86 protein-coding genes and 2 tRNA genes are annotated in these 84,216 nt (G+C 53.4%); 32 read left to right on the top strand and 56 right to left on the bottom strand.

What is annotated here, in order from left to right; translation table 11 throughout:
- Positions 1 to 15: 15 nt before the first annotated feature.
- The 3 genes from ACMHXE_RS01660 to orn all read right to left on the bottom strand — a co-directional run bounded on the left by ACMHXE_RS01660 (position 16) and on the right by orn (position 965).
- Positions 16 to 91, bottom strand: a tRNA-Gly gene (locus ACMHXE_RS01660).
- A gap of 46 nt (positions 92 to 137) precedes the next feature.
- Positions 138 to 213: transfer RNA gene (locus tag ACMHXE_RS01655), tRNA-Gly, on the bottom strand.
- A gap of 206 nt (positions 214 to 419) precedes the next feature.
- Positions 420 to 965 (bottom strand): oligoribonuclease, encoded by a 546-nt coding sequence (orn, locus tag ACMHXE_RS01650; RefSeq protein ID WP_025009371.1) that lies wholly within the window; start codon positions 963 to 965, stop codon positions 420 to 422.
- A 112-nt stretch (positions 966 to 1,077) separates the two neighbouring features.
- Here orn and rsgA point away from each other — a divergent pair, with 112 nt between their 5' ends.
- The 5 genes from rsgA to ACMHXE_RS01625 all read left to right on the top strand — a co-directional run bounded on the left by rsgA (position 1,078) and on the right by ACMHXE_RS01625 (position 7,935).
- Positions 1,078 to 2,142 (top strand): small ribosomal subunit biogenesis GTPase RsgA, encoded by a 1,065-nt coding sequence (rsgA, locus tag ACMHXE_RS01645; protein ID WP_101054961.1) that lies wholly within the window; start codon positions 1,078 to 1,080, stop codon positions 2,140 to 2,142.
- A 31-nt stretch (positions 2,143 to 2,173) separates the two neighbouring features.
- Positions 2,174 to 3,037: an archaetidylserine decarboxylase gene (gene asd / locus ACMHXE_RS01640; RefSeq protein ID WP_101054959.1), complete on the top strand. Its 864-nt coding sequence runs from the start codon at positions 2,174 to 2,176 to the stop codon at positions 3,035 to 3,037.
- 2 nt (positions 3,038 to 3,039) lie between these two features.
- On the top strand, positions 3,040 to 3,930 hold the full coding sequence (locus ACMHXE_RS01635) for a DMT family transporter (RefSeq protein ID WP_373296806.1): 891 nt from the start codon (positions 3,040 to 3,042) through the stop codon (positions 3,928 to 3,930).
- A 75-nt stretch (positions 3,931 to 4,005) separates the two neighbouring features.
- Positions 4,006 to 7,209, top strand: a complete 3,204-nt coding sequence (locus ACMHXE_RS01630; RefSeq protein WP_101054955.1) for a mechanosensitive ion channel domain-containing protein — start codon at positions 4,006 to 4,008, stop codon at positions 7,207 to 7,209.
- A 6-nt stretch (positions 7,210 to 7,215) separates the two neighbouring features.
- The gene (locus ACMHXE_RS01625) at positions 7,216 to 7,935 is read left to right on the top strand and encodes a glycerophosphodiester phosphodiesterase (RefSeq protein WP_101054953.1); all 720 of its coding nucleotides are present in this window, start codon (positions 7,216 to 7,218) and stop codon (positions 7,933 to 7,935) included.
- Positions 7,936 to 7,971: 36 nt separating this feature from the next.
- Here the strand turns inward: ACMHXE_RS01625 and ACMHXE_RS01620 are convergent, their stop codons facing one another.
- Entirely contained in the window at positions 7,972 to 8,304 is a 333-nt protein-coding gene (locus ACMHXE_RS01620) for a DUF3392 domain-containing protein (RefSeq protein WP_100143104.1), read from the bottom strand.
- A 48-nt stretch (positions 8,305 to 8,352) separates the two neighbouring features.
- On the opposite strand from ACMHXE_RS01620, the gene ACMHXE_RS01615 reads away from it, so the two are divergent.
- Together ACMHXE_RS01615 and ACMHXE_RS01610 are read left to right on the top strand one after the other, a co-directional pair.
- Positions 8,353 to 9,279, top strand: a complete 927-nt coding sequence (locus ACMHXE_RS01615; protein WP_101054951.1) for a D-2-hydroxyacid dehydrogenase — start codon at positions 8,353 to 8,355, stop codon at positions 9,277 to 9,279.
- 291 nt (positions 9,280 to 9,570) lie between these two features.
- Positions 9,571 to 9,762, top strand: a complete 192-nt coding sequence (locus ACMHXE_RS01610) for a bacterioferritin-associated ferredoxin (protein WP_025009364.1) — start codon at positions 9,571 to 9,573, stop codon at positions 9,760 to 9,762.
- 92 nt (positions 9,763 to 9,854) lie between these two features.
- Here the strand turns inward: ACMHXE_RS01610 and parC are convergent, their stop codons facing one another.
- From parC to nudF, 7 genes are read right to left on the bottom strand one after another with little or no spacing between them, the layout of a single operon-like run.
- Entirely contained in the window at positions 9,855 to 12,122 is a 2,268-nt protein-coding gene (gene parC, locus ACMHXE_RS01605; protein WP_101054949.1) for a DNA topoisomerase IV subunit A, read from the bottom strand.
- Complete coding sequence (locus ACMHXE_RS01600; protein WP_101054969.1) at positions 12,122 to 13,297, bottom strand: PQQ-dependent sugar dehydrogenase; 1,176 nt, start codon at positions 13,295 to 13,297, stop codon at positions 12,122 to 12,124. The genes parC and ACMHXE_RS01600 overlap by 1 nt, the downstream gene beginning before the upstream one ends.
- Positions 13,298 to 13,344: 47 nt before the next feature.
- Entirely contained in the window at positions 13,345 to 15,231 is a 1,887-nt protein-coding gene (parE, locus tag ACMHXE_RS01595; protein ID WP_101054947.1) for a DNA topoisomerase IV subunit B, read from the bottom strand.
- Between the two features lie 53 nt (positions 15,232 to 15,284).
- Positions 15,285 to 15,860 carry a YqiA/YcfP family alpha/beta fold hydrolase gene (locus ACMHXE_RS01590; RefSeq protein WP_101054945.1) on the bottom strand — a complete coding sequence of 192 codons (576 nt, stop codon included), beginning with the start codon at positions 15,858 to 15,860 and terminating at the stop codon, positions 15,285 to 15,287.
- Positions 15,861 to 15,895: 35 nt separating this feature from the next.
- Entirely contained in the window at positions 15,896 to 16,735 is an 840-nt protein-coding gene (gene cpdA / locus ACMHXE_RS01585) for a 3',5'-cyclic-AMP phosphodiesterase (RefSeq protein WP_101054943.1), read from the bottom strand.
- Positions 16,736 to 16,750: 15 nt separating this feature from the next.
- Positions 16,751 to 17,185 (bottom strand): DUF1249 domain-containing protein, encoded by a 435-nt coding sequence (locus tag ACMHXE_RS01580; protein ID WP_101054941.1) that lies wholly within the window; start codon positions 17,183 to 17,185, stop codon positions 16,751 to 16,753.
- Positions 17,169 to 17,792, bottom strand: coding sequence for an ADP-ribose diphosphatase (gene nudF / locus ACMHXE_RS01575; RefSeq protein ID WP_101054939.1), 624 nt, complete (start codon positions 17,790 to 17,792; stop codon positions 17,169 to 17,171). Before nudF ends, ACMHXE_RS01580 begins: the two co-directional genes overlap by 17 nt.
- 236 nt (positions 17,793 to 18,028) lie before the next feature.
- Here nudF and tolC point away from each other — a divergent pair, with 236 nt between their 5' ends.
- Positions 18,029 to 19,345 carry an outer membrane channel protein TolC gene (gene tolC, locus ACMHXE_RS01570; protein ID WP_413731179.1) on the top strand — a complete coding sequence of 439 codons (1,317 nt, stop codon included), beginning with the start codon at positions 18,029 to 18,031 and terminating at the stop codon, positions 19,343 to 19,345.
- Between the two features lie 70 nt (positions 19,346 to 19,415).
- On the opposite strand, the gene ACMHXE_RS01565 is transcribed toward tolC, so the two are convergent.
- Genes ACMHXE_RS01565 through ACMHXE_RS01555 form a run of 3 tightly spaced genes read right to left on the bottom strand, consistent with a single transcriptional unit; the run spans position 19,416 to position 21,605 of the window.
- Positions 19,416 to 20,153, bottom strand: coding sequence for a TIGR04219 family outer membrane beta-barrel protein (locus ACMHXE_RS01565; protein WP_101054935.1), 738 nt, complete (start codon positions 20,151 to 20,153; stop codon positions 19,416 to 19,418).
- A gap of 3 nt (positions 20,154 to 20,156) precedes the next feature.
- The gene (locus ACMHXE_RS01560) at positions 20,157 to 21,128 is read right to left on the bottom strand and encodes a DUF2333 family protein (protein WP_101054933.1); all 972 of its coding nucleotides are present in this window, start codon (positions 21,126 to 21,128) and stop codon (positions 20,157 to 20,159) included.
- A gap of 12 nt (positions 21,129 to 21,140) precedes the next feature.
- Positions 21,141 to 21,605, bottom strand: coding sequence for a copper chaperone PCu(A)C (locus ACMHXE_RS01555; RefSeq protein ID WP_165564466.1), 465 nt, complete (start codon positions 21,603 to 21,605; stop codon positions 21,141 to 21,143).
- Positions 21,606 to 21,657: 52 nt separating this feature from the next.
- Between ACMHXE_RS01555 and ACMHXE_RS01550 the strand changes: the two genes are divergently transcribed.
- Complete coding sequence (locus tag ACMHXE_RS01550) at positions 21,658 to 22,398, top strand: enoyl-CoA hydratase (RefSeq protein ID WP_101054931.1); 741 nt, start codon at positions 21,658 to 21,660, stop codon at positions 22,396 to 22,398.
- A gap of 62 nt (positions 22,399 to 22,460) precedes the next feature.
- Here the strand turns inward: ACMHXE_RS01550 and ACMHXE_RS01545 are convergent, their stop codons facing one another.
- From ACMHXE_RS01545 to ACMHXE_RS01520, 6 genes are all read right to left on the bottom strand, one after another.
- Positions 22,461 to 22,835, bottom strand: a complete 375-nt coding sequence (locus tag ACMHXE_RS01545; protein WP_129585965.1) for a hypothetical protein — start codon at positions 22,833 to 22,835, stop codon at positions 22,461 to 22,463.
- Positions 22,832 to 23,026, bottom strand: a complete 195-nt coding sequence (locus tag ACMHXE_RS01540) for a PspC domain-containing protein (protein WP_025009353.1) — start codon at positions 23,024 to 23,026, stop codon at positions 22,832 to 22,834. Before ACMHXE_RS01540 ends, ACMHXE_RS01545 begins: the two co-directional genes overlap by 4 nt.
- A gap of 127 nt (positions 23,027 to 23,153) precedes the next feature.
- A complete protein-coding gene (locus tag ACMHXE_RS01535; protein WP_101054929.1) occupies positions 23,154 to 23,453 on the bottom strand; it encodes a hypothetical protein in 300 nt (99 codons plus the stop codon).
- A 242-nt stretch (positions 23,454 to 23,695) separates the two neighbouring features.
- A complete protein-coding gene (gene dusA, locus ACMHXE_RS01530) occupies positions 23,696 to 24,679 on the bottom strand; it encodes a tRNA dihydrouridine(20/20a) synthase DusA (RefSeq protein ID WP_101054927.1) in 984 nt (327 codons plus the stop codon).
- A 133-nt stretch (positions 24,680 to 24,812) separates the two neighbouring features.
- On the bottom strand, positions 24,813 to 25,457 hold the full coding sequence (locus ACMHXE_RS01525; RefSeq protein WP_101054925.1) for a response regulator transcription factor: 645 nt from the start codon (positions 25,455 to 25,457) through the stop codon (positions 24,813 to 24,815).
- A gap of 26 nt (positions 25,458 to 25,483) precedes the next feature.
- The gene (locus tag ACMHXE_RS01520) at positions 25,484 to 27,295 is read right to left on the bottom strand and encodes a PhnD/SsuA/transferrin family substrate-binding protein (protein WP_101054923.1); all 1,812 of its coding nucleotides are present in this window, start codon (positions 27,293 to 27,295) and stop codon (positions 25,484 to 25,486) included.
- A gap of 214 nt (positions 27,296 to 27,509) precedes the next feature.
- On the opposite strand from ACMHXE_RS01520, the gene dsrO reads away from it, so the two are divergent.
- The 4 genes from dsrO (at position 27,510) to ACMHXE_RS01500 (ending at position 33,072) form a co-directional block, all read left to right on the top strand.
- Positions 27,510 to 28,253: a sulfate reduction electron transfer complex DsrMKJOP subunit DsrO gene (gene dsrO / locus ACMHXE_RS01515; protein WP_101054921.1), complete on the top strand. Its 744-nt coding sequence runs from the start codon at positions 27,510 to 27,512 to the stop codon at positions 28,251 to 28,253.
- Positions 28,243 to 29,316: an NrfD/PsrC family molybdoenzyme membrane anchor subunit gene (gene nrfD, locus ACMHXE_RS01510; RefSeq protein ID WP_101054919.1), complete on the top strand. Its 1,074-nt coding sequence runs from the start codon at positions 28,243 to 28,245 to the stop codon at positions 29,314 to 29,316. Before dsrO ends, nrfD begins: the two co-directional genes overlap by 11 nt.
- Complete coding sequence (locus ACMHXE_RS01505; protein ID WP_101054917.1) at positions 29,316 to 32,426, top strand: tetrathionate reductase subunit A; 3,111 nt, start codon at positions 29,316 to 29,318, stop codon at positions 32,424 to 32,426. Before nrfD ends, ACMHXE_RS01505 begins: the two co-directional genes overlap by 1 nt.
- Positions 32,427 to 32,604: 178 nt before the next feature.
- Positions 32,605 to 33,072 carry a chemotaxis protein CheX gene (locus ACMHXE_RS01500; RefSeq protein ID WP_101054915.1) on the top strand — a complete coding sequence of 156 codons (468 nt, stop codon included), beginning with the start codon at positions 32,605 to 32,607 and terminating at the stop codon, positions 33,070 to 33,072.
- A 56-nt stretch (positions 33,073 to 33,128) separates the two neighbouring features.
- On the opposite strand, the gene alr is transcribed toward ACMHXE_RS01500, so the two are convergent.
- Positions 33,129 to 34,205 (bottom strand): alanine racemase, encoded by a 1,077-nt coding sequence (gene alr / locus ACMHXE_RS01495; RefSeq protein WP_101054913.1) that lies wholly within the window; start codon positions 34,203 to 34,205, stop codon positions 33,129 to 33,131.
- Positions 34,206 to 34,273: 68 nt separating this feature from the next.
- On the bottom strand, positions 34,274 to 35,680 hold the full coding sequence (gene dnaB, locus ACMHXE_RS01490; protein WP_025009346.1) for a replicative DNA helicase: 1,407 nt from the start codon (positions 35,678 to 35,680) through the stop codon (positions 34,274 to 34,276).
- A gap of 130 nt (positions 35,681 to 35,810) precedes the next feature.
- On the opposite strand from dnaB, the gene ACMHXE_RS01485 reads away from it, so the two are divergent.
- Positions 35,811 to 38,012 carry a S46 family peptidase gene (locus tag ACMHXE_RS01485; RefSeq protein WP_101054910.1) on the top strand — a complete coding sequence of 734 codons (2,202 nt, stop codon included), beginning with the start codon at positions 35,811 to 35,813 and terminating at the stop codon, positions 38,010 to 38,012.
- A gap of 284 nt (positions 38,013 to 38,296) precedes the next feature.
- Here the strand turns inward: ACMHXE_RS01485 and rplI are convergent, their stop codons facing one another.
- Genes rplI through rpsF form a run of 4 tightly spaced genes read right to left on the bottom strand, consistent with a single transcriptional unit; the run spans position 38,297 to position 39,734 of the window.
- Entirely contained in the window at positions 38,297 to 38,749 is a 453-nt protein-coding gene (gene rplI, locus ACMHXE_RS01480; protein WP_025009345.1) for a 50S ribosomal protein L9, read from the bottom strand.
- A gap of 30 nt (positions 38,750 to 38,779) precedes the next feature.
- Complete coding sequence (gene rpsR / locus ACMHXE_RS01475) at positions 38,780 to 39,007, bottom strand: 30S ribosomal protein S18 (protein ID WP_025009344.1); 228 nt, start codon at positions 39,005 to 39,007, stop codon at positions 38,780 to 38,782.
- A gap of 11 nt (positions 39,008 to 39,018) precedes the next feature.
- Positions 39,019 to 39,324 (bottom strand): primosomal replication protein N, encoded by a 306-nt coding sequence (priB, locus tag ACMHXE_RS01470; protein ID WP_101054908.1) that lies wholly within the window; start codon positions 39,322 to 39,324, stop codon positions 39,019 to 39,021.
- An 8-nt stretch (positions 39,325 to 39,332) separates the two neighbouring features.
- Positions 39,333 to 39,734 carry a 30S ribosomal protein S6 gene (gene rpsF / locus ACMHXE_RS01465; protein WP_025009342.1) on the bottom strand — a complete coding sequence of 134 codons (402 nt, stop codon included), beginning with the start codon at positions 39,732 to 39,734 and terminating at the stop codon, positions 39,333 to 39,335.
- A 205-nt stretch (positions 39,735 to 39,939) separates the two neighbouring features.
- Between rpsF and ACMHXE_RS01460 the strand changes: the two genes are divergently transcribed.
- Complete coding sequence (locus ACMHXE_RS01460; protein ID WP_100143083.1) at positions 39,940 to 40,683, top strand: YdiY family protein; 744 nt, start codon at positions 39,940 to 39,942, stop codon at positions 40,681 to 40,683.
- 26 nt (positions 40,684 to 40,709) lie between these two features.
- Here the strand turns inward: ACMHXE_RS01460 and ACMHXE_RS01455 are convergent, their stop codons facing one another.
- The 9 genes from ACMHXE_RS01455 to zapE all read right to left on the bottom strand — a co-directional run bounded on the left by ACMHXE_RS01455 (position 40,710) and on the right by zapE (position 49,108).
- Positions 40,710 to 41,216 (bottom strand): hypothetical protein, encoded by a 507-nt coding sequence (locus ACMHXE_RS01455; protein ID WP_157822675.1) that lies wholly within the window; start codon positions 41,214 to 41,216, stop codon positions 40,710 to 40,712.
- A 69-nt stretch (positions 41,217 to 41,285) separates the two neighbouring features.
- Positions 41,286 to 42,023, bottom strand: coding sequence for a 23S rRNA (guanosine(2251)-2'-O)-methyltransferase RlmB (gene rlmB, locus ACMHXE_RS01450; RefSeq protein WP_025886866.1), 738 nt, complete (start codon positions 42,021 to 42,023; stop codon positions 41,286 to 41,288).
- Positions 42,024 to 44,438: a ribonuclease R gene (gene rnr / locus ACMHXE_RS01445; RefSeq protein ID WP_101054899.1), complete on the bottom strand. Its 2,415-nt coding sequence runs from the start codon at positions 44,436 to 44,438 to the stop codon at positions 42,024 to 42,026. It abuts the gene before it with no gap.
- A 45-nt stretch (positions 44,439 to 44,483) separates the two neighbouring features.
- Positions 44,484 to 45,104, bottom strand: a complete 621-nt coding sequence (locus ACMHXE_RS01440; protein ID WP_101054897.1) for a tetratricopeptide repeat protein — start codon at positions 45,102 to 45,104, stop codon at positions 44,484 to 44,486.
- Positions 45,105 to 45,217: 113 nt separating this feature from the next.
- On the bottom strand, positions 45,218 to 46,513 hold the full coding sequence (locus ACMHXE_RS01435) for an adenylosuccinate synthase (RefSeq protein WP_100143079.1): 1,296 nt from the start codon (positions 46,511 to 46,513) through the stop codon (positions 45,218 to 45,220).
- Between the two features lie 65 nt (positions 46,514 to 46,578).
- Positions 46,579 to 46,767 carry a DUF2065 domain-containing protein gene (locus ACMHXE_RS01430; RefSeq protein WP_101054894.1) on the bottom strand — a complete coding sequence of 63 codons (189 nt, stop codon included), beginning with the start codon at positions 46,765 to 46,767 and terminating at the stop codon, positions 46,579 to 46,581.
- A 112-nt stretch (positions 46,768 to 46,879) separates the two neighbouring features.
- Positions 46,880 to 47,272: a 30S ribosomal protein S9 gene (gene rpsI, locus ACMHXE_RS01425; RefSeq protein ID WP_025009335.1), complete on the bottom strand. Its 393-nt coding sequence runs from the start codon at positions 47,270 to 47,272 to the stop codon at positions 46,880 to 46,882.
- 14 nt (positions 47,273 to 47,286) lie between these two features.
- Positions 47,287 to 47,715: a 50S ribosomal protein L13 gene (gene rplM, locus ACMHXE_RS01420; RefSeq protein WP_025009334.1), complete on the bottom strand. Its 429-nt coding sequence runs from the start codon at positions 47,713 to 47,715 to the stop codon at positions 47,287 to 47,289.
- A gap of 298 nt (positions 47,716 to 48,013) precedes the next feature.
- Entirely contained in the window at positions 48,014 to 49,108 is a 1,095-nt protein-coding gene (gene zapE, locus ACMHXE_RS01415; RefSeq protein ID WP_101054891.1) for a cell division protein ZapE, read from the bottom strand.
- A 215-nt stretch (positions 49,109 to 49,323) separates the two neighbouring features.
- On the opposite strand from zapE, the gene ACMHXE_RS01410 reads away from it, so the two are divergent.
- The 3 genes from ACMHXE_RS01410 to degS all read left to right on the top strand — a co-directional run bounded on the left by ACMHXE_RS01410 (position 49,324) and on the right by degS (position 52,407).
- Positions 49,324 to 49,677, top strand: coding sequence for a ZapG family protein (locus ACMHXE_RS01410; protein WP_101054888.1), 354 nt, complete (start codon positions 49,324 to 49,326; stop codon positions 49,675 to 49,677).
- Between the two features lie 142 nt (positions 49,678 to 49,819).
- Positions 49,820 to 51,175: a Do family serine endopeptidase DegQ gene (degQ, locus tag ACMHXE_RS01405; protein WP_101054885.1), complete on the top strand. Its 1,356-nt coding sequence runs from the start codon at positions 49,820 to 49,822 to the stop codon at positions 51,173 to 51,175.
- A 149-nt stretch (positions 51,176 to 51,324) separates the two neighbouring features.
- Positions 51,325 to 52,407 carry an outer membrane-stress sensor serine endopeptidase DegS gene (degS, locus tag ACMHXE_RS01400; RefSeq protein ID WP_101054883.1) on the top strand — a complete coding sequence of 361 codons (1,083 nt, stop codon included), beginning with the start codon at positions 51,325 to 51,327 and terminating at the stop codon, positions 52,405 to 52,407.
- Between the two features lie 76 nt (positions 52,408 to 52,483).
- Here degS and rraB read toward each other — a convergent pair whose 3' ends face one another.
- The 6 genes from rraB to ACMHXE_RS01370 form a co-directional block, all read right to left on the bottom strand.
- Positions 52,484 to 52,867 carry a ribonuclease E inhibitor RraB gene (gene rraB / locus ACMHXE_RS01395; protein ID WP_101054880.1) on the bottom strand — a complete coding sequence of 128 codons (384 nt, stop codon included), beginning with the start codon at positions 52,865 to 52,867 and terminating at the stop codon, positions 52,484 to 52,486.
- Positions 52,868 to 52,898: 31 nt separating this feature from the next.
- The gene (locus ACMHXE_RS01390; protein WP_039034463.1) at positions 52,899 to 53,642 is read right to left on the bottom strand and encodes a 1-acylglycerol-3-phosphate O-acyltransferase; all 744 of its coding nucleotides are present in this window, start codon (positions 53,640 to 53,642) and stop codon (positions 52,899 to 52,901) included.
- A gap of 149 nt (positions 53,643 to 53,791) precedes the next feature.
- Positions 53,792 to 54,553, bottom strand: coding sequence for a metal ABC transporter permease (locus ACMHXE_RS01385; RefSeq protein ID WP_101054876.1), 762 nt, complete (start codon positions 54,551 to 54,553; stop codon positions 53,792 to 53,794).
- Positions 54,554 to 54,555: 2 nt separating this feature from the next.
- Entirely contained in the window at positions 54,556 to 55,464 is a 909-nt protein-coding gene (locus ACMHXE_RS01380; protein ID WP_101054872.1) for a metal ABC transporter solute-binding protein, Zn/Mn family, read from the bottom strand.
- Positions 55,448 to 56,647, bottom strand: coding sequence for a hypothetical protein (locus tag ACMHXE_RS01375; RefSeq protein ID WP_101054869.1), 1,200 nt, complete (start codon positions 56,645 to 56,647; stop codon positions 55,448 to 55,450). Before ACMHXE_RS01375 ends, ACMHXE_RS01380 begins: the two co-directional genes overlap by 17 nt.
- Positions 56,648 to 56,730: 83 nt before the next feature.
- Entirely contained in the window at positions 56,731 to 57,030 is a 300-nt protein-coding gene (locus tag ACMHXE_RS01370; protein WP_101054866.1) for a DUF2946 domain-containing protein, read from the bottom strand.
- Positions 57,031 to 57,265: 235 nt separating this feature from the next.
- Here ACMHXE_RS01370 and ACMHXE_RS01365 point away from each other — a divergent pair, with 235 nt between their 5' ends.
- On the top strand, positions 57,266 to 57,391 hold the full coding sequence (locus tag ACMHXE_RS01365) for a hypothetical protein (RefSeq protein WP_037436329.1): 126 nt from the start codon (positions 57,266 to 57,268) through the stop codon (positions 57,389 to 57,391).
- A gap of 4 nt (positions 57,392 to 57,395) precedes the next feature.
- Here the strand turns inward: ACMHXE_RS01365 and ACMHXE_RS01360 are convergent, their stop codons facing one another.
- Positions 57,396 to 57,731, bottom strand: a complete 336-nt coding sequence (locus ACMHXE_RS01360; protein ID WP_101054864.1) for a hypothetical protein — start codon at positions 57,729 to 57,731, stop codon at positions 57,396 to 57,398.
- Between the two features lie 180 nt (positions 57,732 to 57,911).
- Between ACMHXE_RS01360 and ACMHXE_RS01355 the strand changes: the two genes are divergently transcribed.
- Positions 57,912 to 59,531, top strand: a complete 1,620-nt coding sequence (locus ACMHXE_RS01355) for a mechanosensitive ion channel family protein (protein ID WP_101054861.1) — start codon at positions 57,912 to 57,914, stop codon at positions 59,529 to 59,531.
- 60 nt (positions 59,532 to 59,591) lie between these two features.
- On the opposite strand, the gene ACMHXE_RS01350 is transcribed toward ACMHXE_RS01355, so the two are convergent.
- Together ACMHXE_RS01350 and ACMHXE_RS01345 are read right to left on the bottom strand one after the other, a co-directional pair.
- Entirely contained in the window at positions 59,592 to 61,298 is a 1,707-nt protein-coding gene (locus ACMHXE_RS01350) for a formate--tetrahydrofolate ligase (protein ID WP_101054859.1), read from the bottom strand.
- A 233-nt stretch (positions 61,299 to 61,531) separates the two neighbouring features.
- The gene (locus ACMHXE_RS01345; protein WP_101054967.1) at positions 61,532 to 62,365 is read right to left on the bottom strand and encodes a MaoC/PaaZ C-terminal domain-containing protein; all 834 of its coding nucleotides are present in this window, start codon (positions 62,363 to 62,365) and stop codon (positions 61,532 to 61,534) included.
- 198 nt (positions 62,366 to 62,563) lie between these two features.
- On the opposite strand from ACMHXE_RS01345, the gene ACMHXE_RS01340 reads away from it, so the two are divergent.
- Positions 62,564 to 63,358, top strand: coding sequence for a methyltransferase domain-containing protein (locus tag ACMHXE_RS01340; protein ID WP_101054965.1), 795 nt, complete (start codon positions 62,564 to 62,566; stop codon positions 63,356 to 63,358).
- Here ACMHXE_RS01340 and ACMHXE_RS01335 read toward each other — a convergent pair.
- Complete coding sequence (locus ACMHXE_RS01335; protein ID WP_101054856.1) at positions 63,319 to 63,954, bottom strand: chemotaxis protein CheD; 636 nt, start codon at positions 63,952 to 63,954, stop codon at positions 63,319 to 63,321. The genes ACMHXE_RS01340 and ACMHXE_RS01335 overlap by 40 nt on opposite strands.
- A gap of 45 nt (positions 63,955 to 63,999) precedes the next feature.
- Positions 64,000 to 64,887: a TraB/GumN family protein gene (locus ACMHXE_RS01330; RefSeq protein WP_101054853.1), complete on the bottom strand. Its 888-nt coding sequence runs from the start codon at positions 64,885 to 64,887 to the stop codon at positions 64,000 to 64,002.
- 47 nt (positions 64,888 to 64,934) lie between these two features.
- On the opposite strand from ACMHXE_RS01330, the gene ACMHXE_RS01325 reads away from it, so the two are divergent.
- On the top strand, positions 64,935 to 65,246 hold the full coding sequence (locus tag ACMHXE_RS01325; RefSeq protein WP_101054850.1) for a prephenate dehydrogenase: 312 nt from the start codon (positions 64,935 to 64,937) through the stop codon (positions 65,244 to 65,246).
- Positions 65,247 to 65,391: 145 nt separating this feature from the next.
- Positions 65,392 to 67,125: a GGDEF domain-containing protein gene (locus ACMHXE_RS01320; protein ID WP_373296804.1), complete on the top strand. Its 1,734-nt coding sequence runs from the start codon at positions 65,392 to 65,394 to the stop codon at positions 67,123 to 67,125.
- Here ACMHXE_RS01320 and ACMHXE_RS01315 read toward each other — a convergent pair.
- Positions 67,122 to 67,646: a DUF3016 domain-containing protein gene (locus tag ACMHXE_RS01315; protein ID WP_101054845.1), complete on the bottom strand. Its 525-nt coding sequence runs from the start codon at positions 67,644 to 67,646 to the stop codon at positions 67,122 to 67,124. The genes ACMHXE_RS01320 and ACMHXE_RS01315 overlap by 4 nt on opposite strands.
- 277 nt (positions 67,647 to 67,923) lie before the next feature.
- Between ACMHXE_RS01315 and ACMHXE_RS01310 the strand changes: the two genes are divergently transcribed.
- The gene (locus tag ACMHXE_RS01310) at positions 67,924 to 68,229 is read left to right on the top strand and encodes a hypothetical protein (RefSeq protein WP_101054842.1); all 306 of its coding nucleotides are present in this window, start codon (positions 67,924 to 67,926) and stop codon (positions 68,227 to 68,229) included.
- A gap of 6 nt (positions 68,230 to 68,235) precedes the next feature.
- Here the strand turns inward: ACMHXE_RS01310 and ACMHXE_RS01305 are convergent, their stop codons facing one another.
- Positions 68,236 to 68,745 carry a DUF4240 domain-containing protein gene (locus tag ACMHXE_RS01305; RefSeq protein WP_101054839.1) on the bottom strand — a complete coding sequence of 170 codons (510 nt, stop codon included), beginning with the start codon at positions 68,743 to 68,745 and terminating at the stop codon, positions 68,236 to 68,238.
- A 119-nt stretch (positions 68,746 to 68,864) separates the two neighbouring features.
- Here ACMHXE_RS01305 and ACMHXE_RS01300 point away from each other — a divergent pair, with 119 nt between their 5' ends.
- The 3 genes from ACMHXE_RS01300 to ACMHXE_RS01290 all read left to right on the top strand — a co-directional run bounded on the left by ACMHXE_RS01300 (position 68,865) and on the right by ACMHXE_RS01290 (position 70,664).
- Positions 68,865 to 69,260 (top strand): hypothetical protein, encoded by a 396-nt coding sequence (locus tag ACMHXE_RS01300; RefSeq protein WP_101054836.1) that lies wholly within the window; start codon positions 68,865 to 68,867, stop codon positions 69,258 to 69,260.
- A 173-nt stretch (positions 69,261 to 69,433) separates the two neighbouring features.
- A complete protein-coding gene (locus tag ACMHXE_RS01295) occupies positions 69,434 to 69,706 on the top strand; it encodes an HU family DNA-binding protein (RefSeq protein WP_039034447.1) in 273 nt (90 codons plus the stop codon).
- Positions 69,707 to 69,971: 265 nt separating this feature from the next.
- On the top strand, positions 69,972 to 70,664 hold the full coding sequence (locus tag ACMHXE_RS01290; protein ID WP_101054833.1) for a TorF family putative porin: 693 nt from the start codon (positions 69,972 to 69,974) through the stop codon (positions 70,662 to 70,664).
- Positions 70,665 to 70,687: 23 nt separating this feature from the next.
- Here ACMHXE_RS01290 and rimK read toward each other — a convergent pair whose 3' ends face one another.
- From rimK to ACMHXE_RS01270, 4 genes are all read right to left on the bottom strand, one after another.
- Positions 70,688 to 71,593 carry a 30S ribosomal protein S6--L-glutamate ligase gene (gene rimK / locus ACMHXE_RS01285; RefSeq protein ID WP_101054830.1) on the bottom strand — a complete coding sequence of 302 codons (906 nt, stop codon included), beginning with the start codon at positions 71,591 to 71,593 and terminating at the stop codon, positions 70,688 to 70,690.
- Positions 71,594 to 71,678: 85 nt separating this feature from the next.
- A complete protein-coding gene (locus ACMHXE_RS01280) occupies positions 71,679 to 73,406 on the bottom strand; it encodes a putative bifunctional diguanylate cyclase/phosphodiesterase (RefSeq protein WP_101054963.1) in 1,728 nt (575 codons plus the stop codon).
- A gap of 12 nt (positions 73,407 to 73,418) precedes the next feature.
- Entirely contained in the window at positions 73,419 to 73,850 is a 432-nt protein-coding gene (locus ACMHXE_RS01275) for a response regulator (protein ID WP_101054827.1), read from the bottom strand.
- A complete protein-coding gene (locus ACMHXE_RS01270; RefSeq protein WP_373296808.1) occupies positions 73,847 to 75,979 on the bottom strand; it encodes a CHASE domain-containing protein in 2,133 nt (710 codons plus the stop codon). The genes ACMHXE_RS01275 and ACMHXE_RS01270 overlap by 4 nt, the downstream gene beginning before the upstream one ends.
- A 303-nt stretch (positions 75,980 to 76,282) precedes the next feature.
- Here ACMHXE_RS01270 and ACMHXE_RS01265 point away from each other — a divergent pair, with 303 nt between their 5' ends.
- The gene (locus tag ACMHXE_RS01265; RefSeq protein ID WP_025886854.1) at positions 76,283 to 76,465 is read left to right on the top strand and encodes a PA3496 family putative envelope integrity protein; all 183 of its coding nucleotides are present in this window, start codon (positions 76,283 to 76,285) and stop codon (positions 76,463 to 76,465) included.
- Positions 76,466 to 76,502: 37 nt separating this feature from the next.
- Here the strand turns inward: ACMHXE_RS01265 and ACMHXE_RS01260 are convergent, their stop codons facing one another.
- Positions 76,503 to 77,468 (bottom strand): PDC sensor domain-containing protein, encoded by a 966-nt coding sequence (locus tag ACMHXE_RS01260; RefSeq protein ID WP_101054820.1) that lies wholly within the window; start codon positions 77,466 to 77,468, stop codon positions 76,503 to 76,505.
- Between the two features lie 222 nt (positions 77,469 to 77,690).
- Between ACMHXE_RS01260 and ACMHXE_RS01255 the strand changes: the two genes are divergently transcribed.
- A complete protein-coding gene (locus tag ACMHXE_RS01255) occupies positions 77,691 to 79,043 on the top strand; it encodes a flavohemoglobin expression-modulating QEGLA motif protein (protein WP_101054817.1) in 1,353 nt (450 codons plus the stop codon).
- A gap of 56 nt (positions 79,044 to 79,099) precedes the next feature.
- On the opposite strand, the gene ACMHXE_RS01250 is transcribed toward ACMHXE_RS01255, so the two are convergent.
- Positions 79,100 to 80,467 carry an alanine/glycine:cation symporter family protein gene (locus ACMHXE_RS01250; RefSeq protein ID WP_101054814.1) on the bottom strand — a complete coding sequence of 456 codons (1,368 nt, stop codon included), beginning with the start codon at positions 80,465 to 80,467 and terminating at the stop codon, positions 79,100 to 79,102.
- A gap of 114 nt (positions 80,468 to 80,581) precedes the next feature.
- Positions 80,582 to 81,544 carry a LysR family transcriptional regulator gene (locus ACMHXE_RS01245; RefSeq protein ID WP_101054811.1) on the bottom strand — a complete coding sequence of 321 codons (963 nt, stop codon included), beginning with the start codon at positions 81,542 to 81,544 and terminating at the stop codon, positions 80,582 to 80,584.
- Positions 81,545 to 81,636: 92 nt separating this feature from the next.
- Between ACMHXE_RS01245 and ACMHXE_RS01240 the strand changes: the two genes are divergently transcribed.
- Positions 81,637 to 82,578 (top strand): sodium-dependent bicarbonate transport family permease, encoded by a 942-nt coding sequence (locus tag ACMHXE_RS01240; protein WP_413731163.1) that lies wholly within the window; start codon positions 81,637 to 81,639, stop codon positions 82,576 to 82,578.
- Here the strand turns inward: ACMHXE_RS01240 and ACMHXE_RS01235 are convergent.
- Positions 82,566 to 83,138, bottom strand: coding sequence for an SRPBCC family protein (locus ACMHXE_RS01235; protein WP_165564448.1), 573 nt, complete (start codon positions 83,136 to 83,138; stop codon positions 82,566 to 82,568). The genes ACMHXE_RS01240 and ACMHXE_RS01235 overlap by 13 nt on opposite strands.
- Before the next feature lie 239 nt (positions 83,139 to 83,377).
- Here ACMHXE_RS01235 and ACMHXE_RS01230 point away from each other — a divergent pair, with 239 nt between their 5' ends.
- Positions 83,378 to 83,779: a hypothetical protein gene (locus ACMHXE_RS01230; protein WP_101054803.1), complete on the top strand. Its 402-nt coding sequence runs from the start codon at positions 83,378 to 83,380 to the stop codon at positions 83,777 to 83,779.
- 62 nt (positions 83,780 to 83,841) lie between these two features.
- Positions 83,842 to 84,081: a galactosyldiacylglycerol synthase gene (locus ACMHXE_RS01225; protein ID WP_101054799.1), complete on the top strand. Its 240-nt coding sequence runs from the start codon at positions 83,842 to 83,844 to the stop codon at positions 84,079 to 84,081.
- Positions 84,082 to 84,216: the final 135 nt, after the last annotated feature.

The following is an 84,216-nucleotide window of genomic DNA, read 5'->3' as shown; positions in this document are numbered from 1 at the left end:
TGGGCGTCTGGAATTTGGAGCGACATATCGGGTTCGAACCGATGACCTGTACCTTGGCAAGGTACCGCTCTACCAACTGAGCTAATGTCGCATTGCAATAATGCATCCACATTTAAAGACAGTGGGTGTCTGGAATTTGGAGCGACATATCGGGTTCGAACCGATGACCTGTACCTTGGCAAGGTACCGCTCTACCAACTGAGCTAATGTCGCATCACTTATCAGCTTCATCATCTAAATTGACAATCAACAAAGGTACCGACCTTCTGTTTTATCAACTGAGCTAATGTCGCATCAAACTGTAAACTCTTACCACTTTACCTATTCACACTGGTTACCGCCAGCGGAAAGGTGAGGCCGCATTATATGGAAATTTCCATCTGCTGCAACCCCCTGAAACAGATTTATCGTCCGATCGCTCAAATTTTAAATACTCGCTCACGATAGAACTTCAGCTCGGCGATCGACTCTTGAATATCCATCAACGCTTGGTGAGTATTTTGCTTTTTGAAATCCTTCATGATTTCCGGCTGCCAACGCTTGGTCAGTTCCTTAACCGTACTGACATCGATATTGCGGTAGTGGAAGTAATCTTCCAGCTCACGCATATACTTGTTCAGAAAGCGTCTGTCCTGGCCAACACTGTTGCCACACATGGGAGACACACCTTTAGGCACGTACTGGCTCAAAAAAGCTATGGTCTCGGCTATGGCGTCAGCCTCTGTGTGTTTGGAGGCCTTTACCCGCTCAATTAGTCCGGAAGCGCCGTGATGCTGTTGATTCCAATCATCCATGGCAGCCAACACTTCGTCACTCTGATGAATTGCTATCACAGGCCCTTCGCCGATAATGTTAAGCTCTTTGTCTGTAACCAAGGTGGCTATTTCCAATACCCTATCGGTTTCAGGCTCCAGCCCGGACATCTCGAGATCGATCCAAATCAGGTTATTTGCATCCGCAACCATAGCTCAGCCCACCGTTCCAGTTCGCCTAAATTCAGGCTTTTTTATTTAAGAGCGTGTATCATACTGCTTTTTGCCAAGACACAAAATCACCTTATACCGCGAAGAGCTGCCTGTGAGTAAAAAGAAACCATTGAGCCATGGCCAACTGCGCCGTATGAAAGCCAATCATCAGAAGCGTCTGCAACGTGGGAAAAACGCTGCTGAGGCTGCTCCTGAAATACAAGATAGCTCACTCGGCCCCGAGCTGGAGGCCACGGTTATTTCCCGTTTCGGCCAGCATGCCGATATTGAAACCCATGATGGCCAACTGGTTCGTTGTAATCTTCGCCGCACCATAGGCAGCTTGGTTACCGGCGATAAAGTGGTGGTACGTCTGGCGACCGATCCGCAAACTACCGTCGCCGGTGTGGTTGAAGCCGTCCACCCGCGTAGCTCGTCACTGACTCGGCCCGACCTCTATGATGGCGTTAAAGTCATTGCCGCCAATATAGATCAAATTTTTATAGTTTCATCTGTGCTGCCCAGCTTTACCACCCAGATTATTGACCGCTATCTGGTGGCGGCTGAAGACACAGAAATCCCGCCGGTGATCATTCTCAACAAGGTCGACTTGCTGGACGAGACTCAGGCCATTGAAGTGGAAACCGCCCTTGCCCGGTACCGCGCCATTGGCTACCCGGTCTATAAAGTCAGCAGTAAAACCGCTGAAGGGATAGAGCAACTGAAAACCCTGTTGCAAGGCAAAACCAGTGTATTCGCCGGGCAATCCGGGGTAGGTAAATCATCTCTTATCAATGCCCTGCTACCACAGGCGCAGTTACAAACCGGAGAAGTCTCGGAAAACTCAGGCCTAGGTCAGCACACCACCACCACGGCCAAACTGCTTCACCTGCCCAGCGGCGGCGATCTGATTGACTCACCCGGGGTTCGCGAATTTGCCCTCTGGCACTTACCTGCCGACCGTGTCGGCTGGTGCTTCGTGGAGTTCCGGGATTTTCTCGGCGGCTGTAAATTCCGCGACTGCAAACATCTGGACGATCCCGGCTGTGCATTGCGTAAAGCGGTAGAGGAAGGCAAAATTGCCGAAGACAGATTCAACAATTATCACAGAATTATCTCCAGTCTGGATGAACAGCGTCACGCCCGCCACTTCCGCGCCGGCATGGACGACATTTAAGCTGGCAAAGCCCATTTGAAGGAAGCAAAAATTGGATAAAGTGAAGATTGCACTGCAGTACATGCTGCCCAAACACCTGTTGTCCCGCCTGGTCGGGAAACTGGCAGCGGCCGAAGCCGGCAAGCTGACCACCTGGGCTATTCGCTGGTTTATCAAACAGTACAAGATAGATATGTCAGAAGCGGCCCAAAGCGAGCCTGAAGCTTACAAGAGCTTCAACGCTTTTTTCACCCGCGCCCTTAAAGACGGCGCACGCCCTCTGTATCAGGACTCAGAATATATAGTGCACCCGGTCGATGGCGCCGTGAGTCAGTGTGGTCCCATTGAAGACGGCCGTATTTTTCAGGCCAAAGGCCACCACTATTCGGCTCTGACCCTGCTGGGGAATCAAGCCAAAGACGCCGAACGCTTCGAAGATGGTGACTTTGCTACCATTTATTTGGCGCCCAAGGACTATCACAGAATCCATATGCCCATCAAAGGCACGCTGTCGAAAATGACTTATGTGCCCGGCGAACTCTTCTCGGTTAACCCGTTGACCGCCCGCAATGTACCTGGACTGTTTGCCCGTAACGAGCGAGTGGTCGCCATATTCGAAACCGAGATTGGCCCCCTGGCCATGGTATTGGTCGGCGCAACCATAGTGGCCAGCATAGAAACCGTTTGGGCCGGTACTGTCACGCCGCCGACAGGCAAACGCGTGTTTACCTGGGAATACCCCACCACAGGGCCGGATGCCATCACATTGGAGAAAGGTGCCGAGATGGGCCGCTTCAAATTGGGCAGCACTGTAGTCATGCTGTTTGCCAAGGACGCCCTGGATGAATTTGCCGATGGTGTTGAGCCAGGTGCCGTAACCCGTATGGGTGCACCTTTTGCCAAAATAGAGGACTGAACTTGTCTGCCAAGGGGCAAGCACGTACAGGCCTGACAGAACTGCATCTGGCGGTACTCCTGTTCGGGGGGACCGCCCTGTTCTCCCGGCTTATTCCCTTGAGCGCCCTCAATATCACTCTGCTGCGCTGCGTTATCGCCGCCATCGTTCTGGCGCTGCTGGTTAAACTCAGCCGTCAGCGCCTGCGCTTGCTGCGCGGCAAAGATTACCTTATTGCCCTGTTACTTGGGGTGATTGTCAGCCTCCATTGGGTGACCTACTTTGCGGCGATGCAACTCTCCTCTGTCGCCATCGGCATGATAGCCTTTTTCACCTATCCCGTGATGACAGTGCTGGTCGAACCCTGGTTTACCGGCAGTCGCTTGCACCTCAGAGATCTTGTCAGCGGTTTGGCAGTACTGCTGGGGGTGATTCTGCTGATCCCCGAGCCGTCATTGGGCAACGACGTTACCCTTGGGATCCTGGTTGGGATTATTTCCGCCATCTTGTTCACCGCCCGCAACCTGTTGCACAAACGCTACTTCACCGCCTACAGCGGCCAGCAGGCGATGTTTTACCAAACTGCGGTGGCCGTGCTGGTGTTGGCCCCCTGGCACAGTCTTGATGCCGGAGACATCAGCAACCAAACCTGGGGATTGCTGCTGCTTTTGGGAGTCGTCTTTACCGCGGCGCCCCATGCCTTGTTTACTTCGGCACTCAGATACTTGAGCGCCAAAACTGTCGGTTTAGTCTCCTGCTTACAACCCTTCTATGGCGCCATGCTCGCCTGGTTGCTACTGGATGAATCGCTGATGCTAACAACCGCTATCGGTGGCACTCTGGTGGTAGCTACCGCCTTGTTTGAAACATCACAGAGTCACAAATCACAAGCCCCGAAAAAGAACCTTGGCTGACATATCAAAACCCGCTTAACTTAGCTAAGATGAGCTGTCGATTAACTCTTTGAATTTAACTCTTTGAATTTAACTATGGTTCGAGCCTGCCTTCTGCTGTTTTGTCTTTTTATCGCCTCCGCCCAAGCCAACTCGCCACTGGGGTTGGATAAACGTCTGGGTCTTAACCAACAAAACACTGAAACCCTGTCGCAGGAGCAACAACTGGCGCAGCTGGAAAAGAGCATTCAGCAGCTTGCCGACACCAACCGCAGTTATCAGGAACTGCAACTTAATTTCGAAAGCCGGCGCCAACATCTTTATGATCTGCTGCAGGAAGCCGCCGCACCACTTAAGCCCGAACGCCATCAGGATCTGGATCAGCAGGCCTCCATGGCCTACCTGCGCCTTTCCGAACTGAAAGAGAGTGAAACCAGCCTAAGCCAGGCCAACAGCGCCATGCTCAAACGCCACAGCGAATTACCTGCTGAAATAGTCAAAATCAGACAGGCGCTGCTGCAACAGCAAAAGGCCCAGGCAGTGGCCACTGACAATGCCGCCAAAGCGCTGCAACAGGCGCAGCTGTTATTGCTGGAGCAACAGCTCACCACGCTGGAAAGCGAACTGGCAATCAGCCAACAAAAGCGCGAACTGCATCAGTTACAACTGCAACTGGTACGCAAGCAGTTGCAGCAACAAGAGCTGCTTATCGAACAGCTTAACCGCGCCATTACCGATGCCAGGCAGCAGCAGGTCAATGCCACACTGGCCGAAACCCTCAATGCCGAAGCTAATGGCCGCGATCGCCTGACCACAGAGCTGAGTCTGGCCAACCAGAGATATGGCCAGCAATTGCAGCAATTGACTGAGCAAACCGCGCAGACCATAGCCCTACAGGAACAGGCAGAGAAGCAGGATCAGTCCCACAGCAAGCAACTGGACAACATCAAGGAGCAAATAAGCTGGGTCAAGATGAACCCGGTTTTCGGTGAGCGCTTTTTGCAAATACTGCAGTCACTGCCAAAGCCCCCCAACCAAGAGCACCTGCAGACCCAGATAGCCGATGCCAGACTCAATCGCTATCAGATTGAGCAGCAGTTTGCCGCCAATGAGCAACTGCTAACGACCCAGGCCTACAGCAATGAATCTCAGTTGCGGCTGCTTGAATCACAACAGGCTTTGCTGAATCAACTATTGAAAGGCTATGACACTTATCTCAGTGAACTGGCCAAGCTCAAGAGCAAGTATGAGCTGCTCACCGACAGTTATCAGCGGCTCAAATCCACCCTCAATGAACACCTGTTCTGGGTACCCAATGCCTACAGCATCAGCAAGCTGTGGTTGACGGATCTGCAACGCTCCAGTCTCTGGCTCTGGCAACAAACCGACCTACCGGAAATAAAGCAGGGGCTGACCGAACTGAGTCCATACTGGTCCTGGTGGATCATCCTGGCGGTGTTGTGTCTGGTAGCACAGGATATTCTCACCCCCAGATTCAAGACCATGATGCGCGAATGTGAGGCGCCGGTCGGCAAGGTGACCCAGGATAAGTTCATCTACACCATCCAAGCGCTGCTAATCAGCGCCGGTTACAGCTTGTTCAAACCCTTTCCCATAGTGGCTGCTGGCTTGATTATGCTGCAGTCCGACAGTAACCTCATTCAAGCCATAGGTATGGGCGTGCTGGCTATAGGCAGCCTGTATCAGCTCTATCGCTTCATCTATCTGCTGGCACTGGACAAAGGCCTGCTTATAGGCCATTTCAAACGGCCACAAGAGGTGATCCGCGAGGGCCAGCAGCGTTTTCGCCGCTTTGTTATCATGACCATGCCCTTGGTGGGCGTCATGGGCTTTACCGAAATTCTCGACTCTTCTCTGGTGCGCAACAGCATAGGCCGTGGCGCCTTTATTCTGTTCTGTATCATGCTGTTTATGCTCTATCGAGACGTACTGACTCTGTCCCGTCGCTATCGTGAAAGCCATCTGGACGACAAGAATAAGCGTCTGCTGCAAAAGCTATTGTGGCTACTGCTGTTGCTGGTGCCCCCCCTGAGTGCCGTGTTGGCATTCAGAGGCTACTACTTCACCGCCTTCCAGATGCTGCTGCAGCTGCAGCTTTCTTTACTGCTGGGACTCGGCTTTCTGTTGCTGTACCAGTTGCTGAAACGCTGGATGTTGATTGAAAGGCGCCGCATCGCCTTCGATCGCGCCAAGGCCCGCCGGGCCGAGCGTCTGGCGCAGCGGGAAAAAGGTGATACCTCATCAAGCAACAACGATCATCAGGACACCTATGAAGAGCCGGTAGTCGATTTGGAAACCATGTCCAGCCAATCACTGGGGTTGGTGAGATCCCTGCTGCTGCTGGCGTTTCTTGCCTGTTTGGTCGGCCTGTGGACCCAAACCCACACCGCCCTATTCAGCTTCCTCGATGGCATTACTCTTTGGACGACAACAACTACCGGGGTAGGCGGAGTCGAGCAGCCACTGCCTATCACCATGAAATCACTGGTATTTGGTGCCATTGTGGTCGGTTTTTCCATGATGATAGCCACCAACCTGCCCGGCTTGTTGGAGCTGACGATACTGCAAAAACTGGATCTCTCCCCGGGAACCGGCTTTGCCATCACCACAGTGACCCGTTACCTGGTGGTCTTTATCGGTATCGTCATCGGCTTCGCCACCCTGGGGATGGAGTGGTCCAAGCTGCAATGGTTGATTGCAGCGCTGACTCTGGGTCTGGGTTTTGGTCTGCAGGAGATTTTCGCCAACTTTATCTCGGGCCTTATCATACTGTTTGAAAAGCCGGTGCGTATCGGCGATACCGTCACTATTCGCGAGCTCACAGGCACGGTTTCCAAGATCAAAATCCGCGCGACCACCATCATAGATTGGGACAGAAAAGAAATTATCATCCCCAACAAGGCCTTTATCACAGAGCAGTTAATTAACTGGTCGCTGTCAGATCCCATTACCCGGGTGATCATCTATGTTTCGGTCGCCAGGGATTCAGATCCAGCCCGGGTGGAGGCCGCGCTCTACCAAGCAGTGAAAGAGTGTGAAAACGCGCTGGAAACCCCTGAGCCGGAAGTCTGGTTTGCCGGTTTCGGCAAGCACACTCAGGACTATGAAGTCAGGGCTTATGCCAAAGATATGTCTTCCCGCTGGCCGCTGCGCCACGATCTGCACAAGCGGATCAGCAAGAAGCTCAAGGAGAACCAGCTGGAGCTGGCTTATCCTCAGCTCGAAGTGCATATCAGCAACACGCACAACAAAGACACCAGCGGTATTATCAGAGGTTAATCGCAGATGTTGATTTTCGCGCACCGTGGCGCCAGTGGTTATGCGCCGGAAAACACCCTTAAGGCGATGGCGCTGGCACTAGAGCTTGGATGTGAGGCAGTTGAGCTGGATGTACATCATGCCGATGGTGAGCTCTGGGTGTTTCATGACCGCCGCCTGAGCCCCAAGAGCAACGGCAAAGGGCTGCTCGCGCAGCAAAGCAGCAGCTATCTACGGCAGCTTAGGGTCGAGGGAGAACCTATCCCTACCCTGCGCCAGGTACTTGAGCTTATCGAGGGGCGCATGACGGTCAACATAGAGCTCAAGGGAGTGGGTTGCGTCGAGCCTTTCATCCAGCAATACCCGCAGCTACTGCAACTCGGCTACCAGCCAGAGCAGCTGCTGGTGTCTTCATTCAATCATCTCTGGCTCAAACAGGTAAAACAGCAGTTGCCCGACGTACCGGTAGCGCCACTGCTCGAGGGGATAGCGCTCAACCAAGCCGCCGTGGTCAGTGAGCTCAAAGCCTGGTCACTGCATCTGGATATCAGCTTTATCAACCGTGAACTGGTAGCCGATGCTCATCAGCGCGGCGCCAAAGTGTATGTCTATACCGTAGATGATGCCGATGATATCAGGGCGCTGGCAGCGCTGGGGGTAGATGGTATTTTTGCCAACTATCCAGACAAAGCCGCCGCCGCATTGACTCAGGAGTCACAAACTGACTACCGCCACTGGTTTGAGTGAATGATCATTCGTTTGAATGCTCTCTGATTAGCGTGTTCAACTCTGGTTATTGCGCTGGGCCCAGCCGCCGACAAAGATAAAAGTGGCGCTGACCAAGAGTAAAGTCCACAGCGCCGGTAGGTGCGCCAACTGCCTGGCGAGCCAGGGGCTAAGAGCCACTATCAGCATGCCGTAACCAAAGGCGTTGACCAAAATAAAGATCAGCGTGCGCAGTACAAAGTTGCGTGCCCCGAGCTTACGGCGCAGAAAACGGTTGAAGTCGGCACCGAACACCAAAATGACGCAGGCAACCATGGCGGTAGCTATCTCATTGAGCCAGGGATAGAGCTGACTGCCCAGCTGGGTCAGCAGTTGCGTAACTGAATCCATTAAAATATAAAATCCATAAAAATAACGAAAACAACAAGGACTGATACTATGGCATACAAGCTGCTGTTACTCACCCGGGAAAATGCTGAATATCGACAGTTGTTGTCAGAAAAATCACTTCCTGGCCTTACTATCCTGGGCGATGACCCGGCCAATATCGCCAGTGCCGATATCTGGCTGGCTGAACCGGCTCTGGCCCAACCGCTGCTGAGTCACGGCAAGAGTCTCAGTTGGCTACAATCAACTTTCGCCGGTGTCGATAAACTGCTTGGCGCTAAAACTAGGAAAGACTACCTGCTGACCAATGTGAAGGGTATCTTCGGCCCCTTGATGAGTGAATATGTGTTTGGTTATCTGCTCGCCGAAGTTCGCCAACATACGCTGTATCATCACCAGCAACAGGAGAAATACTGGCACCCAGGTCCCCTGGCCACCCTGCAGGGGATGAAGATGCTGATCCTGGGCACGGGTTCCATCGGCGAGCACCTGGCCACCAGCGCCAAGCACTTCAAAATGCAGGTCTGGGGCATGAACCGCAGCCAAAGGGCCGTCGCGGGCTTTGATTGCATCATCAGCCCGGCCCAGCTCGATGAGCTTTTGCCCCAGGCCGATGTGGTCGTCAACACTCTGCCGAGCACTCAGGAGAGCCGAGGCTTGCTGAGCCAAGAGAAGCTGGCACAACTCAAAGACAGCGCGATACTGTTCAATATAGGCCGCGGCGACGCCCTAGATCTCGATGCCCTGGTGGTCGAACTCGGCCGCAGAAACCGGCTCAAAGCCGTGTTGGATGTGTTTGCCCAGGAGCCGCTGTCACCGCTGCACCCCATCTGGGATTGCCCCAATGCGGTAATCACTCCCCATATTTCGGCGCCCAGCTTCCCGTCTCAGGTGGTCGATATCTTCGCCCGCAACTATCACCACTATCTCAATGCCGAATCACTGGAGAATCTGGTGTACTTCGACCGCGGTTACTAATCCTTCCTCTAGCGCGCCCACTCCTCCGGGCGCGGTGCTATTTGCTAACTAAAGACCTAAGGAAGTTCTTGCAAAGGACTAGAGTCATTTGCAAGAACCACGCCTTGGATCCAAGCCCGTAAGCCGACGCAGAGCACACATGAGACTTGTTCGCACCATCCCTAATAACCAACTCAAGGGTGATCTACTCTAAAATATATCCAAGCGTTATTAGTATTGATAACAGTTTTCATTTAGAATTGCGTATTGAAAAATAACGTCCACTTACCAGCAGTAACCGGAGCCCGATAAATGTACGTTTGTCTGTGTCATGCAATTACGGATACCCAGATAAAGCAGGCAGTCAGCCAGGGAGATGTTAGCCTCAGCGAGGTGAAAAAACGCCTCGGGGTGGGTGATCAATGCGGTAAGTGTGTACGGATGGCGACGCAAATCATCCAAAACCAGCTGGATCTTGAGCCCAATTATTACGAAGTCGCCTGATATATCAGGTAAAAAACAAAAGCCGCATCATGATGCGGCTTTTGTGATTTTTGGGCCGGATTACTTTTGAGCCGGACTACTTTTGGGCCGGGCTACAGCGCCGGCTCCTCCACACTGACTTCGACACTGTCGACCCTTTGCAGCCCTCTTGGCAGCTTGGCGCCACGACGGCCACGCTCACCACGATAATGCTCCAGATCGCTGCTCTTTAGTGTCAGCTTACGCTTACCGGCCCAGAGGGTGACATTGGCGCCTTCCGGCACCAGGTAAAGGTGAGTCACCAACTCTTCACGGTTTTTCGCCCGCTCCGATGGGATGCCGATAATCTTATTGCCCTTGCCCTTGGCCAACTGCGGCAGCGCCTCCATGGAGAACATCAGCATCCGCCCTTCATTGGTAATGGCCAGAATCGAACTGGGTCTGGACTTGTCCAGTTTACGTGGCGTTAAAGCCTTGGCATTGGCCGGCAGCGTCAGCAAAGCCTTACCCGCCTTGTTGCGCGACACCATGTCCTTAAAGGCGCAGATAAAGCCGTAACCGGCATCACTCGCCAGCAGGAAGCAGTTATCATCATCCCCGAGCAATACGTGCTCCATGCTCTCCCCTGGGGCCAGATTGAATCTGGTGGTAATAGGTTCCCCTTGGCTACGGGCCGAAGGCAGAGTATGGGTATCCGTGGCGAAGGCGCGCCCGGCGCTGTCAATAAACACAGATTGCTGATTGCTGCGGCCGGCCGCGGCGCAGAGGAAACTGTCACCAGCCTTGTAGGACAACCCGGCGGCGTCTATATCATGGCCCTTGGCACAGCGCACCCAACCCTTTTCAGACAACACCACAGTCACGGGCTCGGTTGGCACCAACTCCTGCTCCGACAACGCTCTGGATTCGCTTCTCACCACCAGTGGCGAGCGGCGGTCATCACCATAGGTTTCCGCATCTGCCTGCAGTTCTTTCTTGATCAAGGTCTTCAAGCGGCGTTCCGAACTGAGCAGCAGTTGCAGCTTTTCCCGCTCGGCTTCGAGCTCATCCTGCTCACCACGGATCTTCATCTCTTCCAGCTTGGCCAGATGGCGCAGCTTGAGCTCCAGAATCGCTTCGGCTTGCTTGTCTGTCAGCCCAAAGCGGCGCATCAGTTCGGCCTTGGGTTCATCGTGAAAGCGGATGATCTCTATCACTTCATCGATATTGAGGAAGGCGATCATCAAGGCTTCAAGAATATGCAACCTGGCCAGGACTTTATCCAGACGGAATTCCAGACGGCGGCGCACAGTATGAATTCGAAACTCCAGCCACTCACTCAAGAGTTGCTTGAGCCCCTTGACCTGAGGCCTGCCATCGAGGCCGAGCACATTGAGGTTGACCCTGTAACTCTTCTCCAGATCTGTAGTGGCAAACAGGTGCGCCATCATCTGTTCGATATCGACCCGGTTGGATCTCGGCACTATCACCAAGCGCACCGGACTTTCATGGTCCGATTCATCGCGCAAGTCTGTCACCATGGGCAGCTTCTTGGCCTGCATCTGCGCCGCCAACTGCTCGAGGATCTTGCTGGAGCTGGCCTGGTGCGGCAAAGCCGTTATCACCACTTCACCGTTTTCCACTGTGTAAACCGCACGGGCCTTGATTGAGCCGCGGCCCGATTCATAGACCTTGGCGATTTCGGCGCGCGGGGTAATGATCTCGGCAGCTGTCGGATAATCAGGCCCGGGCACGAATTCCATCAGCCGCGGCAAATCGGCCTTGGGATTATCCAGCAGCTCGATACAGGCGCTGGCCAACTCGCGGGCATTATGGGGCGGAATATCCGTGGCCATACCCACTGCGATACCGGTAATACCGTTGAGCAAAATATGCGGCAGTCTGGCCGGCAGCACCAAGGGCTCTTTCAGGGTGCCATCGAAGTTGACTCCCCAGTCCACTGTTCCTTGACCTAGCTCGCTGAGCAGTACCTCGGAAAACTTGGATAGCCTGGCTTCGGTATAACGCATGGCCGCAAACGACTTGGGATCGTCCGGAGCCCCCCAGTTACCCTGACCATCCACCAAGGGATAGCGATAGGTAAAGGGCTGCGCCATCAGTACCATGGCTTCGTAACAGGCGCTGTCACCGTGCGGGTGATACTTACCCAGCACGTCACCCACGGTACGGGCCGACTTCTTGTATTTGGCCGCCGCCGATAATCCCAGCTCGCTCATGGCGTAAACAATTCGCCGTTGCACCGGCTTGAGGCCATCGCCAATATGAGGCAAGGCCCGATCCATGATCACATACATGGAATAGTTGAGATATGCCTCTTCAGTGAAGCGCCTGAGCGGCATCTGCTCCACGCCATCCAGGCTCAAGGCTATCGCATCACTCATTATTCATTTTCCTGTTCAGGTTTCGGCGCATAGTCCGACTCAGATTCAGCATCTTCTGCACCAGTGTCTTTGTAGTACAGGCGGTAGATGTTTCCCTTCAGATCATCCGAAATATAGACGGCGCCATCCGGGGCCATCGCCAGTGAATGGGGCCTGGCCACCGGAAACTCACCATCGAGAAAACTCACCAGGGTGCGGCGATTGCTCACCTTGCGGCCATCAGTTTCCAACACCACTATCTGGTATCCCACCTTACTGGAACGGTTCCAGGAGCCGTTCTCTGCCAATAAAATCTGGTTGTGATATTCGGCGGGAAACTGGCTTCCCCGATAAAACAGCATCCCCATAGGAGACACATGCGCCGGCAGTTCATAGACTGGCTTGGTAATATTCAGGCTCTTGGGCTCTTCATAGGCAGGTTCCTGCACATCTTTGCCATGCACATAAGGGAAACCATAATGCGCCCCGGCAACATCGACCCGGTTGATTTCATCCGGTGGCAGATTATCCCCCATCCAGTCGCGGCTCATATCGGCAAACCAAAGACGGCTATCCAGTGGCGACCAGTCAAAACCTATGACATTACGTATTCCGAGCGCTATCTGCTGACTACTGCCGGAGTTCACATCCACGGCAATGATGCTGCCAAAAGGAGCGCTGGGCTCACACACATTGCAGGGAGCGCTGATAGCAATATAGAGCCTGCCATCCGGACCAAAGCGCATGGCTCTGGCACTCTTTCTGCCGTTGCCCGGAAGTTGATCATACACTTCCCGTGCCCGCGGAGGACGTCTGAGCCTGGGCTCTATATCCTGGTACACCACGACTCTGTCTTCCAAAGCGACATAGAGATCGCCCTTATGGAAGGCCAGCGCCTCCGGGTAATCCAGGCCCTTGGCTATCAGGTAACGCTTATCGACCCGGCCATCACTGTTACTGTCGACCAAAGCGTGAATCGTGCCGCTCTTGTGAGAACCAACAAACAGGGTACCTTCATCTCCTACTGCCATCTGCTTGGCATCGCCAACATCTGTGGCATAGAGAGAAACACCAAAGCCTTTGGTCACGGTAATGATCATCGACTGAGATGCATTGGCCGCCGCACTCAGCAACGCCGCTCCCAGCAGGAGCAAGCCTCCGCCGGTCGCGATACCGACTCTGTTATTCAGGTTCATCATATCCTTGCCTTTAAGTTTTATAGTTATTGGCACATCAAGGGCGATTACAGCTGAGCAAGGTCTCCCTTGGTTTCCAGCCACGACTTGCGATCACCTGAGCGCTTCTTGGCCAGCAACATGTCCATCAATGCCACAGTCTCATCGACATCGTCTATGGTCAGTTGCACCAATCTACGGGTGTTGGGATCCATGGTCGTTTCCCTCAGTTGCAGTGGATTCATCTCACCCAGACCTTTAAAGCGGGTGACCTGCACTTTACCTTTCTTGTTGTCTGCGGCAATCCTGTCCAGAATGCCTTGCTTTTCAGGCTCATCCAAAGCGTAAAACACTTCTTTGCCGATATCGATACGGAACAGTGGCGGCATGGCGATATACACATGCCCCTTTTCAACCAAGGTGCGATAGTGCTTTAGAAACAGCGCGCACAGCAAGGTTGCTATGTGCAAACCATCCGAGTCGGCATCGGCGAGAATACAGATCTTGCCGTATCTGAGTTCGGAAATATCGTCGCTGTCGGGATCGCAGCCTATGGCCACTGAAATATCGTGCACTTCCTGGGAGGCCAACACCTGGCTCGCTTCCACTTCCCAGGTGTTGAGGATCTTACCCCGAAGCGGCATGATCGCCTGAAATTCTCTGTCTCTGGCCTGTTTGGCACTGCCACCGGCCGAGTCCCCTTCCACCAGAAATAATTCGGAACGCGCCGGGTCCTGACCGGTACAGTCGGTCAGTTTGCCGGGCAGCGCCGGGCCGGAAGTGACCTTCTTGCGAGCAACTTTCTTCGCCGCCCTGAGACGCTTCTGGGCGTTATTGATGCACATCTCGGCCAGCAGTTCGGCCTGATCTGTGTTGCTGTTGAGCCAGAGGCTGAAGGCATCACGCACCACACCCGACACAAATGCCGAACACTGGCGGCTGGAGAGTTTCTCCTTGGTCTGGCCGGCAAATTGCGGATCTTGCATCTTCACCGACAGAATAAAACTGGCCTTGTCCCAGATATCTTCCGGACTGAGCTTAATCCCCCTTGGGATCAAGTTGCGAAACTCACAGAACTCACGCATCGACTCGAGCAGTCCCTGACGGAAACCGTTAACATGGGTACCACCAAGCGGCGTTGGGATTAGGTTAACATAACTTTCGCTGATACTGTCGCCGCCCTCAGGCAACCAGGTAATGGCCCAGTCGGCGGCTTCCAGATTGGTTTTAATACTGCCGACAAAAGGCTCTTGTGGCAGAGCCGGAGCCTCTTTAAGGGAGTCTTTCAGATAGTCGGTCAGGCCCTCTTCATAAAACCATTCATGGACCTCACCGTTTTGTTTGTTGGCGAAACGAATTCTGAGCCCGGGGCAAAGTACCGCCTTGGCCCGCAGCAGATAAGTCAACTTGGTAACCGAAAAGTTCGGTGAGTCAAAATAGCTGGGATCCGGCCAAAACTGTACCCGGGTGCCGGTATTTCGGCGCCCACAAGTACCAGTTTCCCTGAGACTCTCAACCTTATCGCCATGCTCGAAAGCCATTTCATAGACTTTGGCATCACGGCGAACCGTGATTTCAACTCTTCGAGATAGGGCGTTGACCACAGAGATCCCTACCCCGTGCAAACCACCGGAAAATTGATAATTTTTGTTGGAAAACTTACCACCGGCATGCAGCTTGGTCAGGATAAGTTCGACCCCGGGGATCCCCTCCTCCGGGTGAATATCCACCGGCATACCACGGCCATCGTCAGTGACTTCAAGGGAGTTGTCTGTATGCAACACCACATCGATTCGAGTTGCAAACCCGGCCAAGGCCTCATCGACACTGTTATCTATGACTTCCTGACCCATATGGTTGGGCCGAGTGGTATCGGTATACATGCCGGGACGACGTTTTACCGGATCCAGTCCGTTCAGTACTTCAATGGCATCGGAGGTGTATTGATTGGTCATAGCGCACACTGTCTTTTATGTTCAGGCCATGGTGGGCCGCGAGGATCTGATTGTCAAGATAAGTGTAAAAAACGGCAGATTGAGCCCAGCTTGTCGCCGTAACCCACAAAACTATGGTTTCCACCGCTTTCCAGCAGCATCTCACAGCAGTGATATTTGCCCAGAGCCTGGCGATAATCCAGTACCTCATCGGCAGTCTGTAATAATACAAAAAAACGATCCGGATTGAGAATGACCGGCGTATCAAATTCAATCAGCTGTAGTTGATGTTGCGGCAATAATTGGTAGTGCTCATCGGTATAGGGGTTGTACTGTGCCCCCAAATAATCACCAAAGAGCTCAAAGGGGCGCACCGCCGGGTTAATAAGTACCGCCTTGCCGCCATATTGCTCTACCAACCAAGAAGCAAAATACCCGCCGAGGGATGAACCGATAAACGCCAGTGGCTCGCCCCTGGCCTTGGCCGCTTCAGTCAACTGAATCAGCAACTCCATCGCCGCCTTGGGCGAAGTGGGTAGTTGTGGCTGCTCCAGTCGCACACCGGGAAAGTGTTGTTCAATATAGGTACGGGTAAGCACAGCCTTGTCAGACAAGGGAGAACTGTTGAAACCGTGAATATAGAGCAGCATAGTTCCTCACAAGGGGCCACTGCTCCAAAGCAAACTCAGTAGCCGCTGGCCTCAGCATCCGGTGCGAAACGCTCGCCCGGGATCCGATAAACATTGGTGAGCATGCTACCATCGGGCTTGAGCTCCAGCAAACGGTAGCCTGGCTGCAGTGCATCCAGCGCAAAGTAGGAAGACAAGGGTTTGAATTGAATACAAGTCGATGGTGTCGCCATCAAAGAAAGCTTGTGACCTTCCCCCTGATATTCAGTATCCAATTGCTGATGAACATGACCCCAGAGCATCCCCTTTATCTGAGGGTAACGCCCCATTTCTTTGAGGAACTGGGCGCCGTTGTCCATGCAATGTTGATCCAACCAGGTGCAGTCCACCAATACTGGGTTATGGTGCATCACCAACAGCACGTGCTTGTCAGGTTCGGCGGCTATGGCACTGCGGATGATCTCAAGTTCGCTTTCGGCCATATGACCACCCGGTTTTCCCCGCACTGTGGAGTCGAGCAAGATAATCTGCCAATTCCCGGCCAACACCCGCCTGTGGCCATAGACACGCTCACCCTGCATATGCAGATACATGATCCTGGGGTCATCATGGTTGCCAGGCAAATAATGGCAAGGCAAATTCAGCGGTTTGATGGCTTCAACAAAGTTGCGGTAAGACTCACCGGAATAATCCTGACTGATGTCACCACTGGCCAGCAGCATGTCGGCGGGATACTTGACGGCCTGGATAGTATTGATAACGGCGTTGAGACTGTTGGCGGTATTGACGCCAAGAAGCTGTCCTTCAGGTTCGGCAAACAGGTGAGGATCTGTGATCTGCACCAAACGAACACTCTTGTCCTCAGGAATACCGTATGTGATTGCCTCTTTCAGCACTTTGATTACCCAATCTCAGGACTGACAAACGAGGCGCGCCTGACAGTCTATTTTCAATAACTCCTCCAGGAAGGCGTTTACCTGGTACTTTTCATCGCGGTGATACATGCGTAAGTTCGGATAATCATACACCGGCCGCAATTGGTAAATCTGTCGGCTGCTTAACACTTCTGCTAATTTAGCATCATGATAAATCCGCACGGTAACTTTGGGGACAGGCACCAATCCGCCCTTCCCCACATGACGGGAAATACTCACCAGCTGGGTATAGCGGGTATTCTCCAGCAGCTCGACATCCAGGCAACCGAAATCACCTTCTACCTGCCAGCTTTCACCCACTTCACCTTGCTCCGGCAACCAGCGTTGAATATGACCGTAGTTGCGACCACACAAAGCTAAAAAGCGGCTGACATCCGGCTGGTATTTCTTGTCACTATCTCTCTTGTTCATCGGCCTGCAGTAAATCTTGATAATTGAGCTGCAACCATTGCAGCCCGAGTACGGTTGAAGCGTTGTCGATTTCGCCACTGAGCACTTTGGCATAAGCATCAACGCGGGAAAGCACATGCAGCCGAATATCTTCATGCTCTTCGGCCAAGCCGTGCAGCCCGTTTGCTTTGGATGAATCTACCTCAGCCCAATAGAAGTAGAAACGCTCACTACAACCTCCGGGGCTGGAAAGATAGCTGCTTACGGCCGAAATTGCACTGGAGTTGAGTCCGGTTTCTTCCAAAAGTTCCCGTTTGGCGACATCCTCGGCCACTTCGCCGGGGGCAATCATACCCGCCACCAACTCCAGCAGCCAAGGGGATTCACTGGTTTCCAATGCAGGGAATCGCACCTGCTCTATCAGCACCACTTTGTCTTCTTGCGGATCGTAGGGCAAAACCACTACGGCGTGACCCCGCTCAAATACCTCGCGACTCACTTCCTCACTCCAGCCCCCGGCAAACAGCCGATGACGGAAACGATATTCCTCCATCCGGAAAAAGCCACGGTATAGCGTGCGCTGCCCCAGCACCTGAACATCCTCTTTGGTGAATTTTTCTACTGCCATTTTCACTCCGCTTTAGCTATAAAAGATGCAATTTCAACCCACCCGGCACCATTTACCAATAAAATCTGTTACACTTCCGAATTGACTTGAAAACGGTTGATTTTTTAGTATCAAAACCATTAAGTTTTGCTGTATCGGGAAGCGTCGGGAAGCGCAAACCGCCTTTATCAAAGGCATTAACAGTCTAACGAAGTTGAAACCGCCCGTCACAGGGTGTTTGTCTATAAGGACAGCCAATGAAATTCAAGATCCGCACTTTATGCGCGGCGTTAACGCTCGCAGTTTCTGCCCCGGCCGTTCAAGCCGACGATTTACTTCAGATATATCAGCAGGCATTAACCAATGATCCAGTGGTGCTCCAGGCCAAGGCCCAAAGAGACCAGTTGTATGAAAAAATTGAAGAAAGTCGTGCGCCTCTGCTGCCGACTATCAGTGCCAATGTTGGTTATGACAAAGCCTGGAACGATCCTTCTGATGACACCAGTGGCCTGACAGGTGCAATCAAGCTTAACCTGGTCATCTATAATCATTCTGCCTGGGTCGGTTTAAGCCTGGCGGAGAAAGCCGCATCACAGGCCGACGCCGTCTATGCTTCAGCTCTGCAAACACTGATCACCCGGGTAACAACCGCTTACTTTGACGTGTTGGCCGCCAAGGATAATTACGAGTTCAAAGGCGCCGAGAAGCGTGCCATTGAGCGGCAGTTGGAGCAAACCAAACAGCGCTTTGCTGTTGGTCTAACAGCCATTACCGATGTCCATGAAGCACAGGCTCAGTATGACCTGGCGACCGCAGCCGAAATCCTGGCCGAGAACGAGTTGATCAACAGCTATGAAGCCCTGCGTGAAATCACCGGCATAGATCACAAGAGCATCGACATTCTGGATACAGACCGTTTCTCTGCGGCCAGCCCAACTCCAGCCATGCCAAACGATTGGCTTAAAATGGCCGAGACCAACAGTGTCGATCTGCTGACCCAGCGTATCGGTAAAGATATCGCCCAGGAAACCATCAGCCTCTATAAAGCCGGCCATATGCCGTCTCTGAGCCTGAATGCCGGTTATACCAAGGGCCTGGAGCAAGAAATCGGCAGTCAGAATCAACCTGACTTCGATAACGGTACCGTAGGCGTTAACCTGAGCGTGCCTATCTTTGAAGGTTTCAAAGTCAGCTCTCAGGTGAAACAAGCGCAATATGCCTATGTTGAAGCCAGCCAGAGATTGGAGCAGACCTACCGCCAGGTAGTCAAAAATGTTCGCAACAACTTCAACAACGTTGGCGCTTCTATCAGCTCCATCAAGGCCTATGAGCAGTCAGTGCTCTCTTCCGAGAGTGCATTGAAAGCCACTCAAGCCGGTTTTGAAGTGGGTACCCGTACCATAGTTGACGTGCTGAACCGTACCCGGGATCTGTATGATTCCAAACGCCAGCTGTCCAACGCCCGATACGGCTATATCAAGTCGATATTGGCACTGAAGCAGGCCACAGGTACTCTGAATGAAGATGATGTCATCTCCATCAACAACGGCCTGACAACTCCTGCACAGCAATAAGCTGGAGCTTAACCAATAAAAAACCGCCAGCTGGCGGTTTTTTATTGGGACTTATCAACGGATAACGGAATTAGAACACCAGTTCCACACCGGCAAAGAAGCCGTCAAACTGCATATTGCTGCTCATGCCATTGAAACCGTTTACGTCAAATTTAAAGTCGCGATAGCCGGCACGCACCCGGGTATCCAGCGCCACACCATCAAACTCCCAGCCCAGACCTACTTGGTAGTCATAAACACTGGACTCATTGATACCGGCTAACACATCGGCAAAGGCGTACAGGCCGAAGAATGGCAGACCAACTTCAGCATTGGCATAACCCATAACCACACCGCTGTCGATATCACGCTCTTCAGGATGCCCCTTGTCAGCCACCCGGAAAGAACCATCCATCAACTTGTAGGCACCACCTACATCGAGAGCAACCAGGTCATTGTCCAGTAATTCATAATAGAGGATAAAGTCTGTGTTGCTCAGGTCGGCCGTAGCATACACATCACCGCTGAAGGTGTGGCCATTGAAGTTGAAGTTGGCATTGCTCATAGCGCCATCTTCTTTCAGGCGGTTTTCGCGGATCTTCAGGTTGGGCAGCAGTGGCACAGGGTGCTCAACGCTGAACCAAAGGCTGTACTGGGCGGAAGAGTCATAGTTGAACTCCTGCTGCGGCTGGCCTTTCTCGGCGAAAGTACCGCTGGCATCTCCTTTCCAGTAATCGGCGCCTACCTTAAAGCCTACGACTGTTGCTGCCTGGGCGGAAGTCGCCATCAAAGAAGCCAGCAAGGCTGTCGCCAATAAAGTCTTTTTCATAAATTAACCCTGTGAAAGCAAGTTGGTTAAATCAATCACCGCGGCATTGGCGCGGGACACATAGTTGGCCATCACCAAAGAATGGTTGGCCACCAAACCGAATCCGGAACCGTTGAGGATCATTGGGCTCCAGACTGTTTGCTGAGTCGCTTCCAGTTCACGGATGATCTGTTTGAGACTCACTTCGGCATTCTTTTTCTTCAGTACGTCAGCAAAATCGACCTCTACCGCCTTCATGAAATTCAGCAAGGCCCAGGCAGAGCCTCTGGATTCATAGAAGACATCGTCTATTTGCCACCAGCTGGTCTTTATCTGCTGACTCGCCAGGTTGGGGGTCGACTGACGGGCGGCACTGTCGCCGGCCAGATCGGTATTCAGCCTCTCCTGACCAACACTGGCGGCCAGACGCTGCGACATGCTGCCCAAACGCTTCTGCACCTCTTTCAACCATTCATTGAGGTTGTCGGCGCGGGCATAAAACTGGGCATCCGGGTTATTGGGATCCATCATCCGCGCCCGGTAAACCTTCAATAGCTTGATAGCATCGCGATACTCGCTCTCAGCACTGGGCACCAGCCAACTGGTGTGCTCGATATTCAGCTTGGAGTGCGCTTCCAGCAGATCTTTGTCGGCGGTGGACTGCGACTGGGAGCGGCTGAACTCTTTGCGCATGATCAAGGCGAGATCCCGCACCTGTTCCAAGGCGCCGAATTCAAACGCCGGCATGTTGTCCATCATCACAGAAGGCGGCATCATGTCGTTGGACAACCAGCCTCCTTGCTTATCCAGCAAGGTCTCCATGGTATTGATCAGCGCGCTGGTGGTGGCATAACCTGTTATCTTTTCGCCCTTTTCCGATGTCATCACCTCAGGGGTCAATACATCGGGTTCAATACTCCACCAAACACTGATGCCGTATGCGATAACGAACACTATGGCCGCAGCACCGACACCTTTTTTCCATGTCATTTGCATCCCGGGTTCTCCTTAATGATGGTGATGATGCTCTTGCGCTGCAGGAGCATCATGGGGGGATTTTACTTCGAGTTCAATATTGAGGGTTTCACCATTGGCAAAACCCAGTGTCACAGGCACTTTTTGCCCCAGCTGCAACGGCGCCTTGAGGCCCATGATCATGATGTGATCGCCGCTGCTTTGTAGCGTCAACTGGCCATGCTCAGGCAGCGGGAAAGCCGCCACATGGCGCATTTTAACCAGGCCGTCTTCTTCAATCAGAGTATGCAGCATGGCTTCACGGGCCACAGGGGTACTGGCAGAAACCAGCTCAGTCGCCGGACCATGGTTGCTGAGTGTCAGATACGCCGCCGTATTGGGAACAGAAGCAGGCATGGCCCGGATATATCCTTGTTCGAGCATTATGTTCGAGGCGAAGGCGCTGGCACTGATGCCGGCCAGCAAGATAACTTTAAACAGTTGTTTGAATATCGCCATCTATGTCTTAAACTCCATGTAAAACCCATTTCGTCAGTAAAGGAAACAACGAATGAGCACGATTCAGGTTCAGGATGAGCAGGGTGTACGTATCATACGTTTTAACCGCCCGGATAAACGTAACGCCCTCGATCTCGATATGTATAAGCAGCTTACAGAATACCTGATCCAGGGGGAAGCGGACAACGAGATCCGTGCCTTTCTGCTGACAGGCAGTGAAAACTGCTTTACTTCAGGCAACGATGTAGCGGATTTTCTCAAGCAGCCGGATCTGGGGCCCAACCACCCAGCGGTGCGGTTTCTCTTTTGCCTGCTGGAGCTGAAAAAGCCCTTGGTCGCCGCCGTCAGCGGCGCTGCTGTCGGAATTGGCACCACGCTGCTGCTGCATTGTGACCTGGTCTATGCCGATAACACAGCCCAGTTCCGTTTGCCCTTTATCGACCTGGCACTAGTGCCTGAAGCCGGATCCAGCCTGCTACTGCCTGAGTTGGTCGGTTACCAAAAGGCCTCTGAGCTGCTGTTGCTGGGCGAAAGTTTCGATGCCGAAACGGCGCTGGATCTCAAACTCATCAACCGCATGTTGAGTCCGGTGGAACTCTTACCTTATGCGCTGGAAAAGGCCAAAGCCTTGGCTTCCAAGCCACCTCAGGCGCTGCAACTCACCAGACAACTTATGCGGCCACACAAGAGCCGGGTACAACACCAGATGCATCAGGAGTTGGAACTCTTCGGCCAACGTCTGCAGAGCGATGAAGCCAAAGCGGTTTTCCGCCAGTTTCTCAACAAAGGCTAAATCATCGAGGCTGAATCCAATGTTGCTGCGGCTGGGCTGACACCAAGCCAGTCGCAGCAACACTACTCCTGCCATTGACTGGACTTGCCTATCCCCCATACTGCCAATGCCAAAACCAGCACGGGCCAAATCATTGCAAAGCCGCTGATAAACATCAGTAATGCCGCAGCAACACAAAGTACGCACACCACAGCCAACACACTGAAAGTCATTGCGGCCCACACCAATGCCAGCATCGCGGTTATCAGGGTCAACACCCAACTCCAGTTCTCGGCATCCAGCCATAAAAACGGGCTACCCCAGATCCCCACTGACATAAACTCGCGGCTGAGCAGAGAGACCATAAGGATCAGCGCGCCGACTATGCTCCACACCAGTAACTGAGACAGCAACCTATATCTTCTGTGCTTGTTTCGACTCTTGTTATACATACTCATTTCACCCACTTGGGCCACAGCAGTGCCAGGGCAAAGTAAGCCGTCAATCCGAGCAATGGGTGCATCAGAGTGATGACTGCGGCAACAATGCGGGTCCAGAATACCGACCAGCCAAAACGCTCGGCCATATCGCGGCATAGGCCACAGACGATGGAAGAATTTCCCTTGAGTGTGCGTTCCAAATCAAACATAGCTGACTCCGATTATCTCGTTAACTGTATCTGCCGGGCACCGCAGGCTAACAACGCCATCAGGGTGTAACCAAGCAACGGCAGAAACATCAGTAGTGCCAAGGTGCTATTTATCCACATAGGCACCTCAATCCTTGGCTTGGGTCAGAACACTGGTCTCCACGGGTAACTCGGTGATCTGACTCAGGGTTTCTTGAGTCATCTCGTCGCTCAGTTGGGCCACGCTACGCTCCAGTTCCTGTTGCAGAGAGGCCAGCATTTCGCGCTTGGCACTGAGCAACATGGTCTGAGCCTGCTGACTCAGGTTCTGCTCAACAGCACTGAGGATAGGTTGAGTAGGCAGTACATCGGCCTGGGCTGAAACACTGGCTGAAGCTAAAACAACGCCAAGAAGCAAAGATTGAATAGTCAGGTTGGAAGTTTTCATGCTTGTCATCCCTTTCTGGTTAAGCTGAACGGGTCAGCGGTCAAGATGACTAATTCAAAGGGCGTGCCAACTGGGAAAAGTTTCGATTAAGGATATGATATTAAATGAAATAAAAATAAAAACGGCCAATCATTAACACTGAATGACCGACCGTAACAGCACAAAAATACAGCAATTTCCTATCTGTTGGTAAAAAGCACTATCACCATAGCGATTTTCACCACTCGGGTATTACAGCAAGGTCAAACTCCGCTGTGCATCATTTCACGAGCCTTAAGCAGCACTTCGATACCGGCACCCGGCTTGTGGGCATTCTCGCTCAGATGACGGCGCCAACTGCGAGAACCGGGGATCCCCTGATAAAGGCCAGTCATGTGTCTGCTGATATGATTCAAGCGGCCACCCGACTGCAGATGAGCTTCCACATAGGGCAACATGGCATCCACCACCTGATCGCGACTCATAACCTGGCTATCGAGGCCAAAGATCTTCTGATCCACCTCGGCCAGCAGATAGGGATTTTGGTAGGCTTCTCGCCCCACCATCACCCCGTCCAGCTGGGCCAGATGGGTATGCATATCTTCAAAGCTCTTGATACCACCATTGATGCTGATATGCAGGCCGGGAAAATCCTGCTTCAATTGATACACCCGGGGATAATCCAATGGCGGGATCTCACGGTTTTCCTTGGGACTAAGCCCCTGCAACCAGGCCTTGCGGGCATGAATGATGAAAGTATCGCAGCCGGCGGCACTCACCTTGGTAATGAAGTCACCAAGAAATTCGTAGGAATCTTTGTCATCTATGCCGATGCGGGTCTTGACCGTCACCGGAATATCCACCTTCTGGCGCATGGCATCGACGCAATGGGCCACCAGCTCGGGCTCTTCCATCAAACAAGCACCAAAGCGGCCGTTCTGTACTCTATCCGAAGGGCATCCCACATTGAGGTTAACTTCGTCATACCCCCTTTGCCGGGCGATTTCGGCGCAGCGGGCCAGATCCTCAACATTGGAGCCACCCAGTTGCAATGCCAGCGGGTGCTCTTCCTGGTTATAAGCCAGATAATCGCCCTTGCCATGCAGTATCGCACCTGTGGTCACCATCTCAGTGTAGAGCAGCGTCTGACTCGACATCAGCCGGGCAAAGTAACGATAGTGGCGGTCCGTCCAATCGAGCATGGGGGCAATGGAAAAACGGCGGTTGGCATCGATAGGGCTTGGCATTCACAGATCCGGTACGCAAAAAATGGGCCGCTATTTTACCCTCTGCGGCCATAAAACGACAGCCGTAGATAAATCCCGCTCATAAACCCGAATCAAAGGTCATTCTGTTGCCGCCGAAGACTTTGGATCTGAGTTACTCAAACTCTGTCTCTATCCCGGCATAAATCAACAACATTTCAGCCAGCGAGCTCACCTGCATGCCCTTCATCAGGTTGGATCTGTGGATCTCCACTGTGCGCATGGCGATGCAGAGTTCGTCGGCTATCTGCTGGTTCTTATAGCCCTTGGCGATGAGATGCAATATCTCTTTCTCTCTCGGAGTCAGCGCCTGATAGATACCTTGCAGCTTTCGTCGCTTGGCGATTTCGGCAGAGTGATTCAGCGCCTTGGTGACCGCCTCGGCCAGGCGAGCGCCATCGGCGGGTTTTTGAAAAAAGTCCACCGCGCCGGATTTAAGCGCATCCACCGCCAGCGGCACGTCGCCATGACCGGTGAGAAAGATCACCGCCAACGGGCTATTACGCTCGTTGAGCAGCTGCTGCAGCTGCGCCCCACTGAGCCCTGGCATACGCATATCGAGGATCAGGCAGCCGGGCAGATCCAGTAGCTGCGCCTTGAGAAAATGCTCTGCATCTTCAAAGGCCTGCACCTCAAAACCATAGCCTTCCAGCATAAAGCCCAACGAACGCCGCACCGAATCATCGTCATCCACCAGATAGACCGACTGACGCTTGTCATCGGTTGGTGAACTGTTTTGGGCCGCAAATTGTCCCGGCATTTTTCTTTCTCCTTGGCAAAACGGGTTTAAGCCAGCACCACAGTGACCAGACAACCGCCCTCAGGCGGCTGCAGCAGACTGATGCTGCCGCCATGGCTCTCGGCGATTTCGCGGCAGATCACCAGCCCCAGACCCAGGCCATCTGTCTTGGTACTGGTAAAGGCCTGCATCAGGCTCTTGCCATCCTGTTTAAGCCCTGGGCCATTGTCCTGCACTTCCAGCAAGAGCTTGCCGGGCTGAGATTGATAATCCAGCCGCAGCGCAATAATTCGCTCGGCTTTAGGCTCTTCAGCCAAGGCTTCGATGGCATTCTTAAGCAGATTCAACAAGAGTTGCTGCATGGCGACCGTATCCAGTTGCATGGGGCTTTCTTCGCCGACAATCTGCCAATCGACGCGGATCGCTTGTTTCTCCAGTTCATGCCCCAGCAGAATAAGCGTCTCGCTCAGCAAGGGGCTGAACGGCTGCAACTGCTTTTGCGGCGGGCGCTTTTTCAAAAGCCCCCTGAGCCTTTGAATGATACCGTGGGCGCGGCCCACTTCCGCCTGTATCTGTTCCAGTGCCAGGGGCAACTTGTCCAGTTGCCCCTGTTGCAGCCTGACACTGGCGCCGTGGCAATAGTTGCCTATGGCCGCCAAAGGTTGGTTCAGCTCATGGGCCAGGCTGGCGCCCAGTTCACCAGCCACCGCCGCCCGCTGGGCATGTTCCAGCAGACTGAGGTTTTCACTCAGTTGCCGCTGGGCCTTGGCCAGTTCCCGGCCGCGGCGGCTGAAACTGTATTCGAGCCAGAAGTGATAACCGTTGAGCAGCACCAGCAGCGCCAGCAAGCTCCAGCCCCAATGACTGTGGGCCTTGAGCCACTGCAACGCCCTTTGCCACCAAGGCGCCTGCAATGGGTGCAGGTCCAGATCCTTGAGCAGCTTATCAATGGCCAGTTGACTGACCGCCGTGGTCCACCCCAGCGAGCCGGACATTTTGGCCGCCTCACTGTCTTCCGGCAGTGCCAACAGGGCCAAGGTCAACTGCTTGGCCAGCCCCTGACCGGCACGGCTGGTCTTGGCCATAGACCAGTTGGGATAGAGGCGGGTCGACACCTCGCAGGCAAACCCTGCCGGCGCCTGGTTGTCCAGCACCCGATAATGCCCGGCATCGATAAGCCCCTCCGCCGCCATCTGCTCCAACTGGCAGACTGGCACCACGGCGGCGTCTATGCTGCCATCGCGCAGGCGATAGAGCAGATTATCCAGCGGGAATCCCAAAGATTGGATCTCGGCCACATAGCTTGGCAGATCAATCTGCTTGAGCCGCGCTTCATACACCAAGGTCAGGTAGCCGCCGAAGGCCTGGGTCGAGACTATCCCCAGGCGCTTGTGCCTGAGATCTTGCAGATGTTGCAGGCTGGACTCGCTTCTTACCACCAGCGCCGAACCCACCTGCATCGGCTCACCGGCGTTGAGGCGGCTCTTGAGGGTCGCCAGCCAGCTTAGGGAATACTGCCGCGCCAACAGTACAGATTGACCTGGGTTGGTGATCACAAAGTCCAGCTCCTGGGCGGCCACCGCCTGCGACAGTTGCTCCAGCGTCAAGGGGTGCAGGCGAAAGTAATATCCCGGGATCTGCTGCTCGAGCCAATTCATGGTGGGTTGCCAGCGGTTGATGCTGTCGCTGTAGCCCCGGGTAGCCAACACGCCTATATCCACCACCGCCTTATCGGTCAACACTCCGGTTGTCATGGCTGGGCCTGATAGCGGCAAAGGCTCAGTCGCTGCCGCAGCTGACGGCCAATGGCCGAGCAGTACAGCCGCAAACAGATAACACAGCAGATACAGGGTTCTCATCTCTTGGTTTTAGCTCCGGTTAGGAAATCTTGCGGCCACAAGCGGCTGGGTCAGCATCAGTCTGCCCGCCATTCTAGCCTCAATTTCTTGCGCTGGATCAATAGCGGCCCCGATATGTGGAAAACCACTATAGAGACCAAGGGCGCCAGTTGCCGAGAATACAGGCAACAGGAGCCCGGTGGGTTTCCAATCACCGCAAGACTCAGGAGTCTGTATGGACAAGAGTAAACGTCAACTACTGGGGCAAATCGCCGCCATCAGCGCCGGAGCTGCGTTTTTGCCCGTCGCCCAGGCATCGACTTCCAAGCCCAAGGCAACCAGTGGCAAACGCTATGGCATGCTGATCGATCTGCGCCGCTGCGTCGGTTGCCAGGCTTGTACTGTCGCCTGCACCATAGAAAACCAACCCCCATTGGGGCAGTTTCGTACCACAGTCAACCAGTATGAAGTGACCCAAGGGCAGGAAAGCGCCTTTATGATGCTGCCCAGGCTCTGCAACCACTGCGAAAACCCACCCTGCATCCCGGTTTGCCCCACAGGCGCCACATTCCAGCGCCAGGACGGCATAGTGGTAGTCGACAGCCACTGGTGTGTTGGCTGCGGTTACTGTGTCCAGGCCTGCCCCTACGATGCGCGCTTTATCAACCATGACACCAACACCGCCGACAAGTGCACCTTCTGCGCCCATCGGCTGGAAGCAGGCTTGCTGCCCGCCTGCGTCGAAACCTGTGTCGGTGAAGCCAGGATCATCGGCGATCTCAACGATCCCGGCAGCCAAATCAGTCGCATGCTGGCCGAGCACAGAGACGAGATCAAGGTACTCAAGCCCTCGGCCGAAACCTCGCCCTGCGTATTCTATCTGGGGATGACAGCCGCATTTGAAGAAAGGATCCGCGGCGAAGCGCCGGTTCGCAGCCTGATGACCGCCACTGGAGAGGAGTTGCACCATGGACATTAAAGAGATCTTGACCCCGGATATCGCCATCACCTGGTTACCCTGGGCGGTGCAGTACTTCTTTATGATGGGACTGGCCTATTCCGCGGTGTGGATTGCGGCGCTGACCATTATCCGCCCCGGCGCCAAAGATAAGCGCCTGCTGACACTCTGCGGCAGCCTGATCCTCAGCACAGCCATAGTGGCACCTGTGGCACTCTTGGCCGATCTGCACCAACCCGCCCGCGCCTGGCACTTCTATATGCAGCTCAGACCGGATTCCTGGATGTGGTATGGCGCCTGGTTACTGCCGCTGTTTATGGCAGCGGCGCTGGCCTTTGCCTACCTCTTGCTGCGCCCTTCCCTTCCGACTCAGCCCAAAGATGGCTGGAGCCGCCTGGGATACTGGTTACGCCTGGGGAACTGGCAAGGCGAGCCCTGGCTCAAGCCTCTGGCCTGGGTTGCCCTGCTCAGCGGCCTGAGCATCGCCCTCTACACCGGCATGGAAACCATGGCGATCAAGGCCAGGCCACTGTGGCACAGCTACTGGCTGCCGCCCCTGTTCGCCGCCAGCGCCCTGGCCGCCGGCAGTGGCATGTTGATTTGGCTCAACCGCCTGTTCAATGGCCATAAGCAGGAGACCGACAAACAGCTGCTGCTCTGGCTGCGTGGCTCCTTCGCCCTGTTTGCCCTGTTGCTTATCGGCTGGGCTCTCAGTGGCGGCAACAGCGCCAATGAAGCCAGATTACTGCTCGGCGACAGCCCCAGTTGGCAACTGGCCGCTATCTGGGTGCTGGCAACCCTGGCCTTGTTGGCGCTGCTGCTGGCCTTCAGACATCTGCCCCGCTGGGCCTTGCTGTTTGGCAGCTTTGCCGCCATCCACCTGGCTTGGGGCTTTCGCTGGCTGGTGCTTATCCAGGCGCAGACAGATCCCAAGTATGGCGCCGGCACCTACTTCTATGAACTGCCCTGGGGCCCACAGGGGCTGCTGGGGATCCTGGGTACCTTTGGCCTATGGCTGGCCCTGATCACCCTGATTTCCGAACTGATACGTCAGTCTGCCACCGGACTGAAAGGAGCCGCATAATGGACAAGAGTAAACGCCGTTTTATCAAAGGGGCTGCCATCACAGGTGGTACCGGACTGTTTGTTGCAGGCTACAGCCACACCCTGACCCAGCTAGGCAAAGGCCTGGTCAATGGCAGCTCGGGCAAAAATACCCAAGAAGCGATTCATGGCAACTCGCTGGCACCTGAGCTCAAAGTCGACCTGAATAGCGGCCAGTTGAGCGCCAATGACAACCAGCGTCTGGCCAATACCATGTGTTTCGGCTGCTGGACCAAGTGCGGGGTACGGGCCCGTATCGATAATGAAACCGACAGCATTATCCGTATCAGTGGTAATCCTTATCATCCACTGTCGGCCCGTGAACACCTGGACTTTGACACCCCGGTGCGCGATGCCCTGGTGTCCACCAGCGCCTGGCAGGAGCAGGGGCTTGCCGGACGTTCCACCGCCTGCGCCCGCGGTAACGCCATGCTGGAGTTATTGGACAGCCCCTATCGGGTAACACGCTGCCTGAAACGGGTCGGCCCCAGAGGTTCGGGCCAGTGGCAGAGCATAGCATTCGAGCAGTTGCTCAAGGAGGTTGTCGAAGGCGGCGATCTGTTTGGTGAAGGCCATGTGGATGGACTCAGGGCGATTCGCGATCTCAATACGCCTTTGGATCCCGCCAACCCTGAATACGGCCCCAAGGCCAATCAGCTGTTGGTCAGCAACGCCTCGGATGAGGGGCGGGACACGCTGATAAAACGCTTCACCTTCAACAGCTTCGGCACCCGTAACTTTGCCAACCACGGCTCTTACTGTGGCTTCAGCTATCGGGCCGGTGCCGGCGCCTTGCTGGACGATCTGAAAAAGTACGCCCACTTGAAACCGGACTGGGATCATGCCGAGTTTCTGCTGTTCATCGGCACTTCACCGCAGCAGTCCGGCAACCCCTTCAAGCGCCAGGCACGGCAACTGGCCAATGCCAGGGTCAACAACCGCAACTTCAGCTATGTTGTGGTTTCGCCCATGCTGCCCAACACCTCCAACCTGGCGTCGGCGCCGGACAATGTCTGGTTGCCGATCCGCCCGGCCACAGACGCCTCGCTGGCGATGGCCATGTTGCGCTGGATCATCGACAATCAGCGCTACAGCGCCGAGTTTCTCAGTGCTCCCAATGCCAAGGCCGCTAAAACAGCCGGTTTCCGCGGTTTCAGTAATGCCGGTTTCCTGGTGCATTCAGACCAGGCGCATCCGAGATACGGCCAATATCTGCACGCCAGCGAATTGGGTTTGGCCTTCAGCGGCAAGCCCTTCGGTGATGAAGACCCCTTGCTGGTGCTGGACGCCATCAGCGGTGAACCCATGGCCGCCGAGGTCTGCCCCAAGGCGCAGCTCGAAGTGGACAGCAGACTCACAGGCCAAAATGGCCAGAGCCTGGCCTGCAAGAGCAGTTTCAGCCTGCTGGCCGAATCGGCCCGGCTCAAGACGTTGGCGCAATACAGCGCCGAATGCGATGTGCCGGTCGATGAGATTGAGGCCCTGGCCAACAAGTTCACCAGCCATGGCAGCAAGGCGGCGGTGATCAGCCACGGCGGCACCATGAGCAGTGATGGCTTCTATACCGCCTGGGCCATCATGATGCTCAACGCCATGATAGGCAATATCAACCAAAAGGGCGGCGCGCTGGCCAAGGGCGGTACTTTCCCGGCCTTCGGCAAAGGCCCACGCTACAATCTGGCCGAGTTTGACGGCATGGTGCAGCCCAAGGGAGTATTCCTGTCACGCTCCCGTTTCCCCTATGAAAAAAGCTCGGAATACAAGCGCAAGCAGCAGGCCGGCGAGTCGCCCTACCCGGCCAGGGAGCCCTGGTTCCCGATTTCGGCGCCCATGCTGAGCGAGCATCTAACTGCGGCGGTCAACGGTTACCCCTATTCGCTCAAGGCCTGGATCAACCATATGGGCAACCCTGTCTATGGCCAGGCCGGGCTCGGCGCCGCCATAGGCGATAAGCTCAAAGATCCCAAGGTGCTGCCGCTGTTTATCAGTATCGACAGTTTTATCAACGAAACCACGGCATTGTCCGACTATATAGTGCCTGACACCCTCACCTATGAATCCTGGGGCTGGACCTCGGCCTGGCAGGGCACCATGACCAAGATTGCCACCGGCCGCTGGCCGATAGTCAAACCCAGGGTGGAGCACACAGTGGATGGCGATCCCGTGTGCATGGAAAGCTTTCTTACCCGGATTGCCATGGCGCTGGCCTTGCCCGGCTTCGGTGAAAATGCGGTGCTGGCCCATGATGGCACACGCCACCCGCTGACCCGCGCCGCCGACTTTTCTCTCTACGGCGCCGCCAACGTCGCCTGGTTGGGAGAGAAAGTCCCTGTCATCGGCAAGGAAGATCTCTATTGGTCCGGGGTTGCCAGGATTATTCCCGAACTCAAGGCCCGTCTCGGCGAAGAGGAAGCATCCAGGGTGGCTTATCTCTATGCCCGCGGTGGCCGGTTCGAATCAATGAACCAGGCCAGGGACGCCGAAGGCAACCCCACCAAAGTCTGGCCCAAGCCGATGATGCTGTGGAACCCCCAGGTGGGCAGTCGCCGTCACTCCCAGAGCGGCGAGTTTCTCAGTGGCTGTCCGCGCAGCTATGGTCAACGCCTGGCCGATGGCACAGCGCTCAGGCAAGCCTTCGACCGCCAGTCCTGGCCCATGTTGCTGTCGAGCTACAAGTCGCACACCATGAGCTCCATGAGTATCGGCTCTGACAGGCTCAGGCAGGTGCACCCCAATAATCCGGTACGGATCAACAAAGACACGGCCCAAAGATTGGGGATAACCACGGGGGATACAGTGAAAATCAGCACCCCCAACGGCAGTGTGCTGGCACTGGTGGAATGTGTCGCCGGTGTGCATCCCGAGTGCATCGCCATAGAACACGGCTTTGGTCACAAGGAGCTCGGCGCGCGAGCATTCAGCATAGATGACAAGCAGGTTGCCGCCAACCCGCTGATCCGCGCCGGGGTTAACCTCAACGATCTCGCCGTGCTGGATCCCAGCCGCTCGGGTTCCTACCCTCTGGTGGATTGGGCCAGTGGCGCCTCGGCCCGCCAGGGGCTACCGGCCAAAATCGAAAAAGTCTCCTGAAGCTCGCTCTGTGCCCGGTTTTTATGCCGGGCACTGTTTTCCGGGCAAGAAATCGCCACAAAGCCAAATCCATTGTTCTAAGCTAATAAGAGTGTGATCCAGTGGGCGGGAGTCAAACCACTTATGGATTAGCCTTGCACTATCCGCATCCCTTGGCAGCAAGAGGAACAAATCCGGCATGAATGTCACTTTTATCAATCCCTTTCTCCAGTCACTCCTCAACGTAGTTTCCACCATGGCCAATATGCAGTTGACCCCGGGCAAGCCCAGACTCAAGACAGACAACCTGGCCAAAGGTGATGTCTCCGGGCTTATCGGTATGGTGGGCCCTCAGACCAAAGGGTCGCTGTCAATCACCTTTGAACAAGGACTGATCCTGGAGATAATGCAAAATATGTTGGGAGAGAATCCCGGCAATATCAATGAAGAAGTGACAGATCTGGTGGGGGAAATCACCAACATGGTGACCGGCGGCGCCAAGAACCTGCTGTCGGACAAGGGCTATGAGTTTGAAATGGCCACCCCTGTGGTGGTTTCCGGCATAGGTCACAAGATTTCCCATCAGGCCCAGGGCAAGAAGATCATCATGCCTTTTGTCGCACCCAAGGGCTCGGCCTACATAGAGATCTGTTTCGAGGATCAGTAATGACAAAGGGCGCCGAGGCGCCCTTTATTGTTTGCCAACTCAATGGCATGACTCACTCAATCGAGGCAGACGGCCACTCTGGGAGTCAACTTGGTCACCAGTTCATAAGCCACGGTTTCGATATGAGCCGCCACCTCTTCTACCGGTAACGCCGGGCCCCATAAGAGGGCGTCATCACCGACCGCGTCCCGGGCATCCGGCCCCAGATCCACAGTCAGCATATCCATGGACACCCTGCCAACCACAGGCACCCGGCGACCATTTATCAACACAGGCGTGCCTTCGGGAGCATTGCGTGGATAACCGTCACCATAACCTATGGCCACCACGCCGAGGCGGGTATCTCTTGATGAGCGCCAAAAACTCCCGTAACCCACGCTCTCCCCGGCCTTGTGCTCACGCACGGCTATCAGCTGTGACACCAGACTCATGGCCGGTTGCAATTCGTGGTTGGCGCCTCTGTCACCGACCACAGGCGACACTCCATAGAGGGCGATACCCGGGCGGATCCAATTTTGCTGGCTGCTGGGCCAGTAGAGGGCACCGGCCGAGTTGGCCAGACTGCGGTCACCATCCAACCCGGCGGTGAGCTGGTTGAAATGCTCCAACTGTTTGCGGGTATAGTCATTGTCCGGCTCATCGGCACAGGCGAAATGGGTCATCAGATTGATGGGCTTAGCCACTTGCGGGCAATCCAGCAGCCGCTGATACACATCGCTAAACTCGTCGCTGCGAAAACCCAATCTGTGCATGCCGCTGTCGACCTTGAGCCAAACAGTTACCGGCTTATTCAGCTTGGCCTGCTCCAGCATCTGCAACTGCGAGTTATGATGCACCACAGTGTCTATGTCATGCTCAACCAGCAGAGGCAACTCAGTACTGCGAAAAAAACCTTCGAGTAACAACAGCTTGGCCGTTACACCACCGGCCCTGAGTTCCAACGCTTCTTCGAGCCGCGCCAGACCGAAGCCGTCGGCACTGTTCAGGCTCTTGGCCACGTTCAGCGAGCCGTGGCCATAGCCGTTGGCCTTGACGACAGCAATAACTTTGCTGGCGGGCGCGATCTCACGCAGCCTGGCCAGATTATGTTGCAGCGCCCGGCTGCTAATCTCTGCTCTGGGAAAGGGTTTCAAAGCTTACCTTCAATCTTGGATTGGATGGCGCGCTCTCTGGCCGCGCCGGGAAAACCGTCCGCAGAGGTTTAGTCCTCTTCAAATTGCGGACCGGCGTAATTGTCAAAGCGGGAGAACATCCCCTGGAAAGTCAGCCTGACCCGGCCGATGGGGCCGTTACGTTGCTTACCTATGATGATCTCTGCCGTGCCTTTATCGGGCGAATCGTCGTTATACACCTCGTCACGATAAATAAACATGATAAGGTCCGCATCCTGCTCGATAGAGCCGGACTCACGCAAGTCAGAGTTTACCGGGCGCTTATCGGCCCTTTGCTCCAATGAGCGGTTCAGCTGCGACAGAGCGATCACCGGGATCTCCAGCTCCTTGGCCAAGGCCTTGAGCGAGCGTGAGATTTCAGCAATTTCCAGGGTCCGGTTATCGGCCAGCGCCGGCACCTGCATCAGCTGCAGGTAGTCGACCATGATCATAGACAGACCGCCGTATTCCCGGGCGATACGCCTGGCCCTGCTGCGCACTTCGGTCGGCGTCAGGCCCGAGCTGTCATCGATATACATCTTGCCCTGCTCGAGCATGATCCCCATGGTAGAGGACACCCGCGCCCAATCATCATCATCCAGCTGGCCGGTACGTATCTTGGTCTGATCTACCCGGCCAAGCGACGCCAGCATACGCATCATGATCTGTTCCGAGGGCATCTCTAGACTGAAAATAAGCACTGGCTTGTTTTCATTGAGCGCCGCATATTCACACAGGTTCATCGCAAAGGTGGTCTTACCCATGGAAGGACGGGCCGCGACAATGATCAGGTCACCGGATTGGAAACCTGCGGTCATCTTATCCAGATCGGAGAAACCGCTGGATACCCCGGTCACACCGTTGTGCGGGTTGTTGTACAGCTGCTCAATCTTGTCGACGGTTTTTTCGAGGATGGTCTTGATCCCCTCCGGGCCCTCGTTGGCGTTGGCGCGCTGCTCGGCTATCTTGAACACCTTGGTTTCGGCCAAGTCCAGCAAGGCGCCTGAATCGCGTCCCTCAGGATTATAACCGGCATCGGCAATCTCATGTGCTACCCGGATCATCTCCCGCACCACGGCACGCTCGCGCACGATTTCGGCGTAGGAGAGAATATTACCGGCGCTGGGGGTGTTCTTGGCGATCTCACCCAGATAGGTAAAACCACCGGCATCTTCCAGCTCGTCAGTCAGTTCCAGTTGTTCTGAAACCGTAATCAAATCTATGGGTTGGCCGTTTTCTACCAGCTTTTGCATGGCACCGAAAATCAGCCTGTGGGAACGGGAGTAAAAGTCTTCTCTGACCACGGCCTCGGACACCTTGTCCCAGGCCTCTGCATCCAGCATCAGTCCCCCGAGCACGGATTGCTCCGCCTCAATGGAATGGGGAGGCAGCTTGAGCGCGTCAACCTGGACGTCTCTTCGCTTGTCTTTGGCCTTAAAGGCACCTTGCTGTTGCATAAATCTCCAACTCTCCAACAATCAGGCAAAATGTGATATAAAACCCGGTTCAATCAGAACAGGAATTTTACACCTACAATCACCTGTTTTTCATATCCAAACGGACACTAACAATAAATAAGGAATGAACATGCGCAATGCATTGGCTGCAGCCTTGGCGCTGACCTCTGGCCTCGCCATAGCCGATGAAGGGCAGTGGCAACCTTACCAAATGCCCTCTATTGCCGACAAGCTCAGTGAGCGCGGCATCGCCATCCCGGCAGAGCAACTGGCCGATCTCGGAAAGTACCCCATGAACGCCGTGGTGGGCCTCGGCTATTGTACCGCCAGTTTCGTCTCACCCCAAGGATTGGTTGTCACCAACCATCACTGTGCCTATCGGGGTATCCAATACAACAGCACCAAAGAACACAACTATCTGGCCGACGGCTTTTTGGCCAAAGAACAACGCCTGGAGCCTTCGGCCGGCCCCAACGAGCGCCTCTATGTCACCGAGGCGGTCACAGATGTCACTGATAAGATAACGGCCAATCTGCCGACCGAGCCACTGGCGCGTTATGAAGCCATCCAGGCCAACAGCAAGGCGCTGGTCAAAGGGTGTGAAGCCGACGACAACTACCGTTGCTCAGTACGTAGTTTCCACAATGGACTTGAATACTACCTGATCAAACAGCTGATTATTCGCGATGTGCGCCTGGTTTATGCGCCACCCGAGAGTGTTGGCGGTTACGGTGGCGACATAGATAACTATGAATACCCTCGCCACAGCGGCGACTTTACCTTCCTCAGGGCCTATGTCGGCAAGGATGGCAAGCCTGCGGCCTATGCCGAGGATAACGTGCCTTATCAGCCCAAGAGCTTCCTCAAGGTCAATGCCGATGGCGTCAAGGCCGGTGACGGCGTATTTGTGGCCGGTTACCCGGGTTCAACCAGCCGCTACCGCCTGACCTCAGAGTTGAGATTCGCCAGCGACTGGCTCTACCCGACTCAAGCCGCCCGCTATCAGGCCAGAATCGACACCATTGAGGGTATGGGCGCTTCCGACAAGGATATCGCCATCAAGTATGCCGGTACTCTGGCCGGCATGGCCAACCGGATGAAAAAACTCAACGGCTTGTTGGATGGCTTCCACGCCACTGATATTGCCGCTATCAAGCAGGTCGAGGAAAATGCCTTCCGCGACTGGCTGGCCAAAGATAAAGACGCACAGCCGCTGACGGCGCAACTGAGTGAGCTCGAACAACTGCTGACCGAGCAACAGCACAAGTATCAGCAGAGCTACTATTTTGACAACGCTCAATCCAGTGCCCTGCTCGGCGCCGCCAAGCAGCTTTATCGCCTGGCCAAAGAAAACCAAAAACCGGATGCCGAGCGCGAAGCGGGTTATCAAGAGCGTGACATGAAGATGTTCGCCGCCCGTCTCAAGCGACTTGACTCCAGCTTCGATATCAGCGTCGACAAGACACTGTGGCAAATGGATATCGACGCCTACCTGGCGCAGGATAACCGGGTCGCCGTGATGGACCAGTTGCTGACACCCGAGCAAGGAATCAGCCTGGGCGACAAGCTCGAAGGCATGTATGCCCTGACCGAGTTGACCGACCAAGAGAAACGCCTCAACTGGATGCAGGCCAAGCCGGAAGCTTTCGAGAGCAGCAGCGATCCCTTCATTCGCATGGCAGTGACCCTGTACGACACCAATATGGCGCAGGAAAAAGCCGACAAGGAACTGGCCGGTAAGCTGTCCATCGCCCGCCCCGCCTACATGAAGGCGATCATTGCCTATAACAAGGCCATGGGTAAGCCTGTCTATCCGGATGCCAACGGCACCTTAAGGATCAGCTATGGTATGGTCGATGGCTATCAGTCCCGTGATGCGCTCTACAAGCAACCCTTTACCAAGTTGGAAGGCATAGTCGCCAAGCACACAGGTGTCGAGCCCTACAATGCACCGCAGAAGCTGCTTGATGCCATCAAGCAGGGACGACTGGGCGAGCATAAGGTGCAGCACTTGTATCAGGATCCCCGCAGCTGGTTGTGCCGCCTGTTCTCCTGTCTGGATAACCCGGCCGAGTTCAACTCTGTACCGGTTAACTTCCTCTCCAGCGTAGATACCACAGGAGGCAACTCAGGCTCCCCTGTGTTTAACGGCAAGGGCGAGCTGGTTGGCCTCAACTTTGACTCCACCTATGAAGCCATCACCAAAGATTGGTACTTCAACCCCACCATCACCCGCGCCGTGCACGTGGATATCCGCTACATTCTGTGGATGATGGATGAAGTGGATCATGCCGACAACCTGCTCAAAGAGCTGGAACTGGTGCGCAACTGATAGCCACTAGTCTGCAATACCCTTGAAAACACCCGCCCCGGCGGGTGTTTTTGTCTCTGTTGTTATCGGTAATCAAATTAGGAGCGGGACTGCCGAGATAGCCAATACTCAATCAATGTCAGTGTGGTAGTGAAAGTGTGCCAGTAACTGTGGGTAAGTGACAGTGTGCTTAAGTTTGGCATTAGCAGGCGGAGAAGAAAGGGGAAAAACCGTCGGCCCCGGCCAGCAAACAGGCATAAAAAAACACCGCCCGAAGGCGGTGTTTCTTCTAGTAAAAGCCGGGATTAAGCTTCAGCAACAACAGTTACTTTAACTACAGCTTTTACTTCAGTGTGCAGCTGAACTTCAACTTCGAAGTCGCCAGTAGTGCGCAGAGCGCCCAGTGGCAGACGTACTTCGGCTTTGGCCAGTTCAACGCCGGCAGCAGTTACTGCGTCAGCGATGTCACGGGTACCGATAGAACCGAACAGCTTGCCTTCGTCACCGGCTTTAGAAGCGATAACAACCGCTTCCAGAGCAGAGATCTGCTCTGCACGAGCAGTGGCAGCGGCCAGGTCGGCAGCCAGCTTGGCTTCCAGCTCAGCACGACGAGCTTCGAAAACTTTTACGTTCTCAGCGTTGGCAACAACAGCTTTGCCTTTTGGCAGCAGGTAGTTACGAGCGTAACCGGCCTTAACTGATACCTGGTCACCCAGGTTGCCCAGGTTTGCGATTTTATCAAGCAGAATAACGTTCATTATCAATTCCTCTAGCTAGAACAGTGCCGATTACTGATGCAGATCAGTGTATGGCAGCAGTGACAGATAACGAGCACGCTTGATAGCGCGAGCCAGTTGACGCTGATACTTGGCAGAAGTACCAGTGATACGGCTTGGAACAATCTTACCGCTTTCTGTGATGTAGTTTTTCAGAGTAGCGATATCTTTGTAATCGATCTCCGTAACACCTTCAGCAGTGAAACGGCAGAACTTACGACGACGGAAATAACGTGCCATTTGACAGTCTCCTAATTTTTCAATTCGACATTTTCGGCGTGTAACACCAGTCGGCTTTGGCCATTGCGACTCTGTTGTAGAGCCAGAAAACCACTGACTTGGATATCCACACCCGCTTTCAGCTTGTCTGCTACGCTCTTGAAGCGTTCACCACTCAATATCACTTGAAGTTGGCAGTAGACGTTTCTGGGCAAATCGGCCTCGAAACGCTGCGACCTGTGTTCCAGTTGAACTACCGTGTGAGGTATTCCAGCCGGGCTATCAAAGTGTCTGGACCGAATGACGGTACCGGACAACACCAAGTGATTGGTGGTCACAGAAAAACTTACTCAGCGCTTGCTTCAGCGTTTTCTTGGGTTTCTTCAGCAGCTTTTTCGCTAACGGCGCTGCGACGTGAATCGCGCTCGTCTTTAGCTTTGGCCATTGGAGATGCTTCAGTGATGGCAGCTTTAGTGCGCATCACCAGGCTACGCAGAACGGCGTCGTTGAAACGGAAAGCAGTTTCCAGCTCTTCAACAGACTCTGCAGTGGTCTCAACGTTCATCAGAACATAGTGAGCCTTGTGCAGATCCTGGATTGGGTAAGCCAGTTGGCGACGACCCCAGTCTTCCAAACGATGGATTTGACCGCCAGCTTCGGTGATAACACCTGTGTAGCGCTCAATCATACCTGGTACTTGTTCACTCTGATCAGGGTGAACCATAAATACGATTTCGTAATGACGCATTTAGTGCTCCTTACGGTTATCTAGCCTCGTTGTTGGCTCAGTCAGACCAAATTGAGGCAAGGAACGAAAATTAATGTGACTGAATTAGGCGCGAAATAGTACATAAAGGCCGCGGTAAACTCAAGCAATAACTTTGCCTCGGCCCCATGAGCAGGTATTATGTGACGCTAAATTTATGGCAGTCACAGCAAAAGACATAAGAATAATGACAAGATCCTCTGTATTGGCGTTATTGTTTGCGCTACCGACTTCGGCGTGGGCCTTGGTGCCTCCGGATTATCGCGAGCCTCCAAGCGACTTCACCGCTGAGATTGAGGCCGGCTTTCAACTCAACACAGGTAACACAGACTCAAGCAGTTTCAACGGTCGTACCAAGTTGGTTTACGACACGGAAAACGCCAAGCAGGAAGGAACCCTCAAGGCCTATTTCGCCTCTGACTCTGAAAAAACCACTGCCGAGAAGTACAATCTGCAACTGCAGTCCAACTACAAACTCAACGGCGGCTATATCTTTGGCCGCGGTGAATTCATCTGGGACAAGTTCGGTTCCTACACAGAGATCTACACGGTTTCCAGCGGTTATGGTTTCGATGCCATCAGCACCCGCCGTACCAAGTTGAGTCTCGAAGTCGGCCCTGGTTACCGATACAACATGCCGATAGAAACTGACGCGGCGCCGGATCCTGTGGCCGAGAAAGATGTGATCCTACGGACCGCGGCCAAGTTTGAACAGAAGATCCACGAGTACACCAGTTTCACTGCCGACCTGACCGCCGAGGTGGGCGAAAATAACAATACTCTGGCACTGGATATGGGCTATAAAAACACCCTGTTTCAGGACTGGGCCTTCAAGATAGGCTTCAACGTCAAATATACAGAAGTGGTGCCAGAAGGCAGTAAACAGACAGATACCATCACCACCTTCAACCTGCTCTATACCTTCCAGTAACTCCCGCGCTTGAAGAGCTCTTTCAACTAAAGAGCTCCAAGAAAACGCTCCAGGATTAACGCGGCGCGCTTTTCACCGCGCTCAAGCGCCTGCAAGTAGAGATAGATGGCGGTTTCATGCCGCTCCAACAGACGAAAGGCTGCGCCGTACTCAGAGTTGCTCTCGGCATCATCCGCCCACTTGGCATATTTTTGCTGGTAAGGTTCGACCCAGAGGCACAACGCCGCAAGCAGTTCATGCCAGGGAAGCTTAAGCCAACTGTCCACCTCTTTCTGCGCCTGCATGCGCACTTGCTCCAACAACGCCTCATTCAGACTCGCCAGCTCAGGCAGCAGTTTCAGCAAAGCCTTGGCAGTATATTGCTCCACCTTGAACAGTAGAGAAAACACGGCTTGGCTTTCTATTAAGTGGCTTTCAGTTAAGTGGATTTCTGTTAACTGGCTCTCGGTTACCTGAAAATGATAATCCCGACCGAGGCGCTCGAAGAACGCCATGCCATAGATTTCACCCAGATAGCCTTGTTGCAGTTGCATGAGATACGGGCCGGCACTGCTATACAATTCATGGCCCGTATTCTCAAGAGAGGCTGCCATATTCGGCAGTTAGAGGCGCTGACGCACGGCTTCAAACAGACAGATACCGGTCGCCACCGACACGTTCAGACTGGAGACACTGCCCGCCATAGGAATAGAGATCAGGGTGTCGCAACTTTCGCGGCTCAGGCGTCTCAGCCCCTTGCCTTCGGCGCCCATGGCAATGGCCAGAGCCCCCTTGAGGTCGGCCTGATACAGGGTGCTGTCGGCCTCGCCTGCGGTGCCGGCAATCCACACCCCCCTTTCCTGCAAACGCTTCATGGTACGCGCCAGGTTGGTCACCTGAAACAGCGGCACTGTCTCGGCCGCGCCGCAAGCCACCTTGCTGACGGTCGGCGTCAGCCCCACTGAGTTGTCTTTGGGCACTATGACGCCGTGAACCCCGGCCGCATCGGCATTTCGCAGACAGGCCCCCAGATTGTGGGGATCTGTGACACCATCCAGGATCAACAAAAATGGCGAGTCCGTCTTGTCCAGCAAGGCTTCCAGATCGTTTTCGGTCAAGACCTTGGCCGGACGCACCCGGATGATGATCCCCTGATGCTGAGTACTTTCAGCCTTGTCATCCAGTGTCTTGCGGGACGCCTGCTGGGCGCGAATGCCCCACTGAGCCGCCATCTCCAACAAGGGCTTGACCCTGTCATCCTGACGACCACTGAGCAGCCACATTTCCAGCACCCGCTCCGGAGCGTGTTTCAGCAAAGACTCGACCGCGTGAATGCCAAACACCAGTTCCTGTTTTTTCATTTACTTCTTTCTCTTGACTCGTTTGGCTGCCTTGGGCTTTTTCGCCCCGGCGTTGCCGGCAGCCTTGGTTGATTTGCTCTTGGCGGATGCGCCTGTGGACTTAGACTTTGCGCTCCCTTTACCTGCCGGCTTCTGTGCCTTGGCCGAGCGGCGGGCTCCTTCAATATTGACCCTTTCCCGTGCGGTCAGCGGCTTACTCTTGCTGCGGCCTTTACGGCGCTGGCTGCGGCCCTCTTCGTCCACCATCAGCAAGTCTATCTGTCTGTCGTCCAGATTGACCGAGGCGACTTTGACCGTCACAGCATCACCAATCTGGTAGATCTGCCCTGAGTGCTCACCTATCAGGCGCTGGCGCATGGGATCATACTGGAAGTAGTCGCTGCCCAGGGTAGAGATATGCACCAAGCCGTCGATAAACAAATCATTGAGGCGCACAAACAGCCCGAAGCTGGTGACGGAAGCCACCACCGCATCGAAGGTGTCACCCACATGGTCCTGCATAAACTCACACTTGAGCCAGTCGGAGACGTCACGGGTGGCTTCATCGGCGCGGCGCTCAGTGTTGGAACACTCTTCGCCAAGCTGATCCAGCTCATCGAGCTGATAGTGATAGCCGCCGTCCGGGGTCCACTTATCGCTCGCTTCGCCACGCTCTTTGGCGAGCAGGTAACGGATCACCCTGTGCAACACTAAGTCAGGATAACGACGAATGGGTGAAGTAAAGTGAGCATACTCCTCCAGCGCCAGACCAAAGTGGCCTTCATTGTCCGGTGTGTAAGTCGCCTGGCGCATGGATCGCAGCAACATCACCTGAATGAGTTCGGCATCGGCGCGACCCTGTACTTTTTCCATCAGAGCCTGGTAGTCACTGGGTTCGGGTTCGAGACCGCCGCCCATGGAGAGCCCTCGCTCAGCCAGAAACTCCTTGAACTGAGTCAGCTTCTGCTCGGATGGCGCTTCATGCACCCGATAGAGGACTTCACCCTTGTGCTTTTTGACAAACTTAGCCGCCGCCACGTTAGCGAGGATCATACACTCTTCGATGATCTTGTGCGCCTGGTTACGGGCTCTGGGCACTATCTTGTCTATCTTGCGCTGCTCATTGAAGATGAACTGGGTTTCCAGCGTCTCAAAGGCGATGGCGCCACGGTTGGCCCGCTGGCTATCGAGCGCCAGATACAGCTCCTGCAACACCTTGAGGTGCGGCAGTAAAGGCTTATGCTCTTCCAGGCCTTCTTCGCCTTCCAGCATGGCCGCCACCTGGGTATAGGTGAAGCGGGCGTGGGAATGCATCACCGCCGGATAGAACTTGTAGCCGGACAACTTACCCGCCGCCGACACTGTCATCTCGGCCACCATACAGAGACGGTCAACTCCCGGGTTCAGGGAACACAGGCCGTTGGAGAGCTTTTCCGGCAACATGGGGATCACCTGTGACGGGAAGTACACAGAGTTGCCTCGGGCACGGGCTTCTTGATCCAGTGCCGATTGAGTACGCACATAATAGCTGACATCGGCAATGGCCACCCACAGGCGCCAACCGCCACTGCGCTTGCGCTCGGCATAGACGGCATCGTCAAAGTCGCGGGCATCTTCACCGTCTATGGTGACCAAGGGCAGTTGTCGCAGGTCGACCCGCCCTACCTTGTCTTGTTCCTGCACTTCATCGGATATTTTGCGCAGTTTCTTTTCGATGGCGGCAGACCAGGTATGGGGCAGATCATAGTTGCGCAGGGCAATCTCTATTTCCATTCCCGGTGCCATCTCTTTACCCAGCACCTCGACCACCTTACCGGCGGCTTTGACATAGCGCCCCGGCCTGCGGGTGAGTTCTACCACCACGACATCGCCCTGACGGGCGCCGTTGCGATCGGCGTTGTCTATCAATATTTCCTGGGTAATACGCTTATCATCGGCGATAACAAAGGCCATGCCGCAATCGACATGGAAACGCCCCACCAGAGCGGCGGTTCGCTCGGCGACCAAGCGCACTATGCGAGCTTCGCGGCGCCCCTTGCGATCGACTCCAGCCTTCTGCGCCAACACCTTGTCGCCATGGAAGTATCTGAGCATGTCACCATGGTTGATAAACAGGTCATCGCCGCCTTCATCTGGACGGAAGAAGCCATAGCCATCTCTGTGGCCCAGCACAGTGCCCTGGATCAAGTCCATCCGCTCCGGCAGGCCATAACACTGGCCACGGGTAAATACCAGCTGACCATCGCGTTCCATGGCACGCAGCCGACGCCGCAGCGCCTCGAGTTGTTCTTCGTCGGAGATGTTGAGGGCCGTGGCGATCCGCTCACGATTCAGGGGAGAGGTCTGCGAGCGCAGATATTCCAATATAAATTCCCGGCTGGGGATGGGGTTGTCGTACTTATCTTGTTCTCGCTCAAAATGAGGATCTTTTATCATTCAATTTCCAATTTTTTCGTTGTCGCATCCAGTGCGACAAGCTAATTAACGGCTTTGCAGATGTTCCTTTTTGGCCTTCTCCACCTGACTGGCGGGCATTTTAGCCGCTAACAGCTGCAATAATCTTTTGGCGTCTTGCTGGGTCTGTTCATCGCTGAACACCTGGTTGTAGAGCCAGTGATACCCCAAGACATAATCCCTTGGGCTGCCATAACCCTTGGCAAACAGCTCGACCAGCATCATTCTGGCCGGCAGGTCACCGTTGGCGGCAGCGGGTAACAGGTACTGCACCGAACGTTCTTTGTCCTGCAGTACAAACTTGCCATCTTTATAATACTCGGCAATGCGCACCATGGCTTCGGCACTGCCCTGCTCGGCGGCATCCCTGAGCAGCGATATTCCTCTGGGTGGATTGGCCTTGACGCAGATGCCGAAATTAAGCATCTCACCCCAGAGGTACTGGTACAACGGCTGCTTGAGCACTTCGGCGCGCGCCTCAATATCCTGTACCAACTGACAGTCATCGGCTTTGACCCGGGTCAGGTATTGCTTGCTGCGAATCAGCTCCAGCAGTTGTTCCTGGCTGTAGATATCCACGGCCTTGGTTTCTTCGGCCAACACATTGGCACTGGTTACCAACAAGAGTAATAGGGCTATACGCAACATAAGCTGTCCTGATGACAAATAGACTGTCTTTTCATCGGCAGTATAACCCAATTCTTAAGGGCAAACAGTGTAAGCCCCATAAACGAAAAAGGCCGCTTAGGCGGCCTTTTTACTTAACTGAATGGATTCACCAGAATCATGGTCTCATTCCGGTCTGGCCCGGTTGAGATGATATCGACAGGTGTTTCCAGCAGTTCTTCAATCCGCTTGATATAATTGATTGCTGCCTGTGGCAGTTGCTCCAGAGAAGTGGCACCAAAGGTGTTTTCACTCCAGCCTGGCATGGTTTCATACACAGGAGTGACATGCTCGTAGCCTTCTGCTGCCAGCGGAGTCACATTGGACACAGTACCGTCTGGATGCTGATAGCCTACGCAGAGCTTCACTTCTTTCAAGCCGTCCAAAACGTCGAGCTTGGTCAGGCAGAAACCACTGATACTGTTGATCTGAACCGCGCGGCGCATAGCCACTATGTCCAACCAACCCGGACGACGCTTACGACCGGTTGTCGCACCAAATTCCTGGCCCTTGGTTCCCAGGTGATCGCCGATTTCACATTCCAGTTCAGTCGGGAATGGACCGGCACCCACACGGGTGGTATAAGCCTTGATGATGCCGCAGACATAGTCCAGATGACGAGGGCCGAATCCTGAACCAGTTGCCACACCACCCGCTGTAGTGTTGGAAGAGGTTACAAATGGATAAGTACCGTGGTCGATATCCAGCAATGTGCCCTGAGCGCCTTCGAACAGTATGTTGTCGCCATTCTTGCGGGCTTGATCCAGCAATTCGGTGACATCCACACACAGACCTTTCAGGTAGTCTGCCAGTGCCAGCGCTTCATCCAGAGTCTTCTGGTAATCAACGGCTTCGCACTTATAGTACTCTGTCAGCATAAAGTTGTGATAGGCCATCACTTCTTTCAGCTTCTCGGCAAATAGCTGCGGATTGAAGAGATCCCCTACGCGCAGACCGCGACGGGAAATTTTATCTTCATAAGCCGGGCCTATGCCGCGTCCTGTAGTACCGATAGCCTTATTGCCACGCGCTTTTTCGCGAGCGATATCCAGCGCACAGTGGAAAGGAAGGATCAGAGGACAAGCTTCAGAGATCAGTAGGCGTTCCTCTACCGGAATACCTTTCTCTTTCAGCATGCCGATCTCTTTCATCAGAGCATCGGGCGCCAAAACTACGCCGTTGCCGATAATGCACTTGACGTTATCGCGCAGAATGCCTGAGGGGATCAGATGAAGAACGGTTTTTTCACCATCGATAACCAGAGTATGACCAGCGTTGTGGCCACCTTGGTAACGGACTACGAATTTTGCCTGTTCGGTCAGAAGGTCGACAATCTTACCTTTTCCCTCGTCACCCCATTGAGTGCCGAGAACAACTACATTTTTGCCCATTGTTTGCTGCAAGGTTGCGGTTAAAGCAGGATTCTAACAGATATTGGCATGGAAAGGGCAAGTATTTATGAAAAAATAATCAATATGACGATTCCTGCAACAACCAGGACGCCGCCCAGGCGTTGCATGATGGCGGTCGGTTGGGAAGCTACCTCCAGCAGATAACGACGCCAGCGGTTGGGGAACAACAAGGGCCCAACGCCTTCAAGTATCAATACCAAACCCAAGGCTATCAACAACAATTGCCAACTCATGATTTTCTCCCTTTATGCCACGAGTGCCCAAAGTATACAGGGCTGTCAGAGATAAATCTCAACCATAAAAAAACCCAGCATACGCTGGGTTTTTGGTATCTCGAAAGCGATATTAACGCTTGGAGAACTGTGGCTTACGACGTGCTTTACGCAGACCCACTTTCTTACGTTCAACCTTACGAGCATCGCGGGTTACATAACCAGCAGAACGTAAAGTAGGACGCAGAGCTTCGTCCAGCTCCATCAGAGCACGGGTGATACCGTGACGGATAGCGCCAGCTTGGCCAGTGATACCACCGCCCTTAACAGTTACATAGATGTCCAGTTTTTCAGTCATTTCAACCAGCTCAAGCGGTTGACGAACAACCATACGAGCGGTTTCACGACCAAAGTAAACATCCAGAGGACGTTGGTTAACAACGATGTTGCCACTACCTGCTTTAGCGAATACGCGAGCAGTTGAAGTTTTGCGACGGCCAGTGCCGTAGTACTGAGTTGCAGCCATTTGCTTAATCCCGTTTAGATATCAAGAACTTGAGGTTGTTGTGCAGCGTGGTTGTGCTCTGCGCCAGCGTAAACTTTCAGCTTACGGAACATGGCACGACCCAGGGGGCCTTTTGGCAACATACCCTTGACTGCTTTCTCGATGATCATTTCTGGCTTGTGAGCTTGCAGCTTCTCGAAGCTGATTTGCTTGATGCCACCTGGGAAGCCTGAGTGCGAGTAGTACGTCTTGCCTGCAGCCTTGTTACCGGTCACAGTTACTTTCTCGGCGTTGATCACGATGATGTAATCACCGGTATCTACGTGAGGAGTGTACTCAGCCTTGTGCTTGCCACGCAGACGCAGAGCGATTTCAGTGGCGATACGACCCAGGGTCTTACCTTCGGCATCAACAACGTACCAGTCACGAGCTACAGTTTCTGGCTTAGCAGTAAAAGTCTTCATTATTACAAAAACCCAAAGTTAAATTCTGTCACATGCTACCTGCGGATGCAGATAACACAAAAATGCCTTCCTCTGCCCCTTCGAGCAAAGAAACTGGCTTTTAAATCCGCCCAATCGGCGGAGTAACGTGGGCAGGTGGCGGATTATAGTCAAAGCTGAACTAAAAATCACCTGCTTTTTAATATCTCGCCTTAAAAGACGATCTTTTTCAAGCTGTTAGCACTTTGCCGCCATCCAAGGCTTATTGAGTATGGCTATTTGATTGAATTTTCCACACCTAAGCGGATCTCCCTTTTAGCTATGGCAGATGTTCCAGCGCCAGGTAATCCCGGGACTGCATCTCAATCAAACGGGAGCGACAACGGTGGAACTCGAAACTCAATTGCCCATCAGTGTAAATCTGCTCGAGCGGCACCTCGGCCGAAATGATCAGTTTCACATGCCGCTCATAGAACTCATCCACCAACGCCAGGAAACGACGGGCGATATCATCCCCTGTCTGCTGGGCGCCCATTTGTTCCAGGCCACTGAGCAGCACGGTATGAAACAGTTGCGCCAGTTCCATATAGTCCCGCTGACTGCGCGGCCCATCGCACAGGGCGCGGAAGTCGGCCAGCAAAACACCTTGGGCTTGTTTGCGGATAACTATGCTGCGTCCATCGATTTCCAGCGGCGTTTCCGAGACTTCTGACTCGGGCGCCAGTTGGGTGAAATAACGTTGCAGATTGGATTCGGCGGTTTCATCGAGTGGATGATGGTAGATCTCAGCCTGCTCCAGAGTTCGCAGTCTGTAGTCAATTCCTGAATCGACATTCAGCACCTGGCAGTTGGCCTTGATTTCGGCGATAGCCGGTAAAAATCTGGCTCGCTGCAAACCGTTCTTGTAAAGGTCATCCGGTACTATGTTGGAAGTAGCTACCAAGACTACCCCTTCCTTAAATAGGGCCTCGAACAGAGTGCCCAATAACATGGCATCCGTGATGTCCGAAACAAAGAACTCATCAAAACAGATCACCCGATATTGCGCTGCCATCTGTTTGGCTATCACCAACAGCGGGTCCCGGGTTCCCTTGAGTTCGTCCAGCTCCCGATGAATTCTGTGCATAAAGCGATGAAAATGCGCCCTCAGTTTCTGCTCACCCGGCAGGGCATCGAAAAAGGTATCCATAAGATAGGTCTTGCCGCGCCCAACACCGCCCCAGAGATAAAGTCCTTGAACCTTGGCGTTTTTTTCCCGGCTAAACCAATTGCGCCATCCGGACTTTTGCGGCCTTTGCAGCTCATCATAAACACGCTGCAATGCCTTTACCGCTTGCTCCTGCGCCGGGTCATGGCTGAAATCCTCACGGGTGAGATCTTGTTGGTAATGCTGCCAGGGGGTTAACTGCGACACTTGAATTCTTCTCTTTTAACCTTATTTGATGGGTACCTAGGAAAGTGGGAACAAGTCCCACGAGGACTTGTTCCCACTTTCCTTAAGCCAACTCACGCAACAGAGTTAGGGCGGCAAATGGTATCATGAGACCCACGCTCGGGGTATATTTTGCCTAATATCCCAATGGGATCGGGCAAGAGCATAAGACACAAAGACAAACTTAAGGAGTCGATATGGAATGGCCACTGGTGTTTGCGGCTTTTATTCTGGGGTTAATACTGGGTTATATCGGTAAGACCTTGGTCAGCCGCGGACTCGGCAAGAGTAGTAAAAGTGTGGCAATTGAACGCAGCAAGATGGAGTTGAGCCAACACAAACAAGAGGTCAGTGACCATCTGGCCGAACAGAGAGCACTGCTGGGACAACTGACAGAGCAAATCAATCGCCTCAATCAACATTGGAATCAGGGCAGCCAAAGATTGGCCAAAGAGGAGCAATTGGCCCCTTTGCCATTTATGCAATCCAGTATCAGTGACCTTGATGACAAGAGTGACGCCGTACTTTCGCCGGAAAGCATTAAAAATTAATCTTTATTAATGAAGGATGAACTTTTTAAACAAGATTAAAGTCGGATTAATTACCGAACGCTCGTAAGAGCCCTTACGATTCAGCCACCTTGGTGGCAAACAGTACATGGTTATTTGATCCCGTATTAGGAGCAATGCATAGATGAAGACCAAGTTATCTCTTGTTTCCGCCGCCCTGCTTGGAGCCACGCTGACACTGGCTCCTGTGGTTTCCCAGGCCGCTCTACCTCAAGCTGTTGCCGGCCAAACCATGCCGAGCCTGGCCCCCATGTTGGAGCAAACTACTCCGGCAGTTGTCTCTGTCGCCGTTTCCGGCACTCAGGTTTCCCGCCAACGGGTACCGGATATCTTCCGCTACTTCTTTGGCCCCAATGCCCCTCAGGAGCAAGTACAGGAGCGCCCCTTCCGCGGCCTGGGCTCCGGTGTCATCATAGATGCCGATAAGGGCTACATAGTCACCAACAACCATGTGATTGATGGCGCCGATGATATTCAAATAGGTCTACACGACGGCCGTGAAATAAAGGCCAAGTTGATAGGTAAAGATAAAGACGCCGATATCGCTCTGCTGCAGATTGAAGCCGACAACCTCACGGCAATCAAGTCCGCCGACTCGGATGACTTGAGAGTCGGTGACTTTGCCGTAGCCATAGGTAACCCCTTCGGTCTTGGGCAAACCGTCACCTCAGGTATAGTCAGTGCTCTGGGGCGCACCGGTCTTGGCATAGAGATGCTGGAAAACTTTATTCAAACCGATGCCGCCATCAACAGCGGTAACTCAGGCGGCGCCTTGGTTAACCTGCGCGGCGAGCTTATCGGTATCAATACCGCTATTGTGGCTCCCGGCGGTGGTAACGTTGGTATCGGCTTCGCAATACCGGCCAACATGGTTCACAGCCTGGTAGATCAGATTATCGAACACGGCGAGGTTCGCCGCGGTGTGTTGGGGGTCATGGGCCGAGATCTGGATAATGAACTGGCTCAAGGCTTCGGTCTCGAGACCCAGCACGGTGGCTTTGTCAGTGAAGTGATGGAAGGCAGTGCCGCCGACAAGGCAGGCATCAAGGCCGGTGATATTATCGTCAGCATCAATGGGCGCAAGATCAAGAGCTTCCAAGAACTGCGGGCCAAGATTGGCACCATGGGTGCCGGTAGTAAAATAGAGCTTGGCCTGATACGTGATGGTGATGACAAGACAGTCAAAGTCACCCTGGGTGAAGCCAGCCAGGTGAAAGAAACTGCGGCCGGCGCTGTTCATCCAATGTTGGCCGGTGCCACACTGGAGAACAGCAAGAAAGGTATCGAAATCACCGATATCGCCCAGAACTCTCCTGCGGCCATGAGCGGCTTACAAAAAGGTGACCTGATTGTTGGGGTCAACCGCACCAAGACCACCACCCTAAAAGCGCTGAAAGAAGAGCTCAAAGAGCAACAAGGCGCGGTGGCACTGAAGATAGTCAGGGGCAATAGCAGCCTGTATCTGATCCTCAGAGGTTGACAGCCATCCTGAAAAAGCGGGGTTCTCCCCGCTTTTTTTATTTCCGGCGCCCAATTCAGGGCAAAATTAACTTCCCGGGCCTTGACTATTGTTCGTAATAGCAAGAAACATGCTAATCTAACGAGCCTTTTTTAATATTCAGCAATATCATCACAATGAAAGAAACCCTGATCTATATCTGCAAAGCAGTGGTCTTTGGCCTGGTAATGGCAGCAGTCTTTCTGCTGGTCAGCCGTTTTATGGGCGAAGGCAATCTTGGTGGTAACCTGTTGCAGTTCAGGGGAAACAGTGGTGCAGAGCTGTCCTTTGCCAAAGCGGTACGCCGCGCCGCGCCTGCGGTGGTGAATATCTACAGCCTGAGCATCAACCAAAGCCGCCCCCTTAACGGCGGTTCGCTGCAGGGCCTGGGCTCAGGCGTCATCATGCGCAAAGAAGGCTACATTCTCACCAACTATCATGTGGTCAAGAAGGCCGATGAGATTGTGGTAGCGTTACAGGATGGTCGAAAATTCGGGGCCGAAGTGGTCGGTCAGGATCCGGAAACCGACCTGGCCGTACTGGAGATCCAGGGCGAAAATCTACCCGTGGTGCCGCTTAACCTCAACAGCCCTCCTCAGGTGGGCGATGTGGTGCTGGCCATAGGTAACCCCTATAACCTGGGACAAACCATCACTCAGGGGATCATCAGTGCCACCGGCCGTAATGGCCTGAGTACAGGATACCTGGACTTTCTGCAAACCGACGCCGCCATCAACGCTGGTAACTCGGGCGGCGCCTTGATTGACACCCATGGGGGACTCATAGGCATTAACACCGCCGCCTTCCAGATAGGTGGTGAAGGGGGCGGCCATGGCATCAACTTCGCCATTCCCATCAAGCTGGCATACGCCGTCATGGGCAAACTGATCAAGGATGGCCGAGTTATTCGCGGTGCCTTGGGGATCTCGGGTGAAGACGTTAGCCCGGTTGTGGCGCAAATACTCAACTTGCCGGATCTTCGCGGCGTAGTAGTGACCGGCATAGAACCCAACGGCCCGGCAGCACTGGCTGGCCTGAGACCCAGAGATGTAATCACTCAGTATCAGGGTGAAGACGTTACCCGCATTTATATGCTGATGGATAGGATTGCCGAGACCACCCCCGGTACCAAGGTCACCCTGCAGGTGATCCGCGCCGGTAAACAGATAGAACTTCCAGTAGTCATTGGCGAAAAGCCGGTCGACTACAACTGAAAATAAATCTGCCGGTTAAGATGGCAGAAATAAAAACACCGGGTCAATAACCCGGTGTTTTTATTGGTAGCAGGACTCACTCTTCGTCGTCTTCATCTTCCAGCTCGTCACCTATGTAATAAGTGCCCCAGCCGTCATAGTCGACCTTGTGCTTGACCGCAAGCTGCAGCAACTGCTCACAGGCCTTATCCAGAAGCTCGGCTTCCAGTTGATGATAAGCTATAGCGTCAAAGCAGAAAATCAGACTACCGTCATCCAGTTCCACCTCTTCAGCATCGTTAACCTCAAAGCCCAATTTAAAGGCATCGACTGCGGCTTTTTCCAGACGGTCAAAGTTAGTGGACGAAAAATGGTGCTCTATGGTGTATTCAGCATCGGCCTCAGAACCGTCATCCAGCAAGGACTGAATAATGTCACGGTTTTCCTGCTTCTGTGCCTGCAACAGACGTTCAATGGACATGCTTGTCTCCGAAAAAATAGGTCAGAGGGTATTATACGATATCCGCGGGCACAGTTTTACCCATAAGTGCTGCCGCCTCGGCATTGAGTTGTTTGAGCTTACTGGCCATGGTGGCATGGATCTTATCGGACAACTCTTTGACATTAGCCTTGCTCAAGCCTTGGGTTGCCACCGGCTCCATCATCTCAATAATCACCACACCATTGTTCCAACGGTTAAGCTTGATATGGCACTGATTGGAAGCCAGTACCGGCACCATAGGCACTCCGGCGGCTATGGCGGTATGAAATGCCCCTGCCTTAAAGGGCAACAAGCCGCGACCGCGACTACGGGTACCCTCAGGAAAGATCCACACAGAGAGGCATTTCTCTTTGATCTTGCGCGCCGTTTCGGCCATGGTTTCAAAGGCGCGGGCACGGTTCTTGCGATCGATGAGAATATTACCCGAAAGCCAATAAAGCTGACCAAATAGCGGCATCCACAACAGGCTCTTCTTTCCCAGGCTGACAGTGCCCTTGGGAACCGCGGCAGTATGGGTAAACATATCGAAATTATTTTGGTGATTCGCCAGGAAGATACAGGGCTCACCCGGTTTGGTTTTGCCTGCTCGCACTATGACTTTAACACCCAATATAGGCGCTACCGCCGAAAAAAGTCGGGCAAACAGGTGTACATTATCTCTGTGTCTCGGGCGTAAAATGCAAAAAATGCCACCAAAAACAAAGGCCAGCAACAAGAGCACTGCCAGCAGCAGAGAACGGACTATCAACAGCATAAATTTACTCCGCTTATGCAACGGCGGACAGTATAGCTACAGGCCTGCTGCGGCTCAATCTTTTGTTTACATCTGTGCGCTGATTTTTAACAGCAGAAAAAATGCGGCCACCGGGCCGCATTTGGGGGCTTGTTCTCAACTTCCTTGACTCAGCGAGGGTCGCTGAAACTTAACAGTATACGAAACAGCAGAGCGCTCAGTGCCAGAGTTGCCACTATGGCGGCGCCACTAGGCAGGTCATAACTCGCCGAGGCCCACAGGCCAGCGACATAACCCAATACCCCGACCAGATAGGCCCAGCCAAGTGCGAAACGGCCGTTGTATTTATTCAGCGCCAGTGCAGGCAGGATCAAGGTGCTGAACACCAGATAAACCCCCACCAACTCCACCGACAGGGTTATCACCAGGGCAAACAGGGGATAGAAGACGGCGCCATTGAGCAAAGACGGGCGCCACAGCAATAGCCCCAACACCAGAGCATAAACCAGAGCCGGCAAGATCAGTTGTGGCCAGTTGACCCAAAGGATCTGCCCCGACATCAGCTGTTTGAGCAACTCGGCGCCATGAGGGTCGTTGGAGAGCAACAACATGGCAGCCACTGCAGCCAACACGTAGAAGCAGCCGATCATGGCCTCCAGTTCAGAGGCCATTTTACGTGACAACCAGGCTATGATTCCGGCCCCGGCCAGGGCAAACAATGCAGGCATCCATACATGAGAATAAGGAATATCCTCCAGATCATGGTTAAGATGCGCCACTATCGCCCCCAGTGCCGCCACTTGGGCAATCGCCAGATCGATAAAGATAATCCCGCGCTTCAACACTTGGCGCCCCAATACCACATGGGTTGAGAGCACCAAGAGGCCGGCCGCAAAGGCCGGCAGGAGTATGCTGAACAGTCCGCTGTCCATAATCACTTCACGCTCTTGAGCAGCGAGATGGCGCTATCATACAAGCTGAAAAGATCCTGACTCTGGGCGTTTCCACCGACCGACATGGGCAACACCAACACCGGCAGCTTGGCTCTTTCACCCAGCCAATTGGCGCCGCGCTCATCCTGATAAGAAGCCACCACCACGGCACTGATATCCCCTTGCCCTGCCCGCTCAAGCAGTGAGGCCAAGTGCGAACTGCTGGGGGGCAACCCGGGCTTGGGCTCGAGATCTGCGACCTGAGAAACTCCCAACCAGTTGAACAGATAGCGGAAACTGGTGTGATAGGCGATAACCTTCTGGCCCTTGAGTGATGCCGCTTCGGCTTCCCATTTGGGAATCGCCTGCTGCCAACGCTCGCTGAATGCCTTGAGCGCAGCCTCATAGTCGGCTTTTCCTTGAGGATCCAGAGCCACCAGCTTGGCGCTCAGCGCCTTGGCGATATCCAGCATCCGATAAGGGTCAAAGTGCAGATGCGGATTCCCCTTGGCATGCACATCCCCCATGCTGCGGTCGACCGAATCCAGCTTATCCAGAGTCTCAACCTGATCGGCGGCAAAAAACAGCCCCTGATCCGTAGAGCGTACCTTGGCGTTGGATGACTTCATCTGCAGCATAGGCAACCAACCGATTTCCAGATCCGCACCGGCGCAGACCGCCAGATCAGCCTGGCGCATCTTGGCGATTAAACTGGGCCGAGCCTGCACCTGGTGAGGATCCTGCAAGGCCGTTGTGGCCGAATAGATGTCCGCATCAGGCGCCAAGCTCTTGGCCAATGCGGCATATTCAGGTTCACAAGCAAAAATATTCAGGCTGGCCTGAGCCTGCCAACTGGCCACCAGAGTCAAAGCGGCCGTGGCCAGGCCGACAAATTTAGAATTGATGCGCACCGTGGGCCCCCAGAGTCATAACGTATTGCAGAGTGATAACATTGTCGTCTTCGATACCATTGAAATTAGTGCCACGCTGATTGGTGTACTGCAGTCTTACGGTAGAGAAATGGCTATGATGCCAGGCCAGGCTGACCTCAGTTTCTTTCAGCTTCTGACCGTGGAAATGATCATCATGGGCCTGCTGGGTATCCAGCTCACCGTAACGGATCCCGGTAGACCAGCTGGGACTCCATTGGTAGACACCGCTCAGATACCAGCCCTGATGGTAATCTTTCGGCTCTGCATGAGCGTGTTCATCCTCGTGATGCTCATGCTCGGCCTCGGCAACGAAATCCGCCACCCGGAAATATTCACCACTCACAGTCAGATGCTGATACTTGTAGTTGCCGTTAGGCGCCCACTTGTAAACAAAGTCGGCGATATAGGTGTTTTCACCCGTATAGGCGGCACCATGGCTGTGACCTTCGTGGTCGTGATCATGCTCCTCTTCCTCACCCGCATGTTCTTCAAAGGGGGTCAGGCGGCCATTTTCGTTGCGCAGATATGACAACCCCAGCTGCCAGGAGCTGTCTGCGCCTATATCACCACCTATCTTGGTGTAAGCACTATAGACACCCACATCCTTGAATTCGCGCTCTCCGTGTTCATCTTCGGCACGCATCTTGTCGCCTTTGAAGGCCTCCAGTCCCATGACCCAGTAAAGATCAGTCGGTGCCACATAGTTCAAGCGGATACCATCATCGAAGTAGTGATTGCCCAAGAATGCACGGTAAGCCGCTGGTCGGTCGGTAAAGGCGTCTGTATGGGGATGTTGATTATTGAGATAGCCCACGTCAGACAGGAAACGACCAGCGCGCACCGCAAACCCGGCGGGCATGGCCAAAGTTTGAATAAAAGCCTCTTCCAGCTCCACTTCGGTATCACCATCATGGTTTTCTATGATGGTGGTGACTTTGCCATAGAACATATCATCAATATTGGCGCTGAGCGCCAGTTCGGTTTCCCCCAGACCAAAACCTTCCTGGCGCTCGGCCAAGGGACGGTCCGCCGTTTGATAATAGCCATCCAAAACCGCACTGATCGCCGGATTGGTCAGCGAAGGGTCCTGGGCCATGGCACAGGTGGAAACCAAGCCACAGGCCAAGACCAGAGGCGAAATACGAGTTGAAAAAACAGTCATTTTAGCTCCTGAAATACAGCAGTCATCGCACCGCAATCCCATGCGGTCGATAGCAAAAAATTTAAATAGAGGTTTCTTTAAATTCAGGCTGTTACAGGAGGAGCACGACTGTTGAACAGACGAACGTGGGGCGCCTGCCAGGAAGGAGCCGTAAAACTGACTCTGATATAGGATTGTTTGACAGTATCCAGGTGCAGCCCGGTGCCGGGCATAACCTTATTCAGCTGATGCTGATGAAAACAGAGAGTACAGTGGGTCTTGTGACCCTCTTGGAGATGGGAAATGCTGTGGGCCGATGCAGCCACAGACAAGAGCACCAATATGGCGGCAAGCCATATGGCAATAGTGCTTCTTGTACGAACAGCGATATCCAAACCTAACATCCCCCAGATAGATCCGGCGCTAGTGTAAGCCAGCCTGCCCCGAGGTTGCAACAAGGTTAACAAGGCGAAGCTGAAACTAAAAGTTACAAGATATGTAACGGCGCAGAGGTTTCGGCGCAAACCACCGGCCGGGCTGAGATTAAGTTCTGCTTAAGCTCTGGCGGTTAAGGTTTACCCTATACTCTTGTGCTCGCGCGGGCTCGCCCATGGGAGCAGCCTAACCAAAGGAAAAGCTATGCTGGCATTTCTCAAAAATAACCTGGGGATTATCCTATTTGCCATTCTGTTTTGCGGCGCCATTTTGGGCGGTATCTATTACGTAGAAACCTCCCTGGCCAATCAGGTACAGGTGGTAGACTGAGCCCTCAGCGATACTTCTGCCGCTGCGCCGAATCATCCTCTTCAACTTTAACCGGTGCCTCAACCGTGTGCAGATGATCCATCAGGTGGCTGATCAGCAAGACTATCAGCCCAAGGATTGCAACAGGTATCCCGAAGTGCCTGGTCTCTGGTATCAACCAGGAGCAGATCGCCGCCACCAGTCCCAGGTAAAAACCCACCAGTTTCAATTTCAATAACCAAGGCGTCTTTCCAAGCCAGGCCTCGCAATGAGGGCACTGGATCTGCGCAGAAAAGCCGCTGCCCCGCTGTTGGGCTATCTGAGAAACATTAAAGGTTTTATTGCAATTGGAGCATAACACTCGGGCGTTCTCCGGCGAGTTCGACAAAGGGGCGCTATTCTAGCAAAGCTGGCGTCCGCCTTATATCTCCTATGTGTTAAAAACCACAAATCCACGCGCTTTTTAGGCACCATGGAAATTTTCGTGTCATATTTATTGACTCAAACACTTCAGAAAAACAGATAAAAATCGGACAAAAACATGGTTAGATCTCTCTTGCTCGTGTTGTGTTTAACTCTTTCCTGGCAATCCTTTGCATCTGAACCTGAACCGCTCGCCACCGAGCAGCTCACTTTGATGCAGCAAACTATAAGACAAAATATCCAACAGCTTCGCACTGCCAAAGGCGAACTCAAGGCAGTGACTGAGTTTAGGATCAAGGCGCTGACTCTGGCGCAGCGAAATAAACTCAAAGAGAGCATAGATGCCATTGGCGACAAGAATGCAGCCCCTCAGGTCCTGATGAGCGTTCTGCCGCACCTGGAGGCGCAGCGACAACTCCTGCAGCAAATGGTGCAATATCTCGACAAGGAGATAGTGTCGCTGCAGGGCAAGCTCGGCAAAGGGGAAGATCAACAGCTGATGCTTGAGATATCCCGCCGTAGTCTGGAAAAGGATGAAATTCAAAAAGGCTTGCTGGAACTGCTCAATTGGTCAGAACAACTGGGACAGGATGTCAGCCAGGCGAAAGAATCACTCAAGCAACGTCTTATCGTCAGAGCCGAGTTGCTCGAGAGTCTGGTGAGCTATAACCAGCAACAATTGGGGGTACAAATAGCCGAAAATGCGCTGGCGGGCAAAGATGTCAGCAGCGAGCAGAGCAAGACCTTGACCCTGCTAAAAGAACGGTTGGAAAACAACAGCAGCAGCCTGAGTGCAGTGATAAGCATGCTGGATAAACTGGATGTAGATACCAGCGATCTGAAAAAGACCTTGTTTGCCATCTCCGGGGATATCACCCAGGACGTCCTCAATATCGATATCGTCTCCAGTCTGGCCGGACAATGGTTCGATATCGCCAAGGCGCAGTTGATTGAAGGTGGGCCGGATATACTGTTCAAGATATTTATCTTCTTGTTTATCTTGCTAATCACCGTCTTGCTGGCCAAACTGACCAAGCGAATCGTCGCCAAGGCGGTCAGTAACTCCAAACTCAAGTTCAGCAAGCTGCTGCAAGACTTCTTCACCTCGCTTTCCGGCAAGATTATTTTCACCCTGGGGCTGCTGATAGCCTTGTCACAGCTTGGATTCGAACTTGGCCCACTGCTGGCTGGTTTCGGTATTGCCGGGGTGATTATCGGTTTTGCGCTGCAGGATACCCTGTCCAACTTCGCCTCTGGGATGATGATCCTTATCTACCGTCCCTTTGATGTCGGAGATCTGATCCATGCCGCCGGAGTCACAGGCAGAGTCAGCCATATGAGCTTGGTATCTACCACCATCAAGACCCTGGACAACCAACGACTGATTGTTCCCAACAACAAAATTTGGGGCGATACCATCAACAATATCACCGCCGAGCATCACAGGCGGGTAGATATGACCTTCGGCATCAGCTACAGCGACAATATCGAACAGGCCGAAGCCGTGCTGGAGCAACTGGTGCAAGAGCATCCCAAAGTACTTAAACACCCTGAGCCCACGGTTAAACTGCACCTCTTGGGTGAATCCTCGGTGGACTTTGTGGTGCGCCCCTGGGTCAGGCCGGAAGATTACTGGGAAGTTTACTGGGACATCACCCGGGCGGTGAAGATGCGCTTCGACGAGGAAGGGATCAGCATTCCATTCCCGCAGCGGGATGTACACTTCTACCGCGGTTAAACCGGTGCGGCAGTATCCAACACCACAAAGGGCGCAGATGCGCCCTTTGTCATTGCCGAGTTAAAGCCCTATCACTTCACCCTGTTCATCGATATCGATATGCAGGTAGCCTGGGTTCAAACCCAGCCCAGGCATTGTCATCACCTTGCCCACCAAGGCGGTGACAAAACCGGCTCCGGCATTGAGCCTAAGCTCAGTGATTGGCAGGGTAAAACCGCTTGGCGTGCCCTTGAGTTTGGGATCGTGACTGATAGACATTGGCGTCTTGGCCATACACACAGGCAGCTTGTCTGCGCCAAGGCGCCGGATCTCGGCCAGTTGCTCACGGGCCTTGGCCGACAACTCTACCCCGGCAGCGCCATAACCAAGCTCGGCCAAGGTTGCCAAGCTGGCCTCGAGTCCAAGCGAAGGGTCATAAAGAGGCTTGAAGCCATCCCCCTTGCCAATGGCCGCCAATACCGACTCGGCCAGAGCCTTGGCGCCATCGGCACCTAGTGCAAAGGCCTCACTGAGTTCACAAGCATCGGCGCCCTCAGTCAGACAGGCCTGTCTCAGCCACTCAAGCTCCTGCTCGGTATCTTCGGGAAAACGGTTGATGGCCACTACCACAGATGTGCCGTAGCGGCGCACATTGGCCAGGTGCCAGGCCAGGTTGGCAAAGCCCTGCTCCAGTGCCTGTTGGTTAGGCCGACTTACAGCCTCTCCCTTGAGCCCGGCGTTACTCTTAAGCGCTCTCAAGGTCGCCACCAAGACGGTGCAATCCGGCTGACGTCCGGAAATCGGCGCCTTGATATTGCAGAACTTCTCAAAGCCCATATCAGAGCCAAAGCCACCCTCTGTGACCACATAGTCGCTGAGTTTCAGCGCCATTTCGTCGGCAATGATAGAGGAATTGCCATGGGCGATATTGGCAAAAGGCCCAGTGTGGATAAGACAAGGGGCGCCGTTGAGGGTCTGCATCAGTGTCGGCTCCAGCGCCTGACGCAAAATGGCACACATGGCACCGGCAACCCCGAGCCGCTCGGCTGTGACGGCCTGTCCGGAGGTATCGAGTGCCAGCAACACCTGGCCGATACGGCGGCGCATATCGGCAAGATCGCGACTCAGGGCCAAAATGGCCATCAGCTCAGAGGCGGCGGTGATATCAAAGCCAGACTCATGCTCGGGGCCATTGTTATTTCCCAGCCCAACCTGAATCTGCCGCAGACTGCGATCATTATGATCCATCACCCTGTGCCAAAAGAGCTTTTCCGGATCGATATTGAGCGCATCCAAGCCACTGCGACGGCTGAACTCTGCCGCCCCGAGGCGTTGCTCGTGATGCAGCCTGGCATCCAGCGCGGCGGCGGCCAGATTGTGGGCGCTGGTAATGGCGTGAATGTCCCCGGTAAGATGCAGATTCAGTTCTTCCATCGGCACTATCTGGGCATAACCACCGCCGGCAGCTCCCCCTTTGACGCCAAAGACCGGCCCCATACTGGGCTGGCGCAAACAGGCGCAGACCTTGTGTTCGAGCGCATGCAGGGCCTGGGTCAAACCTATGCTGGTCACCGTCTTGCCTTCACCGTGTGACGTAGGGGTTATCGCAGTCACCAGAATCAGCTTACCGGGCAGATAGTCATAGACCCGTTCGAGCAAGGACAGCGGGATTTTTGCCTTGTGGTCGCCGTAACAGCTGAACTCACCGGGACGCAACCCCAGCTCAGTAGCAATATGCTCAATGGGACGCCTCGGCGTCATTCTAGAGATCTCTATGTCCTTCAACATTCAGTAAAACTCCCACAAGGGCCAAAGCAAATAGATCAAAGGACCCGCATACTAGGCCATTCCGGCTTCAAGCTAAAGTCGGAGCCCTCTTTATTCAGCAATACCTTAATCTGGGTCAAGAAATCTCTGGCCTGAATTGGCCGAAAAACAGTTTCCGAACGGAGGGAAAATAGCGAACGCAGGAATAATGGCGCCAAACAGGGGCCAAGGCGGAAAACCTAGGCCCCGACAGCTTAGAGCAGGGAGATCTCACCACAAAGATGCGGCCTGCGCCCTTTCTGATCTCTGAGTTCAAACTTATAGCCCTGCTCCATGGCCTCGGCGCAGAAGCAAACACTGGCCGGCATAAACAGCGGCAACTTGAACGCCACGTCAATGACACAGGGCCTATTGCCCAGCTCAGGCATCAACTGAGCCACGCAGCGGGCCTTGGACCACATGCCATGGGCCAGCACCCGGTCGAAACCAAAACGCTTGGAAAGCAAGGGATGCAGATGGATCAGGTTATAGTCACCCGAGGCCCTGGCATAACGCCGCCCCAAGTCGTCACCCAACTCCCAGACACTGGGGTTTTCCCACTGAATATCCCCGGCCTTGGGGGGTCTTGCCCTGCGCCCCGGCTTATCTATGCGATACAGATAAGTAGACAAGGATTCCCACACCAGCTCTCCGGCCACAGTCACCCTGGAAATAAGGTCAAACTCCAGCCCGGAATCTGTCTCTCGGCTGTCAGTGAGGCGACAGTCGATATCGAAACGCTCATCCACAGTAACACTGCGAAACTGACTGATACGGTTACGCAAGTGGATCATACCCAGCAGAGGAAAAGTGATGGCGTCATGGGTAAAGATCACCGCATGCAACCTGAAGGCCATCACATACAGATAGGTAGGCGGCAGAGTTTTGCCATCAAACTCGAAGCCACACACCTGAGCGTAGTCGGCCACCTTGCCGGGCTCCAAAGCCACGCCGGGAGTATTAACGCTGATACGAGGTAAAGGCTGGTTGTCCCAGCCAGGCTTTCGCCCGAAAAAAATCTTGCGATACAGCGAAAACAACGAAGGCATTGTTCGCAGTTCGACACTGAATTCCATAACCAAAAAGCCCACCTTGAGTATTCCAAGCCGAGCATTATACCTCATCCCTGCCGTTTTCGGAGCTATCTATGATTTTGCGATCTGTCCGCCATAAGCGCTTGGCTCTGATGCCAAGGGCTGCGGCTTGTGAGACACTATATGCCTTCAAGTCATTCAGAACCCTCCAAAGTGCAAGATCAGAACTTTGACAAGCTGGCGCAAAAGTTCGCCAACAATATTTATGGAACCCCTAAAGGGCAGATCAGAGCCGCCGTACTCTGGCGCGATCTGCAGGAACAGTTACCCTATTTTGCCGGCCGTAAACTCAGAGTACTGGATGCCGGTGGCGGTTTCGGTTTTTTCAGTCAGAAACTGGCGGCCATGGGGCATGAAGTCGTTCTTTGCGACATCTCCTCGGCCATGCTGGAACAAGCCAAAGAGCAGATTGCCGCCTCGGCCGAGCCCTTGGATATTCAACTGCTGCACTGCGCCATTCAGGAGCTGAACGTAACGGAACTGGGCCAGTTCGACCTCATTCTCTGTCATGCAGTTGCCGAATGGTTGCATGATGCCAAGGGTACGCTGGCGGGCTTGCTGTCACTCTTGAAAGATGACGGCCTGTTTTCACTGATGTTTTTCAATAAGGAAGCGATGCGCTTTCACGCCCTGGTGTCAGGCAATCTCGACTATGTGGCTGCCGATCTGCAAACCCGCAAAAAAGTCCGCCTCAGCCCGAAACATCCGCTGCAAATAGCCGATGTACAAGCTTGGTTTAACGAGTGGCAACTGAGATTGAGGTGTGAATCCGGGGTACGGGTCATCCATGATTATCTTAAAAAGAGCTTGCCGGATAATTTCGACTTCCAGCAACTGCTGGAGATGGAGCTGAAATACTCACGCCAGCAACCCTATCTGTCTCTGGGGCGCTACGTGCATTTCATTGCTCACAAGGCATCCGGGCCGAACAACTCGATCGAGGGTTGATCTTTGCCATCCACTATCTGATCCAGATAACGGTTCTCTTCCGGCACCAGCTGCGCCAGACGTTCGGGATCCATGTGCTTGAGCAAGACCTTGCCACTGTTGGGGTGAAACATCACCTTACGCGGCCAAGGGCCGCCCAAATCCTCCGCCTGCACAGGGATCTGCTCGATTTCGAGATAACCTAGTACAAAATCTATGTTGGACTGGCCGACATTCAGCACACTGCTTTGGCCCAGTCTGGCGCCGCCGAATACTTTGGCCTGTAATCTGTGTCGCTGACCACCGACACAGAGTATGGCATTGATCAACTGCTCCATGGCCCAGTTGCCGTAGCGGCAGCTGTAGCTGGTCAGTTGGTGCCAATCTTCGTGAAGTTTGCGCTCGGGTAACAGAAAGTGATTCAGACCACCTATGCCGAGTACGGGATCCCAGATACAAGCCGCCACACAAGACCCCAAGCGGGTAAAAATGTACTCATCGGCACCTGTAATATAAAAATCGCCGGGATCGACCCTGGCAACCACCTTGCCAAAACGTTGATCCCACTGACGAACTGTTCCTTCAAACCCCTTGTACGCATCGCTAATGCCTTGCATCTCAACTCCCTGTGTCCAAGCACAGCAAGTATAGACCTCAGCGCCTCAGTTTGCCTCGCCGGGCGGTATATCACAGCTTTGCCGCCAGCAGTTACGGCTGCTGACACCGGCTTTATGCAGATACTCGAGTAGGCTCCTTTTGCCTGCCAGATGCCCGGCACCGACGGCCACAAATAGTGGTGCCTGATTGGAGCCCATTAGACTCAACAGGCGCTCGGCCATGCCTTGGTTACGCTGCCACAGCAGTTTTTCCAACAATACATCTTCACCTTCGGTGGACAGCTGATGCAGCATCAACTCAGCCAGAGCTTTTTCATTACCGCTGCGCCAGGCGGTGATCAGTGCCTGGATCTCCCGATCTTCGCCGCGAATGCTCTCCCTAACCATACTCCACTGGTACTCCAGCGCCAGCGAGTCCAGCAGTGCCAACTGCATTTCTGTACTTTCCAGCTCCAACACAGGTTTATCACCGACTCCATCCAACAGATACTGTTCCACACCCAGGCTGGGTTGATAACCCAGTTCAACGAAGCGCTGCATACTGATCTGTACCGACTGCAACCAGGGGGACATCATAGCCAATTGCCGGCATAAAGGTTTGCCGCCACAATATTCCTGCAGCAGCGTCTGGGTTTCCTCATCCGGTATTGCGGCCTTTAAGCCATACTTCTGCAATAATTGCTGCGCCGCAGGATCACGGACATCGGCTTCCAGTACCAGAGCGCCGGCGTGGCGATAGGCCTGCTCTATCTGGTTTGACAGTGGGTAGAAATCAGCCTTGCCGACATGCACTGAGCCCATGAGAAAAGCCGTCTTGCCGGCAAACTCCAATTGGTAGAAGGGTGGTGTATCACCATCTTTTGCTTGAGCCACGCCACTTAAAAGTAAGCCACATCCTAAGAAGAACCACAGCAGTCGACTTGTTGCGCGCATCCCTGTTCCTTATAATTTCAGCCAAAGTTCACCAGTTAGAGGCTGTTATGCCATACACTAAGGTCATTGAGCAACTGAAAGCCAATCTGCAGACCGCTTACCGCCAGGCTGTCGATGCCGATAATCGTCTGGATCAGCTGCAACAGGCCGGTCATGGAAAGTTTTCTGCCGTATTCACCCAAGAACAAGGCTTTACCACCCGAAGTAATCGCTTCCTCCCTTATGTACAGGAGTTGGCACAGGCGGTAGCGGATCTTGAAGCCGAAACGGCACCTACACCGGAACAGTTGGAGGCGCTGCTACCGAAACTGGCGGTCTTGCTGCAAACACTGCAAAAATTTAAACAGCAGAGTAAGTAGCTAGAGAAGTTTACATAAGAGTAAGCAGCGAGAGTTCAAACAGCTGAATCAATAATATGAGCCGGGCCAACCCCGGCTTTGTCATCTAAATGTCATCTAGCAAGACTAAACTCTATCCGATTTGGGCCTGGAGAGGTATTGCAGTTTGATGGCCATAGACAGGATAGCTGAACTTGGAAGTGTGTTGGATAACGAGGATGTCACCGCACTGTTTCAGCCTATTATCAATATAGACAGTAATAGTATCCACGGCTTCGAAGCTCTTAGCCGCGGCCCCATAGGCAGCAGTGTTCACTCTCCATTTCATCTGTTCAGCGCTGCCGAACGCCAAGGACGTCTCTCCGAGCTGGAGACCTTGTGTCGCCGGGTATCCATAGCCCAATTTCAGCAAAAACAATTGCCTGGCAAGCTGTTTATCAATATTTCCCCCAAGGCACTGCTGGATCCAACCCATCCTAAGGGGCAAACCCTCAAGCTCTTGCAACAGTTCGGCATAGCGCCATCCAATGTGGTCATAGAGCTGTCGGAACAATACCCGGCCGATGACATAGATCAGCTCAAAGCCTGCCTTAATCACTATCGTAACCAAGGTTTTTTAACCGCTCTCGACGACTTGGGTGCCGGTTATTCTGGCCTGCGTCTCTGGTCAGAACTCTCCCCCGACTATGTCAAAATTGATCGCCATTTTATTCATCAGATAGACAAGTTTCCGGTAAAACAGGAGTTTGTCCGCTCCATCATAGAGCTTTGCCAAAGCCTGACCTGTAAAGTCATCGCCGAGGGTATAGAGACTGAAGCCGAGCTGACCATATTGCGCCAGCTCGGCTTCACTTATTGCCAGGGCTTTTTGCTCGGCAGACCCGAGGCGCAGCCAGATAGACAACTGCAAACCCGCTATCTTGCCATTCGTCAGCAGGAACAACCGAGATACAACGAGGCGGCAGAGAGCCTGTGCCATCAGGCACAAACCTGCCCCTCCGAGACTGAGCTCAAGCAGTTGAGTGAACGCTTTCTCGCCCAGCCGGAGCTTCAGTGCATAGTGGTGTTGGAGCAAAAGCGTCCCTTGGGACTGATCTATCGCCATCGGCTGATGGAGCTATTTTCCCGCCCCTATGGCCGCGCCCTTCATGAGCACCAGGCGGTCACAGAACTCATGGACAGAGATGTGCTTATGGTCGATGCGGCTACACCTCTGTCATTGGTGAGCCAAAAACTTACCGCTAAGCCTGGCTCCGAAATAGCGCAGGAATTCATTATTCTGCGTCAAGGGGAATTTATCGGTCTTGGTCACACCCGCGAGCTGCTGCAACGCATCACTGAACACAGAATACAGATGGCACGCCACGCAAACCCATTAACGGAATTGCCCGGAAATGTGCCCATTCAGGAAGAGCTGCAACGGCTACGTAAACTGCGACAGCATTTTTATCTGGCCTATTTTGATCTATGCCATTTCAAGCCTTATAACGACATCTATGGCTTCGGTCGTGGTGATGAGGTGATAAGGGCCGTCGCCGGCCTGCTCAGACAATATGGCAAGGCACAGTTTATCGGCCACGTGGGTGGCGATGATTTTGTGATGATAGGCACAGAGCCAAAACTGCTCAGGGTTTGTCAGCAGATATTGACAGAGTTTGAACGGGGCAAGAGGCAATTTTTCAGTGATGAACATTGGCAAAGGCAGCACTTGTTTGCCCAGGACAGACAAGAGCAGGAATGCTTTCAACCGCTATTGCGCCTCAGCGTCGGAATACTGCCACCGCCATTAAGCCTGGACGCCAACGAGCATGAATTGTCCCGCCTGTGTGCGCTGGCGAAAAAGCAGGCCAAGCACAACCCTCAAGGGCTGTGCTTGCTGGAGATGCCGAAAACGGCTTAGAGTTTGGGCTTGAGTGTTTTCTGGAACCAGTCTTTCAGCATTCTTTCTTCATAGCGGAAGCTGTCACTGTTGATTCTGTCTACATGGTCGAGAAACTGCATATCGGTCAGCTTTTCATCGCCGGCAATGACTAGCTGATCGCCTTCCATCAAGCGATAACTGAAGCTGATCTTAGGCGGATAGACGTTCTTGACTACGCGTATATCGTTGGCGGTAGCGCCAAAGGTAGGCCGCACATCACCGGCCAAATCCACATCTGTGACTGTCAGTTCCAGCTTTTGGTTATCTTTTAGAGATGAGGAAACATCTTTATCCAAGGCTTTGGTCAAAGTATCAAACAGACGTTTTTCATACCGGGATTGCAGCTCACCGGCAGACTTGATATCCCGAAAATCCTTGGGTGACTGCCACTCTATTTTCACCTTACCCGATTCAGTAACCGGGTTTTCATCGGCCTTATCGGCCGCCAGCACCGAGCCAGAGGCCAGGGCACTTACAAGTAACAGATGTCTGATTTTCATATCAGCCTCCTTTGGGAGCGATTGTCAGTATGCTTTTGCTTCGAACTCAGAGTATAAAATTTAACCTGAATCCGGGCTTAACGCAAAACTAATATGAGAATAGCATTGTGTTATAAGTAGCTATTTTAATGTAGTATTTTTCGCAATACACCATCCAAAAAGATTAACCTGAGTATCAATTTGTAGCAGCAACAACAAACTTTCAAACAATGCGGCTTGAGTCAGGCCCGAGGAAGTAATCTAATAAACCAAAAACCGAGCCATAACAGGAGCACCAGTGAAACTCTCACCGCCTTTGCTGATTACCTTGGGACTATTTACCGCTCTGGGAATTGTTCTTATCGCCATCAATCAGGATGCCAAACCCAAGGGGCCGGAAACCTGGAGTGCCTTCATTTATACCCATGGCTTTGATTCGGGGCGTTATATCAAAGAGGACGATTTTGGTGATTATGCCAGCTGTAAGGCGTTTGCTACCGAGAAGTCCCAGGCCGCAGAGGGGGCACCTTGGGAGTGTGGCAGCTATTGCCGCTTCGACTCCCGCCGTCAGGGCTTTCAGTGTGAACAGATGCGCAACGACTAAGCCTGCTTAGAAAGGAAAACGGGCACAGAGCTTGGGGTACAGTTTACGCAGAGCCTTGGGCTGATCGTTGAAACGCTTACCCTTGGGCTGACTCAGCCCCGAAGGCACAAACGGTAACTCTTTCCCGGTACGAGTCTCGTATAACTGGCCGGCCAACAGATCTATTTCCTCAACAAAAGGATAGGCATAACCATTCAATTGTGGCCAAACTTCCAGCTCCCCTAACGAATCCGCTGCATTGCAGGCCGCCTGATAACGCTCCTTTCCCAGAGTCACCAGGAAATTGCGAAACTCGGCAAAGCCATAATCTGAATCGATTCCGGCGATGATGTAAGCAGCGCCCCAAAGATCCCAGCTGTAGCTCAGCCGGAGCTGCCGGGCAAAGTGTTTATCAAACTCTGCCAGTTCATCATCGCTCAAGCTTTGCAGTTTTTCGGTCAAACGCGCCTGGAGTTGCTGTTGGTCCTGATCGGGATAGTCGCGGCTGACCAGCTCCCAGAACTGCTCTTCTGTCATTGAGTGTTATCCTGCCAAAAATGTCAGCGCTCATTTTACCGGAAAAAGCGATTAAAATCCGGCTGGACTCACTCCAGGGCTTTCCATAGACTTAGGCCAATTTCTCACAGGAGTCATTTATGTCCATTTCAAGACCAATACCCTTGGTACTACTTTGCATCCTCTATCTGGTACTGGCCGGGGTAGCACTGTGGCGCACCATCAGTACGGGGGCAATAGATCTATTTACCTTGGGAGTCATCCCAGTATTGGTGGGCATAGTGTTACGTACAAGTTGGTCGCTGTGGGCACTGCGTATCTATCTCTTTATCCAGACTCTGGGGCTGCTGGCATTGGCCGCTACTGCACTGATGGCACTGCAGATAACACCTGAAGATGTCAAACTTGAGCTGGCTGGGCGCAATATCCCCTTGCTGCCGCTGGCGGCTGTGTTGTTGGCCTTACTGTTATTCCAGTATTGGGTGGCTTTTTCCGCCAACACAAAATGCTTTTTGCAACAGGAAAAATCTGACTAGATCGCACTGAATTTAAGGAAATCGGCGCCCAGCTCACAAATTTGTATAATTTTGGTTAAAAAATAACAAATAAAGCTCAAGAAGCCCGCTGAAAGGCCTTTTCAAGCCAAAAACCTTATGGCATGTTAGATGGGCAATAATAATTCAATCGACGGAAAGAAGAGACGCTCCAGATGAACAAAACTGAACTGATCGCAAAAATGGCAGAACATGCAAACCTGTCCAAAGCAGAAGCTGCCCGCGCCCTCAAGTCGTTCGAAGTAGCAGTGACTGATGCCATGAAAGAAGGATCTAAAATCTCCATCGTAGGCTTTGGTTCTTTCGAAACCTCAACCCGCGCGGCCCGCACTGGCCGTAATCCGCAAACCGGTAAAGAGATCCAGATCCCTGCCGCTACGATTCCCAAGTTCAAGGCCGGTAAGGCACTGCGTGACAGCGTCAACTAAGCCGCTTTTCACGGATGAAAGCGCCTCATAATGAGGCGTTTTTTATTGCCTGTCGTGCCCAACACTCAACTGCACAAAAAAAGGGCAAAACGCCCCATTTAAACGCAACATTTCATTAACCTCCTTTATATTCAAAAGCTAACCACATGTATTTAATGCCTATTTAAACTTGGCACAAGATTCGCTCATTCCGCACAGACAATAACGAGTGTCTGCGCCGGTCGCTATTACCGGTTTCGGAATCCAAACCATTGAGGGGATGAGAATGAAACACACCAAGTTTTCAATGTCAGTTATCGCAGGTCTGTTGTTGCTGGCCGGCGAAGCCCAGGCGACTGTATCAGGGAATATAGGAGCCACCTCCAACTATCTGTGGCGTGGGGTTACCCAGACGGATGACTCTGTCGCCGTTCAAGGTGGTATAGACTATAGCCACGATACAGGCTTTTACCTGGGCACCTGGGCCTCCAATGTCGACTTTGGTGATGACACCAGTTACGAGCTCGATTTTTACGGCGGTTACTCCGGCAGCATAGGCGAAGACTTTGGCTATGACATCGGCTATCTTTACTATGGCTACCCGGATGCCGAAGGCGATATCGACTTTGGTGAGCTGGCGCTGACTCTCAGCTGGAAGTGGTTTGAGCTGGGTTATGCCAAAGTGGTTAACGCTGGTGATGATGTAGCCAAAGCGCCGCTGGATAATAAGGATTTAAGCTATATCCACGCAGGTTTCAGTTATCCCCTCACGGAAACCGTGACGCTGACGGCACACTATGGTTATTCAGACGGTGATGTGGTGCAGAGCTGGTTTGGAGTTTCCGACTACGCCGACTACCATCTGGCCATCAGCAAGGAGACAGGAATAGGCTCTGTCTCCTTTATGGTGGCCGATACGGATCGGCCGAACGACGATGCCAAGATAGTGCTCAGCTATGTCTATGAGTTCGAATTCTAAGGATGGGAAAGCCCGAGGCGCAATCAGGCGATGACAGGTCGATTGCGTTTACGGGCGGCAACCATTTTTTCGATATGTTCCACTATCGGCTCGGCCACCTTGATACCTGTGGTCAACTCTATACCTTCAATACCCGGAGCTGAATTGACTTCAAGCACCAAGGCGCCACGCTCGGAGCGAAGAATATCCACCCCGGCCACAGCCAGCCCCATCGCCTTAACCGCATCAATGGCTGTCTTGCGCTCCTGAGGGGTAATCTTAATCTTCTCGGCGCTGCCGCCTAAATGCAGATTGGAGCGAAAATCGCCCTCCGGCCCCTGGCGTTTCATGGCCGCAACCACCTTATCACCCACCACAAAGCAGCGGATATCACTGCCGTTGGCTTCTTTGATATATTCCTGCACCAGAATGTTGGCCTTAAGCCCCAAAAAGGCTTCTATCACACTCTCGGCGGCCTTTTTGGTTTCTGCCAGCACCACACCTATTCCCTGGGTACCTTCCAAAAGCTTTATCACCAGCGGCGCCCCACCCACCATAGCGATAAGATCCGGAATATCATCCGGCTTGCTGGCAAAGCCTGTGACCGGCATGCCCACCCCTTTGCGGGACAGCAACTGCAGTGCCCGCAGCTTATCCCTTGAGCGGGCAATGGAGATGGAATCATTGGCGGCGTACACCCCCATCATCTCAAACTGGCGAACCAGGGCGCAGCCATAAAAAGTCACACTGGCATGGATCCTCGGGATAATGGCATCAAAACCGGCAAGCTCTTCACCTTCAAGATGAATACTGGGTTGCACCGAGTTGATGTTCATATAACAGTTGAGTGGATTGATCACCAAGGCCTGATGACCACGCCCCTCACAGGCTTCCACCAGCCTGCGGGTAGAATAGAGCTCGGGAAATTGAGAAAGGATACCGATTTTCATGTTTGGAAGACCCGGTAAAGAGAGTTATGGCCCAGCAAAAAAGAGGGGGCATCTTTGACCATACTTTGCCAATAGGCAAGCAAAATCAAACATTCCCCTCAGCCAGCAAAGGTAAAATATGCTGCACTTCAAAATCCACGGGCCGAATCGGCCGACAATAAAGATATCCCTGCAACAGATTGCAGCCCCGCTCACGACAAAACTGCGCCTGCGCCTCAGTCTCTATACCTTCAGCCACAGACACCACGTTAAAACCGTTGGCAAAATTAATCAAGGCAGACAACAAACGCTTGCCACGTTCATCCTGTTCGACCGAAGCCACAAAACTCTTGTCGATTTTCAGTACATTGATAGGAAAATATTTGATGTGCTCAAGGGACGAAAAGCCGGTGCCAAAGTCATCCAAAGACAACACTACCCCCAAGGCAGCAATCCGCTCCAACACCTTGGCCAGCTCCAGCGGTTCTTCAATCAGGGCATTTTCGGTGAGTTCCAGCTCCAGCTGCGATGCCGGCAGCCCGGTTTGCTGCAATACTCTGACTATGGTCTGATACAAGGTTTCGCGAATGATCTGCGACGGTGACAGGTTAACCGCCACAGATAACTGCTTTCCTACCGGAGCCAGCATCGTCAGCCACTCGACGGTTTGCGCGCAGGCCTGTGCCAACACCCACTCACCTATCTCATCAATCAAGCCTATCTCTTCGGCTATCGGTAGAAAACTGTCGGGCGCCAGCAGGCCATCTTCCGGATGTTGCCAGCGCAGTAAGGCTTCCATTCCCAAAAGCTCGCCGGAAATTGCATCAAATTTGCCCTGATAAAAGACCCTGAATTCATCCCGCTCCAGCGCAGTTCTCAGTCCCATCTCGATACGGTTACGAAACCTGACCTCCCTGGCCAACTCTTCGGAATAAAACTGGATCTGATTACGGCCAATTTTTTTGGCGCGATACATGGCAATATCGGCACACTTGAGCAGCTCTGAGCTGTCGCAGACAGAATCGCTGTATACAGCAATGCCAATGCTGGCGCCGATAAGCACATCATGTTCCCCCAGCGGGAAAGGCTCTTCGAAGGCCTGCTGCAGCCTATTGGCCACCGCCATAGGGAAGTAACGATTCTCGGACTCTGTCACCAACACCACAAACTCGTCGCCACCGAGACGGGCAATGAGATCCCCTTCCCTGAGCGCCGCGTTTAGACGGTTGGCCACTTCCACCAATAGGATATCCCCCACCTGGTGCCCTAAGGTGTCGTTGATACCCTTGAAATCATCCAGATCCAAGAGGATCACCGCCAGCATGTCCTGATGGCGCTTGACCTGACTCAAGGTGCGATTCAGGCAGAGTTCAAAACCGTAGCGATTGACCAGTTTGGTCAGGGAATCATGTTCAGCCAGTTCTTTGAGCTTCTCGTGGCTTTGGCGCAATGCCAAAGCCATGGAAGCCCTTTGCTTGGCATTGCGGATAGCACGGGTCAAGCGGCTGGTATTCACTTCATCTTTGAGCAGAAAATCCTGTGCCCCCAACTCGATGCAGCGCTGCGCCAGCTTGTCGTCTTCATAACGGGAGATCATCACTACTGCGGTTTGCTCTCCGGCCGATTCATTAAGGCGGCTCAATACTTCCAGACCATTGGCATCGGGCAACATATAGTCGAGCAGTATGCCATCGAAGTGCTGCTGGCAGGCGAACTCCAAGCCACTCTGGGCACAGTTGGCCTCCAGCACCTTGAACGCCAGTGACGATTGATCCAGGGCACGAATGATAGCGGCTCTGTCTATCTCATCATCATCGATCAACAGCAAATTCATGCTTTCCATCCCTCAGGCTTCCGGCAGTTCAACAATACGCCAATAGCTTTCCAACATATTGAAAATATTATAAAAACCATCGCTTATTTCATGTTTGACCATATAGCCGGCCACATGATGCTTATAAGCCTCTACCTTGTCTTCATCGGCGCTTGAGGTGGTCAGCACAAAGACTACTGAGAGAGACAATGCAGGGTCATTGCGGATATGACCAAGAAACTCCAAGCCATTCATCCGCGGCATATTGAGATCCAGTAAGATTAGATAAGGATGATGTACCCGACCATCATTCAGCATCTCCAAGGCCTCCAAACCATCTTTGGCTCTGACCAAGGGGTTCAGTAGTCTAAGCTGCCGCATTGCCCGTTGTACCGCCATGTAATCGACATCATCGTCATCGACCAACAGAATAGTGACTTCCTTATATCCGGCAGTTTGGCTCATGACTCCTCCTTGAAGTGCACCGGCCAGGTAAAGTAAAAGCTGCAACCACGCCCTTCCGATTTCACCCAGATCTTGCCGCCCATATTTTCCACCGACTTTTTCACCAAAGAGAGCCCCAGGCCACTGCCCTCTACCTCATCTCTAGGCTTAAGCGTTTGGAATATCGCGAAAATTTTATGATGAAACTTGGCCGCTATCCCAGGGCCGTCATCGGTAACACAGAAACAATAATAGTCGCCCTGGCGCTCGCTGCTGACGCTGAGTACACCCTCCCCCTTGTCGTGGTGTTTGATGGCATTGCTGAACAGGTTTCTAAATACCAACTCCAGCGGCACCCTGGCCGTGGTCAGAACAGGCATTTCAGACAAGATAACCAGCTTGAACCCAGTTGGCGGAGCCACCAGGCTGAAGGTGTCCTGCAGCAACTGCTTGCTGTCCACTTCGGTCAACTCGGTATCTACCCTGCCTATACGCGAGAAGGTCAGCAAGCCATCCAGCAGCAGGACCATACGCTGGACCCGACTCTTGATCAGGTGCAGATACTTCTGCACCTGTTCGCTACTGTTGTCGCTGAGATCTTCTGCCAGCCACTCGGATAACTGCTCTATGCCCCGCAGCGGCGACTTAAGATCGTGAGAGGCTATATAGGCAAAACTGTCCAGCTCACGGTTTATTTTTTCCAACTCCTCTGTGTGACGAGCTTTCTCGGCTTCAATCCTTTTGCGATCCGACACATCATTGATAGTGGCCAAAATCGACTGGCCATTGGTGAAATGGATTGGGGTTAGCCCCACTTCGACCGCCACCAGAGAACCGTCTTTGGCTCGGCCGAACAGGTCATCACGCTGGGACATATTCTTGGCAATAGGCTGCTGCAGATAACCGCCCATGTGTTGATTGTGTGACTTATGCAGGCTCTCCGGCAGCAGTATGTTCACGCTGCGGCCCAGTAGTTCGTCCCGGGCATAACCGAACAGTTGCTCAGTATGCGCATTGACCAGAGTGATGAGCCCATGGCCGTCAACCATGATCAGCGCCGACGGCGAGGCCTCTATAACCAAGCGGAAGCGTTTTTCATTGGCCAGTATCTCGTTGGCCAGCAAGCCTTCCTGATATCTGGCTCTGGCATTACTGAGCAGAAAATAGAGCAGCACCAAGATAAACAGCAGGCCTATGCCCAGCATCAATTTGCTTTGCAGTTTCTCGGTTTCAGTGACAAAACTCTTGTCAGCGCCGATTTGCAGCAACCATTGATGACCACCGACCTTGAGCGGCAACACATGATTGTAGGTTTTGGCAATCGGCCCCAGCTCCTCAGTGCTGTACAGCAACGAAGTGTCTGAGGGGGTGTCGCCATCAAAGATCTCTAGATTCAGGCTGGGAAACTTATCGGCCAAAATGCCTTGCATAAGGTTATTCATTCGAAAGGCGGCATAGACCACACCTGTAGCAGCCTTGGGGCCGGCAGAAGTTTCATCATAAAGCGCCAAATACATCAAGAAGCCGGCCTGAATATCCTGCTGGGTTTCCTGTACCAAGGTAATTTTGCCGGAGATCGCCGCCTCCCCTGTGTTGATGGCTCTATCTATTGCTTCTCGGCGAGTCGGTTCGGAATACATGTCATAACCAAATGCCCGCCGGTTACGCCAATCAAAGGGTTCCAAATAGATAATGGCCTGGTAGGTATCACGCTTACCAACTGGGTACACCCGATATTCTTCAAAACCTTCAGCGCGGATAGCTGCCTCATGGGCAGTCAACTGCTCCGGTGACACAATAACGCTGTAGCCTATTCCCTGGATCCCGGGATAAAAACTCTCCATCTTGGCGTTGGTCACATATTCGTGCCACTCCTCACGGGTCACGCCATCGGATGCCATAAACAGGCCCACGCCCCCCCGCAGTACCTGCTCATAGGTCAACAGACGATCTCTTATGGCATCTTTGACCAACATGGCCTGATACTCAAAGCGCTCACGTCCGCGCTGCTCCGCATATTGATTAAACAGATACCAACCCAGGCAAGTAAAAAGGAGTGCAACCAGGATAATCACCCAAACCGAGGCCGGAGTGGAAAAGCCGAAGCGTTTTACAGAGGTGGATGATGCGGTGAGACGATCGTCCGGGATCATAAACAGCCGAGTCCTTAGCCAATTAAGCAAATGCCATGGGGTTAATTCTGGTCGGGTTCATGAAAAAAACAAGTTAAAAACAGCAAAACCCCCTCAAATTTAGGTTCTTGGAAAAGATCGTCAAAATGTTGTCTCGATCTCACTTCCTATTGCAACTCAGTGCTAGATTTCAGTTTAACCAAAGCTAATATTGAGTAGAGGGACGGACAGAATCATTTGCTTTGTTAGACAAAAATTTTTGCTTTTCAGCCAATGCTTTTTTGGCTAGAAAATCCTTGGATAAACCGTGAGGAATTCGTGATGGCCCATATTGTTGAACTCGTGCCCAACGATGCTGAAATTGAAGCAATGACCACCCCAAAAAACCGTCAGGCCGAAAAGGCGCTGCAACACAAACGCCAGGTAAAACGCCGTTTGGAAGATTACTTGGAGCGCTTGGAACTCAGACGAGCCATGGGGCTCGATGATGACGATATGTTTTAGCCTTCCTTAATATGGGAGGGTGCCAGCAACACCCTCCTTACCCTTGCCGTCCTCTCAAAGACTGGGTTTGGGTAAGCAAGGCCTCGGCCTTTGCCCCCAACCAGACGTATAGTCCCAAGGCCACCAACAAGCCAACCACCGCCAACATCATCAAAATCGCTCCCTGAATGTACTCCACCTGTCCGAGTGATGCCTTGAACATGGTCAGCAAGGCCTCGATAGAGATGGCGATCAATATGGTGGAAACAAAGCGGGTAATGGTGCGCCGGGTGGAACTGTGGCGGAAGATGTCTTTATGCATCAACACTTCTTCTTCCAGTATGGTCTTGCCGAGATCGAATATCGCCAACGCCAGGGTGATATAGATGATGATCCCAAACGGCTTGAGCGAATCATGAGCCAGTTGCGGCCCCTGCGCCAATAAATGCCAAATATCCCTGGCCGAGATCAACACCAGTACCCCGACTATGATGAATAGCCCTGTCACCAGAGTGAGATAAACTGCCTTGAACAGCGGCGTCACCTTGCGCCTGTGACTGTCGCCCATCATAAACTCAATCAGCCGGGTCAGGTTGATATCCACCACCACAAAGCCGCGACTGGCATCCAAACGACTCACGCCCATGGATGCCGACAAACAGAGTTGCCCGGAAGCATTGGAAAGATAAGGTGAAGTTATCTGTACCCCGCTCTTGTCGCCGGCATTGAGAAAATAGGGCCTCTGGCTGCGATCCGGATGCTCACCCACAGCTAGCAGTTTGATCTTTTGCTGGATAAGCGCCAGATTCGGGCTCACTTGGTGACCATTTTCATCCAGCAAATACATCAATTCCACAAAGGGATAACAGGCTGCCACTTCAGAAAACACCCTGATGGCCCGCCCTGTGTCATCAAAGAGCTGAGAGTCGGCCATTCCGGTCAAAATCGACTGCAATAGTTCATCGATTAGCGGCTGATACTCATGAAAACGTTCAATCACACTCAAGTAACTCATGTTTGCCATAACGGCTCCTGAAAGTTCGCCTATACAACCTCAGATAAGCAGCTTGAGTGCCAATATTGCAACATGATGAATATCAATTAATTAGCTTAAATCATACGCGGCGACTATGCTCAATAACCAAGCAACTGCACCAAGATCTGGCAAGGATAAATTCTGTTGCCAGACAGCGCGTTATCCAAGATGATAGCCGCCAATAACCTGTGTCTTCCGAGGAGACCATTGATGCCAGACACAAGTACCTATAAAGAGGATCTACGGCGCCTCTCGGACGAGCTGATCCGGCTGCAAAAACCGATAAAAATCCTCGATACCATCAAGTGGCCGAGGGAGGTGGAAGCCCGATTTCTCGAAAACAACGGCAAGCAGTTACCCGCCATAGACGCCGAGTTTTACCAGCGCCTGCCACTGCCTTTTGACCCGGATAAAACCCGCCAAGAGTTAACCGAATTGCGTTTGCAGACCCGCAAGCACCTGGGAAGATACGACAAGCTGGGCAAGATATTGGTGGCCAATATCGAGCAATATCTTCAGGTTATCGACATGCTGCAACATAGAGGCAAGGCCGATTTCGGTGAATTCAGCCGTCGCCTCTACGGCAGTGCCAACCATAAGCTCCACGGCGACAGACATAATCTCAGGCAGCTCGGCGATCGTTTGAGTTACATCTTCTCGCTACCGGCAGCGCTGCGCAGCAATCGTCATCACCCCAAAGAAATCGCCGCGCCGGAGGCGGTGGATATTCTCAGCCGCCGCCTGAAAGATTATTTCCACAGCGACGATATTCGGGTGCGCCTCAGTGACGGCATAGTCTCGGATGCCGCAGTGGGCGGCGATACGGTCAAACTCAACAGCAAGGCGTTGTTCAGTCAATCGGACCTCGATGTTTATGAGGTACATGAGGGCTGGGTACATGTGGGCACCACCCTCAATGGCCGGGCTCAACCCTGGGCCACCTGGCTCAGTGTTGGTTCTCCCAGGGTAGCCGCAGCCCAAGAAGGGCTAGCCGTATTGATGGAAACCATCACCCTGAGCTCCAACCCTGGGCGGGCCAGACGCATCAGCGACAGGATCACTGCGGTCGATATGGCCGAGCAAGGCGCCGACTTCATAGAAGTATTCAACTATTTCTGCGGCCAGAACCTCAGCAAACGAGACAGCTACCGGGTGACTCAGCGAGTATTTCGCGGTGGTATGGTGCAAGGCGGCAGCTACTTCACCAAGGATATCTCCTATGTGCGCGGCTATGTGGAAAACATTAACTTTATCCGCTCTGCCATCACAGCCGGGATCCCGGAGATCATCCCCATGTTGTTTGTCGGCAAGCTGGCCATTGAGGATATCCCGGTGCTTTATCAGGCCCACAGGGAGGGGCTTATTGCCGCCCCCAAGTATCTGCCGCCTATGTTCGATAACTTCAGTGGCCTCTATGCCTGGTTTGGTTTCGCCTCAGGCATGGCTGGGATAGATCTCAAAGGCGTGCAGCGACACTTCAGTCACCTATTCAAACAGTTACCCAATGCCGAGCCCATGTTCGAGTTACTGGAAGACACTGAGTTTGACAGTAACGCCGACTGATAAAAAATGGCCAACTATAAGTTGCCCATTTTTATGGCGATCGCTTGATTGACCCACTATTTTTGCAACTCGGCCTGGCGCTGCTTGATAAAATATTCACGAGTCAGCGCGAAAACCACAGGGCTGAGCAGCGCCAGGGCTATCAGATTGGGAATCGCCATCATGGCATTGAGGGTGTCGGCCACCAGCCAGATAAAGTCCAGAGACGCAACGGCCCCTACTGGCACCATCAGAGTCCAGACCAAGCGAAACGGCACTATAGCGCGAATACCAAACAGATATTGCACGCACTTTTCACTGTAAAAGCTCCAGCCGAGAATAGTGGTAAAGGCGAAAATAGCCAAAGCCACCGCCACTATGTAATGCCCTATAGGCAAGGCATGGCTGAAAGCATAGGAGGTCAAGGCCGCGCCGGTTTCCCCCGAGGTCCAGGCACCGGAAACGATAATCGCCAAACCTGTGATGGAGCAGACCACTATGGTATCGATAAAGGTACCCAGCATGGCTACCAGGCCCTGAGCCACTGGGTTATTGGTCTGCGCAGCCGCATGGGCAATCGGTGCGCTGCCAAGACCTGCCTCATTGGAAAACACTCCGCGGGCGACCCCGAAACGTATGGCAGCCCAAACTGCCGCCCCGGCGAAACCACCCTGGGCCGCCACTGGGCTGAAGGCGCTCACAAATACCAACTCCAACGCCGCCGGGATCTGATCGAAATAGACCACAATCACAGCCAAGCCTGCGGTGATATAAAACACTGTCATCAAGGGCACTAACTTACCGGCCACATCAGCAATCCGCTTGATGCCGCCCATTAAAACAGCACCCACCAAAATCATCATTACCAGGCCGGTTGCCCAGGCTGGAACGCCAAAGTTACTATCCAAGGCATCGGCCACCGAATTGGCCTGCACTGTGTTGCCTATACCAAAACCGGCAAAACCACCAAATAAGGCGAATAAAGTTCCCAGCCAGGCCCATTTCTGGCCGAGGCCGTTCTTGATGTAGTACATAGGGCCGCCTATGTGGTTGCCGCTGTCATCGACCTCGCGATACTTGACCGCCAACACAGCTTCGGAGAACTTGGTGGCCATCCCCACCAGCGCGGTGCACCACATCCAGAACAACGCCCCCGGGCCGCCAAGAAATATTGCCGTCGCCACCCCGGCGATATTCCCTGTCCCTATGGTGGCCGACAGTGACGTCATCAGCGCATTGAAGGGGCTGATCTCCCCTTTCATATTGGTGTCTTTATCCGGGATCCGCCCGGACCAGAGTAAGCGGAACCCCCGCCCCAGCTTGAGAAGCTGCATAAAGCGCAAACCTATGGACAGAAACAGTCCTACCCCCAGGATCATCACCAGCATGGGCACACCCCAAACCAGGCTGTTGAGCTGGCTAACCCATTCCATTATTGTTTCCATTCCAACCTCGTGTAGTTATTGTTATCGTTGCAGTTTCCACCTGTTATGGCAAAACTGCATAAGGAACACCCAGATTACAACGAAACATTAACAATTGGAAACCCGAGGTCAAACTCAGTCGGCGCTCAACCCCAGGTTGGTTGGTAGCTGGGCGATATCACCAGCCACCCATTCAGCCTCTATGCACTGCTGCAGATGCTCAGCCATAAAGTGCACCAATTGCCGCGCCGCATAGGGCATACGCCTGTCTTTACGGCTCACCAGATACCAGTTGCTTTCCAACGGGAAGCCCTTCACATCCAGAATAGCCGGGCGCTCGCGCCCTTCCTCCAGGGTATGGGCCGAGATAACTGATAACCCCAACCCCGAGGCGACCCCCAGACGAATGGCCTCATTGCTCTCTATCTGCATACAGTCGCCCAGTTCCACCCCCTGACCGCTGAGCCAAGACTCAAACATCAAACGGGTAGCCGAACCCGGCTCACGGATGAGAAACCGCTCGCGACTGAGCTGCTCAAACTTGAGTTCACTCTGCCCGGCGGCCCAATGATCTCTGGGGGCAATCAACTGCAGTGGGTTACGGATGATCCGTGCCGATTGCACAGTTTCGCCCCTGGGAGGATGGCTGAAGAGGTAGAGATCGTCTTCCAGATGCTCAAAACGATTCAGCACATGGGCACGGTTGCCTATGTTCAGTGTGACTCGGACACCGGGGAAACGACGATAGAAAGCGCCTAGGATCCGCGGCACCACGTACTTGGCCGTGGTCACCAGGCCGATATTGATGTGGCCGCTCTGCCCTTCCCGCACCTTGGCCAGCATGCCGTTGAAGTCTTCCAAACGAGTCATCACATCGACCGCCGCCCGGTACAACTCCTGCCCCACCTGAGTCGGCCGCAGCCCTCCCGGGCCGGTTTCCAGCAAAGGCTCACCCACCAGCTCGGCCAGTTTTTTCAATTGCAGCGACACGGTCGGCTGAGTCAGATACAGGTGTCTGGCGGCGGCTGAAATATTCTGCCGCCGAACCACTTCGATATACACCTGCAACAAGCGCAGGCTGAGATGGCGAAGATCCATAGATAATTATCTATATATATGCAGTGAATAATTTATTTTCCAATATAGCGCCGGGCGAGCACAATCTCCAGCCGTCTAACAAGGAGAATCCCATGCCTGATGTTGTTATTGCCTTTTTCGGCCTAGGCCTGTTGGCCGGTCTGCTCAAATCGGATCTCAGAGTCCCCGAATCCACCTACGAAACCCTTTCCATACTGTTAATGCTGACCCTGGGCCTCAAGGGCGGCATGGCGCTACACGGCCACACAGATCAGCTGTCCTTTGCCGAACTGGGACTAGTAATAGGTTTGGGACTGGCAATCCCGCTGACGCTGTATCCCATACTGAAAAAAGTGGTTCGCCTATCCCAGAGCGATGCCATCAGTATTGCCGCCCACTACGGCTCGGTCAGTGCCGGGACTTTTGCCGTTGTCTACGCCATGACAGAACAGCTGGGCTGGCCACTCAAGCCCGAAACCACTCTCTATCTGGTACTGCTGGAGCTGCCATCCATCATAGTCATGCTGTGGCTCTATCGACGCCTTAACCGGGATAAAACGGGAGGCAGTGGCAATATTCTGCTGGAAGCACTCACAAGTCGTGGGGTGATACTGCTGGGGGGCGGCGTGCTTATCGGTTGGGGCTACGGCGCTGAGGGCTTGGCCTCGTTAAGCCCTGTGCTGATGCAGGGATTCAAGACCTTGCTGGCGCTATTCCTGCTGGAAATGGGCTTGTGTACCGCCAGGGTTTGTGCTCCACTGCCCTTGAGTCACTGGCGCCTATTGGTATTTGCCGCCATCACCCCTTTTGTGCTCGCCTGGGTGGGTATCATTACAGGTCACGCCCTGGGGCTGCCCGCCGGTTCGACATTGGTACTGGCCGGTCTCTGCGCCAGCGCCTCTTATATTGCGGCACCGGCGGCGATCCGTGCGGCCATTCCATCGGCCAATATCGGCGTGGCCATGCTGGCCTCGCTGGGGGTCACCTTCCCGATTAACCTGCTGATAGGGCTTAATCTTTACCGTCAATGGGTGGCCTGGATTTACGGGCTCTGAACTTGTTCCTGCGGCGCGGGTTCTGACTCGAGTAACAGCTTGAGATTACTGAGCCCACGCAATAGATCCGTGGCGATCATGGTTTCAAAGTCGACAAACAGAAACATCAGATTCATCGGATAATCCAGATGCCCCTTAAAGCTCCAACTAAGGTTGGTCCTATTGCCTTTATAGGGCTCAAACAGCATGTAGGCAGGTTCAGTAGCCTCGAAGGGAGTCAGGAATCTGAGCTGATAATCGATGCGCTTGTTGGTTTCCATGGCGACTATCTCCTGCTCGCCTTGGCCCACCTGCGGGTTGTCACTCTCCCAAGCCGAGACAAAGCCAACAGTGCCGTCAACGCCGCGATAACTGCGCTTAATCGCCGGATCCATCTTGGCCCAAACGCTGAAATTATCTTGATTCTTAAGATACTTTACATAGTCATACACCTCGGCCACCGGGCGATTTATCACCACATTGGTGGTCACCTGGTAGTCGCTTTTGACAAACAGAGCGGCAATCAGCGGCACAGCCACTATCAGTGCCAACAGGATAAACAGTGTCTTGATAAAACGCATAAGGACTCTCCAAACAAGTTTTCTTCCGACAACAATTACTTGTCTGAGTATATCCTGCAAACAGCCCAAAAAGTAACCAGATTGTTAAATGTTGAAAATAGTGGTTTTACCTCTGTTAGCACTAACAAATCTTGGTGGAGAAGCGAGCCGGGCCACAAATCATCCACTGGTGGTTTGTTGTGCATATGCTTTTAGGTTACAGTCACCTGTAAACATGGACGTCTAACCTAGGAAGTATAATGGGACTGATCCTGGCGCCACTACTTGTTATCTGGCTGGCAATATTGACTGTGGCGGGTTACCAAGCCACTTTGTACTTCAAAGAAACTTTCAGCTTCAGCGGCCTATTGGCATTTTCCAGTGTCAGTTTGCTCTGCGGAGCTCTCTATTTCCTGCTCCATTTCCGGCGCTATCAGGACGCAGAAACCTTAAGTGTTTTCGAGATCAGTCTGGAACTCTTATTCAACCCTATCAGTGGTGGCATTTGCGTATTGGCACTGTTACTGATCTGGCTGGTGCCCATGGGGGTTTGCAAGCCTCTACTGTTGGCACTGGTGCTTGGCCTAGCTATCGCCACCCTGACCGGGGTCGTTTATGAAGAGAGTTTTATGACAAAACATGGGATTCAACGCACTCACTGAAGAGGATATAGTGCAAGCTATGATTTTCGGCCACTGAGGCCACACCAATCCAAGGAGAGAGAATGATCCAACTCAGCAATAAAGAAACCGGCGCCGTTATCGGCCATATCTCCGAACAACAGCTGCAGTTCCTGATCGACAACCTGGTAGAAGAGCATGATGCCGACCAGGACTACTGGCTGAACCGCACTCAATTGGAAACCTTTAAGGCCATAGAGGCCGATGCCGAGCTCATCAACCTGTTGGAAGCCGCCATGGGCGAAGCCGATGAACTGGAGATCCTCTGGCAGCGCCAAGGCTAAAGCCAGGTTTGCACCAACAATAAAAACGCTCCTTTATTAAGGGCAATGTAGATCAGATAAGGATCGGTTGACCGATCCTTCTGATGAGAGACAATCGGAAACCTGTTTGTAGGTTTCCGATTTTTTATGTCTATT

This window comes from Shewanella sp. BJSY2023SW007 (assembly GCF_047314525.1).
GTDB lineage: Bacteria > Pseudomonadota > Gammaproteobacteria > Enterobacterales > Shewanellaceae > Shewanella > Shewanella chilikensis.
This window is presented reverse-complemented; position numbering and strand designations above follow the sequence as displayed.

Excerpts from the sequence above, each read along its gene's own strand:
- orn (WP_025009371.1), bottom strand. The coding sequence starts at position 965 with ATGGTTGCGGATGCAAATAACCTGATTTGGATCGATCTCGAGATGTCC.
- ACMHXE_RS01630 (WP_101054955.1), top strand. The coding sequence starts at position 4,006 with ATGGTTCGAGCCTGCCTTCTGCTGTTTTGTCTTTTTATCGCCTCCGCC.
- ACMHXE_RS01625 (WP_101054953.1), top strand. The coding sequence starts at position 7,216 with ATGTTGATTTTCGCGCACCGTGGCGCCAGTGGTTATGCGCCGGAAAAC.
- ACMHXE_RS01620 (WP_100143104.1), bottom strand. The coding sequence starts at position 8,304 with ATGGATTCAGTTACGCAACTGCTGACCCAGCTGGGCAGTCAGCTCTAT.
- ACMHXE_RS01615 (WP_101054951.1), top strand. The coding sequence starts at position 8,353 with ATGGCATACAAGCTGCTGTTACTCACCCGGGAAAATGCTGAATATCGA.
- ACMHXE_RS01610 (WP_025009364.1), top strand. The coding sequence starts at position 9,571 with ATGTACGTTTGTCTGTGTCATGCAATTACGGATACCCAGATAAAGCAG.
- parC (WP_101054949.1), bottom strand. The coding sequence starts at position 12,122 with ATGAGTGATGCGATAGCCTTGAGCCTGGATGGCGTGGAGCAGATGCCG.
- ACMHXE_RS01600 (WP_101054969.1), bottom strand. The coding sequence starts at position 13,297 with ATGAACCTGAATAACAGAGTCGGTATCGCGACCGGCGGAGGCTTGCTC.
- parE (WP_101054947.1), bottom strand. The coding sequence starts at position 15,231 with ATGACCAATCAATACACCTCCGATGCCATTGAAGTACTGAACGGACTG.
- ACMHXE_RS01590 (WP_101054945.1), bottom strand. The coding sequence starts at position 15,860 with ATGCTGCTCTATATTCACGGTTTCAACAGTTCTCCCTTGTCTGACAAG.
- ACMHXE_RS01580 (WP_101054941.1), bottom strand. The coding sequence starts at position 17,185 with ATGAACAAGAGAGATAGTGACAAGAAATACCAGCCGGATGTCAGCCGC.
- nudF (WP_101054939.1), bottom strand. The coding sequence starts at position 17,792 with ATGGCAGTAGAAAAATTCACCAAAGAGGATGTTCAGGTGCTGGGGCAG.
- tolC (WP_413731179.1), top strand. The coding sequence starts at position 18,029 with ATGAAATTCAAGATCCGCACTTTATGCGCGGCGTTAACGCTCGCAGTT.
- ACMHXE_RS01565 (WP_101054935.1), bottom strand. The coding sequence starts at position 20,153 with ATGAAAAAGACTTTATTGGCGACAGCCTTGCTGGCTTCTTTGATGGCG.
- ACMHXE_RS01560 (WP_101054933.1), bottom strand. The coding sequence starts at position 21,128 with ATGCAAATGACATGGAAAAAAGGTGTCGGTGCTGCGGCCATAGTGTTC.
- ACMHXE_RS01555 (WP_165564466.1), bottom strand. The coding sequence starts at position 21,605 with ATGGCGATATTCAAACAACTGTTTAAAGTTATCTTGCTGGCCGGCATC.
- ACMHXE_RS01550 (WP_101054931.1), top strand. The coding sequence starts at position 21,658 with ATGAGCACGATTCAGGTTCAGGATGAGCAGGGTGTACGTATCATACGT.
- ACMHXE_RS01545 (WP_129585965.1), bottom strand. The coding sequence starts at position 22,835 with ATGAGTATGTATAACAAGAGTCGAAACAAGCACAGAAGATATAGGTTG.
- ACMHXE_RS01540 (WP_025009353.1), bottom strand. The coding sequence starts at position 23,026 with ATGTTTGATTTGGAACGCACACTCAAGGGAAATTCTTCCATCGTCTGT.
- ACMHXE_RS01535 (WP_101054929.1), bottom strand. The coding sequence starts at position 23,453 with ATGAAAACTTCCAACCTGACTATTCAATCTTTGCTTCTTGGCGTTGTT.
- dusA (WP_101054927.1), bottom strand. The coding sequence starts at position 24,679 with ATGCCAAGCCCTATCGATGCCAACCGCCGTTTTTCCATTGCCCCCATG.
- ACMHXE_RS01525 (WP_101054925.1), bottom strand. The coding sequence starts at position 25,457 with ATGCCGGGACAATTTGCGGCCCAAAACAGTTCACCAACCGATGACAAG.
- ACMHXE_RS01520 (WP_101054923.1), bottom strand. The coding sequence starts at position 27,295 with ATGAGAACCCTGTATCTGCTGTGTTATCTGTTTGCGGCTGTACTGCTC.
- dsrO (WP_101054921.1), top strand. The coding sequence starts at position 27,510 with ATGGACAAGAGTAAACGTCAACTACTGGGGCAAATCGCCGCCATCAGC.
- nrfD (WP_101054919.1), top strand. The coding sequence starts at position 28,243 with ATGGACATTAAAGAGATCTTGACCCCGGATATCGCCATCACCTGGTTA.
- ACMHXE_RS01505 (WP_101054917.1), top strand. The coding sequence starts at position 29,316 with ATGGACAAGAGTAAACGCCGTTTTATCAAAGGGGCTGCCATCACAGGT.
- ACMHXE_RS01500 (WP_101054915.1), top strand. The coding sequence starts at position 32,605 with ATGAATGTCACTTTTATCAATCCCTTTCTCCAGTCACTCCTCAACGTA.
- dnaB (WP_025009346.1), bottom strand. The coding sequence starts at position 35,680 with ATGCAACAGCAAGGTGCCTTTAAGGCCAAAGACAAGCGAAGAGACGTC.
- ACMHXE_RS01485 (WP_101054910.1), top strand. The coding sequence starts at position 35,811 with ATGCGCAATGCATTGGCTGCAGCCTTGGCGCTGACCTCTGGCCTCGCC.
- rplI (WP_025009345.1), bottom strand. The coding sequence starts at position 38,749 with ATGAACGTTATTCTGCTTGATAAAATCGCAAACCTGGGCAACCTGGGT.
- rpsR (WP_025009344.1), bottom strand. The coding sequence starts at position 39,007 with ATGGCACGTTATTTCCGTCGTCGTAAGTTCTGCCGTTTCACTGCTGAA.
- rpsF (WP_025009342.1), bottom strand. The coding sequence starts at position 39,734 with ATGCGTCATTACGAAATCGTATTTATGGTTCACCCTGATCAGAGTGAA.
- ACMHXE_RS01460 (WP_100143083.1), top strand. The coding sequence starts at position 39,940 with ATGACAAGATCCTCTGTATTGGCGTTATTGTTTGCGCTACCGACTTCG.
- ACMHXE_RS01455 (WP_157822675.1), bottom strand. The coding sequence starts at position 41,216 with ATGCAACTGCAACAAGGCTATCTGGGTGAAATCTATGGCATGGCGTTC.
- rlmB (WP_025886866.1), bottom strand. The coding sequence starts at position 42,023 with ATGAAAAAACAGGAACTGGTGTTTGGCATTCACGCGGTCGAGTCTTTG.
- rnr (WP_101054899.1), bottom strand. The coding sequence starts at position 44,438 with ATGATAAAAGATCCTCATTTTGAGCGAGAACAAGATAAGTACGACAAC.
- ACMHXE_RS01440 (WP_101054897.1), bottom strand. The coding sequence starts at position 45,104 with ATGTTGCGTATAGCCCTATTACTCTTGTTGGTAACCAGTGCCAATGTG.
- ACMHXE_RS01435 (WP_100143079.1), bottom strand. The coding sequence starts at position 46,513 with ATGGGCAAAAATGTAGTTGTTCTCGGCACTCAATGGGGTGACGAGGGA.
- ACMHXE_RS01430 (WP_101054894.1), bottom strand. The coding sequence starts at position 46,767 with ATGAGTTGGCAATTGTTGTTGATAGCCTTGGGTTTGGTATTGATACTT.
- rpsI (WP_025009335.1), bottom strand. The coding sequence starts at position 47,272 with ATGGCTGCAACTCAGTACTACGGCACTGGCCGTCGCAAAACTTCAACT.
- rplM (WP_025009334.1), bottom strand. The coding sequence starts at position 47,715 with ATGAAGACTTTTACTGCTAAGCCAGAAACTGTAGCTCGTGACTGGTAC.
- ACMHXE_RS01410 (WP_101054888.1), top strand. The coding sequence starts at position 49,324 with ATGGAATGGCCACTGGTGTTTGCGGCTTTTATTCTGGGGTTAATACTG.
- degQ (WP_101054885.1), top strand. The coding sequence starts at position 49,820 with ATGAAGACCAAGTTATCTCTTGTTTCCGCCGCCCTGCTTGGAGCCACG.
- rraB (WP_101054880.1), bottom strand. The coding sequence starts at position 52,867 with ATGTCCATTGAACGTCTGTTGCAGGCACAGAAGCAGGAAAACCGTGAC.
- ACMHXE_RS01390 (WP_039034463.1), bottom strand. The coding sequence starts at position 53,642 with ATGCTGTTGATAGTCCGTTCTCTGCTGCTGGCAGTGCTCTTGTTGCTG.
- ACMHXE_RS01385 (WP_101054876.1), bottom strand. The coding sequence starts at position 54,553 with ATGGACAGCGGACTGTTCAGCATACTCCTGCCGGCCTTTGCGGCCGGC.
- ACMHXE_RS01375 (WP_101054869.1), bottom strand. The coding sequence starts at position 56,647 with ATGACTGTTTTTTCAACTCGTATTTCGCCTCTGGTCTTGGCCTGTGGC.
- ACMHXE_RS01370 (WP_101054866.1), bottom strand. The coding sequence starts at position 57,030 with ATGTTAGGTTTGGATATCGCTGTTCGTACAAGAAGCACTATTGCCATA.
- ACMHXE_RS01365 (WP_037436329.1), top strand. The coding sequence starts at position 57,266 with ATGCTGGCATTTCTCAAAAATAACCTGGGGATTATCCTATTTGCCATT.
- ACMHXE_RS01355 (WP_101054861.1), top strand. The coding sequence starts at position 57,912 with ATGGTTAGATCTCTCTTGCTCGTGTTGTGTTTAACTCTTTCCTGGCAA.
- ACMHXE_RS01350 (WP_101054859.1), bottom strand. The coding sequence starts at position 61,298 with ATGTTGAAGGACATAGAGATCTCTAGAATGACGCCGAGGCGTCCCATT.
- ACMHXE_RS01345 (WP_101054967.1), bottom strand. The coding sequence starts at position 62,365 with ATGCCTTCGTTGTTTTCGCTGTATCGCAAGATTTTTTTCGGGCGAAAG.
- ACMHXE_RS01335 (WP_101054856.1), bottom strand. The coding sequence starts at position 63,954 with ATGCAAGGCATTAGCGATGCGTACAAGGGGTTTGAAGGAACAGTTCGT.
- ACMHXE_RS01330 (WP_101054853.1), bottom strand. The coding sequence starts at position 64,887 with ATGCGCGCAACAAGTCGACTGCTGTGGTTCTTCTTAGGATGTGGCTTA.
- ACMHXE_RS01325 (WP_101054850.1), top strand. The coding sequence starts at position 64,935 with ATGCCATACACTAAGGTCATTGAGCAACTGAAAGCCAATCTGCAGACC.
- ACMHXE_RS01315 (WP_101054845.1), bottom strand. The coding sequence starts at position 67,646 with ATGAAAATCAGACATCTGTTACTTGTAAGTGCCCTGGCCTCTGGCTCG.
- ACMHXE_RS01305 (WP_101054839.1), bottom strand. The coding sequence starts at position 68,745 with ATGACAGAAGAGCAGTTCTGGGAGCTGGTCAGCCGCGACTATCCCGAT.
- ACMHXE_RS01300 (WP_101054836.1), top strand. The coding sequence starts at position 68,865 with ATGTCCATTTCAAGACCAATACCCTTGGTACTACTTTGCATCCTCTAT.
- ACMHXE_RS01295 (WP_039034447.1), top strand. The coding sequence starts at position 69,434 with ATGAACAAAACTGAACTGATCGCAAAAATGGCAGAACATGCAAACCTG.
- ACMHXE_RS01290 (WP_101054833.1), top strand. The coding sequence starts at position 69,972 with ATGAAACACACCAAGTTTTCAATGTCAGTTATCGCAGGTCTGTTGTTG.
- rimK (WP_101054830.1), bottom strand. The coding sequence starts at position 71,593 with ATGAAAATCGGTATCCTTTCTCAATTTCCCGAGCTCTATTCTACCCGC.
- ACMHXE_RS01280 (WP_101054963.1), bottom strand. The coding sequence starts at position 73,406 with ATGAATTTGCTGTTGATCGATGATGATGAGATAGACAGAGCCGCTATC.
- ACMHXE_RS01275 (WP_101054827.1), bottom strand. The coding sequence starts at position 73,850 with ATGAGCCAAACTGCCGGATATAAGGAAGTCACTATTCTGTTGGTCGAT.
- ACMHXE_RS01265 (WP_025886854.1), top strand. The coding sequence starts at position 76,283 with ATGGCCCATATTGTTGAACTCGTGCCCAACGATGCTGAAATTGAAGCA.
- ACMHXE_RS01260 (WP_101054820.1), bottom strand. The coding sequence starts at position 77,468 with ATGGCAAACATGAGTTACTTGAGTGTGATTGAACGTTTTCATGAGTAT.
- ACMHXE_RS01255 (WP_101054817.1), top strand. The coding sequence starts at position 77,691 with ATGCCAGACACAAGTACCTATAAAGAGGATCTACGGCGCCTCTCGGAC.
- ACMHXE_RS01250 (WP_101054814.1), bottom strand. The coding sequence starts at position 80,467 with ATGGAAACAATAATGGAATGGGTTAGCCAGCTCAACAGCCTGGTTTGG.
- ACMHXE_RS01245 (WP_101054811.1), bottom strand. The coding sequence starts at position 81,544 with ATGGATCTTCGCCATCTCAGCCTGCGCTTGTTGCAGGTGTATATCGAA.
- ACMHXE_RS01240 (WP_413731163.1), top strand. The coding sequence starts at position 81,637 with ATGCCTGATGTTGTTATTGCCTTTTTCGGCCTAGGCCTGTTGGCCGGT.
- ACMHXE_RS01235 (WP_165564448.1), bottom strand. The coding sequence starts at position 83,138 with ATGCGTTTTATCAAGACACTGTTTATCCTGTTGGCACTGATAGTGGCT.
- ACMHXE_RS01230 (WP_101054803.1), top strand. The coding sequence starts at position 83,378 with ATGGGACTGATCCTGGCGCCACTACTTGTTATCTGGCTGGCAATATTG.
- ACMHXE_RS01225 (WP_101054799.1), top strand. The coding sequence starts at position 83,842 with ATGATCCAACTCAGCAATAAAGAAACCGGCGCCGTTATCGGCCATATC.